At 58.2% G+C, this 115,343-nt stretch carries 101 protein-coding genes, 1 tRNA gene and 1 pseudogene (1 of these 103 cut by a window edge); 35 read left to right on the forward strand and 68 right to left on the reverse strand.

Annotated features, from left to right (window positions below; genetic code table 11):
* The 7 genes from GRI91_RS16275 to GRI91_RS09325 form a co-directional block, all read right to left on the reverse strand.
* Window positions 1-5,309, reverse strand: a 5,309-nt coding sequence (locus GRI91_RS16275) for a calcium-binding protein (protein WP_160736410.1), incomplete at its 3' end; no start/stop codon positions are given.
* A gap of 2 nt (window positions 5,310-5,311) precedes the next feature.
* Complete coding sequence (locus tag GRI91_RS09300; RefSeq protein ID WP_160736411.1) at window positions 5,312-5,980, reverse strand: hypothetical protein; 669 nt, start codon at window positions 5,978-5,980, stop codon at window positions 5,312-5,314.
* Complete coding sequence (locus tag GRI91_RS09305; RefSeq protein ID WP_160736412.1) at window positions 5,977-6,360, reverse strand: SEL1-like repeat protein; 384 nt, start codon at window positions 6,358-6,360, stop codon at window positions 5,977-5,979. Before GRI91_RS09305 ends, GRI91_RS09300 begins: the two co-directional genes overlap by 4 nt.
* The gene (locus GRI91_RS09310; RefSeq protein WP_160736413.1) at window positions 6,357-6,881 is read right to left on the reverse strand and encodes a toxin-activating lysine-acyltransferase; all 525 of its coding nucleotides are present in this window, start codon (window positions 6,879-6,881) and stop codon (window positions 6,357-6,359) included. Before GRI91_RS09310 ends, GRI91_RS09305 begins: the two co-directional genes overlap by 4 nt.
* Before the next feature lie 36 nt (window positions 6,882-6,917).
* Window positions 6,918-8,309 carry an HlyD family type I secretion periplasmic adaptor subunit gene (locus tag GRI91_RS09315; protein ID WP_160736414.1) on the reverse strand — a complete coding sequence of 464 codons (1,392 nt, stop codon included), beginning with the start codon at window positions 8,307-8,309 and terminating at the stop codon, window positions 6,918-6,920.
* Complete coding sequence (locus tag GRI91_RS09320; protein ID WP_160736415.1) at window positions 8,306-10,456, reverse strand: type I secretion system permease/ATPase; 2,151 nt, start codon at window positions 10,454-10,456, stop codon at window positions 8,306-8,308. The genes GRI91_RS09315 and GRI91_RS09320 overlap by 4 nt, the downstream gene beginning before the upstream one ends.
* Window positions 10,453-12,054, reverse strand: a complete 1,602-nt coding sequence (locus tag GRI91_RS09325; RefSeq protein ID WP_160736416.1) for a TolC family outer membrane protein — start codon at window positions 12,052-12,054, stop codon at window positions 10,453-10,455. Before GRI91_RS09325 ends, GRI91_RS09320 begins: the two co-directional genes overlap by 4 nt.
* Window positions 12,055-13,216: 1,162 nt before the next feature.
* Here GRI91_RS09325 and GRI91_RS09330 point away from each other — a divergent pair.
* On the forward strand, window positions 13,217-13,819 hold the full coding sequence (locus tag GRI91_RS09330; protein WP_160736417.1) for a hypothetical protein: 603 nt from the start codon (window positions 13,217-13,219) through the stop codon (window positions 13,817-13,819).
* Between the two features lie 94 nt (window positions 13,820-13,913).
* On the opposite strand, the gene GRI91_RS09335 is transcribed toward GRI91_RS09330, so the two are convergent.
* Genes GRI91_RS09335 through GRI91_RS09345 form a run of 3 tightly spaced genes read right to left on the reverse strand, consistent with a single transcriptional unit; the run spans window position 13,914 to window position 16,307 of the window.
* Window positions 13,914-15,356: a hypothetical protein gene (locus GRI91_RS09335; protein ID WP_160736418.1), complete on the reverse strand. Its 1,443-nt coding sequence runs from the start codon at window positions 15,354-15,356 to the stop codon at window positions 13,914-13,916.
* Between the two features lie 57 nt (window positions 15,357-15,413).
* Complete coding sequence (locus tag GRI91_RS09340) at window positions 15,414-15,629, reverse strand: hypothetical protein (protein ID WP_160736419.1); 216 nt, start codon at window positions 15,627-15,629, stop codon at window positions 15,414-15,416.
* Window positions 15,630-15,632: 3 nt separating this feature from the next.
* Window positions 15,633-16,307, reverse strand: a complete 675-nt coding sequence (locus tag GRI91_RS09345) for a hypothetical protein (RefSeq protein ID WP_160736420.1) — start codon at window positions 16,305-16,307, stop codon at window positions 15,633-15,635.
* A 206-nt stretch (window positions 16,308-16,513) separates the two neighbouring features.
* Between GRI91_RS09345 and GRI91_RS09350 the strand changes: the two genes are divergently transcribed.
* From GRI91_RS09350 to GRI91_RS16395, 7 genes and pseudogenes are all read left to right on the forward strand, one after another.
* A complete protein-coding gene (locus GRI91_RS09350) occupies window positions 16,514-19,039 on the forward strand; it encodes a MobA/MobL family protein (RefSeq protein WP_160736421.1) in 2,526 nt (841 codons plus the stop codon).
* Between the two features lie 146 nt (window positions 19,040-19,185).
* Complete coding sequence (locus GRI91_RS09355) at window positions 19,186-19,701, forward strand: hypothetical protein (protein ID WP_160736422.1); 516 nt, start codon at window positions 19,186-19,188, stop codon at window positions 19,699-19,701.
* Window positions 19,701-20,315 (forward strand): hypothetical protein, encoded by a 615-nt coding sequence (locus GRI91_RS09360; protein ID WP_160736423.1) that lies wholly within the window; start codon window positions 19,701-19,703, stop codon window positions 20,313-20,315. Before GRI91_RS09355 ends, GRI91_RS09360 begins: the two co-directional genes overlap by 1 nt.
* Window positions 20,305-20,694 (forward strand): antitoxin Xre/MbcA/ParS toxin-binding domain-containing protein, encoded by a 390-nt coding sequence (locus GRI91_RS09365; RefSeq protein ID WP_160736424.1) that lies wholly within the window; start codon window positions 20,305-20,307, stop codon window positions 20,692-20,694. Before GRI91_RS09360 ends, GRI91_RS09365 begins: the two co-directional genes overlap by 11 nt.
* A gap of 59 nt (window positions 20,695-20,753) precedes the next feature.
* Window positions 20,754-20,951, forward strand: a complete 198-nt coding sequence (locus GRI91_RS09370; protein WP_160736425.1) for a hypothetical protein — start codon at window positions 20,754-20,756, stop codon at window positions 20,949-20,951.
* A 1-nt stretch (window position 20,952) separates the two neighbouring features.
* The gene (locus tag GRI91_RS09375) at window positions 20,953-21,258 is read left to right on the forward strand and encodes a recombinase family protein (protein WP_160736426.1); all 306 of its coding nucleotides are present in this window, start codon (window positions 20,953-20,955) and stop codon (window positions 21,256-21,258) included.
* 150 nt (window positions 21,259-21,408) lie between these two features.
* Window positions 21,409-22,056 (forward strand): annotated as a pseudogene (locus tag GRI91_RS16395) (recombinase family protein); the annotation flags it as partial.
* 105 nt (window positions 22,057-22,161) lie between these two features.
* Here the strand turns inward: GRI91_RS16395 and GRI91_RS16115 are convergent.
* From GRI91_RS16115 to grxC, 5 genes are all read right to left on the reverse strand, one after another.
* The gene (locus GRI91_RS16115; protein WP_160736427.1) at window positions 22,162-22,548 is read right to left on the reverse strand and encodes a hypothetical protein; all 387 of its coding nucleotides are present in this window, start codon (window positions 22,546-22,548) and stop codon (window positions 22,162-22,164) included.
* A gap of 27 nt (window positions 22,549-22,575) precedes the next feature.
* Window positions 22,576-22,652, reverse strand: a tRNA-Arg gene (locus tag GRI91_RS09390).
* 69 nt (window positions 22,653-22,721) lie between these two features.
* Window positions 22,722-23,234, reverse strand: coding sequence for a DUF1178 family protein (locus GRI91_RS09395; protein ID WP_160736428.1), 513 nt, complete (start codon window positions 23,232-23,234; stop codon window positions 22,722-22,724).
* Complete coding sequence (locus tag GRI91_RS09400) at window positions 23,231-24,058, reverse strand: carbon-nitrogen hydrolase family protein (protein WP_160736429.1); 828 nt, start codon at window positions 24,056-24,058, stop codon at window positions 23,231-23,233. The genes GRI91_RS09395 and GRI91_RS09400 overlap by 4 nt, the downstream gene beginning before the upstream one ends.
* Before the next feature lie 2 nt (window positions 24,059-24,060).
* Window positions 24,061-24,330 carry a glutaredoxin 3 gene (gene grxC / locus GRI91_RS09405; protein WP_160736430.1) on the reverse strand — a complete coding sequence of 90 codons (270 nt, stop codon included), beginning with the start codon at window positions 24,328-24,330 and terminating at the stop codon, window positions 24,061-24,063.
* Between the two features lie 154 nt (window positions 24,331-24,484).
* On the opposite strand from grxC, the gene GRI91_RS09410 reads away from it, so the two are divergent.
* Window positions 24,485-24,961 (forward strand): Hsp20 family protein, encoded by a 477-nt coding sequence (locus GRI91_RS09410; protein ID WP_160736431.1) that lies wholly within the window; start codon window positions 24,485-24,487, stop codon window positions 24,959-24,961.
* 316 nt (window positions 24,962-25,277) lie between these two features.
* Here GRI91_RS09410 and GRI91_RS09415 read toward each other — a convergent pair whose 3' ends face one another.
* The 3 genes from GRI91_RS09415 to tpiA form a co-directional block, all read right to left on the reverse strand.
* Window positions 25,278-26,915 (reverse strand): CTP synthase, encoded by a 1,638-nt coding sequence (locus tag GRI91_RS09415; RefSeq protein ID WP_160736432.1) that lies wholly within the window; start codon window positions 26,913-26,915, stop codon window positions 25,278-25,280.
* A 125-nt stretch (window positions 26,916-27,040) separates the two neighbouring features.
* A complete protein-coding gene (gene secG, locus GRI91_RS09420; RefSeq protein WP_160736433.1) occupies window positions 27,041-27,436 on the reverse strand; it encodes a preprotein translocase subunit SecG in 396 nt (131 codons plus the stop codon).
* Between the two features lie 92 nt (window positions 27,437-27,528).
* Window positions 27,529-28,284, reverse strand: a complete 756-nt coding sequence (gene tpiA, locus GRI91_RS09425) for a triose-phosphate isomerase (RefSeq protein ID WP_160736434.1) — start codon at window positions 28,282-28,284, stop codon at window positions 27,529-27,531.
* Between the two features lie 235 nt (window positions 28,285-28,519).
* Between tpiA and GRI91_RS09430 the strand changes: the two genes are divergently transcribed.
* The 8 genes from GRI91_RS09430 (at window position 28,520) to lexA (ending at window position 36,840) form a co-directional block, all read left to right on the forward strand.
* A complete protein-coding gene (locus GRI91_RS09430) occupies window positions 28,520-30,451 on the forward strand; it encodes a peptidyl-prolyl cis-trans isomerase (RefSeq protein ID WP_160736435.1) in 1,932 nt (643 codons plus the stop codon).
* A gap of 5 nt (window positions 30,452-30,456) precedes the next feature.
* Window positions 30,457-31,977 carry an anthranilate synthase component I gene (trpE, locus tag GRI91_RS09435; protein WP_160736436.1) on the forward strand — a complete coding sequence of 507 codons (1,521 nt, stop codon included), beginning with the start codon at window positions 30,457-30,459 and terminating at the stop codon, window positions 31,975-31,977.
* Window positions 31,978-32,024: 47 nt separating this feature from the next.
* A complete protein-coding gene (locus tag GRI91_RS09440) occupies window positions 32,025-32,624 on the forward strand; it encodes an anthranilate synthase component II (protein WP_160736437.1) in 600 nt (199 codons plus the stop codon).
* Window positions 32,621-33,610: an anthranilate phosphoribosyltransferase gene (gene trpD, locus GRI91_RS09445; RefSeq protein WP_160736438.1), complete on the forward strand. Its 990-nt coding sequence runs from the start codon at window positions 32,621-32,623 to the stop codon at window positions 33,608-33,610. The genes GRI91_RS09440 and trpD overlap by 4 nt, the downstream gene beginning before the upstream one ends.
* Before the next feature lie 5 nt (window positions 33,611-33,615).
* Complete coding sequence (gene trpC, locus GRI91_RS09450) at window positions 33,616-34,404, forward strand: indole-3-glycerol phosphate synthase TrpC (RefSeq protein ID WP_160736439.1); 789 nt, start codon at window positions 33,616-33,618, stop codon at window positions 34,402-34,404.
* Window positions 34,401-34,874 (forward strand): cyclic pyranopterin monophosphate synthase MoaC, encoded by a 474-nt coding sequence (moaC, locus tag GRI91_RS09455; RefSeq protein WP_160736440.1) that lies wholly within the window; start codon window positions 34,401-34,403, stop codon window positions 34,872-34,874. Before trpC ends, moaC begins: the two co-directional genes overlap by 4 nt.
* A complete protein-coding gene (locus tag GRI91_RS09460) occupies window positions 34,871-36,076 on the forward strand; it encodes a molybdopterin molybdotransferase MoeA (RefSeq protein WP_160736441.1) in 1,206 nt (401 codons plus the stop codon). The genes moaC and GRI91_RS09460 overlap by 4 nt, the downstream gene beginning before the upstream one ends.
* Window positions 36,077-36,153: 77 nt before the next feature.
* Window positions 36,154-36,840 (forward strand): transcriptional repressor LexA, encoded by a 687-nt coding sequence (lexA, locus tag GRI91_RS09465; protein WP_160736442.1) that lies wholly within the window; start codon window positions 36,154-36,156, stop codon window positions 36,838-36,840.
* A gap of 6 nt (window positions 36,841-36,846) precedes the next feature.
* Here lexA and GRI91_RS09470 read toward each other — a convergent pair whose 3' ends face one another.
* Complete coding sequence (locus GRI91_RS09470; RefSeq protein WP_160736757.1) at window positions 36,847-39,024, reverse strand: ComEC/Rec2 family competence protein; 2,178 nt, start codon at window positions 39,022-39,024, stop codon at window positions 36,847-36,849.
* Window positions 39,025-39,052: 28 nt separating this feature from the next.
* Between GRI91_RS09470 and gltX the strand changes: the two genes are divergently transcribed.
* Window positions 39,053-40,501, forward strand: a complete 1,449-nt coding sequence (gene gltX / locus GRI91_RS09475; protein WP_160736443.1) for a glutamate--tRNA ligase — start codon at window positions 39,053-39,055, stop codon at window positions 40,499-40,501.
* Between the two features lie 16 nt (window positions 40,502-40,517).
* A complete protein-coding gene (locus GRI91_RS09480; RefSeq protein WP_160736444.1) occupies window positions 40,518-41,804 on the forward strand; it encodes a citrate synthase in 1,287 nt (428 codons plus the stop codon).
* Window positions 41,805-41,822: 18 nt separating this feature from the next.
* Here the strand turns inward: GRI91_RS09480 and GRI91_RS09485 are convergent, their stop codons facing one another.
* The 3 genes from GRI91_RS09485 to GRI91_RS09495 are packed head-to-tail and all read right to left on the reverse strand — an operon-like array spanning window position 41,823 to window position 45,453.
* Window positions 41,823-43,268: a sensor histidine kinase gene (locus GRI91_RS09485; protein WP_337190351.1), complete on the reverse strand. Its 1,446-nt coding sequence runs from the start codon at window positions 43,266-43,268 to the stop codon at window positions 41,823-41,825.
* Window positions 43,265-44,221, reverse strand: coding sequence for a hypothetical protein (locus tag GRI91_RS09490; RefSeq protein WP_160736445.1), 957 nt, complete (start codon window positions 44,219-44,221; stop codon window positions 43,265-43,267). Before GRI91_RS09490 ends, GRI91_RS09485 begins: the two co-directional genes overlap by 4 nt.
* A 35-nt stretch (window positions 44,222-44,256) precedes the next feature.
* Window positions 44,257-45,453: a hypothetical protein gene (locus GRI91_RS09495; RefSeq protein WP_160736446.1), complete on the reverse strand. Its 1,197-nt coding sequence runs from the start codon at window positions 45,451-45,453 to the stop codon at window positions 44,257-44,259.
* Between the two features lie 161 nt (window positions 45,454-45,614).
* Here GRI91_RS09495 and GRI91_RS09500 point away from each other — a divergent pair, with 161 nt between their 5' ends.
* Window positions 45,615-48,164 (forward strand): coiled-coil domain-containing protein, encoded by a 2,550-nt coding sequence (locus GRI91_RS09500; RefSeq protein WP_160736447.1) that lies wholly within the window; start codon window positions 45,615-45,617, stop codon window positions 48,162-48,164.
* A gap of 32 nt (window positions 48,165-48,196) precedes the next feature.
* Here GRI91_RS09500 and GRI91_RS09505 read toward each other — a convergent pair whose 3' ends face one another.
* From GRI91_RS09505 to ndhC, 19 genes are read right to left on the reverse strand one after another with little or no spacing between them, the layout of a single operon-like run.
* On the reverse strand, window positions 48,197-48,490 hold the full coding sequence (locus GRI91_RS09505) for a DUF1467 family protein (protein ID WP_160736448.1): 294 nt from the start codon (window positions 48,488-48,490) through the stop codon (window positions 48,197-48,199).
* Between the two features lie 4 nt (window positions 48,491-48,494).
* Window positions 48,495-50,141, reverse strand: coding sequence for a ribonuclease J (locus tag GRI91_RS09510; protein ID WP_337190352.1), 1,647 nt, complete (start codon window positions 50,139-50,141; stop codon window positions 48,495-48,497).
* Window positions 50,138-50,917, reverse strand: coding sequence for a type III pantothenate kinase (locus GRI91_RS09515; RefSeq protein WP_160736449.1), 780 nt, complete (start codon window positions 50,915-50,917; stop codon window positions 50,138-50,140). Before GRI91_RS09515 ends, GRI91_RS09510 begins: the two co-directional genes overlap by 4 nt.
* Window positions 50,918-51,622 (reverse strand): biotin--[acetyl-CoA-carboxylase] ligase, encoded by a 705-nt coding sequence (locus tag GRI91_RS09520; protein ID WP_160736450.1) that lies wholly within the window; start codon window positions 51,620-51,622, stop codon window positions 50,918-50,920.
* 10 nt (window positions 51,623-51,632) lie between these two features.
* The gene (nuoN, locus tag GRI91_RS09525; protein ID WP_160736451.1) at window positions 51,633-53,096 is read right to left on the reverse strand and encodes an NADH-quinone oxidoreductase subunit NuoN; all 1,464 of its coding nucleotides are present in this window, start codon (window positions 53,094-53,096) and stop codon (window positions 51,633-51,635) included.
* Entirely contained in the window at window positions 53,096-54,628 is a 1,533-nt protein-coding gene (locus GRI91_RS09530) for an NADH-quinone oxidoreductase subunit M (RefSeq protein WP_160736452.1), read from the reverse strand. Before GRI91_RS09530 ends, nuoN begins: the two co-directional genes overlap by 1 nt.
* Complete coding sequence (gene nuoL / locus GRI91_RS09535) at window positions 54,628-56,691, reverse strand: NADH-quinone oxidoreductase subunit L (RefSeq protein ID WP_337190353.1); 2,064 nt, start codon at window positions 56,689-56,691, stop codon at window positions 54,628-54,630. The genes GRI91_RS09530 and nuoL overlap by 1 nt, the downstream gene beginning before the upstream one ends.
* A 6-nt stretch (window positions 56,692-56,697) precedes the next feature.
* A complete protein-coding gene (gene nuoK, locus GRI91_RS09540; RefSeq protein WP_160736453.1) occupies window positions 56,698-57,003 on the reverse strand; it encodes an NADH-quinone oxidoreductase subunit NuoK in 306 nt (101 codons plus the stop codon).
* 12 nt (window positions 57,004-57,015) lie between these two features.
* A complete protein-coding gene (locus GRI91_RS09545) occupies window positions 57,016-57,636 on the reverse strand; it encodes an NADH-quinone oxidoreductase subunit J (protein WP_160736454.1) in 621 nt (206 codons plus the stop codon).
* Window positions 57,637-57,663: 27 nt separating this feature from the next.
* Window positions 57,664-58,149 (reverse strand): NADH-quinone oxidoreductase subunit NuoI, encoded by a 486-nt coding sequence (gene nuoI, locus GRI91_RS09550; RefSeq protein ID WP_160736455.1) that lies wholly within the window; start codon window positions 58,147-58,149, stop codon window positions 57,664-57,666.
* A complete protein-coding gene (nuoH, locus tag GRI91_RS09555) occupies window positions 58,146-59,192 on the reverse strand; it encodes an NADH-quinone oxidoreductase subunit NuoH (RefSeq protein ID WP_160736456.1) in 1,047 nt (348 codons plus the stop codon). Before nuoH ends, nuoI begins: the two co-directional genes overlap by 4 nt.
* The gene (nuoG, locus tag GRI91_RS09560; protein ID WP_160736457.1) at window positions 59,189-61,195 is read right to left on the reverse strand and encodes an NADH-quinone oxidoreductase subunit NuoG; all 2,007 of its coding nucleotides are present in this window, start codon (window positions 61,193-61,195) and stop codon (window positions 59,189-59,191) included. The genes nuoH and nuoG overlap by 4 nt, the downstream gene beginning before the upstream one ends.
* Window positions 61,195-62,502, reverse strand: a complete 1,308-nt coding sequence (gene nuoF / locus GRI91_RS09565; RefSeq protein ID WP_160736458.1) for an NADH-quinone oxidoreductase subunit NuoF — start codon at window positions 62,500-62,502, stop codon at window positions 61,195-61,197. Before nuoF ends, nuoG begins: the two co-directional genes overlap by 1 nt.
* Window positions 62,503-62,505: 3 nt before the next feature.
* Window positions 62,506-63,174, reverse strand: a complete 669-nt coding sequence (locus GRI91_RS09570; RefSeq protein WP_160736459.1) for a complex I 24 kDa subunit family protein — start codon at window positions 63,172-63,174, stop codon at window positions 62,506-62,508.
* A complete protein-coding gene (locus tag GRI91_RS09575) occupies window positions 63,174-63,479 on the reverse strand; it encodes a nuclear transport factor 2 family protein (RefSeq protein WP_160736761.1) in 306 nt (101 codons plus the stop codon). Before GRI91_RS09575 ends, GRI91_RS09570 begins: the two co-directional genes overlap by 1 nt.
* A 23-nt stretch (window positions 63,480-63,502) precedes the next feature.
* Window positions 63,503-64,717, reverse strand: a complete 1,215-nt coding sequence (locus tag GRI91_RS09580) for an NADH-quinone oxidoreductase subunit D (protein ID WP_160736460.1) — start codon at window positions 64,715-64,717, stop codon at window positions 63,503-63,505.
* Entirely contained in the window at window positions 64,714-65,583 is an 870-nt protein-coding gene (locus tag GRI91_RS09585) for an NADH-quinone oxidoreductase subunit C (RefSeq protein WP_202385548.1), read from the reverse strand. The genes GRI91_RS09580 and GRI91_RS09585 overlap by 4 nt, the downstream gene beginning before the upstream one ends.
* 11 nt (window positions 65,584-65,594) lie before the next feature.
* Complete coding sequence (locus GRI91_RS09590; RefSeq protein WP_160736461.1) at window positions 65,595-66,143, reverse strand: NuoB/complex I 20 kDa subunit family protein; 549 nt, start codon at window positions 66,141-66,143, stop codon at window positions 65,595-65,597.
* Window positions 66,134-66,508 carry an NADH-quinone oxidoreductase subunit A gene (ndhC, locus tag GRI91_RS09595; protein WP_160736462.1) on the reverse strand — a complete coding sequence of 125 codons (375 nt, stop codon included), beginning with the start codon at window positions 66,506-66,508 and terminating at the stop codon, window positions 66,134-66,136. Before ndhC ends, GRI91_RS09590 begins: the two co-directional genes overlap by 10 nt.
* A gap of 233 nt (window positions 66,509-66,741) precedes the next feature.
* Between ndhC and GRI91_RS09600 the strand changes: the two genes are divergently transcribed.
* Complete coding sequence (locus tag GRI91_RS09600; RefSeq protein WP_160736463.1) at window positions 66,742-67,938, forward strand: thiolase family protein; 1,197 nt, start codon at window positions 66,742-66,744, stop codon at window positions 67,936-67,938.
* 42 nt (window positions 67,939-67,980) lie between these two features.
* Here GRI91_RS09600 and GRI91_RS09605 read toward each other — a convergent pair whose 3' ends face one another.
* Entirely contained in the window at window positions 67,981-68,445 is a 465-nt protein-coding gene (locus GRI91_RS09605) for an SH3 domain-containing protein (RefSeq protein WP_160736464.1), read from the reverse strand.
* Window positions 68,446-68,608: 163 nt separating this feature from the next.
* On the opposite strand from GRI91_RS09605, the gene GRI91_RS09610 reads away from it, so the two are divergent.
* Window positions 68,609-69,919 carry an ammonium transporter gene (locus GRI91_RS09610; RefSeq protein WP_160736465.1) on the forward strand — a complete coding sequence of 437 codons (1,311 nt, stop codon included), beginning with the start codon at window positions 68,609-68,611 and terminating at the stop codon, window positions 69,917-69,919.
* A gap of 282 nt (window positions 69,920-70,201) precedes the next feature.
* Here the strand turns inward: GRI91_RS09610 and GRI91_RS09615 are convergent, their stop codons facing one another.
* The 6 genes from GRI91_RS09615 to GRI91_RS09640 all read right to left on the reverse strand — a co-directional run bounded on the left by GRI91_RS09615 (window position 70,202) and on the right by GRI91_RS09640 (window position 77,760).
* Window positions 70,202-71,608 carry an NAD(P)H-dependent flavin oxidoreductase gene (locus GRI91_RS09615; protein ID WP_160736466.1) on the reverse strand — a complete coding sequence of 469 codons (1,407 nt, stop codon included), beginning with the start codon at window positions 71,606-71,608 and terminating at the stop codon, window positions 70,202-70,204.
* Window positions 71,609-71,632: 24 nt separating this feature from the next.
* Window positions 71,633-72,367 (reverse strand): class I SAM-dependent methyltransferase, encoded by a 735-nt coding sequence (locus tag GRI91_RS09620; RefSeq protein ID WP_237437805.1) that lies wholly within the window; start codon window positions 72,365-72,367, stop codon window positions 71,633-71,635.
* Window positions 72,368-72,372: 5 nt separating this feature from the next.
* Window positions 72,373-73,500 carry a peptide chain release factor 2 gene (gene prfB, locus GRI91_RS09625; protein ID WP_160736467.1) on the reverse strand — a complete coding sequence of 376 codons (1,128 nt, stop codon included), beginning with the start codon at window positions 73,498-73,500 and terminating at the stop codon, window positions 72,373-72,375.
* A 147-nt stretch (window positions 73,501-73,647) separates the two neighbouring features.
* Complete coding sequence (locus GRI91_RS09630; protein WP_160736468.1) at window positions 73,648-74,196, reverse strand: peroxiredoxin; 549 nt, start codon at window positions 74,194-74,196, stop codon at window positions 73,648-73,650.
* A 78-nt stretch (window positions 74,197-74,274) separates the two neighbouring features.
* Window positions 74,275-76,782: a penicillin-binding protein 1A gene (locus tag GRI91_RS09635; RefSeq protein ID WP_160736469.1), complete on the reverse strand. Its 2,508-nt coding sequence runs from the start codon at window positions 76,780-76,782 to the stop codon at window positions 74,275-74,277.
* A gap of 81 nt (window positions 76,783-76,863) precedes the next feature.
* On the reverse strand, window positions 76,864-77,760 hold the full coding sequence (locus GRI91_RS09640; protein ID WP_160736470.1) for an N-acetylmuramoyl-L-alanine amidase family protein: 897 nt from the start codon (window positions 77,758-77,760) through the stop codon (window positions 76,864-76,866).
* A gap of 462 nt (window positions 77,761-78,222) precedes the next feature.
* Here GRI91_RS09640 and GRI91_RS09645 point away from each other — a divergent pair, with 462 nt between their 5' ends.
* Window positions 78,223-81,180 carry an Rne/Rng family ribonuclease gene (locus GRI91_RS09645; RefSeq protein ID WP_160736471.1) on the forward strand — a complete coding sequence of 986 codons (2,958 nt, stop codon included), beginning with the start codon at window positions 78,223-78,225 and terminating at the stop codon, window positions 81,178-81,180.
* Between the two features lie 105 nt (window positions 81,181-81,285).
* On the opposite strand, the gene GRI91_RS09650 is transcribed toward GRI91_RS09645, so the two are convergent.
* On the reverse strand, window positions 81,286-82,023 hold the full coding sequence (locus tag GRI91_RS09650) for an SDR family NAD(P)-dependent oxidoreductase (RefSeq protein WP_237437786.1): 738 nt from the start codon (window positions 82,021-82,023) through the stop codon (window positions 81,286-81,288).
* A gap of 159 nt (window positions 82,024-82,182) precedes the next feature.
* On the opposite strand from GRI91_RS09650, the gene GRI91_RS09655 reads away from it, so the two are divergent.
* The 4 genes from GRI91_RS09655 to GRI91_RS09670 all read left to right on the forward strand — a co-directional run bounded on the left by GRI91_RS09655 (window position 82,183) and on the right by GRI91_RS09670 (window position 85,324).
* The gene (locus GRI91_RS09655; RefSeq protein WP_160736472.1) at window positions 82,183-82,965 is read left to right on the forward strand and encodes a succinate dehydrogenase iron-sulfur subunit; all 783 of its coding nucleotides are present in this window, start codon (window positions 82,183-82,185) and stop codon (window positions 82,963-82,965) included.
* On the forward strand, window positions 82,966-83,439 hold the full coding sequence (locus tag GRI91_RS09660) for a PaaI family thioesterase (RefSeq protein WP_337190354.1): 474 nt from the start codon (window positions 82,966-82,968) through the stop codon (window positions 83,437-83,439).
* Entirely contained in the window at window positions 83,436-84,551 is a 1,116-nt protein-coding gene (zapE, locus tag GRI91_RS09665) for a cell division protein ZapE (protein WP_160736473.1), read from the forward strand. Before GRI91_RS09660 ends, zapE begins: the two co-directional genes overlap by 4 nt.
* Window positions 84,552-84,619: 68 nt before the next feature.
* The gene (locus tag GRI91_RS09670) at window positions 84,620-85,324 is read left to right on the forward strand and encodes a pirin family protein (RefSeq protein WP_160736474.1); all 705 of its coding nucleotides are present in this window, start codon (window positions 84,620-84,622) and stop codon (window positions 85,322-85,324) included.
* A gap of 20 nt (window positions 85,325-85,344) precedes the next feature.
* Here GRI91_RS09670 and GRI91_RS09675 read toward each other — a convergent pair whose 3' ends face one another.
* The 12 genes from GRI91_RS09675 to GRI91_RS09730 form a co-directional block, all read right to left on the reverse strand.
* On the reverse strand, window positions 85,345-86,304 hold the full coding sequence (locus GRI91_RS09675; RefSeq protein ID WP_160736475.1) for a crotonase/enoyl-CoA hydratase family protein: 960 nt from the start codon (window positions 86,302-86,304) through the stop codon (window positions 85,345-85,347).
* A gap of 341 nt (window positions 86,305-86,645) precedes the next feature.
* The gene (xrtA, locus tag GRI91_RS09680) at window positions 86,646-88,199 is read right to left on the reverse strand and encodes an exosortase A (RefSeq protein ID WP_160736476.1); all 1,554 of its coding nucleotides are present in this window, start codon (window positions 88,197-88,199) and stop codon (window positions 86,646-86,648) included.
* Window positions 88,196-89,419, reverse strand: coding sequence for a TIGR03087 family PEP-CTERM/XrtA system glycosyltransferase (locus GRI91_RS09685; protein WP_160736477.1), 1,224 nt, complete (start codon window positions 89,417-89,419; stop codon window positions 88,196-88,198). The genes xrtA and GRI91_RS09685 overlap by 4 nt, the downstream gene beginning before the upstream one ends.
* Window positions 89,420-89,422: 3 nt before the next feature.
* The gene (locus tag GRI91_RS09690) at window positions 89,423-90,466 is read right to left on the reverse strand and encodes a FemAB family XrtA/PEP-CTERM system-associated protein (RefSeq protein ID WP_160736478.1); all 1,044 of its coding nucleotides are present in this window, start codon (window positions 90,464-90,466) and stop codon (window positions 89,423-89,425) included.
* The gene (locus tag GRI91_RS09695) at window positions 90,463-91,314 is read right to left on the reverse strand and encodes an XrtA system polysaccharide deacetylase (RefSeq protein WP_160736766.1); all 852 of its coding nucleotides are present in this window, start codon (window positions 91,312-91,314) and stop codon (window positions 90,463-90,465) included. The genes GRI91_RS09690 and GRI91_RS09695 overlap by 4 nt, the downstream gene beginning before the upstream one ends.
* Before the next feature lie 90 nt (window positions 91,315-91,404).
* Complete coding sequence (locus GRI91_RS09700; protein WP_160736479.1) at window positions 91,405-92,601, reverse strand: XrtA/PEP-CTERM system-associated ATPase; 1,197 nt, start codon at window positions 92,599-92,601, stop codon at window positions 91,405-91,407.
* 10 nt (window positions 92,602-92,611) lie between these two features.
* A complete protein-coding gene (locus tag GRI91_RS09705; protein WP_160736480.1) occupies window positions 92,612-94,216 on the reverse strand; it encodes a preprotein translocase subunit YajC in 1,605 nt (534 codons plus the stop codon).
* A 55-nt stretch (window positions 94,217-94,271) separates the two neighbouring features.
* Window positions 94,272-95,333, reverse strand: a complete 1,062-nt coding sequence (locus GRI91_RS09710) for a P-loop NTPase family protein (protein ID WP_160736481.1) — start codon at window positions 95,331-95,333, stop codon at window positions 94,272-94,274.
* 10 nt (window positions 95,334-95,343) lie between these two features.
* A complete protein-coding gene (locus tag GRI91_RS09715) occupies window positions 95,344-96,867 on the reverse strand; it encodes an XrtA system polysaccharide chain length determinant (RefSeq protein WP_160736482.1) in 1,524 nt (507 codons plus the stop codon).
* A 3-nt stretch (window positions 96,868-96,870) separates the two neighbouring features.
* Window positions 96,871-97,515 carry an XrtA/PEP-CTERM system exopolysaccharide export protein gene (locus GRI91_RS09720; protein ID WP_160736483.1) on the reverse strand — a complete coding sequence of 215 codons (645 nt, stop codon included), beginning with the start codon at window positions 97,513-97,515 and terminating at the stop codon, window positions 96,871-96,873.
* Between the two features lie 183 nt (window positions 97,516-97,698).
* Entirely contained in the window at window positions 97,699-98,925 is a 1,227-nt protein-coding gene (locus tag GRI91_RS09725) for a pyridoxal-dependent decarboxylase, exosortase A system-associated (protein ID WP_160736484.1), read from the reverse strand.
* Window positions 98,922-100,481 (reverse strand): acyl-CoA ligase (AMP-forming), exosortase A system-associated, encoded by a 1,560-nt coding sequence (locus GRI91_RS09730; RefSeq protein WP_160736485.1) that lies wholly within the window; start codon window positions 100,479-100,481, stop codon window positions 98,922-98,924. Before GRI91_RS09730 ends, GRI91_RS09725 begins: the two co-directional genes overlap by 4 nt.
* Before the next feature lie 81 nt (window positions 100,482-100,562).
* Here GRI91_RS09730 and GRI91_RS09735 point away from each other — a divergent pair, with 81 nt between their 5' ends.
* From GRI91_RS09735 to GRI91_RS09750, 4 genes are all read left to right on the forward strand, one after another.
* Window positions 100,563-101,501, forward strand: a complete 939-nt coding sequence (locus GRI91_RS09735; RefSeq protein ID WP_160736486.1) for a GNAT family N-acetyltransferase — start codon at window positions 100,563-100,565, stop codon at window positions 101,499-101,501.
* 39 nt (window positions 101,502-101,540) lie between these two features.
* On the forward strand, window positions 101,541-101,819 hold the full coding sequence (locus GRI91_RS09740; RefSeq protein WP_160736487.1) for an acyl carrier protein: 279 nt from the start codon (window positions 101,541-101,543) through the stop codon (window positions 101,817-101,819).
* Window positions 101,820-101,833: 14 nt separating this feature from the next.
* Complete coding sequence (locus GRI91_RS09745) at window positions 101,834-102,526, forward strand: alpha/beta hydrolase family protein (RefSeq protein ID WP_160736488.1); 693 nt, start codon at window positions 101,834-101,836, stop codon at window positions 102,524-102,526.
* Between the two features lie 235 nt (window positions 102,527-102,761).
* Window positions 102,762-103,568 carry a hydrolase 1, exosortase A system-associated gene (locus tag GRI91_RS09750; RefSeq protein WP_160736489.1) on the forward strand — a complete coding sequence of 269 codons (807 nt, stop codon included), beginning with the start codon at window positions 102,762-102,764 and terminating at the stop codon, window positions 103,566-103,568.
* On the opposite strand, the gene GRI91_RS09755 is transcribed toward GRI91_RS09750, so the two are convergent.
* Genes GRI91_RS09755 through GRI91_RS09785 form a run of 7 tightly spaced genes read right to left on the reverse strand, consistent with a single transcriptional unit; the run spans window position 103,506 to window position 111,428 of the window.
* A complete protein-coding gene (locus GRI91_RS09755; protein ID WP_160736490.1) occupies window positions 103,506-104,726 on the reverse strand; it encodes a class I SAM-dependent RNA methyltransferase in 1,221 nt (406 codons plus the stop codon). The genes GRI91_RS09750 and GRI91_RS09755 overlap by 63 nt on opposite strands.
* Entirely contained in the window at window positions 104,723-106,117 is a 1,395-nt protein-coding gene (locus GRI91_RS09760) for an NAD(P)H-hydrate dehydratase (protein WP_160736491.1), read from the reverse strand. The genes GRI91_RS09755 and GRI91_RS09760 overlap by 4 nt, the downstream gene beginning before the upstream one ends.
* Window positions 106,098-106,472, reverse strand: a complete 375-nt coding sequence (locus GRI91_RS09765; protein ID WP_160736492.1) for a hypothetical protein — start codon at window positions 106,470-106,472, stop codon at window positions 106,098-106,100. The genes GRI91_RS09760 and GRI91_RS09765 overlap by 20 nt, the downstream gene beginning before the upstream one ends.
* Window positions 106,453-108,174 (reverse strand): dihydroxy-acid dehydratase, encoded by a 1,722-nt coding sequence (ilvD, locus tag GRI91_RS09770; protein ID WP_160736493.1) that lies wholly within the window; start codon window positions 108,172-108,174, stop codon window positions 106,453-106,455. The genes GRI91_RS09765 and ilvD overlap by 20 nt, the downstream gene beginning before the upstream one ends.
* Before the next feature lie 45 nt (window positions 108,175-108,219).
* Window positions 108,220-108,939 (reverse strand): N-formylglutamate amidohydrolase, encoded by a 720-nt coding sequence (locus GRI91_RS09775; protein WP_160736494.1) that lies wholly within the window; start codon window positions 108,937-108,939, stop codon window positions 108,220-108,222.
* Window positions 108,936-109,748, reverse strand: a complete 813-nt coding sequence (locus GRI91_RS09780; RefSeq protein ID WP_160736495.1) for a 4-(cytidine 5'-diphospho)-2-C-methyl-D-erythritol kinase — start codon at window positions 109,746-109,748, stop codon at window positions 108,936-108,938. The genes GRI91_RS09775 and GRI91_RS09780 overlap by 4 nt, the downstream gene beginning before the upstream one ends.
* Before the next feature lie 33 nt (window positions 109,749-109,781).
* Window positions 109,782-111,428, reverse strand: coding sequence for an electron transfer flavoprotein-ubiquinone oxidoreductase (locus GRI91_RS09785; RefSeq protein ID WP_160736496.1), 1,647 nt, complete (start codon window positions 111,426-111,428; stop codon window positions 109,782-109,784).
* A gap of 71 nt (window positions 111,429-111,499) precedes the next feature.
* Between GRI91_RS09785 and GRI91_RS09790 the strand changes: the two genes are divergently transcribed.
* From GRI91_RS09790 to GRI91_RS09805, 4 genes are all read left to right on the forward strand, one after another.
* The gene (locus tag GRI91_RS09790; RefSeq protein ID WP_160736497.1) at window positions 111,500-112,252 is read left to right on the forward strand and encodes a uracil-DNA glycosylase family protein; all 753 of its coding nucleotides are present in this window, start codon (window positions 111,500-111,502) and stop codon (window positions 112,250-112,252) included.
* On the forward strand, window positions 112,219-114,018 hold the full coding sequence (locus GRI91_RS09795) for a lytic transglycosylase domain-containing protein (protein WP_160736498.1): 1,800 nt from the start codon (window positions 112,219-112,221) through the stop codon (window positions 114,016-114,018). Before GRI91_RS09790 ends, GRI91_RS09795 begins: the two co-directional genes overlap by 34 nt.
* Window positions 114,019-114,546: a molybdenum cofactor biosynthesis protein B gene (gene moaB, locus GRI91_RS09800; protein ID WP_160736499.1), complete on the forward strand. Its 528-nt coding sequence runs from the start codon at window positions 114,019-114,021 to the stop codon at window positions 114,544-114,546. It begins immediately after the preceding gene.
* 67 nt (window positions 114,547-114,613) lie between these two features.
* Window positions 114,614-115,343, forward strand: the 5' portion of a protein-coding gene (locus tag GRI91_RS09805) for an Nramp family divalent metal transporter (RefSeq protein ID WP_160736500.1). The gene runs 548 nt beyond the window's last position; only the first 730 of its 1,278 coding nucleotides appear in the window; its start codon is at window positions 114,614-114,616; its stop codon lies beyond the right edge, outside the window.

The raw sequence follows: 115,343 nt of genomic DNA on the forward strand, positions 1-115,343 counted from the left end.
CCGTCACCAAGATTGTAGACGAAGGTGTTGCCGCCATCGCCGCCATACATGTTATCATCGCCCAGGCCGCCGATAATCGTGTCCGCGCCCGTGCTGCCGTAGATGACATCGTCGCCCGCGCCTCCTTCGATCGTCTCTTCGCTACGTCCACCACGAATGATGTCGTTCTGGTCTGACTGCGCCTGCAGAACGATCTGCGCGTCGAGCGCAACTCTGTCCCATATCGTACCGTCCGCGAAGTGCACCTCTTCGATGCCGGAAGCGTCGTAAATACTGCCGCCAGACTGGTCTTCAAGCAGGATCGAACCATCGTTTCCAACGAAGCGGATCAGCACGTTGCGGCTGTCGGTGGCCTGGTGCGTGACGATGACGTCGCTCGGCGCGATGCCCGCCCCCAGCTGCAGAATGTCAGTGTCGCCATGATCGCCCTGGTCGATCCGGTCGTTGCCGTCACCAAGATTGTAGACGAAGGTGTTGCCGCCATCGCCGCCATACATGTTATCATCGCCCAGGCCGCCGATAATTGTGTCCGCGCCCCTGCCGCCGTAAATGACATCGTCGCCCGCGCCCCCTTCGATTACAGTCGAACTGTAGCCATCAGTAATTGTGTCGGCCCCGGCACTTGAAGCCCTGCCAGCCAGCTTTTGGCAGAGCGTTTCGCGATCCCATATGGTCCCATCGGCAAACTGAATCTGCTCAAATCCAGTGGAATTGCCTGCATCTTGATCATTCAGCAGGAGAACACCCGGCGCAGAAGCAAACCGCACCATAACATCACGCGTGTCGGCAGGATTTCGAGTAAGGACCAGATCGTACAGCGAAATGCCGGCACCGAAGATCAAAATATCGTTGTTGCTGTCATATCCGCTGAGCCGGATAGCGCCGTCACCGATATTGTAGGTGAAGCTCGCCACGCCGTTTCCGCCATTGAGGTCCTGATCCCAGGAACTGGGCGGAACATCGTCAGTCGCGCCAGCAAAGGCAGCGCCAGTACCCATACGAAAGAGGTCAGGCAGCGTCAGACTGGTCCCGTCGGCAAAGCGCAATTCCTCGATCGATTGAGAACCGTCTTCTGCATCCTGATGTTTCAGTGTAATTTTGTCGCCGGCGTCACCGATCGTGAGGATAACATCGGTTGGATTGTCGGGATCAGCGCTGACAAATACATTCGACAAAGCGATACCGGCGCCAAAGACTAGCGCATCGACGTCCGCAGCAGCCCCAATTTCTTCGATGGTGACGTCCCCATCGCCAAGGTTGAACAAGTAGGTATCCGATCCGTCACCCCCAGAAAGGCTATCCTGTCCGCCACCGCCGTTTAGCGTATCGTCGTAAATCGTACCGGTGAGCGTATCGTCGCCTGCGGTTCCTGTAAGGCTCCTGCCTGCGGTCTTGGAATACACTGCCCGACTTGCAAGATCTGTCTTGCTCCAGTCTGCGTCCGTGAAGTTGAATTCTTCAATACCCTCGGCGCCGTTCGTTACCGCACCGCGCAGATCAATTCGATCACCTGTCGAAGCATCGCCGACCAGTAGCGACAAATCGACACCGGCCGAATGCGCGACCACAGTGATGTCATTACTTGAAACGTTATGGCCGAATTCAAGAATGTCTCGTTGGGTGGTCGATGTGCCAGAATCGCTTAGAGAATCACGACCATCACCCTTACGGAAGATAATCGTATCATTGCCTTCTCCGCCATCGATCTTGTCATCGCCCTGACCACCCTCGAAATAGTCGTCACCACCGCGTCCCGATAAAATGTCATCGCCGGATGCGCCTTCGAGCCAATCTGACCCGCTGTTCATCGGATCGGTCGAATCTCCGTCCGCTCCCAAGATTCGGTCATTGCCTGCCCCTCCGAACAGAACGTTGCCGCTGCCGCCATTTGCGTCGAGCACGTCGTCGCCGTCGCCGCCAAATAGCCAGTCGTCCAGTGAACCACCAACCAGAATGTCGTTGCCCGCATCGCCAAACAGGTCATCGCCGGAATCGCCGGCACGAATGAAGTCGTCGCCTGCCCCACCATGGAAGACGTTCGACACGTGATATGACGAGTCCTTTGAAATTCCATCTCGGGTTCCGCCAGACGTGGCGGTGATCATTTCATCGGAAGCGGAGCCTTGAATGACGGTCTTTGATCCGCTGTCGACGGTGTCTTCCAGCACAGCTCCGTCCAGCGTCATGTAGCGTTCGCCATTGCCCTCGCGGGACAAGGCTTCAAACTGGAAACCGACATCACGGGCATCGATTCCACCTTGATTTAGAAGATACGAAAACCCGCCATCCCAATCATGCGTGTTGCGCTTGAGAAGGCCCAGATCGCTCGCCTGTGAGAGCGTGAGAAGCCATTCGGCGCTGAATACCGAGTCCGGTTCCGCGGCGATGAGGGCATTGATCGAGGCCGAATTGTGCAGGTATGTGTTCAGCCGGTCGGCGAGCGACAGATTGCCAAGCAGCATGTCGAGCCCATAATCGACATGCGTAAAATCCCCCATGTCTTGAAGAACGCCGTCGATAAGCGGATTGCCTGTATCAGGTGTGGATGACGTCACGACGCCAAGCGCTATAGTATTGTAAAACGCCCGCTTCGTGACAACGTCACCGCCGATGATCTGGAAGTCCTCGGCTGCTCTCATTACGCCATAGCTGAGAAGATCCTGGGGTCCTTCAAATTTTTCCCTGTTATCGCTACTCGTACCGTCATCCCAGTAGACATACGCCTTGCTCCTCATCCCGTAGGAGCCGCCTTCGATTTCGGATCCGTTTAGCAGTTCACCACCAACCTCATCGATAATGCCGTTGAGCGTAATTGCAGCGGTATTGCCGAGTTGCCGGGCAACCTGTTTCTTGCCGCCATCCTTTTTCCAGACGCTATCAACCGCAAAATGTCCGCTATCCGCATCATAACCCAGGATCGCTCCAGACTCGGGCTTGCCTGTAAAGAGGCCGCCAACTAGTCCGCCGACGAGGTCACCGACAAAGGCACCAATCGCGGTGCCGATTACGGGCAACGATGAACCGATGGTTGCGCCGATCGCGCTGCCGATCTGCGCCCCGATCTGTTCGCCAACCTCATCCCAGCCGGCAATTTCTTCGGCGAGTTTGTTCCCGGCAAAACTGCCAGCCGCGCTTGCCAGGCTCGTCGTGCTCAGTCCATCGAACACGTCTTTGCCGCCCGCGGCGTTCGAAAGAATCGTATTGATCACCTGGCCCGCTTCGGTGGTCAGCAATTCGCCGGGCAGACCGCCGACACCGATGGCATCCACGAGCTGAGCTGTCAGGTAGGAACTGACAGCGCCAACTCCTGCGGATTTGAGATTATCAAGAAACTCTTGATCCAGCCCGTCAAACGCGTGCGAAAGGTTGTCCGAGGTCGCCGTGCCTCCATCGAATGCCAGGGTATTCAACACGTCGCCGAAATTGTCGGCGATGGTCTTCAAGGCGGCCGACGTGACAGTCTGGGTGATTACGTCATCGCCCGCGATGTATCGGCCAAAGGTGTTTGCGATAACCTCAGCGGCATTGACGAAATCGATATTGATCGGCGAGTCCGTCAGGCGAATTGTCGTCGGGCCGCCATCGTCGTGCGTAATTGTAACATCACCATCTGTGGTGCGCATAATGCCCGAATAGGTCGCATCCTGGCTTTGGAGATTGAAATCCCATTCCTGCACCGTCGAGCGGCCATATGCGTCCGTGCCAGAGCTGATTTGATAGCGACCAATCTTCGTTCGCGGATCAAACGCGACAAGCTTGGTCGTGTGGCCAGCTAGAATAAGCGTTCCGTCGCTTGCAACCCGAGCGCTGAGGAAGGCCCTAGCAATTTCGCTAGTCGCTCCACCGCCTGTTAATCCGTCATCCAAACCAATTAGGTTTCCAAGATCATCGTATGTCAGCTTTGGTTGTTCGACGCCTGCCATGGCCCGAGCGTAGGAATCGAGTTGCGCCTTAATTCTCGCCGCCTCAGCTAAATTTAGGACCCGTGTTGCCTCTTCATCCGTCACGTCTGCGGCGACAATAGTCCCATCGGCCGCTAGTGTTATTGTTATACGTCCCTCCACTGAGGGCTGGCTGGACGCGTTGCCAACTTGAACCGTTGTGATCTTGGTGCTGCCATCCGCTGTCGGTGCTCGAACTACAATGACTTTACCGTCAGCGTTGTTGGGATCATCCAGCACCGAAACTGCTGAAATTGAGCCCTTTCCTGCAGCGCCTGGGCCGGACACAATAAAATCGTCAAATGTTAATACGGTGCCACCATTCAAGTAACTCCAGCGTGTACCGAGTTCACCATAGTCAGCACCCATGAAGTTTTTTATATTATCTACACTTTCGTTGGTTAGTATATATGAAACTTGATGATTTTCAGGATCAATATATTCTTCGGCAAATGACGCATATAGAGAAGCCGGAAACAAGGTTCCCGCTAGCGTTGCGCCTATCCCCTGCCATTGGGCCGCTAGATTGTACTTATTATCGACAAATGCAGTGTGTCCAAAAACGTCACTTCCGACGTTATTGTTTATGATGGTAATGATATCATCTTCGCTTCTAAGCAATCTCCAATGATTTCCATTAGAGTCCTCGCCATCCAAACTGCCACCTAACGGCACGTCAGCAATAGCTGACGCCGAGAAGCCAAAAGAAGCTGGAGTCTTGTCAAGATTAACGACTTGCGGCGAGCCAACTGCCGTTCCAATTAGCAGCGCGTTGAGAATATCGGTTTCATTCGTGAGGCTAATTGTCTGCTGACTGCCAAAAAGGCGTGACTTTTGCTCGTCTGTTGCCCTTTGCCAAACACTTGAGTCCAAGGAAGCGTCGAATGTGTATCCAACATTCTTACCAGGAAAGTAGTCTATCAGGCCATAGCTATCCCAGACCAGGCCATCGACAGATAAAATGTTATTTCTACTAATTTGATCGTATGCTTTACGTAATACAATATCTTCCATAAACGATACCACGGCATCGTCGATATTGTATGAAAATTTATCTAATTTAATGCCATATAGAGCTCCGTTTGCGATCTTTGCATTCAAGTTTCCCGCAATTGCAGCTCGACCGCTTTCACCCGAATAGGTTGTAATCTCAGCTTGCTCCTGCAACATCCTAGCAGCTTGAATGTAGCGGTTAGACTGTTCGACATCCGAAGATGCAACCGCCTTACCTTGATCACTCAAGACTTTGGCAATCTCAAGATAGGCGCCTGCACGATCCGCAGTTAAGGTAAAGCTGCTTCCAAGCTTTGCGCGAGCGTCCTCAACCGCAGCCTCAAATCTTTGTTCAAAATCGACTAGTCCGCCCATTTTCAATTCCCCCGATGAGACTCGACGTCAGACACTAATCTCTCAGACATAGAGATAATTTCCCGCCACTTTGGAAGCAAATCTGGATAGAATAGCGCTTGATTTACTAAGTTTCCTCCACGATCATGTATTAACTTACACATCATGGGCGCATTAACAACCATGTGCACACACTCTATCAATGTATTATAATCAGGCGATACGAATAATTTCGAATCGTTGCCCGCTTCCGGTGTGTAACGCTCCTCTAGGCCGTAAATATTAGATCCACTTTTCAAATATCTAGAATAGTGATTATTCCATGTCCCATCCACCCGCCTTTTTACACTTCCAGAGCGCTCCCAGATTGCACTAACAATCACTACATTGGGTGTGGACAACTGATTTTTAGGCACAGGATCCCCGTGGGGGAATCGAACCGAAAAAGTGAACTGTCCAAGTTCAATTGCTTGTTTGATTGAAAATGTGGGGCTCGGAGAAATATATTTCGCGGGCATTTTTATGTCTACTCGTTCATCGAATCCGTCCGTAAGTTCCGGCTTGGGGCCTAAAATGAACGTGTAGGAGTCTGGCTCCTTCGCTGGCGGTTGCATTGGATGACATCCTTGCAGCGCGAAGATGAATAGGCCCGCGATCGAAACAAATCCGATCGGCGTGTAGCGTTTGGTCATTCTGAAGAGCCTTTCAGTATTCGCCGTATCGCGTCAGCCCGAAAGGCCGCCGCGGGAACCCCGACGCGGTAGGCTGGATTGCGAACCTTGATAGCCCGTCCGTGGCGCTCGCTGCCAACCGGCCCGGAATATACGTAGGTTTGGGATTCCGAGCTTTTCGATGCGCGAGTGTACCAACGAAGCGCGAGCTTGAGATCGCGATCTACACCGTCGCCTTCCTCGTAGCGTCGGCCGAGCTCGTATTGGGCGTGTTTATCGCCGCGCCTCGCCGCCGCCTCGGTGTCTGCAAGACTTTCCGTGCACCAAGTTGCAAGAGCAGCATCACCGCTCACGACGCTCGGTGCCTGCAACGCCAACAGGGTGCCAAGGACGATAGTCATCGCCTTACTCCCTTGTTTTCGAGACCTTCCGCTACTTTTTGCACCAGTTCTCTTTTAGCTTCGGCCCCGACGCGAAGCACGGCACGTTTTTTATTCGCCTCATCTTGATGGATCATCCGAAACGATATTCCTGAAAACGGCCCAGCGATGAGATCAGCAAGCATCAGTTCCGCCTCGCGATTTTGCGGGTCGGTGAACGGCGCGATCAGGGTGATCAGCCACAAGCGATCACCCGATTTCCAATCATCGGGCGATAATTCGAGTTTCGGTTCGGAGAGCGATCGTTCGAGTTTGCTTTCCGCCTCTTCATCCAGATATGCCCAGAGAGCAGCGCCGATAGGACGATCACCTTTCCTAAAGATGTGAAACTGACGGTTCAGGATAGCCGGCATGACCAACGACATGAGATCGCTGACCAGCAAGTCGTGATATTGCCATGATTGGCTAAGGAGCCACGTAATTTCGCCAAAGACATGGCTAACCGTATGCGCCGGTGTTGTCGCTGTGCTGGCTACCGCCACTGCTCATCTCCACTAATTCTAGCCGTCACCTTCATCTCACTGCTCCCGTGCGGCTTCGCGCCGAGCCTTGTCGATTGGGCTTATCAAATAACTAATAATTGACCTCTGCCCGGTCCTGATATCGGCTGTGGCCGACATGCCAGGGCCTAAGGATACGACCTCATCGCCTCGATCAATTTTTGAATTAAGCAATGTAATGCGCGCGACGTAAACCGGCCCCAACTTCTTGTCTTCCACTGCATCAGTGCTGATACTTTCGATCTTTCCAGGGATCGTACCGTATCGCGTAAAAGGAAAAGCCTCGAGCTTTACTGCGACATTCTGCCCCGGACTAACAAAACCGGCGTCCCTGTTAAGCACCTTTGCCTGCATGGTTAGGGCACCATACGGAACCACGACCATCAGTGGTCGGATCGCTTCGACAACACCGCCGACGGTATGCACCGCAAGCTGCTGAACCGTTCCGTCAACCGGTGCCACAAGACGCTGCAAGTGGCTCTTTTGTTGCGCCTTGGTCAACTCTTCCTGCCGCAGCATTGCTTCGCTCTGCGCTTTGGCTAGGTCCGATAAAGCAGTCTGCCGCGCTTGCTCGCGCATCTGCTTAAGTTGTTCGGCATATTTGCGCGCATCGGACAAAGCCTTGGATCTTTGCGCGACAGCGATCTCACGCTGCCCGGCTTCCGAGTGCTTCTGACGCTCCATCTCCAGCAGTTTCAAACCTGGAGCATAACCCTTGGCTTCCAATCCGTGCATGGCATCAAGCTCGCGTTCTAGCACGGGAGCAGTCTGGTCGAGCGTCTTGATCTGCTCCGTTGCCGCTCGCGCATCCGCTAGTGACGACGTGCGAGCGGCAGCCATACCGGCAATTCCGGCTTCGCTTTGCGCAAACTGTGCAGCAATCAATCTGCGCTGGGTGTCGACTACATCAGCCGGAGTACCTGGAGGCGGGTCAAAATGCAGTCCCCTTCCCGAGAGCGCATTGGCGATGGCCTGATTGCGCGCTACATCGAGCTGGGAGGCAAGCAGAGCTTTCTCCGCCTGGATCTGCTCTGCAGCCGAAACGGTTGGGTCGAGATCAATTAAAGGTTGGCCCTTCTTTACTACATCCCCGTCACGCACATAAATATGCCGAACAACTCCCGTGTCGGAGGCCTGGACTAATTTTACATCGTCGGCTGGCATGATTTTCCCTTGAGCTGATGCGACGACATCCACTCGGCCAAAAACCAGCCAAATGAACGTTGCGGCAAGGCCAACCAGAAGTACCCACGCCGTAAACCGCCCGGTTGGAGACACAGGCCGCTCTACAACCTCCAACGCAGCGGGCAGAAAACGAGGATCAGCGCTGGGCGTAGCGTTCCGTGAGCGCTTGCGATCCTTCACCAGTGCTTCGCGCGCCACTTGCCAATGGCGGGAAATCGCATTCATACGTGAGCTCCGTGGCTGACGCCCATTTGTCGCCGATAGAGGTCAGCGTAGCGACCATCGAGGCTCAGGAGTTCATCGTGACTTCCTGCCTCGACAATTCGCCCCTTTTCAAGCGTGATAATGCGGTCGCACTGGCGGATCGCGGATAACCGGTGAGCAATGATGAGCACTGTACGGCCACGCGCCATCGCCTTGAGATTGGCTTGGATGATCTCCTCGCTCTCCGCATCGAGAGCCGAGGTCGCCTCATCAAAAATCAGGATACGTGGCTGCGTAACCAGAGCACGCGCAATGGCAAGTCGCTGGCGTTGACCGCCAGATAAGTTAGTGCCTCGTTCCTCAATAGGCGTATCATAGCCCTGCGGCATGCGGACGATGAAGTCATGGGCACCCGCGAGTGTGGCTGCGGCAGTAACAGCTTCCAATGGCATGGCTGGATTGGAGAGAGCTATGTTCTCGCGAACAGATCGATTGAACAGCAAATTCTCCTGCAGGACGACCCCGATTTGGCGACGTAACCACGCAGGATCGATTTGGCTAACATCAACGCCGTCGACCAGAACGCGCCCTGCTGCCGGTGTGTAGAGACGCTGGAGGAGCTTTGTGAGAGTTGACTTGCCTGAACCGGACGATCCGACAATGCCCAGCGTGGACCCAGCCTGCACTTCAAGGTCGATATCTTCCAAGGTCCAGGGGCCATCAAGGTCATAGCGGAACTTAACGCCTTCGAACTGAATGGCCCCCGCTATCGCGGGAAGAGCCGTTTGACTTCCAGAGCCGGGCTCGGTTGGTTGATTAAGAACGTCTCCCAGCCGATCGATCGCGATCTTGACCTGCTGAAAATCCTGCCACAGCTGCGCCATCCGGATGACGGGCCCCGAAACCCGCTGGGCGAACATGTTGAATGCTATAAGCCCGCCCACGGTCATATCGTGGCTAATTACTGCCTGCGCACCGAAGTAGAGAATGGCTGCCAAATTGAGCTTCGAAATCAACTGGATCGCCTGGCCACCCGTATTGCCAAGATTGATAACCCGCTGGCTGGCCTCACTATATCCCGCAAGTTGGCGTTCCCAGCGATCCTGCCATTGAGGCTCGACCGCACTTGCCTTGATCGTTTGAATTCCCCCTATGCTTTCGACAAGCAGTGCGTTGTTTGCAGCTCCACGCTCGAACTTCTCATTGATCCGCTCGCGCAGCGGTCGTGTGACCAGCACAGCTACAATGAAATAGGCAGGAATAATCAGCACCGTGATCAGAAAGAGCTTCGTTGAGTAAATCCACATCGCGATCAAAAAAACGATCGTGAAGGCGGGATCTACAAGCACCGACAGTGAAGCGTTGGTCAGGAATTCTCGAATGGTTTCGAGCTGGCGTACCCGCATGGCCGTGTCACCGACACGGCGTGCTTCAAAGTACCCCAGGGGGAGCCGCAATAGATGTCGAAAGAGCTTGGCGCCAAGTTCGACATCAAGTTTCTGGCTGGTTTCGGAATAGAGTCTCGTCCTCAGCCAACCGAATATCGTCTCCCACACCGATACTCCGACGAAACCGATAGCTAGGACAGTCAAAGTCGACATGGTGTTGTGCACAAGAACCTTGTCGACGACGTTCTGAAAAAACAATGGCGCGGCGAGGCCGAGAAGGTTCAATGCCAATGTAATAAGAAGGACTTCACCAATCAGATGTCGGTAGCGCACGATCTGTGGGATGAACCAGGTGAAATCGAATGCTCGACTGGTCAGCCCAATATTCTCACGTGTGGTGACCAAGACGAGCTCGCCATCCCAAACCTCGTTAAGCTCTTCCCGGGTCAGTTTGCCTACCGAACGATCAGGACGCTGTATCAGCACCTCTTCACCCGCAACTCGTCCAATAAGAAACCAGCCAAGCTTGCCACAAGCAAGGGCAGGCAACGGTAAGCGTTCCAAGTCTTTCCAACTCGCCTGACGTGCCTTCGCGCGTACCCCTTCGATAGCCTGCGACAGGCGAACAAGATCGCGGGAACTGACACCCTCATAATGGCCAAGTTCATGGCGCAACTGATCTGGATCGGCTACAATCCTGTGCATGGCGAGCAAAGTGGCAAATGTGATCAGACCGCTATCTTTGCCTTCATTGGAGATATTGGGGTCAGCGTCGCTCATGAGTGCGCATTATCGCTTGCGGGCGCAGATGGCTGCTCGACCGATTCTCGAATGGGGGTAGTAGGCAACGAGCGTGAATAGGTCCGCTGAATGATGTCGCCCTTGGTCTGCTTGATTGAAGGATTGGCGTCGCTAGCGCCAGATGGACGGAGCATCTGCTGACGGAATCGAGGTGCTGTCACCTCGTCGAGAGCCGATATCACCCCATCCCACGGCAGCGAATTTCGACCTCCGATTTCACGCAAATGGCTTTCAGGGTCACGAAGTTGGACGCCTGTAAGTAATGTCCGCGCTTCGAGTAGCCCGGTTTGGCGCAGTAGCGAGGCTTCGGCCAAGTAGTGGTCGCATTTGGAGGTCAACAAAGCAACTTCAGCATCGCGAAGCTGCTGCTGAGCAAACAAAACATCAAATGTTGATCGCAAGCCAACGCGATACTCATTGACCATCCCGTCTAGCTGGACCTCAGCAAAATGACGTTGCTGGCTTTGAAGATCGACCTGGGCTGCAGCAGAAATCATGTGATTCCATGTCCGTGAGACACTTCGGTCTACGTCCCTGCGCGTTGCCTCTATCTTAAATCGATCTGATCCGTTGCGATCCTCTGCTTCACGGATGCTTGAAGCAATGGCTCCTCCGGCAGAAAGCGGCACCGTGAGCACAACGCTGCCGGTATAGTTTTGGTCTTGATTGCGAAAATGGTAAGGCAGCGCCTTGCCGATCAGGCCAGCTTCAGCCCGCAAATTTAATGTCGGCTGCCCCTCCGCCTTGGCGGCAACAATACTCGCTCGAGAGGCGTGCTCTGAAAATATGGCATGCTTGATTTCTGGATTTTGCTCTTCGGCCAGTGCGAAAGCAACTTCCACGCGATACGGTAAATTCGGAAGATCGGGAACTTCGGATAATTTTCCAGGCTCATGCCCCACTAGAGTCGCATAATCGGCTCGAGCCGCTTCAAGCGCCTGCTCAGTTATGACCATCTGTTGACGAGCGATCGATAACTGAGCTTCAGCTTGTGCGACGTCCGTGCGCGTCACCTCACCAGCCACTTGGCGCGCGCCTATTTCCTTAGTCAGTCGCTGCAGTTGATCGACACTCGACTGCCAGATCAGCAGCGCCGCTCGGTATCGACGCACATCGACGTATGCCGTGATGACTGACAACAGCAAATCACCTTCGGTTCCGCGTAAGATCTCGCGCCCCACACGAATGTTGGCGAGGGCCGCATCCCGTGCAGCAGTCGCTCGTCCACCAGTAAAGAGCGGTTGACTGACAACTACTTGAGCAATGTTGCTGTTACTACCAATAGCTCTAGGCCTAAGAGGGTTGACCTCTTGGGAGACTCGACCGTTGATCCTCCGGTTATAAGCACCGGTAACATTCAGCTCAGCCTTCGTTCGCAGCTGCGAGCGAGCTTGAACCAAACCCTCATCGGCTGCCCGCAAGTCATAACGAGCGCTCTCAAGTGTCGGGTTGGTCTGATATGCAAGAGCTATCGCATCAGCCAGCGTCTCCGCTGATGCTGGCGCGGCAGCAGCGAAAATCAAATTCGCAATCAAAATATAAACTGACTTTTGGCAAGCCCGAGCTTCAAAATGCATTGCCTGAACCAAATCTTAGACGGCCACCCGAAACCAATCGTTCCGCACCCACATTAACCCAAAAACATGAGCGGCCGATGTTTTTCATCAGAATTGAATTGTGAAATCGCGACACCCCCTCCAGTCCCGAAAAATTCACCACCGACCCAAATTGAAAGTAAAGCGCACTTACAAATCCCAAGGCCGCCAAGGCCCGAATTGACGTAGCGTCAGAGCGGGCCTCAACACTCATCGATTCTCTTCGAAACCGCCGCTCACGCTTGATATTGCATCCAAAATGGATGCACGTAGAACCCAAATCCGGGCACTTTAACTTCCCCACCTGGCAACACCCTTACGGAAATGATCATCTAATCAATTATTTCATTAGTGAATTATTAACCTAATGAATTATTACGAATACTAAATTCCTTTGCAAGCATTTATTCAGATAATATTTGGATCGCCCTGGGGCACTGAATCAAGCTTATCCAGCGACTGGAGAACCAATTCGCTCTTCCCGATGCCACCTGGCCCCGAAATCAGAACTGAGCATCCTTTTGTGAAGTATTGGACGAGTTTATTGACGCGATTCTCGCGACCATAGAAACGTGCGGTGGGACGGGGAACACACGTGTACGTCGAGGTTCCCTGAGCTTCGCCCGGGTCGCTTCTATCATCTCCGCAGCACAGAATCTGGCGAGTTTTGCCAAGCACCAAGCGACGGTTGCACAGGCGATGCTCCCGCTGGCTCTGCGGGAAGGGCCAGAACATTGCCGCCGAGAATCTAATCCTTCTGCCCTCGGCCGGGGATTATCCCTTCCGGCTGACAGAGGCAGTGCGTGAGACGTGCATCGATGTGCTGATCGTTGAGAGTGGCTGCACCGGCGACGGTAAGCCAACGGTCTACTTCACGCTCCTGCATTGCCATCGTGGCAAGGTGCGCTGGCACCGCGCACTACGTCTCTGGTGCGATCTCGACCGGCGGCTCTTTCTCATCCCAGATCCCGATGGAGACGAGCCGGACGCGTGCTGTTTCGAACTGGATCGAGGCGCTCGTCTAACAGAGACGCCGTGGGCGCATGCAGCCGAGCGCGATCTCGGACTTCGCAATGCCACAGCGTTTCTGCTGGCGCCATAGCGCCGGTGGGTACCGATTTCCGGCACCGCTGATCACCAGAGCATGAACAAACCCGGTGTGTCCGGGCAAGGTAAAGAAATGAACGAAGCCGCGCGCTCGGAACGCATCGGCTTCGCAGGGAGCATTGCAGTTATGAATATGATGTTCGCAATCCGTCCCCGAACGACGGAATTCAATGGCGGAGAGGTGATTCACCGTTTGCAGTCGGTCGCCTCGGCCATCAATGCAGTCATTGGAAAGGACGGAAGCGCGCTCGACCCGCTTTTCACGCAAGCAATTGTACTGCCCATCGCTGGCGTGGTGGTGATGGGCACCGGACGCAGACGACCGCTCTATTTTGGGAGCGCCGAACGCCTTGCCGATCTTACAGGCATGGATGTCCTTGTGCTGCGTTTCGACGCAGCCCGAGGCGCGAGCTTTGATATCCTGTTACGGGGCGCCGCACGCTGGTTATCCGGCTATCTCGCCTGGCGTCGCCGGGACAGCGAGTTGTGGCTCATCCCATCGGCTGGAACTGGACCCTGTATAAGAGCAAGCCATGCAGGGTTGGTGGTCGAGGAAAACGCGCCTTTCCTCGACCTCCAGGATCGATATGCGGGGATCATCACCGCGAAGACACATACCTCGTTCGAGGGGTGGATCTGACGGCTCTACGGCCGCTCCTCGCGACGCGCTTGCTAGGTCTCCATCCGGCCGCAAAATAATCTTCAGAAGTTCATAAGAGCCCGCTCGTATAAAATCACCGGGCCATCCGGGTTTCGGCAGCCACATCCAGCAGTGATGCGGTTCGCCGCTTGCCTGTTAACGGAAGCGACGGGGCGTTGGGCAGTGGCTCTTGGTTGGCTTCTTCCAAGAACCGCAAAGCTTCATCCAGGTAGTCATTAGAATGAGAGGTCACACCGGCGCCTTCCCTGACCTCTTCATTACGGCTCCCATGATCACAATCATTGAGGATGGTTCGTCTCAAATCATCTACAAGCTGCACGGCACGTTTTCGCCAGTTTTCTGGCAGCTCCGACTGACTGAAGGCCAATACAGGTGGATAAAAGGCATCGGTACTACCGGTATGCCGATACATGCTCGCGATGCGCTTCTCGAGCGTGGCTTCCATCTGGATCAGCCTCACGACGGCAAGCGAAATTACCTGCAGCGGCGTCAATCCGCGGTACCAGATCTGGCTCATCTGTAGATTGGCGACCTCCTCCGAGGTTTTATCCTTTCGTATCTCATTCCAAAAGATGTCGTCCTGGCTTTCTGCAAGATCTCTGACGTCAGCCAACAGGTGATCACGGTCTTTGCGCGAGATATCGCGGAGCATTTCTCGCTGGAGAGTAGGCTCCACTACAGCTTTGATGTTCTTTACGTCGTCATGGCGCGTCGGCTTTGCTTCGGCCTTGCCGCCGCGAGCTTCTTCATTGGTACGGTAGCGATCGGTGTTTTCGGTCAGCATTTGATAGACCGGCCGCCAGATCGCGATCGGAGTTCCTGCGCACATTCGCTCGCCCTCAACGTTTGAGTGCAACCAGGAAAATGCACCCTTCATACTGCGGGCAGCGCGACCGGCGCTGGCCTGCGCGTCATGAGCGCACCAGATAAGTTCCATTCGGTAGATCAATCGTATGGCGCTCTCAGCGGTCAAGCCCACCGGGATGCGATGTTTGGTGAGGTAAGCGGTTGCTGATCCATGATCGCCTCTAACCACTAGCCGGTAGAAATCCGGATCATTAGCGCTGGTTTGCCATAGCTGCTCGCAGAAGGCTCTTAATTCAGCATCTTCGAAGCCATGCTCGACGCCTGCCCAGCCCGTCACGAAATGTGTGCGCAAATAGCCATCGTCCGAACGGTCAAGTAGCTTCTTACAGAGTTCGAGCAGGCCAGCGGCTGAATCCGGCACGATATTATCGGGTAGAGGGAGATCACGGGAGTCCATAACCGCCATCTTGAGCTTATCCCACGGCTCGAAAGAAAATAGCTGGGCCTGACGCTTCTCTGAGCTAAGATTTTCACCCCAGATCTCCGCGAAAAGCCAATCTCTTACGTTCAGCAGGCCTCTTCTCGAGATTGGTCTATACTTGATGACAGTCTTGGCCAACCTTTTCAAGTTTCTCGGAACGTTGCGTGCAAAGTTGCGCGGCTTGTTCTTTGGTTTATTATTGTCAGTTTTCTTATCGCTCAGTTTCATAGGACTCCCTGTTAGGTTAGAATGATGCGGTTTCATTTCCATCTTAATAATAGCAACTTAAGAAATCCCTTGCGGCAATTCCGCGATAGCCTGTTCGATGTTGCTGATGAGTGCGCGAGCGATCACCTGCAGCTCCTTGTTCAGCTTGTCGGCCTCGCGCCAGGCAGCCAAACCGGTTCGCCCCTCCGTCTGCTCGGCCTCGCACCTGGCGAGTGCGGCGTTGAAGAGCTTCTCCTTCTCGAGAAAAGCGGCGTAGACAGCGTCGATATCCATGGATTAGTCCTTCCATTCTGCCGGGAGTTCAGGCGCCTGCCAGTAAGCTGGATTGCCGCCTTTTTCGTAGATCCACTGGAATGCTTCGCCCCTGGTGGCCAGCGTGGGCGGAGGCAGACGCGCCGCCTCACAAATGTCCTCGATGATATCGATCTGGTCGGCCGTGATGTCCTGACCGCGCCATTTCTCATTGGCACCCGTCCGACCGCTCTCGATAAAAGCTGTGACCGAAGCGTCGTAGATCGCCTTCTTGTACAGCCGCCGGCGATAAAGGCCCCAACTGCGACACCATTCAGCACGCGCGGGATCGGTCAATGCCGCGCTCACCGCTTCAGCAAATGTCATCGGACCACGATCGAGCCGCACTTGGGCCAACCATTGCAAAGCTCGGTCGCCGCATGCGAAGAACCCCAGGAGCGCCATATCATCCACACCCGCGAAACCGAGCAACGTAAGGCTCGAGCCAAGCCTGTACTTTTCGCTATCGACCGAGCCTTTCCCGCCGCGACGGCGCGGCTTTGCTCGCGCCTGGCGACGAAGTTCGGGAAGCTTCTCCTCAATGTGAGCAAGTTCAGAAGAGGCAGCGTGCTCGAGAGCCAACAGGCTCTTCAGAAGGTCTGCGCCGATCGCATCTGGTGGTGGCTGCGTGTTTGTCATGCGCACCAGATGGATGATCACTGTGGCGAGTGCCCCCGACCCTCCCCCAGGGTTTGGCCAGGCTCATTTTTGCAAACCTTGTGGGAGGGTCAGGACCACCACAGCACGGTCCTGCTTATAAGTTAAGAGAGAGGGGGGTGGTGCGCGATAAAGGTTTGTTTGGCCTGTCGGCCACAAACCACCCTGCCACCCCCCCCTCTCTTCGGCCAATCAGGCAAGGAAAAGCGATGCACGCGGCCTACGCTGAACTGAAAGAGGGATCACGTGCAGTAAGCGCGGCAATGGCAGCTGTGCGCGGCGCGCGTAATCAGCGTACACGCGAGGAAAGAGCCGCCGCGATCGCCGATGAAAAGGAAGAGCGTGAGGGGCGCAGGCGACGGCGGCTCAAGGAAGAGGAAGAGCTACTCGAGCAAATCAGCCGCCGCGTGCGGGTACATATGCCTGAAGAGCAGCGACCCAAGTTCAGCAAGACAGCGCGCAGACTGTTCCAGCGTTCAAGCATCTTTCTACCAGGTGATGTTGGCTTCAGCGATGCTCGCGGCCACGATGGACTCTACTCGGTCCATTTCGCGTTCGCACCTCGCGGATTTGCATCAACGAAAGGAAGACGATGGCGCGCGGGTGAAGCGGAGCGAGCCGCGCGCTACATCACCCGCGAGGAAGGCCTCGAAGGTGGAGAGCATGGCTGGTGGTCCAATGTCGCCGCAGACCGAACAGAACTCGCCGGCTTCTTCCGCACACTTGAAACATTGGAGAAGCACGACCGAAAAAATGCCAATGTCTATATCTCGGAGATCATCGCCCTTCCCGCCGAACTGACGCACAGACAGCGACGTAAGGCAGTGCGCCGGATCTGCCGGTTCTTCGAGCAACGCGGGCTACCCTACGCAGTTGCCATGCACACGCCGGATGAGGGCGGCGACCAGCGCAACTTCCATTGCCATATTCTTTATTCGCTGCGGCCTTGCGAGCGACATGGCGCCTTTGACTGGAGCTTTGCTGCAGCCAAGGAAAACGACATCAACACACCCGCCGGTATCCTTGCCCGCCGGCAGACCATCGTGCGCGACATCAACGCGACGCTGCATGCTGCCAATATCGACAAGCGCCTGACGCCTCTTAGTAACAAGGCGCGCTGCATGGCTGAGCCTGCACCGAATGTCGGTCAGATCGGAACCTGGATCGCGCGGCGCCTAACGGCCATGGAAGCGCGTCAGGCGCTGCTGCAAAAGGCGCAATCGCTAGCCAGACAAACGCGCTCTGCGCTTGTGGACGGCGGCACTAGACTGACGCAGCTTGGGACCGAAGTCGACCGTCGATGCGCAGAAATTAAGCGCATGCAGTCCATAGTCCGTACCATGGCCATACGGTCACCGATTGCCTCCGCCCGGCTCAGGGGCGCTGAGCTTGATGTGAAGCAATACCTCAAGCAGCGGCACCACGAGGTGAAAACGGCCAGGGGGAGAGCGAACCTCTCGATAGCTCAAAGCACCAGCCATCTTGCGCGCCGGCTCGATGCCAGAAAGCTGATGGTAGATGACCTGATGCATTCAGCTTCGGAGCGCGTTTTGCGGTTTGGCAAACACACAAGGCTTCGCAGGATGTTGGACCTAGTCGTTAGCGTTCGCGAGGCTTGTGCGAAGAAAACCCAGCAACGCGCGCTGAGTGTCCGGGCACGGCTCGAGGCGACTTCGACGGCTTTGGTATCACAGACGAGCCGAGCGGCAAGCCTTGCTCGTTATGAAAAGGCTACGCTGGATCTCGCGAGAGAGCGCTCTGCTCGGCTTGCGGGAAGTACGGCCAAAGCCGAACAGCGTCTGGCCCGCGCGGTGTCCCGTGCAGAGGAAATTGCGACCTTGCAGGTTAAACGAAAAACCATCGAGGAAGCTGCGACGAGATGCCATTCGGAAGATGTGCCGCGCCTTGCGGCTCACCGATCCAATGTTTCCGCGCATCTCGGAGAAATCAGGGCTTCAGCCGAGCGCATTTGGGGCAGAGACACGCAAGCCCTTACCCCGCTCGGCCACGGCCTCGGACTTTGTCTCGCCCGTCTTCTCGCAAATGCAAATACGCGCGCGCAGTCAGCGCAAGACAGGCTTGCCAACCTATGCAAGCAGGGGCAGCGCAATGCCAGAACCGGTATCCGCACCGGCCTGGGCGGTGACAACGACCGGCTTGCGAAGAGCGCGATAACGTCCGAACCGACTGAGCTGATCCACGCTCGGCCATCAGCAACGCCGGCGCTTTCTTCCTTCAAGGTGCTCCGCGGACGAAGTGATGCGCAGGAGATACTTCGCAGACTGGTGCGCGACCGAGCCCCCACAAAAGATGTCGAGCTGTATCCAAAACCGAGCAAGCCCTCGCCCGCGACTGGAGAAGCTCTTCTTGTCGCTTCGCAGCGCATAGCCATGCTGCGCTCGATCGCCAAGCGCCGGGAGAAGCGGGTTCGCGAAGCACTGAGAAAGCAGAGTCTGGACAGTGTGCGCCGTTTGAACCTGCCCATCACCCTCAGCAGTTCTGGCGACTACGAAGTCGCAAAGGGACACCTGCCCGATGACGAAATCCGGGCGCTCAAGGATCCTTCGAGTCACAAGGAAACACAGGCAATCCTGGCCGGGATGGTTCGAGAGCGATGGGCGCTTGCCGAGCTTAAGCGGGGACCCGTCCGGCAGGATCCAACTGACCCTGCCGAACTGGATCTAGCCACCCTCGCGGCTGCGATGCAGCGGTTGAAGGGAAAAGGAAAAGATTGATCAGGCGCCGGACCGCGCGGGCGCTGCCGGCGAACCAAGGGACACCAAGGGAAAGGAGAACGGGAAGGCGAGCTTCCTGAAGTGAATGAAAAAGCGAGGGAAAGCTCAGGGGCACGCCCCCATCCCAATCCAACCCGGAGTTTTCTATGAATGTCCAATCGTTTTCCGAGCAGGTATCGCGTGTCCGCATGCGCATATTCCAAGTCCTGATGCGCGCGATAGGAGCCGGCAATGCCGTGCCTGCGGCGTGGGAGTTGCCCGCCGGTTCCCTCCTTCTCGCAGAGCGCAAGCTTATCTTTGCAAGCACGCCATGCGATCCGGCACTTTTCCGGCGCTCAATGCATGAGGCGGCGACAGCGACCGGCGCTGACGTCGTACTCGCTCATCAGCCATATGCATTCGGACCTCAACCGACCTATTTCTCGGTGGTCCTCAATATGAATGGAGAACTCATCAGGATCGATGAGATGCTGCTTTACTTCGAAAGGTCGAGCGGCTTCTGGCTTGTGCCGTCCGGCCATGGTCCGTTCGTAGCCTTGGAGCGAACCGGCCTGCGCCTCGATTTCGAACCTCCCTTCGTGACTTTCCAACAGCGGTGCGCATGCATCGAAGCGGCCTCTGCCGCCCTCGCCGGTGACAATCAGATGCGGGAGGCCGCGTGATGGCGAAGAAAGTGAAGGCGCCTCCGGGCCTTGATTACGAGCCAGTTCTGGGGGAAATGGAGAACCTCTCCTTCGGGGTAGCGCAGGCCGATCCGAATAACGAACTTACCGCTGAACGCTTTCTCGGCCGCCGCCTCTTTCCCGTGATGAAGCCCCACGACATGTCGCTGCCCTGGCCGCAGCCGACCTGCCACAAATTCGATGTCATTCTGCCGCCTGGTGCAAGCGACGAGTTCTGGGACCCACAACGCCTTGTCAAAGCTTACGACCGGCAATGCTTCAATTCCATTCGCGACCTTGTTGTGATCGTCACGCTGCGGTTCGCTCAGGTTGATGTCGTCCCGCAGATCACCCGGCTGCACGAAGTATGGGAGCTGGGAAGAGGCTTCGCCGCTAACTTGGTGGAGGAACACTCGGTCGCCGTAGTGGTCGTAATGCATGTGCCAGCTCGTGCGGCAAAGCCGGGCTTTCCGCATCTTCACCTGATGATACCAGCTCGCCAACTTTTGCCATCGGGCTTTGGAAAATTCGCTCGGCCTTTGGCGACAGACGAAGGTCGGGCCATTGTAGAGGATGCTTGGAAGACATGGCAGGGGGCCAGAAATGCCGCATGATCCCATGCCCGAGGACCATGCGTCGCTGGCTGAACCGGCGCTGCGACTTTTCTTCAAGATCGCAACGCTGTGGTCGATGACGGAAGCCGAACAGTTTGGTGCGCTTGGGATCTCGAGCCAAACCACGCTGCAGCACTGGCGTACCGGCAGAATGTATGGATTTGGTGAGGACCAACTGCAACGTGTTTCCTACGTGCTTGGTATCTACAAAGCCATAAACACCTTGCTGCCCGATCCCATCCGGGCAGACCAATGGATAAGGAGGCCGAATTCGGCTCCGCTATTCAGAGGAAGAAGCGCGATCGATCTGATTGCATCGGGGAGCCTCACTGATCTGGCTGCCGTTCGCCATTATCTTGACGCTCAACTCGAGCGGTAATTCCAAAACCTGGGGGAGGGTCGGAGATATTCCGGCCCGGTCCTCCCCATGTCCCCGGCATGTCGAAACGTGCCGCCCAACAACTGCCGACTAGCGCTGCTCAGGACAGCCAGCTGGCGGGTGAGCAGAACGGCTTGAAGGGCGAGCCTAAGGTCCGAGACCACTTGCCCGCGACGCTACCGATCTTGAGCGACGAAGCGGCAATTCTCGACAGCCTGCTCGGCACCGAATTGGCAAGACTTTTCGAAGAGGAATGACATGACGCTGAAATCATCACCTGCAGGCCCCGCGAGGGTCTGCATCTACGCGCGCGTCTCGACAACGCGCCAGGCTAAAAACGATCTGTCGATCCCCGACCAGATCGCGCAAGGTGAACGATGGTGCGCTCAGAACGGAAACACCGTTGCCGACACCGTGATCGAGCCAGGCGCGAGCGCCACAGACGATGCCAGGCCACATTTCCAGCAGATGATCACTCGGGCAACGAGCGAGGAGCACCCCTTCGACATTATCCTCGTCCATTCCCTGTCGCGCATGTTCCGCAATGCTATGCACTACATGTAGTACAAGGCGAAGCTTAAGCGCGCCGGTGTGAAAATCGTGTCGATCACGCAAGGTTTTGGTGATGAGCCTGCTGCCGAACTGGCACTTGGTATGCTGGCGCTATTCGATGAATACACCTCGCTTGAGACGGCCAAGCACACCCAGCGCGCGATGCTGCAGAATGCACGGCTCGGTTTCTGGAATGGCCAGAGTCCTCCGCTTGGTTATCGTACATATGAAGCCGAGCGCAGGCAGGGAAAGAGCAAGCGCAAGCTTGAGATTTACGAAGACGAGGCCTTCATCGTCCGGAAGATCTTCGAATTGTATCTCGTGGGACCACCGGGCCAACATCCCTTGGGCATCACCCGGTTAGCCCAGTGGATGAACACGAACGGCTACAAGTATCGCGGCAAGAAATTTCACGTTTCGAACGTCCAGAGCGTCCTCAGAAATACCGCATATGTCGGCGTGGCATTCTACAACAAGCGCGATACGAAACTTCGCATTCAGCGGCCGGAGGAGGAGTGGATCCCCATTCCCGTGCCACCGATCATTTCCTCTGACGATTTCGAGGCAGTGCAGCAACGGCTCGTGGAGCGTCGTCCGACTGCTCGCGCAGCACGCATTACAACCACGAACAACCTTCTCATCGGAATCACTATCTGCGGCACACAAGGCGACGGGTGTGGCGGAGGAATGACAACTTCCACGGGCAAGAGCGGCCAGTACAAATATTATGCGTGCTCTAACCGCGCTCGTGCCGGAACAAGTATCTGCAAGGGGCGACGGATTTCCATGGGCAAACTGGACAATATTGTTCTCGACGCCTTGGAACAACGCCTGCTGACACCCGAACGTCTCCGCGATCTTCTATCGAGCTGGCTCGATCATACAAAGCATGCGGTCGACTCGCGCCGTGAAAAGCTAAGGCAGTTGCGCTCCCGGAAGACTGCACTCGAGGCCGGACTTGAGCGTTTGCTTGATCTCGTCACCGAAGGCCATCTTACAGCTTCCGACCCTCGCTTCGCCAGGAAGAATGCTGAGCAGAAGAACCAGCTTATGCAGGTGGAAGCCGACATCGTCCTTCTGGAACGCCAGCTCGCAAACTCCGAAAGGCGCATCACTCCCGAGGTTATTGAGGAGTTTGTCCGGCTCATGCGGCAGCGCCTGCGCGAGGGCGATCCGGCACTGCGGCAGTATTATGCTCGCAGCATCGTGGGACGTGTGGAGGTCGGCGACCGGGAAGTGAGAATCTTGGGTACGACCAAGGCTTTGGAGCATGCCGTCGGCCGCGTGGGCTGCCAGCCGCATTTACCGGTGCCCAACATCGAACGGGAATGGTGCGCCCGACAGGATTCGAACCTGTGGCCCCCAGATTAGGAATCTGATGCTCTATCCTGCTGAGCTACGGGCGCATCCATGGACCGTCTAAAGCGGTCACTGCTCAAGTGCAATCGTCTTGGGCCAGCGTAGGAATCGGAAACTCAGTTCAATTCGTCGGGCGGGGTGACCGGAAACGGCAGCGGCGAGAAGTCGACGCCTTCTTCCAGCAATTCACGCGCTTGTTCAGGGGTGGCGCGGCCGTGAATGTTCTCTGCGTCGCTTTCACCATAATGGATAGCGCGCGACCGGTCGGCGAATTCATCGCCCACCCAGCGCGACTGTTTCAGCGCTTTGCTCTGCGCATCGGCCAGCTTCGACAAAGCCGTTACGACCTCGGCGGGCAATTCGCCCCGCATCACGCCGTCAATCGCTTCTGATGATTGTTGCGGCTGAGGCTCTTGCGGTGTTTGCCCGCCTTCCACCGGTGCCGATGGCAGGACCTGATTGCCTTTGCGTCCGACAGCCGGTGCCATCGGTGCCTTTTCCACCACTTGAGAGCCGCATTGCGGGCAGGAGAGGATGCCTTTGTCCTGCTGGCTGTCATAATCCGATGAGGACGAAAACCAGCCTTCAAAGCCATGTCCTGCATCACATCTAAGATCGTAAACTATCATGATGGGGCCGGTTTAGAGATTGATCGACGATTGGCAAGACTGGGCAATTGGCGGCGCACCGTTTCGATACGCTTTGGATCAATCTCGGCAAATCCCAGTTCCGGCCCGGAATCCCCCAGATCGAGCACGATCTCGCCCCACGGATCAACCACCAGCGAATGCCCATAGGTGCTGCGTCCATCCGGATGCTGGCCGCATTGGGCGGCAGAGATAACATAGCTGGTCGCCTCAATCGCGCGGGCCCGTTGCAGAATATGCCAATGCGCCTTGCCGGTCGGAACCGTAAAAGCCGCAGGGATCGCAATGGCATCACAGCCGCGCTGGCCCAGTTCCTCAAACAAGGCGGGAAAGCGGATGTCATAACATATGGACAAACCCAGCTTGCCCAGCGGGACGTCGGCGATGGCGACCTCCCTACCCGCTTTGTATGCAGCCGATTCCTTCCAGCTTTCACCATTGTCGAGTTCGACGTCGAACATATGGATCTTGTCATATCGTGCAGCGATGGAGCCGGAATTGTCGATCACGATCGAACGATTGGCCCAGCTGCCATCGTCCCGCTTCAGCGCCAGTGAACCGAGTGCGATCCAGATACCGTGACGCGCCGCCATATCACGCATGGAGGACAAGACCGGATCATCATCTTCGTGGCAGATGGTCTGGGCCGCTCGCTTTCGGTCACGATCGAGGAAATTCGACATTTCGGGGGTGAAGAGCATATCTGCCCCCTCCCCCGCTGCCCGCTGCGCGGCATCGGCCAGCGTGCTGGCATTGGCCTGCGGATCAATGTCCGCGCACATCTGTAACAAGGCAATACGCGTCATGATCAGGCAGTGGCCCCGAGCAGCTCGTCCAGCTTGCCCGCACGCTCCAGCGCGGCCAGATCGTCCGCACCGCCAATGGCGGTATCATTGATGAAAATCTGCGGCACCGTGCGCGCATCGGGCTTGCGTTCCATCATCCTGTCGCGGTCAGCACCACCCATGGTGATATCATATTCGGTATAATCGACCCCCTTGGAGTCGAGCAGACGCTTCGCCTGAAAGCAGTAGCCGCAGGTCATTTTCGTATAGATTTCAACTTTAGCATCAGCCATTTTCATTCCTTAATTGCGTGCCTGCCCTCTTGAAGCTTCGAGGATACACCATATTTCATGATTGCAACGGCGCGCCGCAAGGGCGCCGGGGCAAATAAGGCGCCGGATTGGCCGGGCCTTATCATTTCAAATTGCTCAATAGAGGATTTGTGCCATGAATCGTTTCGATCTTACCCCCTATCGCCGTTCTACCGTTGGTTTTGACCGTCTTTTCGATCTGCTCGAAAGTCAGGTCCGCAACAATTCCGGCGACAATTATCCTCCCTTCAACATCGAACGCCGCGACGAGGATTCCTATCGGATCACACTCGCCGTCGCAGGTTTCAGGGAAGATGATATCGATATTACCGCCCAGCAGAACCTGCTGACGATCCAGGGCCGCAAACGGGAGGAAGAACCCGAAGGTGAGCTCATCCACGTCGGCATCGCCAATCGCGGCTTCGAACGCCGTTTCGAACTTGCCGATTTTGTCCGGGTCGACCGTGCGGATCTGGCCGATGGCCTGCTGACCATCAATCTGGTCCGCGAAATTCCGGAGACCATGAAGCCCAAGAAGATTCCGCTTGGGTCACAGCGTCCGTTGAAAATCGTGGAAGATGACGGTGAGAAGGATCAGGCGAGCGCCGCCTGAAGCTTCACCCGCAAAATTGACGGCCTGACATAAAGTGGGGGCGGAATTCGCGAGATTTCCGCCCCCTCGACGTATTAGATACGCCGACTAACCTCCAGCTGTAACCGTCCGGGTCGCAATAGACGATCACAACTGGGGGCAAGCTGAATGCCTGCTATGCACGCGGGCTAGACACGTCGCCCAGCCCGACTTCATGAAAAACATGGCGGCAATTTAACATTTGTTGATCCAACTCGCTATCTGCTCGGGCCGCGATAGCGCAAGCGATTTCTTGTTTCCGCAAATAAAAACACCCGGACAAGCCGGGTGTTTTCTATCAAACCAAACGTGATTGCCGCAAAGCTGCAGCTATAAATCCGGAAAAGAGCGGATGCGGATCAAACGGCTTGCTCTTCAATTCGGGATGGAACTGCACGCCGACGAACCATGGATGATCAGGCCGCTCGACAATTTCCGGCAAAAGGCCATCCGGCGACATGCCGGAAAAGACCAATCCGCCTTCTTCCATGCCAGCGCGATAGGCATTGTTGACTTCGTAACGATGCCGGTGGCGCTCGAAAATCTCGCTGGCGCCGCCATAGATTTCCGAAACCCGGCTGCCTTCCTTGAGCTTCGCCTCATAAGCGCCAAGCCGCATCGTACCACCAAGATCGCCGCCTTCGGCGCGTTCCTGCAGCCCTTCCTTGCTCATCCATTCGGTGATGATGCCGACCACAGGTTCGCTCGTCTCACCAAATTCCGTGGATGACGCGCCAGCAACGCCGGCGGTATTACGCGCGCCTTCGATACAGGCCATCTGCATGCCGAGACAAATGCCGAAAAACGGCACTTTGCGTTCGCGGGCGAAGCGCACGCTGGCAATTTTGCCTTCCGAACCGCGCTCACCAAATCCGCCCGGCACCAGAATGCCGTGCATGGGTTCAAGCTGCGACGCGATCGTTTCGTCGTCCTGCTCGAAAATTTCAGCGTCAATCCACTTGATGTTGACCTTCACACGGTTCGCCATGCCGCCATGAACCAGCGCTTCATTAAGCGATTTATAGGCATCAGGCAGGCCAACATATTTGCCGACGACGCCAATCGTGACTTCGCCTTCGGGATTATGGAAGCGATCGAGGATATCTTCCCAGCGGGAAAGATCGGGCGAGCCTTCGCTATCCATCCGGAAATGGCGCAGAACCTCGGCATCCAGTCCTTCAGCGTGATATTGCAACGGCACGGCATAGATGCTGCTGGCATCCAAAGCCTGAATAACCGCCTGCGGCCGAACATTACAGAACAGCGCAATCTTCGCCCGTTCGCTTTCCGGCAATTCATGTTCACAGCGGCACAGCAGCAGATCGGGCTGCACGCCAAGGCTGGTGAGTTCGCGGACGGAATGCTGGGTCGGCTTGGTTTTCAGCTCACCTGCTGCCGAAATATAAGGCACCAAGGTCACATGGATCAGCGCGGTGCGATCCTGCCCCAGTTCGTTGCGCAGCTGACGGATGGATTCGATGAAGGGCAGGCTTTCAATATCACCCACGGTTCCGCCAATTTCGCACAGAACGAAATCGAGGTCTTCCGTATCGGCCAGCGCGAATTCCTTGATCGCGTCGGTCACATGCGGAATCACCTGCACCGTAGCGCCCAGATAGTCGCCCCGGCGTTCCTTTGCGATGATCTGCTGATAGATCCGCCCGGAGGTTATATTATCGCTCTGACGGGCCGAAACGCCGGTGAAGCGTTCATAATGACCGAGATCGAGATCGGTTTCGGCCCCGTCATCGGTCACATAGACCTCGCCATGCTGATACGGGCTCATCGTGCCCGGATCGACATTGAGATAGGGATCGAATTTACGAATGCGGACCTTGTAGCCACGCGCCTGGAGGAGAGCAGCAAGACTTGCTGCCATGAGACCTTTGCCAAGCGAGGAGACCACGCCGCCGGTGATAAAAATGTACCGCGCCATGGGAAACGAGCCTTACGCCCCGAATGAGATTCGAAGCAAGCTAGGAAATAAAAAAAGAAAGGCCGCGCATCGCATGAAGCGCGGCCTCAACGGAAAGCCCGGAAACTCCGAGCGTATCGGGTGACTTATTGCGCCACGCCAGAAAGCGGATCGTCGCTCTCCGGGGTTGGTACGGAACTGACCGGTGCTTCACCATCCAGCCCCTCATCACCCGGAACGAGCTCATCCTGCTGCGCCTTGGGCAAAACCGAACGATCGAGCGAATCATCAAGATTGCGCGTGCCGGTCGTATCCACGGCAACCGCCGCCAGAACGATGGCCAGAACGACGAACAAGATCGCCAGAACCCGGGTCGTCCGCGTCAGGAAATCAGCCGCGCCGCGGGCAGACATCAGCCCCCCCGGACTGCCGCCACCACCAACGCCCAGGCCGCCGCCTTCGGAACGTTGCATCAGGATCACGCCCACAAGAGCAGCGGCGATGATCGCCTGAACCACAGTGAGAAACAGAAAAAGGGACATTAGAATTCCGTTATTATCGGGAAAGGACCGCAAATGGGCAGATAGCGATGCGACACACTATCTGCAAGCCATGCCGCATCTGGCCCTATCTGCTATTCGGCGCCATCAGCAGCGGCAACCACGATGCCGACAAAGCTTTCCGCGCTAAGACTCGCACCGCCAACCAGCGCGCCGCCCACTTCAGGACCGGCCAGCAATTCGGCCGCATTCTGTGCATTGACGGACCCACCATAAAGAATGCGGATTTCGCTGGCAGCATCGCCATAAACGGAATGCAGCGTCTCACGAATGGCCTTGTGCATCGCATTTACGTCATCGACCGTGGGCGTTTTGCCCGTGCCGATAGCCCATACAGGTTCATACGCCACGGTAATCCGGTCGCCAGCGTCAGGCGTCTGTGGCAAGGAACCGGCAAGCTGCGCGGCCACGATTTTTTCCGCTTCGCCTGCCTCGCGCTGCGCTTCGGTTTCACCGATGCAGATGATGACATTCAGACCGGCAGCGAGCGCGGAAGCAGCCTTGGCCTGCACATCGGCGTCAGTTTCCTGATGATAGGTCCGCCGCTCACTATGCCCCAGAATCACAAAGCCGGCACCGGCATCCTTGGTCATCGCGGCGGAGATATCACCGGTATAGGCGCCCCCTTCCGCTGCGTGACAATCCTGCGCGCCCACCCCGATAAGGTCAGCTTCCTTGCGGGTTGCATGGATCAGCGTTGCTGGCGGCGCCAAAGCCACCTCAACTTTCATCAACCGTTCGGCTGCGCGGTCGATCGCGCGCGCTTCGGCGAGCATGGAACGCGTCCCATGCATCTTCCAATTGCCGACGATATAAGGGCGCTTAGCCATTAAAATTCCTTGATTTCAGCAAGTTATGTGAAAACCCTCCAAGAGTGGAAGGCAACAACTTCACGCAAAAAGCGAAAGGTCGGCTAGTCTCAAGGGGCGCAATTGTCAAAGCCACATTGCCGATATGAGAGTAATCACTAGCTGAACTGTTGCGGCCAGGCCGCATGCCGGATAAAGCGCTCCGACCCTGTTCCGGCGATTAAATTCGCGCATTCTGATTGATCGATAGGCCTCCATGCTTCAGCTTTTCCGAAATTTTTTCAAATCTAAGATCGGCATCGGCGTTACGCTGGGCTTTCTCGTGCTGATCGCGCTGGCCTTTGCCAGTTCCGATGTAGCGACCACCGGCACATTTGGTGGCGTTTCAGGCGGCGACCGCGTTGCAGTGGTTGGCGGCGAGAAGATCGGAACGGCTGACCTGTCGATGAATGCCAGCAATGCGCTCGACATGGCACGGCAGCAGGACCCCAAGGTAACGATGGAAGCATTCATCGCGCAAGGCGGCCTTGATGAAGTGCTCAATCAGATGATCAGCCGCACTGCACTGTCCGAATTTGCCCGGAGCATGGGGCTACGCGCAGGAGGCCGTCTGGTGGATAGCGAGATCCTGCAGATCCAGAGCTTCAAGGGACCGGATGGATCTTTCGATGAAGATCTGTTCCGCGCAACTTTGCAGCGCCGGGGCCTTACCGAAAGCGCCGTGCGCGACGATATGAGCAAGGGCCTGCTCAGCCGTCAGGTCATCACGCCGGTGACATTTGGCGCTTCGATCCCCGAATATTTTGCTGTGCGCTATGCCTCACTGCTCCAGGAAAAGCGCGATGGGGCGATCGCGATCATTCCGAGCCGCGCTTTCGCACCCGAAGGTGATCCCACCGACGAACAGCTCAAATCCTATTATGCCGCTCATCGCGAGAATTACATCCGGCCGGAACGCCGGGTGATCCGCTATGCGACCTTTGGCGAAGATGCGCTGTCCGATCTGCGCGCGCCGACCGATGCCGAAATTGCTGCGCGTTACGAACAGAACAAGGCGCAATATGCCGCCTCTGAAAGCCGCCGTTTCACGCAATTGGTAGTGCCGACTGAAGCCGCCGCCAAAGCCGTGCTCGACACGGTCAATAAAGGCAGCTCGCTTGCTGCGGCAGCCAAGCAGAACGGCCTCGCCACCACGACCATCGGTCCGGTAACAAAGAGCGAACTGGCGGAGCAGGCATCTGCCGCTGTTGCCAAGGCCGGTTTTGCCGTGTCACGCGGGGAAACCGCGCAGCCGGCGCGTGGCGGCCTTGGCTGGTATATTCTGCGGGTCGATTCCATTGATAAAAAGCCCGCCCGCAGCCTCGATCAGGTTCGCGGTGACATTTCATCGACGCTGGCGCAGGAACAGAAACGCCGCGCCATTGCCGATCTCAGCGCCCAGATTGAGGACGAGCTCGATCAGGGCAAGACTCTGAGCGATCTGGTGAAAGAGCTGGGCCTGACATTGCAGACCAGCAAACCCCTCACTGCTGACGGCAATGTTTATGGTACCGCTGATAGTGCGCCTGAAGTGCTCAGCCGCGCACTGGCCACGGCATTTGATATGCGTGAGAATGAAGCGCAGATTGCCGAAGTCGATCCGGGCAAGACCTTCCTGATCTTCGATGTGGATGACATCACCGAATCCGCCGCCGCTCCGCTGGCCGATATTCGTGACGACGTCACCGCCGCATGGCGCATGAGCCAGGGTTCGGATGCCGCTAAAAAAGCTGCCGAGCGCGTTATGAAGCGGGTCAAGGAGGGTAGCACACTGGCCGCCGCCCTGAAGAAGGAAGAAACCACCCTTCCCCCGCCGGATGCCATTTCCATGTCGCGCGAACAGCTGGTTCGATCCGGTCAGGTCCCGCCTGTACTCGCCCTGCTTTTCAGCATGGCAGAAGGCACAGTGAAGCGGCTTGAAGCGCCCAACATGAATGGGTGGTTCATCGTTCAGCTCGACGATATCGAAGCCGGTAAGGTCGATGCCGAGGATCAGATGGTAAAGGCCACCGTGCAGAATCTGGGCACGACCGTGGGGGATGAATATGCCCAGCAATTCATTGCCGCGGTCGAAGAAGATATCGGCGCAGAGCGCAATGCGGTGGCGATTGACGCCGTGCGCAAGCAACTGACCGGCTTGCCCGATTGATCGCCATGGTAGGATTGCCTGAAAATTCGCAAAATGCCCGCGCCGCTCTGGAGTCTCGGCAGTCGGGCGTCGTGTGGCGCAAGATCGTTGCCGACACGCAAACCCCAATCGGGGCCGCTCTCAAGCTGATCGAGAGCGGGCGCGGTGACTTTCTGCTCGAATCCGTCGAAGGCGGCGAAATTCGCGGGCGCTTCAGCTTGCTGGGGCTCGATCCGGATCTGGTGTTCCGCGCCAGCGGTGAGGCAGCGCAGATCAACCGCAAATGGCAGCATGACCGCGGCGCCTATGCCGATCTGCCCGGCAACAGCCTGGTTGAATTACGCAGCCTGGCGGAAAGCTGCCGTTTCGATGTTCCCGAAATTCTGCCTTCCGCGCTGTCCTGTCTGGTCGGCTATTTCGGCTATGAAACGATCGGGCTGGTGGAAACACTTCCCCGCGCCCCGGAAAGCCCGCTCGAACTGCCGGATATGTTGTTTGTCCGTCCCACCATGGTGCTGGTCTTTGACGGCCTGACCGATGAATTGTTCTGCATCGCACCGCTTTGGGCAGACACGCTCGGCAGCACGAATATCGATCAGATGCTGGAACGCGCAGGCGAACGGATCGACGAAACGCTGCGCAAGCTGAACACTGCGGTTCCGGAATTTCCGCAAGTTACCGATTTGCCCTCCATGGAACTGACGCCGCAATTGCCGGCGGAAAATTACGCCGACATGGTGGCCAGAGCAAAGGACTATATCCGCGCCGGCGATATTTTTCAGGTGGTCCTGGCGCAGCGCTTCACGTGTCCTTTCCCCCTTCCACCACTGGCGCTTTACCGTGCCTTGCGCCGGGTAAACCCTTCCCCCTTCCTCTATTTTCTCGACCTGCCCGGCTTTGCCGTGGTCGGCTCCAGTCCGGAAATATTGGTGCGGGTTCGCGATGACGTGGTTACGATCCGGCCCATCGCTGGGACACGCCCACGCGGGGCGGATGATGCCGAAGACCGCGCGAATGAAGAAAGCCTGCTGGCCGATGCCAAGGAACGCGCTGAGCATTTGATGCTGCTTGATCTGGGCCGCAATGATGTGGGCCGCGTGGCCGAATGCGGCACGGTCAATGTCACGGCCAGCTTCACGATCGAACGCTACAGCCATGTGATGCATATCGTCTCCAATGTCGTAGGCAAGCTGGCATCCGATCGGGATGCGGTCGATGCCATGTTTGCAGGCTTTCCGGCTGGAACCGTCTCCGGCGCGCCCAAGATCCGCGCTTGTCAGATCATTGCCGAGCTGGAAGGCGAAACACGCGGCCCCTATGCGGGCGGCGTGGGCTATTTCGCCCCCGATGGGTCGGTCGATAGCTGCATCGTCCTGCGCACAGCCGTGGTCAAGGATGGCACGATGCATGTTCAGGCCGGTGCCGGCATCGTGGCCGATAGCGATCCCATATCCGAACAGCGCGAATGCGAACATAAGGCCAGCGCCTTGTTTGCCGCCGCCCGGGAAGCTGGGCGGGTCGCAAGCGAAGCTGACTTTGGGCAATAGCCCTGCGCACACTTGATCGCGAACCAGAAACGGGCAACAGGGCTGACATGATCCTCGTTATTGATAATTACGACAGCTTCACCTGGAACCTGGTCCATTATTTGATGGAACTGGGCGCAGAAGTAAAAGTGGTACGCAATGATGCGATTACCGCGAGCGAAGCCATGGCTAGCGGAGCCGACGGCTTCCTTATTTCGCCCGGTCCCTGCACTCCCAATGAGGCGGGGGTCAGCCTTGATCTGGTCGCCGCCTGCGCTGCGGCGAAGCGCCCGCTACTGGGCGTGTGTTTGGGGCATCAATCGATCGGTCAGTATTTCGGCGGAACCGTGAAGCAGGGTGGGTTGATGCACGGCAAGACCTCACCCGTCACCCATGATGGCAGCGGCGTTTTCAAAGGGCTGCCCTCCCCCTTCATCGCCACCCGATATCACAGCCTGATCGTGGAAGACATTCCCGACTGCCTCATCATCAATGCCGAAAGCGAAACGCCCGGACTGGATGGCAGCTGCGTGATGGGTTTCCGCCACCGCGAATTGCCGATCCATGGGGTCCAATTCCATCCCGAAAGCATCGCTACCGAACATGGCCATGACATGCTGCGCAATTTTCTGGATCTGTGCGGTCATGATGAAAGCGCTGCGGCATGAGCCTCCCCTCGGTTGAAACGCCCCTTACGGAAGAAGCCTCGGTCAAGGCATTCGGCGCCGTGCTGGATGGAGAGATCGCGGATGACGAAGTTTCCGCCTTTCTGATCGCCTTGTCTGACCGCGGCGAAACAGCCGGTGAAATTGCCGGCGCCGCGCGTGCCATGCGTGAACGCATGATCAGCATCGATGCGCCGGACAATGCCATCGATGTATGCGGAACCGGCGGTGACGGACATCACACGCTGAATGTTTCCACGGCCGTATCTCTGGTGGTGGCGGCATGCGGGGTTCCGGTGGCGAAGCACGGAAACCGTGCGGCCAGTTCCAAATCCGGGGCCGCTGATACGCTGGAGGCGCTGGGTCTGGATCTTGACCGGGCGGGTGAAACTGCGGCTGAAACGCTGCAGGATATCGGCATCTGTTTCCTGTTCGCCGCAAAACACCATCCGGCGATGCGCCGCATCATGCCGATCCGCAAAGCGATCGCGCGGCGCACGATTTTCAACCTGATGGGCCCGCTCGCCAATCCGGCACGCGTAAAACGGCAATTGGTCGGTATTGCCCGCCCCGCTTATGTGCCCATCTATGCCGAAGCCCTCCGACGTCTTGAGACCGATCATTCGCTGGTGGTCTCGGGTGATGAGGGGCTGGATGAATTGAGCCTCGCCGGGGGGAATGAATGCGCCGAAGCCCGCCTGGGTCAGGTGTCCATGAAACGGGTTCTGCCTGCTGATGCCGGCCTGCCCAATCATCCGATTACGGCGATCCGTGGCGGTGACCCAATATTCAACGCCGATGCCCTGCGCCGCCTGTTGGCCGGAGAAACCGGTGCCTATCGCGATGCTGTCTTGTTCAACGCTGCCGGTGCATTACTGATAGCGGGCGAAGTCTCCAACTGGCCTGACGGCGTGGAAGAAGCAGCCGAGGCGATCGATAAGGGCCTTGCCAAGGCCTTGCTCGATTGCTGGATCGACGCAGTAAAGTGACGGATATGACCAACAAACTGATCGAAATCTGCGACACGAAACGCGAAGAAGTCGCCTTGCGCAAGACCGGCAAGACGATTGCCGATTGTGACCGTCTGGCAGCCGAACAAAGCGCCCCCCGCGGCTTTCGCGGCTCGCTGGCCTCCGCATCTGCCAATGGTTATGGCCTGATTGCCGAAATCAAGAAAGCCAGCCCGTCCAAAGGATTGATCCGCGCAGATTTTCGTCCTGCAGAACATGCCGCATCCTATCAGCAAGGGGGAGCAAGCTGCCTTTCCGTCCTGACCGATGCGCCCTATTTTCAGGGACATGAGGATTTTCTGATCGAGGCCCGCGCGGCTTGCGACCTCCCCGTGCTGCGCAAGGATTTCATGGTCGATCCGTGGCAGGTGGCGGAAGCCCGTGCGATTGGCGCCGACGCAATCCTGCTGATCGTGGCGGCATTGGATGAAGTCTTGATGCATGAAATCGAGGCAGCGGCTCTGGAACGCGGCATGGATGTGCTGGTCGAGGTGCATGATGAAGCAGAAATGGAACGCGCCGCCGATCTCAAATCCCGCCTGATCGGCATAAATAACCGCGATTTGCGTAGTTTCGTCACTGATCTCGGCACCAGCGAGCAACTCGCGCATATGGCACCCGAAGGCAGCCTGCTGATCAGTGAGAGCGGGATCAACACCCATGCCGATATTGTCCGGCTCGGTAAAAGTGACATTCGCTGTTTCCTGGTGGGTGAAAGCCTGATGCGGCACGACGATATAACCGAGGCCACGCAAAGGCTGCTGACAGAATGAGCGGCCTTACCCATCTGGATGAAAACGGCGCCGCACGGATGGTTGATGTGGGCAGCAAGGCCGAAACGCTGCGCAAGGCGATTGCCGGCGGCCGGATTCATATGTCTGCCAAGGCACTCGGCGCCATTCGTGACGGGGATACACCCAAGGGTGATGTGCTGGCCGCCGCCCGGATCGCCGGAATCATGGCGGCTAAGAAAACCGGCGATCTGATCCCATTATGTCACCCCTTGTCGCTCGATTCCGTGACGGTGGATTTCCGCTTTGAAGAGGATGCGCTGACCGTGCAGGCCACTGCGTCGCTCACCGGAAAAACCGGTGTGGAGATGGAGGCGATGACCGCGGCCACGATCGCCCTTCTGACGATTTACGACATGGCCAAGGCTCTTGATAAGGGAATGATAATCCAGCATGTTCGCCTGCTAGAGAAGACCGGCGGAAAATCAGGCACTTGGCGTGCAGATCAATGACCACTTCACCGGCATTGGATCTTGCTGAAGCGCAGAAGCGCCTCCTCGGTAGAATATCCCCCCTGGGCAGCGAACGACTTCCCCTCAGCGACGCTTTGGGACGCTATCTTGCAGAGCCAGTGATGGCCGTACGGACTCAGCCACCAGCGGATCTCTCGGCTATGGATGGCTATGCCATGCGCGCAGGCGACTTTGTCGGGCCGTGGAATGTCGTGGGCGAAAGCGCTGCCGGCCACCCTTATCTGGGCGAACTGGCCATGGGCGAGACCATCCGCATTTCCACCGGTGCTTTGCTGCCGCGCAAAGCGGGGGCAATTCTCTTGCAGGAGGATGCGGATCGACGGGGTGACACGCTCAGCACCCTCAACGGTGAAGTCGCGACCGCCCGGCACATCCGGCGTGCGGGGTTCGACTTTGAAGATGGCGACACATTGCTGTCCAATGGGCACTTGCTGAATGCGCAGCGTATCGCCCTCATCATGGCGGGAGGTCTGTCCCAAGTCGCCGTGCACCACCTGCCGAAGATTGCCATTATGGAAACGGGCGATGAATTATCAGCCGATCCGGGCAATTGTACGAAGCATCAGATCCCGGCATCCAACGGCACCATGATCGCCGCACTTGCCCGTCCGCTGACCAGTCAGATTGACCTTATCGGCCCGGTTGCCGATGATCCGGCCGCCTTGAGCGAAGCGCTCGGCAAAGTGGAAGATGTGGATATTCTCGTGACCTGCGGCGGCGCCTCGGTCGGGGATCACGATCTGGTACGTCCGGCACTGGAGGCATGGGGCGCGAAGATCGATTTCTGGCGGGTGGCAATAAAACCAGGAAAACCGATCATGGTCGCCCGGCGCGGACGTCAGCTTATCCTCGGCCTCCCGGGCAATCCGGTTTCAGGCTATGTTACCGCCTTTCTTTTTCTGCTGCCGGTGCTGCGCGCAATGGCCGGGGCAAAGCAGTGCCTGCCGCAATCGGTCATGATGCCCCTCAGAGGGAAGATGCCTGTCGGAGGACAACGCCTCGAATTGCAACGCGGGCGGTTGGTCAATGGACATGCGGAACCGCTTCATCAGCAGGATAGCAGTGCATTGGCCGCGCTTTCACAATCAGATCTGCTTATTCTCGGGCCCCGCCACGGGCCTGCGCGTACGAGCGGAGCGATGGTGGAATGTTACCAATTGCAGAATGGCGGAATTGCTTGACCTTCTGACAGAAGTTTCATACTTGTTCCTTATTCGTTCACCTCCCGTCCGGGGGTTAGCCAAGAGGAATTGTTGCGATGCTCACCGCGAAACAACATGAATTGCTGTTGTTCATTCAACGGAAACTGGATGAAAGTGGCATTTCACCTTCCTTTGAGGAAATGAAGGAGGCGCTCGATCTGAAATCAAAATCAGGCGTGCATCGGCTTATTTCTGCATTGGAGGAGCGCGGCTTTATCCGCCGCCTGCCCAATCGCGCCCGCGCACTCGAAGTGCTGCGCCCGATTGAGGATGCCGAGCGGCCCGCACCAAAACCGGCGAATGACACGGCACCTGCCCGGATTATGGAAACTGCCGTCACTGCACCTGCCCCCGCCAATGATGTGATTGATCTGCCGCTGCATGGCCGCATTGCCGCAGGCGTCCCGATCGAAGCGCTTGAGGGGCAGTCGTCCTTACCGGTTCCTGCCGCTCTGCTGGGGTCTGGCGAACATTACGCCCTGGAAGTTTCAGGTGATTCCATGGTGGAAGCAGGCATTCTCGATGGTGATTTCGCGCTGATCAAACGCACCGACACGGCCCGGGATGGGGAAATCGTGGTTGCGCTGGTGCGCAATGAAGAAGCAACCCTCAAATATCTGCGCCGAGAAGGGGGAAGCATCAGGCTAGACCCTGCCAATCCAGCCTATCAGGCGCAGGTCTACCGCTCTGACGAAGTCGAGGTACAGGGGAAGCTGGCCGGTTTGCTCAGGCGGTACCATTAGGCTGGTTTATCGCCCCCCTCGCCACCATCCATGATGTCCCTCCATCTGTGCGACGGTGCTCATGGTGCCGGCAGACAAATTGAGGGCCAAACCACCGGTTTCGCGTAATAGGCGGCGATCCGCCTTTAGCCAGCGCGGCTTGCAACTATAGGGCAGCCATCGATCTGCAACGACAATATCATGGCGTTCGCAAGCTGCGGCCAGTTTTCGCTCTTCAAGATATTGGTCACTTGTTGCCATCAGCACATGCCAGCTTCGCCCACCACGTTCCAAGGTAACGCTGCAAAAATCGGAACTGCAGCGCGCCTGCGGCCAGTCGCGCACAATTGTCGGCTGCCCGCCCGCTGCCGATAATTCCATCAGATTATCGCGAATGTAGGAACTACGGCTGTCGCGCAGCATGATCAGCTGGCCATCCTTTTCCGTAATTCCCACGTGGCGGCCATCATCGGTGATGAGGAGATCGGGCACTGGGGTAAGCAGTAACAGGATGATAGCCACTATCACAGGCGCCATTCCGATCAGCCGCGCGCGCCCTCGCCACAAAGCGATCCATAGCCCGCCCGCGACAAACAGCATGAACACGCCTATCCCCATTTGCGGCATCAGCTTGACCGCACCGGGCTGAGACGCGGTGAAATGGGCCAGCCCCAGCAACAGGTCGAGCGACCAACCCGCCAACCACCAGATCGGCGCGCCCAATCCGACAAGGTCGAGCAGCAAGGCCAGGGCGATCAGCGGCATAGAGACAAAAGTGACCAGCGGGATGGCCGCCAGATTGGCGAAGGCCCCATACACACCAGCGCGGTGAAAATGGAACAGCACAATTGGCATCAGACAGAATTCTATGGCCAGGCCGGTAATCAGCAGCGCGAACACCTTCCTGGCCAGACGCATGAAGAGGTCTTCGTCCCGCGGCGCCAAAACCGACCTCAACCAGCGCGATTCATGCAGCGCGACAATCGTAATCACTGCGGCAAAGCTCATCTGGAAGCTCGGCCCCACCAGTGATTCCGGCCACAGCATCAGTACCCCGAAAGCCGCCACGGCGATCATGCGCAGCGACAAGGCCTCCCGCCCCATGGCCAGTGCGGTGAGGACCAGCAAGGCACCGAAGCAGCTGCGCACCGTCGGCACCTGCGCTCCGGTCAACAATGTATAGCCAATCCCCGCCAGCGCCGCGCCCAAAGATGCCAGCAGCGGCAATCGCACGCGCAGAGCAAGCGGCGGGAAGGCGGCCAACAGCCTGATCAGCAAGATATAGGACGCTGCCATGACCGCACTGACATGCAAGCCGCTGATCGACAGGAGATGTGTCAGCCCGGCATCGCGCATGGCAATTTCGTCTGCCTTGCCGATAGCCCCGCGATCACCGCTGGCAAGGGTCGCCGCGATGGCGCCGGAGGAGCCGCCAAGCTGATCCCGCACATGCCGCGATAATTGACGCTGCCACTGCGCCACCAATGCTTCCCCTCCGGTGCCCGCATCGATGAGCTCAATCTCTCCCAGCACTGATCCGGTCGCGGCGAAGCCCTGGAACCACGCATTGCGCGCGAAATTATAGGCGCCGGGCAACATGGGCGGAGATGGCGGCATCAAACGCGCACGCAGGCGAATATGCGCGTTCTCTTGCGCTTCCGGAATATCCTGATCTTCGTTCAAATTGACGCGTATCTTGGCCACGCGGTCGCCCTTGTCCCCCAATCGGGTCGCCAATATGAGCCGCACGCGGTCTTGCGCGGGTTGCTCAATGCGCTCCAATATGCGCGCATCGAGTCGGGTCACGATGGGCCGGGCGATGGGCTCCGCGCCAACAAGTTCGGACCGGGCCCAGATCACCCCTACCCCCAGCGCAAACAGCAGGCCCAGCGTGATCAAGGCGAGCCGCACATAACCCGCGGGATCCTTCGAACCGCGTGATATTCCCGCAAGAACAAGGCCCAAGCCGGCCAAAATCGCTAAAACCCAGGAAAACGCCCCCGGAAGTATGAACCAAGTCGCGATGCCGCTGGCAAAAGCAACCGTCAGCCAGGGGCCGCGATCAAGCCCGGTCTTTCCCAAAAAATGCTCAAACCACGCGGCCAAGCTGGACAAAAGCGCGCGCTTTCTCCAATGCGACCACAGATATTTTAATGCGCCGCCATTCGGGTTTGCGGGAGCCTGTGGCATTTCATGCGCATCCATAAGCACATAGGACAGGAACCGGGACGTTATGACAAGCGACAGCGATAAATCGGCAGGCACAGATCGTCCGGTCGTTACCCGCTTCGCGCCCTCTCCAACCGGTTTCCTTCATATTGGCAATGCCCGCACCGGCCTGTTTTCGTGGCTCTACGCACGGCATAATGGGGGCAAGGCTCTCCTGCGGATCGAGGATACGGACAAGCAACGTTCTACGCAGGAAGCGATCGACGTCATTTTCGAAGGGCTCGACTGGCTCGGCCTGAAATTTGACGACGAACCGGTGTTTCAGTCCGAACGCGCGGCCCGCCATGCCGAAGTCGCGCTCAAATTGCTCGAAGCGGGCAAAGCGTATAAATGCTTCGCCACATCCGAAGAGCTGGCGCAGATGCGTGACGAACAGCGCGCCGCGAAGAAGCCGCTGCGCTATGATGGCCGCTGGCGTGATCGCGACCCGTCGGAAGCCCCGCAAGATGCCCCCTATACTGTGCGCATCAAGACACCGGAACGCGGCGAGACCGTGGTCGATGACGCGGTGCAGGGCCGCGTAACGGTGAAGAATTCCGAAATCGACGACTTCATTCTGCTGCGCGCCGATGGGTCCCCCACCTATATGCTCGCCGTGGTGGTCGATGACATGGATATGGGATGCACCCATATCATTCGCGGTGATGACCATCTGAACAACGCCTTCCGCCAATTGCAGGTCATCCATGCGATGCAGGGGATTGAGGATGGCTGGGAAGAACCCACCTATGCGCATGTGCCGCTGATCCACGGCAATGACGGTGCCAAGCTGTCCAAGCGCCACGGTGCACTGGGCGTGCGTGACTACCGGGCGATGGGCATTTTGCCCGAGGCATTGTTCAATTATCTGCTGCGCCTTGGCTGGGGCCATGGCGACAAGGAAGAAATAAACCGGGACGAAGCAATCGATCTTTTCGATCTGAGCGGCGTGGGCAAAAGTCCCTCCCGCTTCGATATGAAAAAACTGCTCAACCTGAACGGCCATTATATCCGGCAGGCTGATGATGCGCGCCTGGCTCAAATTGCTGCGGCCCAGATTGGCGATACGGCCAATGTAGCCTTGTTGACCGAAGCCATGCCGGTGCTGAAAACCCGCGCACGCGATATGAACGAGCTGGCCGATGGCGCGGCGTTCCTGTTCAAGCAGCGCCCTCTCGAAATGACAGAAAAAGCCGCCGCATTGCTGGATGACGAAGCACGCGGCCGTCTGGCGAAAATTTCCGACGCACTTTCGGTTGAAACCGACTGGACAACTGACGCGCTGGAGGCCAACTTAAAGGCAATGGCCGAAAAGCTGGAAATGGGCCTTGGCAAACTCGCACAACCCTTGCGGGCTGCGCTTACCGGACAAACAACTTCGCCCGGAATTTTTGACGTGCTGGCACTCCTTGGAAAGGATGAAAGCCTGGCTCGCATCAATGCGCAGGCCCTTCCCGCTGGCCCAACTGATTAAAATAAGGAGATCCGACTTGGCTGATAAACAGGCTAAACTGAATGTAGGCGATCAAGGCTTTGATTTCCCTGTACTCGAAGGAAGCTGCGGACCTGATGTGGTCGATATTCGCAAGCTTTACGGACAAACGGGCAAATTCACCTTCGATCCCGGCTATAAGTCCACAGCCAGCTGCGAAAGCGCGCTGACATATATTGACGGCCAGGAAGGCGTGCTGCTGCATCGCGGATATCCCATTGGTCAGCTGGCCGAAAACTCCAGCTTCATGGAAACCGCCTATCTCCTGCTCAATGGGGAACTGCCCAGCGGACAGGAACTCGACACGTTCGAGAACACCATTACCCATCACACGATGCTGCATGAACAGCTGCGCCAGTTCTATCAGGGCTTCCGCCGCGACGCGCACCCGATGGCGATCATGTGCGGCGTGGTTGGCGCACTTTCAGCATTCTACCACGACAGCACCGACATTTCCGACCCTGAACATCGCAAGATCAGTTCGCATCGCCTGATTGCAAAGATGCCGACTATCGCCGCGATGGCGTATAAATATTCGCTGGGTCAGCCTTTCGTCTATCCTGACAATTCGCTGTCTTACACCGGCAATTTCCTGCGCATGACCTTCGGCGTTCCGGCTGAAGAATACGAGGTTATCCCTGAAGTTGAAAAGGCGATGGACCGGATTTTCATCCTCCATGCCGATCACGAACAAAACGCTTCGACCTCGACCGTGCGTCTCGCCGGTTCTTCCGGCGCGAACCCCTTTGCCTGCATCGCGGCGGGCATTGCCTGCCTGTGGGGCCCGGCACATGGCGGCGCCAATGAAGCGGCGCTCAATATGCTGCGTGAAATCGGCACCCCCGACAAGATCCCGCATTATATCGAGCGTGCGAAAGACAAGAATGATCCTTTCCGTCTGATGGGTTTCGGTCACCGGGTTTATAAGAATTACGATCCGCGTGCGACCGTGATGCAGGAAACCGTGCGTGAAGTGTTCGAAGCGCTGAAGGTTGACGATCCTGTGTTCGAAACCGCGATGCGGCTTGAAGAACTCGCGCTGAACGACGATTATTTCCGGGAAAAGAAGCTGTTCCCGAATGTCGATTTCTATTCGGGCATCATTCTGTCGGCGATCGGCTTCCCGACAACGATGTTCACCGCCCTCTTTGCCCTTGCCCGTACGGTTGGCTGGGTTGCGCAGTGGAACGAAATGATCTCCGATCCCGCACAGGTTATCGGTCGTCCGCGCCAGCTCTACACTGGCCCGACGCAGCGGGACTATATCCCGGTCGACAAGCGCTAAACCGCCTGCGGCCTTCTTTTAGAGAGCCGTCGGTGTCTTCGGAGACCGGCGGCTTTTTTCTTGTTTCGCGCCCTGCCGTGCGGGCAAGGTCAGCAAGAAACTGGCTCCCTTGCCGGCAATATCCTGCAAGACGAGATCGCCGCCCATCTGCCGGGCAAGCCTGCGCGAGATATACAGGCCAAGACCCGTTCCGCCGTCTCCGCTGCGACCCAGTCGTTCGAATTTGGCAAACATCTTGTCCCGCTGCTCCGGCGCAATGCCCTTGCCTTCATCGCGAATAGTCATCCACACATTCGCCCCATTGCAGCCGGCATCAACAGTTACCACTGAATGGCTGGGGCTGTAACGCACCGCATTGCCGAGCAGATTGAGCAATATTTGCAGCACTCGGCGAAATTCCGCCACAGCCGGTATTTCAACATCGTCAGGCGGCAGGACAAAACCGATCCCACGTTCGCGCGCGCGAACACCCAGAATACCGGTTGCCCGCCGCGCCACATCCAGCAAATCGATATGATCCGGCGCGGTCGTAAAATTATCGGCCTCCACCACTTCAAGGTCAGCCAGATCGCTGATCAGCGCCAGCAAATGCTCGCCGGCTGAGGCAATGTCCGCCGCATAATTGCTATATTCATCTGACAAGGGCCCGGCCAATTGGGCACGGATCGTTTCCGCATTGGCGATGATGCGCGAGATCGGCTGTTTCAGCACGGGGACGATTTCCTTGCGAATGGCCCCGTCGAATGCGCCTGTGCCGCTTTTCACTTCGGTGCTGGCCGAGGTTTCGCGATATTCATCCTCGGTGAAGAGGGAAAGCTCAAAACCCTTGGCACCTGGCTCCGCCTGCCCCAATGGCACCATCCGAACCGTCCAGTTCCGCTCCGAACCGGGAATCGTGAGCATGCGGCCATCCAGCTTTCGCCAATCCGGCAAATCATCGCCAGAAAATGCATCCCGCGCGAGCAAGCCGGTCCAGCTCTGGCCGATTGCCGTTTCCATTTCGCAGGTGAAAGAGCTGAGGTCAGGCTCAAAACTTTCGACCGCCAGTATGCGCTGCTGCGGGTCCAGTCTGGCGGTCAGCCCGATATGGCCCGTGGCCGCAGTCTCAACCTGCGAACGCGAAGACATCTCGGATGACGGCACGTCGGCATCATTGATCTGTCCCTGCGCCGAACGCATGCGCCAATTGGACAGCGTTATCTGGCAGCTCTTGTCCTCTTGCGGGCGAATTTCTGCCCAACAGCTGGCATATTCGGCCGATGTACGGATCGTGAGGGGTTGCGCCAGTTTCAGGCCAAAATGGCGCGATTTGCGCACCAGTTGCAGCAAGGCCGGAATGGCCAGAACACCCGGCACGTCTCCGCCGCACTCGCGCTGCAAACGGGCGAGCGGTTCTTCGGCGGCAACCAAACGATCATCGCCATCGCATTCCGCTGTGGTCAGGCGGGGCATTGCTTCACTCACGACGAATTCTGCTCGCGCGCGAGTGCTGCCAGCAAGTCCCGGCAATGGTCCGGTGTCAGCATGCCAATCTGTGTATCGTCATCGGAATCGCCATGGATCAGGCGCAGCTGGGCCGCGATATCATTCGCGTGCATATCTGCCGCGCGCAGCATCAGCTGCAGACGCATAGTCTGGGTTTCGCTGCAGGCCAGCAGCACATCATCCCGGTCATAGCCGCCATCAATCGCCAACAATGTGACAAACAGGGAGAGACCGCTTTTTTCGATCGAGAGCCAGTCAGATGGCGCGCCTTGCATCGACATCACCAGTTTCGCCAGCAAAGCGAACCTGGTCTCACCCTCTTCAAACTGGTCGCGCAGGCCGCTCGCCGCTCTGGCCGCTGACGCGGAATCGCCATGCTCTTCCAGCGTCAGCACTGCCTGATGAAACATTTCGCCCGGCAATTCGCTCAGCGGCAACTCCATGCGCTTCTGCTGCTGCAGGAACCGTGCCTGCGCGGCCAATGCGGTCATCGCCAATCCGGCAAGTTCGTCATCGGGAGCGGCAGCGCAGTTCTCCAGCAAGGGCACCACCACACCGTCAATATCGTGGCGCTGTGCCAAACGCGTAATCAGCAAACTTTCAAAGGCCAGCGCATGAACATGCCGAAGCAATGTTTCGTGCTGTGCCAATTGTCCGGCCAGCACTCCCTGCCTCTGCTGCGCATAATCCGCGCGATCGACGCTTTCGGCGCCCTCCGCTTCGGCAAAAAGCAGCTGCCGCGCGACATGGGTCAGCATTCCGCGAATGCGGGCCACCACTTCTTCGCTGAACAACAGATAATCATCATTCGCCAGTAAATGCCGCAGCACGGTGCCCGAAGATGCGACGAGCGCGCCGCCCCGCGCCAGCTCATCCGCCAGGCGTTCCTCAAAAGACTGCGCCGAGCGCTGCTTTGCTTCATTGATCCGCATGCAAACACATCTATCTGGCTAGAGTTAACAGGGCGTTAGTCGCGTTCCGCCTGCGAAACCAACATCGAGGCAACGAGGATGAACGCACAAAGACGCACGCCGAGTTCGACAACACCGAATAGGGTCATGGCCGACAATATAAGCGCCAGCAAGAACCGATCCCTGGCGAGACTACCGATCATCTTGTTCCACTCTGAACGGCCCGTAGGCGGAACGAGTGCGACCAGCGCTGTCAGCATCAACGCCGGGAATAATCGGATGCCCCATTCACCCGGCAGCGCGCCATAGATCACCAGAGCCAGACTGGCGTCGCGCAGCACCGGGAATAAACGCAGCCATTCCCTGCCCCGTTCTGGGCGTCCAAAGGCCGAGCGCATGACAATGGCCAGCATCGCCGCCAATTCACTGCTCAAGGCAGCCAGGGCAAGAAGCAGGAATGCAATGGAAGACCATCCGATATAGGAGGCAAGCAAACTCAGCAGCAGCAGGCCAGAAGCCGCGCCATACACGGCGGAAAGAGGGAGATTGCGCGCCAGTGCCTGACTGCCGAACTTCCGCAATACCCTGCCCGCAATCCATTCGCTGGGCGCAAACCGGTCCCCGCTTGGAATCTGACGTTCGAGCCAGTCAGGCTCAATCGCTTCAAGATCCGCATGACCATCAATCATCCGCCAGCGATCTTCACGCATGGGACGTTCCGACAATTCGCGTAACGGCACCCGCGCTTGTAAGGCGAGCCGCAACAAGGCGGCGATCGGGTCCACATCATCGGGCAAATGAGCCAGTTTTTCGACCAGCGCCGCAGGCAATAAGGCCGCACCTGCCCAAGCATTCTGAGCGTCAATCCGCTCAAAACCGGACGGCACGCCAATATTGGCCGGCAGGGTCAGGATCACGGCACGATCTTTAATCAAGTCCCGCGCTTCGGATGATTCGCTGAGCAGACCATCGGCCAGAATCAGCAGCTGATCACCCGCGGATACGGAACCGATCAGATCGGGCGCACCCCGGACGAGGCGAAACCGTATTCCGCGTTCTTCGGCCGAACGCTGTAATATACGGGATTCTTCGCTCAATGCTTCCGCACTGCACAGAACGGTATCGCACCCCAGCGCGAGTGCGAAATCAAGCTGACGCTGCGCCAGACTGCGGCCGATCAGACGCAAAGCACCCAGCGGCGCAGAGGCACTGTCATCAACCGATCTGACCAAAGACATAAGCGCAACGCGCAAGACACCGCTCCTCATTAGCGTGCAAATGCGTAGGGAATGGCGCGCGCGATGCCAAGCATACATCCGGTGTAAAGCGCGTTTCAGCGTGAAAGTTCGGGGTTAACCCAACATTCCGGCAATTCCCATATTCACCGGTCCATCCTCTGTGCTACTTTCGCCGAATGTCTGGCATAAAGAATCTCGTATCCGTCACCGATGACGGCGAAACCGGCGCTGCGCCAAGCGTTCAGCAAACCGCACCTGAAAGCAGCGCTTATGAAACAAGCGCGGCCGAAGAGACCTGGGTGGATGACACCGCCGAAGATGCGGATGATGACATGTCTGCGGATAAAAGCTGGATCGTTCCGGCACTTGCCGTGTTTCTGATCACGGCCTGGAGCGGTCTGTTCGCCTTTGCGCATTCCTCACTCTGGCGCGATCCACCGGCAATGGAAACGGTGCCAGCATTGGTGAGCCAATGGGCCATCCCGGTGATATTGATTGTCGGCCTGTGGCTGTTGATCCAGCGCAACAGCCGCAGCGAAGCCAACCGCTTTGCCCGCGCCGCGCGCGCATTGTCCACGGAATCGCAACAGCTTGAACAACGGCTCATTACCGTCAATCGCGAGCTCAGCCTGGCGCGCGAATTCATCGCTGCGCAGGGCCGTGATCTGGAATCACTGGGACGCGTCGCCAGTGAACGTCTGTCCGACCACGCCAATCATTTGCAAAGCCTGATCCGCGACAACAGCAGCCAGCTGGAAACTATCCGCAATGTCAGCAAGCATGCAGTTGATAATATGGAGCAATTACGCGGAAACCTGCCTGTTCTTACCAATTCCGCACGCGACGTCACCAATCAAATCGGCAATGCCGGACGAACTGCCAGCGAACAATTGGACACGCTGAACAGCGGTTTTGACCGGCTTGCACAGACCGGTTCCCAGACCGAAGCAAGGGTTCTTGCGCTCCGTGATCAGGTGGATGATGCCGTGACCGAATTCACCCGCCGGGGCGAGGAATTCAGCGCATTATCGGCAGAACGCTTCCGCGTCCTCGGCACCGAAAGTGACGCATTCCGCGCCCGTCTGGCCGAAGAGGAAGACAAAGCGGTTGCGGCGTTGCAGGATCGTCTGGCAGTCTTGAGCCGCGATGCAGCGCAAGTTGGCGAAGAACTGCGCGGCTCAGAAAATGCTGCGAGTGCCGAATGGAGTCAAACGATTGCGGATCTGCGGGCGCAATTATCCGCTGCCCGCGATGATCTGGCTGAACTGGATCAGAACCAGCATGAAAAGGCTCACCAGCGGCTGCTGACGCTGAAAGCGGAACTGGCTGAGCTGGACGCCTCACTGGCTGAACGGATCGCCAATTTCGATGCTGAATTCGCACAACGCAGAGATAGCGCCGCCGCGCGCGAAAAAGCCGCGATGGCCTCTCTCGAAAGCGATTTGCGCGCCCTCGATGCCAAAGTGGCCGAGAGACACGAACGGCAGAAAACGCACGTGGCGAGCATGGCCGAGCAAAGCGAGACGCTGGCTGACAAGCTCGAAACGCTCAATCAGAGAACCGAACAGATCGTCGCCCTTGGCGGAGATAGCAGCCGGCAGCTTTCCGAAGCCATATCGCGCCTGAGTGATGAGCTGGTTTCGAGCCGCCTATCTCTGGAGGGAACCGAAGCACTGGTGGCACGCCTGACCGATGATGCGGTCCGCCTGCTCGAAATCGTGCGGGCAAGCGTCGATCATGGGAAGGACGATTTGCCGCGTGCTATCGGCACTGCCGAAGAGCGCCTGCAGGCTCTGCAGGATCGTTCCGAACAAACGCACAAATTGTTCGAAAGCGCAGAAAAAATCGGTCGGACACTGGATGATCAGATCGCCGGCATTCGCAAGAGTACCGAGGATGCTGTCACACAGCTCGACACTCTGCATGAGCGAATGACCGAAAAGGGCGACGCGCAGGCTGTCCATATCGCTGCGCTGCGCGAGTCCTTGTCCGAACTCTCGGCCGAAGCAGACACGCTTTCAGGACGCGCGCGCGACGAATTGGAAGCCGCCTTGAGTTCACTACAACAGGCCACGCGACAGGCGCTGACCGGGCTGGAAAGCGCACAGAGCGAAACTATCCACCAATTGGCCGAACGGGTTGGCGAGGAAAATTCACGCGCGATCGAAAATGCCCTGCGCGAAAGCGTGGAAGGCACCGTGGCCGAACTGGATGAATCAGCGCGTGAGGCAGCCGGACGCAGCCGTGAGGCCGCGCAATATCTCTATGAGCAATTGGCGCGTGTGTCCGAACTCACTGTCAATCTGGAACGGCGGGTCGCGCAGGCCAAACAGAACGCCGAGGAAAAGACTGATGGCGATTTCGCGCGCAAAATGTCGCAAATCACCGAAAGCCTCAATTCTCATTCGATCGACATTGCCAAGGCCATGTCGCAGGACGTCTCAGATACCGCCTGGGCCGCCTATATGAAGGGCGACCGCGGCATTTTCACTCGCCGCGCTGTGAAACTGCTCGATCGTGAGGAAGCGCGCGAAATTGCCCAGATTTACGAGGATGATGACGGGCTACACGAGATCATCAATCGTTACATCCACGATTTCGAAGCGATGCTGCGTTCCGTCCTCTCAACCGCGGAAGGCAATACGATGGCAGTTACCCTGCTCTCTTCCGACATGGGCAAGCTCTATGTCGCACTCGCGCAGGCGATCGAACGGCTGCGCAGATAGTCAGCCGAGTAATACGGCCGGCCGATGCTCCATCAGCCGGCCGGCATATCCTTGAATCTATCCGGCATGCCAATCAGGTCGATATCGTCGATCGTGATCCAGCCATTGGCGTAATTGGCGACATAGAGCGCGCACAGGACCGCCGCCAGGATTGTGGCGCGTATAAGAATGCGTCCCGGCCGGAAATTGACCGGTGCACTGTCTGCCTGTCCGGGGACTTTAGGCTCCCCCGTTTCATCATGCGTCTTCACCCCAAAGGGCAGCAGGATGAAAGCGGAGAAGACCCACAGCAGAAAATAGATCGCCAGAACAGACGTCCATTCCATCACGTCATTTCCCGACCAGCATCACGCGCGTTTGCGGCTTCTTGCCGGTCCAGCGCTGACAAGCCTTCCGCGCCGCGAGCCGTGCCGCCTCCAGCACTTGCTCATGGTCCTTGCGCCGCCCCTTGAGCTTGGCAATCGCTGCAACGACGTCGCTTTCCGCTTCTTCGATAAAGCTGTCATAATCTTCATCCAGCGGCAGGCCGAAGCCCTCAATATGCGGATTGAGGTGGCTATCGAGCGCCACGAAAATGATGCCATCGCGCGACAGACGCCGGCGCATGGTGATGGTCTCGCCATTGGCCGGAATGATCATGTCACCGTCCAGCACGAGACGGCCCGAATGCACCTGAGCAATCTTACCCGGTTTGCCGGGAGCCAGTCGCACGATATCGCCGTTTTTCTGGACTACCTGATGCGGAATGGCATTCGCCTCGCCCACCCGGCCCTGCTCCTGCATATGGCGCATTTCGCCATGAACCGGCATCAGGATCTCTGGCCGCAGCCAGCCATATAATGCCTCCAGCTCAGGCCTGCCAGGATGTCCGGAGACGTGGATTTCACTCTGACGGTCCGTCACCATCGTGATGCCGCGTTCCGCAAGACGGTTCTGAATACGCCCGATGGCCAGTTCATTCCCGGGGATCTGGCGGCTGGAAAACAGCACCACATCGCCGCGGCTGAGTTCAATCTGATGGCTGTCATCAGCGATGCGCGACAGAGCAGCACGCGGTTCACCCTGCCCGCCTGTTGCTATGATCAGAACTTCGCCGCGCGGCAGCTTCATCGCCGTGTCGAAATCCACCACATCGGGGAAATCGTCGAGATAATTATTGGCCTTCGCCACCTCGATGATCCGATCAAGCGAACGCCCTGCCACGCATAGCCGGCGCCCGGTTTCCTTCGCGACGTGCCCCAGGGTGAGCAAACGCGCCACATTGGAGGCGAAGGTCGTCACCAGCACGCGCTTGCCTGCATGACGCTGCACTTCCTCCATCAGCCCGCGATAAACCGCGCCTTCGGACCCCGATGGCACCGGGTTGAAAACATTGGTGGAATCGCAGACCAGTGCCAGAATACCCTGATCGCCAAAGGCGGTCAGTTCTTCTTCGGTTGCCGGTTCGCCAATCATCGGCTCTTCATCCAGCTTCCAGTCGCCAGTATGGAAAATCCGGCCAAAGGGCGTTTCGATGAGCAGGGCATTGCCCTCTGCAATCGAGTGGGCGAGCGGGATATAGGTCACTTCGAAGGGACCAAGCTCGATCGAGCCGTGATCTTCCTCGATAATATTCAGCTCCACCTCATCCTCGATGCCGGCTTCCTGCAATTTACGGCGGATCAGTTCAGCGGTGAAGGGTGTCGCGTAGATCGGCACGCCGAAATCAGCGGCAAAATAGGGGATCGCCCCGATGTGATCCTCATGCGCATGGGTAATCACGATACCCAGCAAATCGTCGAGACGTTCTTCGATAAATTCCGGGTCCGCGAAGACGAGATCGACGCCGGGGTATTCATTGCCACTAAAGGTCATGCCCAGATCGACCATCAGCCATTTGCCCTGACAGCCATAAAGATTGACGTTCATGCCAATCTCTCCGGAACCGCCTAGCGCGAGGAACAGCAATTCGTCCTCTGGGGTAAAATCCTTCTTCACTTCAGGCCAACCTTATCTGCCAGCAGAGCCAGCCCTTGTAATGTCAAATCAGCGTCTACGGCGTCGAAAATCTCAGTATGTCGGTCAAACAGGATCGCCAGCCCGCCAGTGGCAACCACCTTGGCTGGGCGGCCGATCTCAGCGCGTAAACGCTCGATCAGCCCCTCCATCATGGCGACGTAACCCCAGAAAACGCCCACCGTCATCTGGTCTTCTGTATTGCGGCCGATCACTGAATTTATGCGGGGGACATTAATTGCGACACGCGGCAATTTGGCCGTGTTGTTCACCAGTGCATCCAGCGACAGGTTAATCCCGGGTGCGATGATCCCGCCCTTATAGGCGCCATTGAAATCCACCACATCGAAAGTGGTTGCCGTTCCAAAATCGACCACCACCAAATCGCCGCCATACAGGCTATGGGCGGCCAGCGCGTTCACCGCGCGGTCTGCCCCCAGTGACCGCGGTTCATCAACATCGATCGGGAAATCCCATGCCAGATCACCCTCGCCCGCAACGGCGGGGGTCAGGCCGAAATATTTCTCACCCAGCACTTCCAGGTTATGCCGGGCCCGCGGTACAACGAGCGACATGACCATGCCGGTCACGTCCTTCTGACTCAAACCTTCAATCGCGAGCAGCTGAATCAGCCAGACGGCATATTCATCCGCCGTGCGGCGCGGATCCGTTGCGATGCGCCAGCGGGTGCGCAATTCGCCATTGTCGATGAGTGCGAAAACCACATTGGTATTACCGACATCCACTGCGAGCAGCATTTACTGTCCTTCCCAATTCACATCACCCGCATGGATGATCTGCATCGTACCATCATTCATGCGCAGCTGCAGCGCACCATCCGCAGCAAGTCCAGCAAACGTGCCCGAAATGCGCTCGCCTGCGCCATCATGGACACTGAGAGCGCTGCCTACGGGATGGGCCCATTCCAACCAGCGATCAAACAGATGCTGAGAGCCATAGCTACGCCAATAGTCGAGCTCCTGGGCAAAGCAGCCAGCCAGTTCCTGCGCGAAAATATCCCGGCTGGCATGTCCCAGAGCCGCAGCCACGCGATCCGGCAAAGTTGGCGCGGCAACAAGGTTCACACCGATGCCAACCACGATATGATTGTGCTGCGCTTCGAGCAAAATCCCGACAAATTTCCGGCCATCCACCAGGACATCATTTGGCCATTTCAGCACGGGCCAGAATACATGCCCCATCATTCGCTTGGACGCTTGCAAGACGGCCAGGCCGCTCAGGAATGACAAATTCTGGGCGGGAGGGTCGGCAGCGTGGCGCAACACCACGGTGGAGCCCATGAAGTTCCCATCGGCATCAAGCCAGCTGCGCCCTTGCCTGCCGCGACCGGCAGTTTGCCGATCGGCGACCAGCCAATAGCCTTCCTCCAAATGCTCCCCTGCGGAAAGCCGATTTAGAAGATCGCTATTGGTCGATCGCGTTTCAGCAATGGTTTCGATCAAATCAGGCCTGTCATATGGCCAGGAAGAGCGATGCGGCGGCCTTGTCAGCCAGCCCGCCCAACCATGGCGTCAGCAGGAAGCCGAGGGGCGATATGACCAGAGTTGAGATAATCAGCAGGCCCCAATGCGCCCAATCATTCTCACCCACCGCAACATTGGCCGGTTCGTCAAAATACATCACCTTGACGATTTTGAGGTAATAGAAGGCGCCAATGACGCTGGCCGCAATACCGATCGCCGCAAGGGCTACCATGTCGGCCTGCACCGCAGCCTGAAAGACCACGAATTTACCCCAGAAGCCGAACAGCGGCGGAATGCCCGCAAGGCTGAACATCACGGCGGCAAGGCACATCGCGATGATGGGTTTTGTGCGCGACAATCCGGCGAAATCGGCAATGTTCTCCACTGGCCGGCCGTCAGCATCCCGCAGCATGATCACGGCGACAAAGCTGCCTACGGTCATCGCAACATAGATGGCCAGATAGACCATCATAGCGCTGGCGCCTTGCGGCGTGCCGGCGGCCAGGCCGATCAGGATGAAGCCAACATTGTTGATCGATGAAAAGGCCAGCAGGCGCTTGATATTGGTTTGCCCGATAGCACCGAGCGCACCGACCACGATCGAAGCAAGCGCGGCAAAAATCACGATCTGACGCCATGCGTCCGATTGTGTGCCGAATGCTTCCAGCGAAACGCGCATCAGCAAGGTGACGGCTGCGACCTTCGGCGCTGTTGCGAAGAAGGCCGTTACCGGCGTCGGGGCACCTTCATAGACGTCCGGCGTCCACATGTGGAACGGTACCGCAGAAATCTTGAACGCCAGACCAGCCAGAACGAAGATAACCGCAAACAAGGCGCCAAGCGAAATGTCGCCCGTCAGCGCGACGCGGATACCATCAAAGCTGGTTGTCCCGGTGAAACCGTAGGTCAGGCTCATACCGAAGAGCAGAATGCCCGATGCAAGCGCGCCCAAGACGAAGTATTTAAGGCCAGCCTCGGCTGAACGCTCATCCGCCCGCGAGAAAGCCGCAAGCACATAGGCAGCCAGACTGTTGAGTTCGAGACCGATATACAGCGTCATCAAATCGGTCGCCGAAACCATGATCGACATGCCGAGCGCTGCAAACAGCATCAAAACCGGAAATTCAGCGCGCATTGAATTGAGGCGGTCAAGGAAGTTCGGCGCGATCACCAATGCCGCACCGGTGGCGGCAAAAATCATCAGCTTGGCCATCGCCGCGAAAGCATCCGCACGGAAGAGACCGGCAAAGGCAACAGTATCAGGACCACTGAGCCCCGCACACAGAGTGGGCGCGACCAGGAAGAAGCAGGCACCGAGCACGACGCAGCTGGCCACGCTGATGGCGCGGCTGGCCTTGTCACCGGCCCATGCCGCGACAAGCAACAGCACCAGACCTGAAATGGACAGCAGGATTTCCGGTGCAATCAGCCCCAGGGAGGTTTTGAATTCCATCAGTGCGCTCCCTCATGCGCTTGCACTTCTTCGGTAGGTTGCGGATCACCCATGACAAGTCGGGAGTCTCCTTGGGGCGCATCTGGCGACAGACGTGCCTCGAGTTTTACGATATCCTGACGCATCGGCGCAATGAAACTTTCCGGATAGATACCCATCCACAATGTGGCGAGGGTCAGCGAACCGAGCATCAACCATTCGCGCAGGTCAAGATCTGGCATCGCCGCGGCATCGGCATTGACCTGCGCGCCAAAAACAACGCGGCGATACAGAACCAGCATATAGGCGGCGCCCAGAATGATACCCGTGCCGCAAATCAGCGCGGCCCAGCTGGACACCTGATAAATGCCGGCGAGGCTGAGGAATTCACCCACGAAATTGGCAGTGGCCGGAAGACCGATGCTGGCCATCGTGAAGAACAGGAACAGCATGGCATATTTCGGCATGTTGAGCGCGATACCGCCGTAGCGGCTGATTTCACGCGTGTGCAGACGATCGTAGATCACGCCAACACACAGGAACAATGCGCCGGATACCAAGCCGTGGGCCAGCATCAGCATCATCGAACCTTCAAGGCCCTGCACATTGAAGGAGAACAGACCCACCGTCACGATCGCCATATGCGCGACCGAGGAATAGGCGATCAGTTTCTTCATATCGTGCTGAACGAAAGCAATCAGACTGGTGACCACCACGGCGACCATCGACAGCCCCCAGATCAGCCAAGCCCATTCGGCAGAGGCGATCGGAAACATTGGCAGCGAGAAACGGATGAAGCCGTAGCCACCCATTTTCAGCAGGACGCCCGCAAGAATGACGGAACCAGCGGTCGGTGCCTGAACGTGCGCGTCAGGCAGCCAGGTGTGGACCGGCCACATCGGCATCTTCACAGCAAAGCTGGCAAAGAAGGCGAAGAACAGCCACGTTTGCGCCTGTGCCGGGAAATCATACGACATCAGCGTCGGGATATCCGTGGTGCCAGCCTGATTCACCATCCACAACATCGCGATCAGCATCAGAACCGAGCCGAGCAGCGTGTAGAGGAAGAATTTGTAGCTGGCGTAAATCCGGTTATCGCCGCCCCAGATACCGATGATCAGATACATCGGAATAAGGCCCGCTTCGAAGAAGATGTAAAAGAGATAGAGATCCTGCGCGGCGAAAACGCCGATCATCAGGGTCTCCATCAAGAGGAAGGCGGCCATATATTCGCCGACCCGCTTGGTGATCGAATTCCAACTGGCCCCGATGCAGATCGGCATCAGGAAGACCGACAGGATAATCAGCAGCAAGGCGATACCATCAATGCCCAGCGCCCAGGTAAACCCGGCGAAAAGCGGTGCCCGTTCGACATATTGCCATTGGGCGCCGCCGACATCGAAGCCCGCCCACAGGACAAGGCCCAGAGCAAGATCGACCAAGGTTGCGATCAATGCGATTGTCCGCGCCGCTTTGGCGTCCACGAAGAGACAGGCCACCGCTGCGGCGAGCGGCACCAGAAGCATCAGCGAAAGGATTGGAAAGCCCTCCATCAGAGCATCACCCAAGTGATTGCGGCGACCAGACCAAGCAGCATGATCAGCGCATAGCTATAGAGATAACCGGATTGTACCTTCTTCGCATAGGCCGATCCCTTCCCGACGACCCAGGCTGCGCCATTGGGTCCGAAGCGATCGATCAGGCCCACATCGCCAAAGCGCCAGAAGACCTTGCCAAGCCAGTAGGCCGGGCGAACGAAGATGAAATGGTACAATTCGTCGAAATACCATTTGTTGAACAGGAAAGCATGGATCGGCTTGATCTGTTCGACAAATTTGCCGGGAATGGACGTGTTCTTGATGTAAGCAATCCATGCGCCAGCCAGGCCCAGAAGCATCGCCACTGTCGCGGCAAGCTTCACCCAGAGCGGCACCGAATGCATCGCGTGGATCAAGTGCTCATTATAAGCGATCGCGCCATTCCAGAAGCCTTCATCTTCGACGAAGGCATGGGTGAAGACATAACCGGCAAAGACCGCGCCCAATGACAGGACGATCAGCGGAATCAGCATCACCCAAGGGCTTTCATGCGGATGATAGCCAGCAGTGCCATCGTTTTCGGCAGGGGACGGGACATGATGCTGGGCATCATCGCCTGCATCTTCCTGTGCGGCCGGGTTCGCATGATCTGAATCGGCGTGGTCGTGATGGACCGCGTGCTGAATATGCTCGCTATCGGCCCAGCGCGGTTTGCCCCAGAAAGTCAAGAACATCAGGCGCCAGCTGTAGAAACTGGTCAGTAGCGCAGCGATCGTGCCGAGCCAGAATGCGGTGCGTCCCATTTCAGTGCCGCTGGCAAAAGCAGCTTCAAGGATCGCGTCCTTCGAATGGAAGCCAGCAAAACCAGCATGCAGCCAGTAAATACCAACGCCTGTGATGGCCAGCGTACCCGCCATCATCCCCCAGAAGGTGAATGGGATCTTCTTACGCAGACCGCCGTAATAGCGCATGTCCTGCTCGTGATGCATCGCATGGATCACGGAACCGGCGCCAAGGAACAGCAGAGCCTTGAAGAATGCGTGGGTAAACAGGTGGAACATGGCCACACCATAGGCACCAACACCAGCAGCGAAGAACATGTAGCCAAGCTGCGAGCAGGTGGAATAGGCGATAACGCGTTTGATGTCCCACTGCGTCGTACCGATCGTCGCAGCGAAGAGACAAGTCGCGCCGCCGATGAAGGTCACGAAGGTCAGCGCAACCGGCGCTGCTTCGAACATGGGCGACAGGCGGCACACCATGAACACACCCGCGGTAACCATGGTCGCGGCGTGGATCAGCGCGGAGACCGGCGTCGGGCCTTCCATCGCGTCCGGCAGCCAGGTGTGCAGACCGAGCTGGGCCGACTTACCCATCGCGCCGATAAACAGCAGCAGACACAGAATGGTCATCGTATCGACACGCATGCCGAGGAAGCCGATGCTCGATGCCCCCTTCATGGCCGGGGCAGCAGCGAGAATGTCAGGAATCGATGTCGTCCCGAACACCAGGAACGTGCCAAAAATCCCGAGCATGAAGCCAAGGTCGCCGACACGGTTGACCACAAAGGCCTTGATCGCGGCTGCACTGGCACTTGGCTTGGTGAACCAGAAACCGATCAGCAGATAGGAGGCGAGGCCCACCCCTTCCCAACCGAAGAACATCTGCACCAGATTGTTCGCGGTCACCAGCATCAGCATGGCAAAGGTAAAGAGCGAGAGATAGGCGAAGAAGCGCGGCTGATCCGGATCTTCGTCCATATAGCCCCAGCTATAGAGATGGACGAGCGCCGAAACGCTGGTGATCACCACCAGCATGATCGCCGTCATCGTATCGACGCGCAGAGCCCAGTCGAAGCTCATGGCGCCGGATTCGACCCATTTGAGAACCGGAACCACGGTGGCTTCGGCATTGCCGGACAGGAACGCGATAAAGATCGGCCAGCTCAGCGCACAGGATATGAACAAGGCGCCGGTGGTGATGATCTTGGCCGGCAGGAAACCGAGCGACTTATTGCCCAGCCCCGCGACAATCGCAGCCAGAAGCGGCAGAAAAACTATGACCAGAATTGAGGACACGATGGCTTATCCCTTCATCCGGTTGACGTCATCGACCGCAATCGTGCCGCGATCACGGAAATAGATAACAAGAATAGCGAGGCCGATTGCCGCTTCGCCCGCGGCCACGGTCAACACGAACATCGCGAAAACCTGACCCGTCAGATCACCGAGAAAGGCGCTGAAGGCGACAAGATTGATGTTAACCGCAAGCAGGATCAATTCGATCGCCATCAGAATGACGATGATATTCTTGCGGTTGAGGAAGATGCCGAGCACGCCGAGCACGAAAAGGATCGAGCTGACGACGACATAATGTTCGATACCAATCACTTGCCGTCCCCCTTAAAGGTCCACGCCGGCGCCGATTTCGGGCCGTGCATTGTAGGTTGCCTCGTCCGGACGGCGGCGAACCTGTTTGGAAATATTCTGATGGCCACGGACATTGCCCCGTTCACGATGGGTCAGCACGATCGCGCCGATCATCGCCACAAGCAGAATGATCCCTGCGCTTTCAAAGAGGAAGAGGTAGCGCGTGTAGAGCAGCGCACCGATATTCTCGATATTGCTTTCGCCCACCAGCGGAGCCGCGCTGCCATCGGGCGTGCCCAGTTCCAGCTTGCCGCCGGAATATGCCACCAGGCCGATGAACAGCTCAGCCGCGAGGATGATCGCGATCGACAGCCCAAGCGGGAAGTTCTTCACAAAACCTGCCCGCAATTCCGAGAAGTCGATGTCGAGCATCATGACCACAAAAAGGAACAGCACAGCAACCGCGCCGACATAGACAATCACCAACAGCATGGCGATGAATTCGGCGCCGACCAGCACCATCAGACCCGCCGCATTGAAGAAGGCGAGGATGAGCCACAGCACGGAATGTACCGGGTTGCGTGCCGTGATCGTGAACGCTCCGGAAGCGACCACCATGGCGGCGAAGAGGTAAAAGGCGATTATATGAATCATGGGCCCTGTCAGTCCTTGGTGCGCCGGTTAGCGATAGGGCGCATCGGCTTCAAGGTTCGCGGCGATTGCCCGCTCCCACTTGTCACCATTCGCGAGAAGTTTTGCTTTATCATACAAGAGCTCCTCGCGGGTTTCTGTCGAATATTCGAAGTTCGGCCCTTCAACGACCGCATCAACCGGGCAGGCTTCCTGACAGAAACCGCAGAAGATGCACTTCGTCATATCGATATCGTAACGCGTGGTCCGGCGGCTGCCATCATCACGCGGTTCGGATTCGATCGTAATCGCCTGCGCCGGGCATACTGCTTCGCATAATTTGCAGGCGATGCAGCGCTCTTCGCCATTGGGATAACGGCGCAGTGCATGTTCGCCGCGGAAGCGCGGGCTGAGATCGTTCTTCTCGAAGGGATAGTTGATGGTCGCTTTGGGCTTGAAGAAATACTTCAAGGTCAAAGCGTGCGCTTTCACGAACTCATAGAGGGTGAAGCTTTTGACCAGATGGGCGACGCTCATGCTCCGTACCTCGTAATCATAAGCCAACCGGAAGTGAGCACTACGAAGAGCAGGCTCATCGGCAGGAAAATCTTCCAGCCCAGACGCATCAGCTGGTCATAGCGGAAGCGCGGGACAGTTGCCTTCACCCAGGAGAAGACGAAGAAGAAGAAGAAAGTTTTAAGCAGAAACCAGATGAAGCCCGGTACGATGTAGAGCGGTGCCCACTCAAGCGGCGGCAACCACCCGCCGAAAAACAGCGTGGTGTTCAGCGCACACATCAGCAGCACATTGGCATATTCGCCGAGCCAGAAGAGCGCGAAAGCCATCGAGCTATATTCAGTCTGGTAGCCTGCAACCAGTTCGGATTCTGCCTCGGTCAGATCGAAAGGCGCACGCGCCGTTTCGGCCATGCCCGAAATCAGGAACAGCACCCACATCGGGAACAGCAACAGGTTGAAGAAGAAGCCATTGACGATCCCGAGCCCGAAGCCGCGCTGAGATTCGACAATGCCGTTCAGATTGTTGCCACCGGCATACAAAATAACGCAGATCAGGATAAAACCGATCGAGACTTCATAGGAAATCATCTGCGCCGCGCCGCGAAGCGCGGAAAAGAACGGATATTTCGAATTGGAAGCCCAGCCCGCAATCACCACGCCGTAAACACCAAGCGACGAAATCGCGAGGACATAGAGCAGGCCGACATTGATATCAGCCAGGACGGCGCCCGATGAAAACGGGATCACCGCCCATGCCATCAAGGCGACGGTGAACGTGATAATCGGCGCGAGCAGAAACAGGCCCTTATTCGCGGCCGATGGAATGATGGTTTCCTGCAGGAACACCTTGAGACCATCGGCAAAACTCTGCAGCAGACCGAACGGGCCGACCACATTGGGACCGCGCCGCAGAGCCATGGCGGCCCAGACTTTACGGTCGACATAAATGATCATCGCTACGGCCAGCATCAGCGGCAGAGCAATCAGCAAAATTCCGCAAATGGTCGCGATAAACCACGCCCATTCGTAATTCATGCCAAGGGATTCAAAGAAGGCGGTCATTCGGCAGCCTCCGCAAGTGTGTCCCCATGGAGCAATTCGGCAGAGCATTGCTGCATCACCGCGCTCGCCCGTGCGATCGGGTTGGTCATGTAGAAATCCTTGATCGGATAAGCGATCGCGCCATCGGCCCGGATGGCGGCATCTGCCTTGGGCAGCGCACCGTAATCAACCATGCCTTCGACGCCCAGTTCTGGAACTTCCGCGATCATTGCCGCGCGCAGCTCATCAAAGGAATTGAAGCCAACAGAAACATTCAGCGCATCAGCCAGCGCGCGCAGGATCGTCCAGTCTTCACGCGCATCACCAGGGGCGAAAACGGCCTTATCGGCAATCTGCACACGGCCTTCCGTATTCACGAATGTGCCGCTCTTTTCGGTAAAGGCTGCGCCGGGCAGAATGATTTCTGCGGCATGAGCGCCCTTGTCACCATGATGACCGATATAGACCTTCAGCGCATCGGCATAAGGCTCGAAATCCATTTCATCAGCGCCGAGCGACAGCACGACCTTCGGTTTGGCCGCGGCAATATCCTTCATTCCGCCCTTCTGAGCGAAATTCAGCATTAGCGCGCCCATACGGGCAGCGGAGAAATGCAGGACATTGAAGCCGTTCCAGCCATCACGCACCAGCTTCCACTGATCGGCCAGAGCCAGCAGCGGATGCAGCGCATTCTTGGCCAGACCCGCTCCGCCCAGGATGATCGCAGGACGTTCAGCCTTGCTCATTGCCTCGCCGACATGGGCGGGCAGATCATGCAGAACAGAAACATTCTCGCTCAGGAATTCCGCCGGATAGGTCGTTTCCCATTCCGGCCCGACGAGGAAGATCTTTGCGCCGCGCTTCGCCGCCTTGCGCAGGCGAACATTCAGCAGAGCCGCTTCCCAGCGCACCTGACTGCCAACGATCAAAATGGCATCGGCCGTTTCGATTTCGTTGAAAGTGGTGTTGAAATTCACCGCGGCGAGGTTGGAAACGTCGTAATCCATGCCGGTCTGACGGCTTTCCAGCAGGTCAGAGCCAAGCGCATTCACCAGCTTCTTCGCAGCGAACATCGTTTCACAATCGACCAGATCACCGGCCACCGCAGCGATGTCCTTGCCCGGTTTGGCAGCAGCGATCAGTTCGAAAGCCTCATTCCAGCTGGCAGGCTGCAATTTGCCCTGACGACGAATCCAGACTTTATCCAGACGGCGATGCGTCAGGCCTTCAACCTGATAGCGTGCCTTGTCCGAAATCCATTCCTCATTCACATCATCATTGATGCGCGGCAAAGCGCGCAGCACTTCACGGCCGCGGCTGTCGATGCGGATATTGGCGCCCATCGCGTCAGACACGTCGATACTGAGCGTCTTCTTCAGCTCCCACGGGCGTGCTTCATAGGCGTAGGGGCGCGACGTAAGCGCACCAACCGGACACAGATCGATCACATTGGCCGACAACTCATGCTTGGCCGCCTGTTCCAGATAGGTCGTGATCTGCATGTTTTCGCCGCGATACAGGGCGCCGATTTCATCCACGCCAGCCACTTCTTCGGAGAAGCGCACGCAGCGGGTGCAGTGAATGCAGCGGGTCATGATCGTCTTGATCAGCGGGCCCATGTTCTTGGACGTGACCGCACGCTTGGTTTCGTCATAGCGGGTCGCGCCGCGGCCATAGGCCATCGACTGATCCTGAAGATCGCATTCGCCGCCCTGATCGCAAATGGGGCAATCGAGCGGATGGTTGATCAGGAGAAACTCCATCACACCTTCGCGCGCCTTCTTGACCATTTCACTGTCGGTGCGGATTTCCTGGCCTTCAGTCGCGGGCAGCGCACAGCTGGCCTGCGGCTTGGGCGGTCCGGGCTTCACTTCGACCAGACACATGCGGCAATTGCCGGCGATGGACAGCCGTTCGTGATAACAGAAACGCGGGATTTCCTTGCCGGCCAGTTCACAGGCCTGCAGCACCGTCGCGCCGTCCGGAACCTCGATTTCCTGACCGTCTACTTTTACATTTGGCATTATTCAGCAGCCTCCTGAAGCGTGCCTTCTCGCTCAGCGATACGGCGCTCCAACTCGGGGCGGAAATGACGGATCAGGCCCTGAATCGGCCAGGCAGCCGCATCTCCCAAAGCGCAGATCGTGTGGCCTTCAACCTGTTTGGTTACTTCGAACAGCATGTCGATCTCGGATTTATCGGCCTTGCCTTCGCGCAGACGCTCCATCACGCGCCACATCCAGCCCGTGCCTTCGCGGCAGGGCGTGCACTGGCCGCAGCTCTCATGCTTGTAGAAGGCGCTGATGCGGCTGATCGCGCGGACGATATCGGTGGATTTGTCCATCACGATCACGGCAGCAGTACCGAGGCCCGAGCCGACAGCCTTCAGACCGTCGAAATCCATCGGCGCGTCCAAGATTTCTTCCGCCGGAACCAGCGGCACCGAAGAACCACCCGGAATGACCGCGAGCAGATTATCCCACCCGCCGCGAATGCCGCCGCAATGTTTCTCGATCAGCTCACGAAACGGAATGCCCATGGCTTCTTCCACGACGCAGGGCTTTTCCACATGGCCGGAAATCTGAAAGAGCTTGGTGCCCTTGTTATTTTCCCGCCCAAAGCTGGAGAACCACGATGCGCCGCGGCGCAAAATCGTGGGAGCAACGGCAATGGATTCAACATTGTTGACCGTCGTCGGGCAGCCATAGAGGCCTGCACCTGCCGGGAAAGGCGGTTTGAGGCGCGGCTGCCCCTTCTTGCCTTCCAGACTTTCGATCATCGCGGTTTCTTCACCGCAAATATAGGCGCCTGCGCCGCGGTGGACGAAGACGTCGAAATCATATCCCGAGCCTGCGGCATTCTTGCCCAGCAATCCGGCGTCATAGGCTTCTTGCACTGCCGCAAAGAGCGTTTCCGCCTCGCGGATATATTCGCCGCGAATATAGATATAGGCAGCGCGTGCGCGCATCGCGAAACCGGCAACCAGTGCACCTTCGATCAGCTTATGCGGATCGTGACGCATGATCTCGCGATCCTTGCACGAGCCCGGCTCCGATTCATCAGCATTGATAACCAGAAAGCTCGGCCGCGGATTGCCGTGCTGATCCTTGGGCGCTTCTTTCGGCATGAAGCTCCACTTCATACCGGTGGGGAAGCCAGCCCCGCCCCGCCCGCGCAGACCCGATGCCTTCATCTCGTCGATGATGGCATCCTGCCCGCGAGCAAGAAGATCCTTGGTATTGTCCCAATCACCACGCTTGCGCGCCGCGTCGAGATTCCACGGCTGAAAGCCGTAGACATTGGTGAAAATGCGATCCTTATCGGCGAGCATAGCTTACCACTCCCCCCGATAATCGTGATTTTCGGAAACCATTTCCTTCAGACTGGTGGGCCCGCCTACCGGCTCCACCGTATGACGCCCCGGTTCCTGCGTGCCGGCCTTGGGACTTTCACCCTTTTCCAGCGCGTCGAGCACGCTTTCCAGTCGATCCGAAGTCAAATCTTCGTAATTGTCGTCATTGATCTGAACCATCGGGGCAGAGGCGCAATTGCCCATGCATTCCACCTCCGTCAGCGTCCACAAACCGTCGGAGGTCGTATGCCCCTTCTTCATGCCACGCTTGTAGCATGTTTCCAGAACATCGTCCGAGCCGCGCAGCATGCAGGGCGTCGTTCCGCAGACCTGCACGTGATATTTCCCGACCGGCACCAGATTATACATGGTGTAGAAGGTCGCGACTTCGACCACGCGAATGATCGGCATGGCAAGATAGGTCGCGACATATTCCATCACGGGAATCGGCAACCAGCCCTGCGTATCGGTTTCTTCACCCACCTGGCGCTGGGCAAAATCGAGCAGCGCCATCACGGCGCTTTTCTGACGGCCTTCAGGATAGCGGGCGATGGCTTCTTTCGCCTTCGCATCCCACTTTTCATTGAAGGACCAATTGCCCCAGCGTTCACGCAGTTCGGGCGTGTCAGCTTCCAGATAACGGTCAGCCATTAGCGAACGAACTCCACTCGAGAGCACTTGTCGCCCTCAAAACTGTAAATTGCCACAACGTCGAACGGCTCGCCCGTAGCGGAGCGACGCACGCGTTCATGGAGGACAACATTGTTGCCCAGTTCCTGTGACCACATGATATCTGCGCGGTTTTCAGGGAATTCTGCGAACATTGCCTTCAGGCCGGTTCGCGTCCCTTCTTTGCCATCACGCACAACATCACCGCGATAGCCCGCTTCGCAGGCATCATCAGTCATCAGCGCAACATAGGCATCCGCATCCTGTGCGTTGTAATGCTCGATCATCTTCTGGGCGATGGACAGTTTACTCACCGGTCACACTCCCCGAACACCACATCGATCGCCCCCAGAATAGCAGTCGCATCGGACAGCATATGGCCTTTGCACATGAAATCCATCGCCTGCAAATGGCTGAAGGCGGTCGGACGAATCTTGCAGCGATAGGGTTTGTTCGACCCGTCGCTGACCAGATACACACCGAATTCACCCTTGGGGCTTTCAGTTGCCACATACACTTCAGCTGCCGGGACGTGAAAGCCCTCGGTATAGAGTTTGAAGTGATGGATCAGCGCTTCCATCGACTGCTTCATCTCGGCGCGTTTCGGCGGAGCGACCTTGCGATCATCCGAAGCAATTGGACCTTCCGGCATTTCCGCAAGACATTGCTTCATGATGCGGGCGGATTGGCGAACCTCCTCCACGCGGACCATGAAACGGTCATAGCAATCCGAATTGGTGCCAACCGGAATTTCAAAATCCATCCGGTCATAGACATCGTAGGGCTGGCTCTTGCGCAGATCCCAGGGAATGCCTGCCGCACGGATGAGCGGGCCGGAGAAACCCCAGGCCAGCGCGTCTTCCTTGCTCACCTTCGCGATATCGACGTTACGCTGTTTGAAAATGCGGTTGTCGACCACCAGGCTCATCGCATCTTCGAACAACTCGGGCAGACGCGTATCAAGCCAATCGGCGATATCCGTCAGCAGCTTGAGCGGCACATCCTGATGCACCCCGCCCGGCCGGAACCAGGCGCTGTGCATACGGGCGCCCGAAGCGCGTTCAAAAAAGTTGAGGCAATCTTCGCGAATTTCGAACAGCCACAGGTTCGGCGTCATCGCGCCAACATCCATCACATGACTGCCAATGTTGAGCATGTGGTTGGAAATGCGTGTCAATTCAGCGAACAGCACACGCAAATATTGTGCGCGCAGCGGCACTTCGACATTCAGCAGCTTCTCGATCGCCAGAACATAAGAATGTTCCATGCAGAGCGGCGAGCAATAATCGAGCCGGTCGAAATAAGGCAGTGCCTGCAAATAGGTCTTGTATTCGATCAGCTTTTCAGTGCCGCGGTGCAGCAGCCCAACATGCGGATCGACACGCTCAACGACTTCGCCGTCCAGTTCCATGACCATGCGCAGCACGCCATGGGCCGCGGGATGCTGCGGACCGAAATTGATCGTGTAATTGGTGATCGTTTCGTCACCAGTGGTCGGCGACTGTTCAAGTGTCAGACCGCTCATTTGCCCGGCTCCTTGTCCTGCTCAGTCGCGCCCTTGGTATCGGCAACCTTGCCTTCACGCGCCGGTTTGGCCGGGCGGTCTTCGGTAGGTTCAGGCGCCTTGTCGTCTGCGGCAGCCTTGTCATCCTTTGCCGGTCCGGCATCGCTTTTCTGTTCAGCGGCCTTGGCATCGGCTTTGGCACCGGCACCCGTATCAGAGGGCTTGTCGGTCGTCTTGGCTTCCTTGGCCTTCGGCGGCTCCGGATTTTCGGCAACCTTCTCATCACCCGGCAACACGTAATCGGCGCCTTCCCACGGGCTCATGAAATCAAAGCTGCGGAAATCCTGTGCCAGCTCGACAGGCTCATAGACCACCCGCTTTTCCTCTTCGGAATAGCGAATTTCCTGATAGCCCGACAGCGGGAAATCCTTGCGGAAGGGATGCCCTTCAAAGCCGTAATCGGTGAGGATACGGCGCAGATCGGTATTCCCGTCAAACAACACGCCATACATGTCGAACACTTCACGTTCGAGCCACCCGGCGACCGGCCACAGCGTGGTGACCGTGGGAACCGGCGTGTTCTCATCCGTCGAAACCTTCGCCATCAGGCGATGATTCTTCGTCACCGAGAGCAGCATGTAAACAACTTCAAACCGCTCAGGCCGCTGCGGATAATCAACGCCGGCGATTTCCATCAGCTGCTGATATTCGTGTTCGTCACGCAGCAGGCGCAGCGCGTCCGCGATTCGGTCACGCTTGATGGTGAGCAACAGCTCACCATGCTCCTGCGTCACGTCGACGAGCATATCGCCCAGCGCTGCGGACAGCGTGTCACCCAAACCCTCGATCGAGGAGAAGCGCGGTGCAGAGTGCAGTATCTGTGCCATATCGCGTCTCCTCAGCGCTCGATCGTGCCCTGGCGGCGGATCTTCCGCTGCAGCTGCATCACACCGTAAAGCAGAGCCTCTGCCGTCGGCGGGCAGCCCGGAACATAGATATCCACCGGCACAACGCGGTCACAGCCGCGCACAACCGAATAGCTGTAATGGTAATAACCGCCGCCATTGGCGCAGCTGCCCATCGAAATCACATATTTCGGCTCGGACATCTGGTCATAGACCTTGCGCAAAGCGGGCGCCATTTTGTTGCACAGCGTACCGGCCACGATCATCACGTCGCTCTGACGCGGTGAAGCGCGCGGCGCAGCGCCGAAGCGCTCCATGTCGTACCGCGGCATGTTCACATGGATCATTTCAACCGCGCAGCATGCGAGGCCGAAAGTCATCCACCACAGCGACCCCGTACGGGCCCACTGGAACAATTCCTCGGTCGACGTAACCAGAAAACCCTTGTCGTTCACTTCTGTCGACAGGGCGTTGAAATAATCCTGTTCAGGCTGACGAATTTGGCCAGGCTGCGCAGCGGGGATGGTTTCATTTACTCCCATTCCAACGCTCCTTTCTTCCAGGCATAGATGTAACCGATGATCAGCTCACCCAAAAAGACCATCATGGTGATCCACCCGGCCCAGCCGGTAATGTCCAGACTGACGGCCCAGGGAAACAGGAACGCTGCCTCCAGGTCGAAAATGATGAACAGGATCGCCACCAGATAGAAGCGCACATCGAACTGGCTCCGCGAATCTTCGAATGCGGGAAAACCGCATTCATACTCGCTGAGCTTGTCCGCATTTGGATTGTGCGCCCCTGTCAGGCGCGACACGCCCATAGGCAGGAACACGAAGAGGGCCGAGAGGGCCAGCGCGATCCCAAGGAAAATAAGGATCGGCAAATATTGCGTTAGATCGACCAAGAGCTGACTCGATTGCTTGCTTATGTTGCTCGCGCACTAGTCCTACCTGCCGAAGGGTTCAAGGGTGATGGCCCAGTTTTTGCGTTGTTGCGCGGCGCTCGCAATAAGGCTGCAATATGCGGGGTGGATTGTGTTTCACGCTTCGCAAACCTAAATCAAAGAACGAGGCGCTGTTGCGGCAATCATTATTAACGCGGCAGCAATATCACGGCAATGAAAGGGCCCTGAAAATTATGGCAGTCTTCTCCGAAAACGATCCAATCGTTATCCTGTCCTATGCACGCACTCCGATGGGGGGGATGCAGGGCGCGCTGTCCGATGCCTCGGCAACTGATCTCGGCTCCACCGCCGTTCGGGCCGCGGTGGAACGCGCTTCTGTCAGCGGAGAGGATGTGAACCGCCTCTATATGGGCTGTGTTCTGCCGGCGGGACTCGGTCAGGCTCCGGCCCGGCAGGCTGCGATCAAGGCCGGCCTTCCCAAATCGGTGGAAGCAACCACCGTCAACAAAGTGTGCGGCTCCGGCATGCAGACGGTGATCATGGGGTCAGAGGCATTGGCAGCCGGCACCGTCGATATCGTGGTAGCAGGCGGCATGGAGAGCATGACCAATGCGCCATATCTGCTGAAGAAGCACCGCTCCGGCGCGCGTCTGGGCCATGACACGGCCTATGACCACATGTTCCTCGATGGTCTTGAAGATGCCTATGAAGCGGGCGCAGCGATGGGCTCCTTCGCGCAGGACACCGCCAATGACTACAATCTGACGCGCGAGGATATGGACGAATATGCGATCGAATCCCTCGCCCGTGCCAATAAGGCCATTGAAAGCGGCGCCTTTGCCGATGAAATCGCCCCGGTGACCATCACCACCCGCAAGGGTGAGCACACCGTGGACACCGATGAGCAGCCCGGTAAGGGCCGCCCGGACAAGATTCCGCAATTGCGCCCCGCCTTTGCCAAGGACGGTACGATTACCGCAGCAACGTCCTCCTCGATTTCCGACGGTGCGGCCGCCCTCACCCTCACGCGGGAAAGCGTGGCAAAGGAGCGGAACCTGAAGCCTGTCGCACGGATCGTTGGCATGGCCGCCCATGCGCAGGAACCACGCGCCTTCACCACCGCCCCGGTCGGCGCAATCGAAAAGCTGCTCAAACAGACCGGCTGGAGCATTGATAAGGTTGATCTTTTCGAAGTGAACGAAGCGTTTGCCTGTGTCGCCATGTTCGCGATGAAGGATCTGGGCATTCCGCATGACAAGATCAATGTGAATGGCGGCGGCACGGCTCTTGGCCACCCGATCGGCGCCAGCGGCGCGCGCATTATCGTGACTCTCCTGAACGCCCTGAAGCAGCAGGGTAAAAGCAAAGGCATCGCCAGCCTGTGCATTGGCGGCGGAGAAGCCACCGCCGTTGCGGTTGAACTTATCTGATTGGATTAAAGGGGCGCTTAGGCGCCCCTTTCTTTCTCGGCATCAGGGCTGACCAGCTCCCCACAGGCGCGCGCTCTGCACCCAGCCGCGATGCCCGGCGACATTAAGCTCGCACCAACCGCCTCTACATTGCCCCAAAATGCCGACCACGCCGGGCTCCAGCTGCCATTTGAGCGGCGCACCAGCAGATCCCTCTGCCCGCATTGCCGCCTCACCCTCGCCAATCACAACCGCGCTGCGCCGTGGGTTGAGCAGGCGCGCGACGATCCATCCCTGGGCACCATCCTGATCCTGAACCAGCCGCCAGCCACCTTTCAGCCGTACGACCTTTATCGGCAGATCCTTACGGTGATACACCCACTCGATCCGATAGGATGGGCTGGGACCAACCCGCATGTTCACCTTATCCGCGCGCAAAGATGCCCAATAGGGAACTTCGCGGTCCTGCGCATGGGCGGCCCGAATCGGGAGACAGAGAAGAACAAGCAAAGCCAGACAGATGCGCATGAGCAGGGCTTTAGCGCGCCCAAGCGACAGGGTTCAAGCATCCTGCACAACTGTTTTGAGGGCACACTCCGCAAGTCCATTTCAAACGAGACTTGCCCGAAACAACAATCATACTTAACAGCTCGCGCCAAGCTAGATCATTAGCGGGAGGGGAAATTCGACCATGTTGCGCAAATACGCTGCCGCCCTACTCATGTTGCTGAGCCCAGCGATTGCTCATGCAGAGCCCATAGCCATCATCGATCCCTTTGCTGTAGCCGGAAATAGCGGTGACACGGCCTGGATTCTGGTCTGCTCCGCGCTGGTCCTGCTGATGACATTGCCGGGCCTGGGCCTGTTTTATGGGGGATTGGTTCGCGCCAAGAACTTTCTGTCGGTCCTGCTGCAAATCGGCGCAGTCGCCGCCGTCGCTTCGCTGCTCTGGGTGCTGGTTGGCTATACGCTGGCCTTCGGCATGCCGACCAATGGCTGGCTGGGCGCGGGCAATGCCTGGATGCTGATCCGACTGGATGCCGTCCGCCAGGCGACCACTATTCCCGAAAGCACATTTGCGCTGTTTCAGATGACCTTTGCCGCCATCACCCCTGCCCTGATGGTTGGCGCATGGGTTGACCGTGCGCGATTTGGCTGGGTCGTAACCTTCTGCGCCTTCTGGAGTCTGATCGTCTATGCCCCGGTCACGCATTGGATCTGGGGCGGAGGCTGGCTGGGTGAGCTGGGCGTGCTCGATTTCGCCGGTGGCATCGTTGTCCATACGACGGCCGGCGTCTCTGCCCTCGCCGTGGTACTTTTGCTAGGCAAACGGCAGGGTTTCCCGGGCGGCGCTTTGCTTCCCCATGCCCCTGGGCTGACCATGCTGGGCGCGATGCTGCTCTGGGTCGGCTGGTTCGGCTTCAATGGTGGCTCTGCCCTCACCGCGACCGATGACGCCTCCACAGCCATCATCAACACCCATGTTGCCGCCGCCTGCGCCGCGCTGGTCTGGCTCGGCATCGAAAAGCTCACCTTTGGCAAGGCCACGACGGTCGGCTTTGCCACCGGAGCCATTGCCGGTCTGGCGACAATCACGCCGGCGGCAGGCTTTGTCTCGCCCGGAGCAGCCGTTCTGATCGGCGCAGCCGGTGCGGTGGTTTGCTATGGCGCTATCCAATTGGTGAAGAACAAAGCCAGGATCGACGATTCCCTCGATGTTTTTGCCGTGCACGGCGTTGGCGGTATGCTGGGCTCCGTTCTGCTGGGCGTATTCCTGTCACCGATATTCGGCGGCACCGGTTACGCTGAGGGTATGAACATGCTGTCGATGTTGGGTGTACAAGCATTTGGTGTGCTGCTCGTGGCCACCTTCTCCGCAATCGCAACAGTCGCCATTGCGTTTGGCGTTTCGCTCTTCATTCCCATGCGTGTCGATGAAGATTCCGAACGTCAGGGGCTCGATGTCTCCAGTCATGGTGAAAGAGGCTGGGAGCTGGATTGATCCGGGGCGCCAAACGGCCCCCCAATGCTGACGGCGCTAAAGCGTGAAACATCACGCTGGTAATCGGTCCGATTTCGCTCAGGCGAAGGCCTTCAGACGTGAATCTGTTCCCGAACCTACCTGGTCCTGCGGCACGGTCCAACGGTCAACCGGAACAGGTTGCGGCGAAGGCATCCCAGCCACTCACGCCACGCTATCAAAAAACGGCGCGCTGCCCGCGAGGACAGCGCGCCGCTGGAAAGATGAGCAACCCGGCTGTGCTTCGCAGCGCGGGCGCGGTTATCAATCGCCGGTCAGTATCCGCTCGATCAATTCCTTCACCGTGGGGGTGTAATTGTTGGAATAGAACGGGTCCTGCTTGAAACGATATGCCGCGTGGCCGGCAAACATCAGATTTTCATCAATCGGGTCACCATGGGCGATATCCTGCAGGGTCTTCTGAATGCAGAAGCTGCGCGGGTCCGCCAATCGGCCGGTGGTGAAATCATCATGGTCTTTCCATGAGGAAAAGCCGCAATGTGACAGACAGCCCATGCAGTCGGCCTGATCCTTGCGGATAATCGCGCGTTCGTCAGGCGTGACAAAGACCACCGTGTCATCGGGCGTTTTCAGAGCTTCGGTAAAGCCTTCTGCCACCCATCCCCGGGCGCGGTCCCGGTCCTTGGGCGTGACCCAGAAGTTCTTGCCCTTCACCCCGACATCGAGCTGCACCGTATGTTCGCCCGCTTCGACCTTGGAATAGGGAATCTGGCGCTCGGAACGCTCTTCCAGATTACGCAGGAAAGGGTTGCGAACAGCGGAGCTGTAAAATCCGGTGGGGGAGAAACGATGCAGCGACACATCGCCCGGTTCCAATTCGCGCAGCGCATCCTTCCATCCTTGCGGAATGGGGCTTTCCTGCGTCAGCAGGGGCCGCGTGCCAAACTGGAAGGCAATCTGCCCCAGTTCAGGATTATCGATCCAGTTTTCCCAATCACGCAGGGCCCAGACGCCGCCGGCCATCACGATCGGCACATCATCGGAAATGCCTTCCTTGCGCATGACATCGCGCAAAGCCTTTACGCGGGGATATGGATCTTCCGGTTTGCGGGGGTCTTCGGCATTGGAGAGGCCATTATGGCCGCCAGCCAGCCAGGGATCTTCGTAGACCACTGCGGCCATCAATTCGCTGACCTTGTGATAGGCCCGCTTCCAGAGCGCGCGAAAGGCGCGGCCAGAGCTGATAATCGGCAGATAGTGAACATTATAGCGCGCGGCGATTTCAGACAGCTTATAGGGCATGCCTGCACCGCAAGTGACGCCTGCCACCAAACCGCGTGTCTGCTCCAGAATGCCTTCCAGGACAGGCTGGGCACCACCCATTTCCCACAGCACATTGATGTTGATCGCACCCTTGCCACCGGAAATTTCATGCGCACGCCGCACCTGTTCCACGCCGCCATCAATAGCGTAGCGGATCAGCTGTTCGTGCCGTTCCTTGCGGGTCAGCTGTTCATAGACCTGAGGGATAATCTTGCCTTCAGCATCGTAGCTGTCGGCATTAACGGCGCTCACTGTACCTATTCCGCCAGCCGCCGCCCAGGCACCAGAACTGGCATGGTTGGTGGCCGAGACACCCTTACCACCTTCGATCAACGGCCAGACTTCACGTCCAGCATATTGAATCGGCTTCAAACCTTTGAAAGACATAGTAACCCCGATTAACGACGCCCGTCAGGCCGCCGCCTCTTCCTCTTGGTCGCCAGGCTGGCGACATGGTTCGATTTCAGATGGCTCCGGCCGATCGCCGACAGCCTCAAATTCTGCATAATATCCCGCAAGCTCGGGCTTACGCTCAAAACCAACCAGGCGAAAGCCCAACTGGTTAAATTCGCAAAACAGCAATTGTGGATCGATTCCGTGCTGATCCGTTGGCCGGTCAGCATCGACCACGATGACCCTTCCGCCCTTTCTCAGTGACGGACGCAAGCGCCACAGAAAGGCGAAAGGCTCAGCCACTTCGTGATACATATGGACCAGAAAAATCCGGTCAAAACTGTCCTTGGGCAGGCCCGGATCGGCGATCACGCCGCGCTTGATCGCGACATTGCCCAGCCGCTCCCGCTCGATCCGATTGCCGAGCCGTTCCAGCGCGCTGGCATCGACATCCTGCGCCAGCACGCGGCCGGATGGTCCGACACGCTCCGACAGGCGCACAGTGTAATAGCCTTCACCAGCGCCAATATCGGCCACGGTCATCCCCGGCCGAATATCGGCCAGGTCCATCACCGTCTGCGCTTCACGCCGGTCATCACGGGCACGCTCATTCGAAACAGATGTCGCCCCCAAGGGCGAAACAGGCCGGAACGCACGCGGGAATTCACGCGCGTTTTCCGGTCGCCCGGCATCATCACTGGCTTGATTACAGCCGCTGAGCACCAGCAGGCACGCCAGAGAAAGGCCGCGCAGGAATGTCAATCGACATCCTCCACATCCACGGCATCACCCGTCACCCGCTGCGCCAGTGCAGCTGCGATGAAGTCATCGATTTTGCCGTCCAGCACATCGCCCGGTGCGGTTGATGTTACGCCGGTGCGCAAATCCTTGACCATCTGATAAGGCTGCAAGACATAAGAACGGATCTGGTGGCCCCAGCCAATTTCAGTCTTTTCCTGATATTCGCCCGATGCGTCTGCCTCGCGCCGCTGCAATTCCGCCTCGTAAAGACGTGCTTTCAGCATGTTCATCGCGGTGGCGCGGTTCTTATGCTGCGACCGGTCATTCTGGCTCGCCACCACAATACCGCTCGGCATATGGGTGATACGCACGGCGGAATCGGTCGTGTTGACGTGCTGACCGCCCGCGCCGCTGGCGCGATAGGTATCGATGCGAAGATCGCTTTCATTGATATCGATTTCGATATCGTCATCAATCACCGGATAGACCCAGACGCTGGAAAAGCTCGTATGGCGGCGGGCTGAACTGTCATAAGGGCTGATCCGGACCAGGCGATGCACACCGCTTTCGGTTTTGGCATAGCCATAGGCGTTCTCGCCCTTGACCAGCAGGGTCGCCGATTTGATGCCGGCCTGCTCGCCTGCATGATAATCGACCACTTCAACCTTGTAGCCCCGGCTTTCCGCCCAGCGCGAATACATACGCTGCAGCATCTCGGCCCAGTCCTGGCTCTCCGTTCCGCCAGCCCCGGCATGCACTTCGATATAAGTGTCGTAGGAATCCGCTTCACCCGACAGCAGCGCCTGCACCTTGTCGGCATCGGCGCGTGCAGCAAGCTGTTCCAGCGAGGTCAGCCCTTCATTGATCGTGTCATCATCGTCCTCAGCCTCGCCAAGTTCGACAAATTCGATCGCATCGGACATTTCCTGCGAAATTTCATTCACGGTGCCAATCGAGCTTTCGAGATAGCGCCGTTCACGCATCACGTTTTCAGCTTCTTTTGGATTGTCCCACAAAGTGGGATCTTCCACCTTGGCGTTCAGTTCATCCAAGCGGCGCACCGCCATGTCCCAATTCAGCGAGCGACGCACGAGTGCGAGCGCGGCCTCGATCCGGTCAATATGAGCCTGCCCTTCGGCACGCATAGCAAATCTCCGTTGTTCGGTGCCCGTGTAACCGAGCATTTTGATTTACGATAGAGGTGGGGTGACGGCGCGCTGACGCAAGCCGCAAATGACCCGAGGCCGGGCCTCAACTAGCCAGCTTCCGCAAGAGCTTGCGGAAGCGGTGATTCACTTCGTGCCGGAAAGCGCGCGCACCTTTGCAAGGCTGCGCGAAACATGCTGGCGCCAGTCCAGATCGGAATAGGCCATCACAATACGTCCATCAGGCGCGATAACGTAAGACGTCCGATCACTGAGGCCAGTGTCGGCGCCTTGCGGACTGAAGGAGACGTCATAATTGCGGATCGTCGCCGCACTTGCCCGGGCTACCGGAAAGGCATCGCGGCATTCTTCGGTCGAGAATTTCTGCAGCGTCGGCAGATCATCAGCGGAGAGGCCAACCACTTGCGCGCCAGCCGCTTCAAAATCGTCCATCGCCTCAGCAAAGGCGTTCGCTTCCAATGTGCAGCCCTTGGTAAAGGCCTTCGGGAAGAAATAGAGCACAACCGGCCCCTTCTTGAGCGCCTTCTGCAGGTCGAACGAAAAAACCTTACCCGCAAGCGCGCCCTTGGTGGCGATCTCGGGAGCCTTTGCCCCTTGATCCAGTGCAGCATTGGCCGGACCGGACAGGCAAACCGCAACAAGAGCGGCGGCGACAGCGAAGCGTGCGTTTTTCATAGCTTACAGAATGCTCTTAGAACTGCTGGAAGTCCATCACCTTTTCGCCGCGCCCCAATTGCGGGGGTATCGCGATGATCAATAGAGACCGCCCTGCTCTTCCACAAAGTTGGCTGGCTGATCGTCCTGCTTCTTGGCAGCGCCGCGCTCACGACGCTTGAGCTGGGCCATCACCAGACTGCGCAAACGGTCAATCTCTTCCTGCCTTGCGGCGCGGCGCGGTTCCGTATCCGGCTTGAACGCTTCCCAGATAACCCCGGCGAGCGGTTCACCACTGGGCCATGCATCAAAGACGCGTCCACCGGTCCGCCGATCAACGCGGACCATGCGTACACCTTCGGGGGCCAGGAACGGGCGCTCGGACCATTTATCGCGTGTTTCTTTCACGAATTGTTTGAACATCGGTGCTGCATAGGTGCCGCCCTGAACCCAGCCGCCGAGATTGCGCGGCTGATCGAAGCCCATATAGACGCCGGCCACAATATCCGGCGAACCGCCCACGAACCAGACATTGGTCGGCCCCGTGGTCGTGCCGGTCTTGCCTGCCAGCGGCATGTTGAGATCGCGCAAGACAACCGCAGTGCCGCGTTGAACCACGCCTTCCATCATGTGAATCACCTGATAGGCCGTGCGCGGGTCCAGCACCTGCTTACCCTTTTGCGCCAGCCGTGGCATCGGCTCACCATTCCATTCAGGCATATTGCAGCCCGTGCAATCACGCGTATCGGCGCGCCAGATCACTTTCCCGCGGCGATCCTGAACATAATCGATCACTGTCGGATTATGTTGCAGGCCATGATCGACCAGCGCGGAATAAGCATTCACCATTTTCAGCACGGTGGTGTCACCCGCACCAAGCGCAAAAGCCGGATAGGGTTTGTAAGAACCGATCCCGACGCGATCGATGGTCTTGGTGACATTTTCCATTCCCGCATCCATCGCGATATGGATCGTCATCAAATTGCGGGACTGTTCCAGACCCCAGCGCATCGTATGCTCACCGCCGGAACCCCCGCCATAGTTGCGGAAGCATTTCTCGCCCAGATTGGACCCCTGATAATAACAATATGTCTCATCAGGGACCATCGTCGCCGGTGTCATCCCGTTATCCAGGCCTGTGGCATAGACGAACGGCTTGATGGTAGAGCCGGGCTGACGGTTGGCCTGCGTGGCACGGTTGAAAGCGCCAAGCCGCGAATCAAAGCCGCCCTGTATCGCCAGAATACGGCCGTTATTGGGGTCCTGCGCAACGAAGCCACCGGACACTTCAGGAACAGTCTGCAAGCGATAGCCATTGCCGCTGGGTGATGCGGCAACCACGTCGCCTGCCGCCAATTTGTTCGGAAAGTTGGACAGCGGATATTCCTTGCCATCGGTAAAGCCGATCTGCGCCGACTTGCCCGAACGCTGCGTAATCACGCCAACGCGCCAATCCTTGTAATTGGTTGAGAGATAGGAACTGGCGAGTTGCCCCTTCCAATTGCCATCTTCCAGATTGATCGTGGCAATCGGGCCGTGCCAGCCACGATTCCCCTGATACCGCATCAGGCCGGCACGCAGGCTGTTCTGCGCCGCATCCTGCAATTCGGTATCCAGCGATGTCCGCACCCAGAGCCCGCCAGCATAAACGCTATGCGGCCCGTCTTCAGCGGTTTCGCCATATTTGCCGATCAGCTGCCGACGTACTTCCTCAAGGAAATAGCCCGCATCGGCTGATTGGGTCCCGGAATGCTGCGCCACGATCCCCAGCGGCGTCGCCTGTGCTGCGCGCGCTTCTGCCTCGGTGATGTGGCCATTTTCCTGCATCTGGGACAGCACCCAGTTACGCCGCTCCAGAGCCGCATCGTAATGTTTTTCGCGGCTATAGGTCTCTGGCGCCTTGGGCAAAATGGCCAGATAGGCCATTTGCGGCAGATTGAGATCGCCGACATCCTTGTCGAAATAAGCGCGCGCTGCGGCCTGCACCCCAAAGCTGCGGCGTCCGAGCGGTATCTCGTTAAGATACAGCTCCATAATCTGCTGCTTGCTGAGCACATCCTCGATCCGGCGGGCGAGAATCATCTCTTTCAGCTTGCGCGTCACCGAATATTCATTGCCGACCAGAATATTCTTGGCGACCTGCTGCGTGATGGTGGAACCGCCGCGGGCGCGTTCGCCCGACCCCAGCTTGCTGGTGTAATCCACCACAGCAGCGGCCAGACCAGTGATGTCGACCCCGCCATGAGTCCAGAAAGTCTTGTCTTCTGCGGACGTGTAAGCGTTGACCAGCTGTTCTGGAAAATCCCGATATTGCAGCTGCACGCGCCGCTCACGCGCGAAAGAATGCACGATTTCCCCATCGATTCCGCGCACCATGGTGGGCAAAGGCGGCTCGTAATCCAGCAGCACCTCGGCATCAGGCAAATCCCGAGCCAGCGCAAACCAGGCAGCGATCAGCGCCAGCAGACCAAAGCCAATCAGGAAAAAGGCCCAGCGAAAGAGCCGTTTCCCGCGCCAGTTCCCCCGGAACCAGGACCAGGCACTGCCGGTGTCCCGGCGCAGACGATGACGGATATATTCGCCGGTATTCTGTTCTGTCTCTGACATGGTGATCAGCGCCTTAGCATGGGAAATCCGTTTCGCGCCAGAACCAAGCGCATCGGATGATACAGATCATATCTTCGCTGCTCAGTCCGCGCTGCGGCGTGCGAAATAGACCCGGATTGCCCGGCTCATAATGAGCGCAAAATTGCGGCGCCCCTCCGCTGACATCAGCCAGCGCGCCTCAGCCGGGTTGGAAATATAGCCAGCCTCAAACAGAACCGAGGGCATATCCGGTGCCCGCAGCACCACCAGCGCCGCCGATCGCAAGGGATTTGCGTGAAATTTCAGCGTAGGCTTATCCCCCATCTGGCCCGCCATGCTTTTTCCTTCGCGCAGGATAAGGCGGGCAAATTCGGCGGAATCATTCAGCGCCTGCCTTTGAGACAGCTCGACCAGCAGGGAATTCACATTTTCACTGTGTCCCGACAATTTGACGCCATTCACAATATCGGCGCCATTTTCCCGCTGGGCGAAGCGCGCCGCCGCATCGGTGGAGGCCGCGTCCGACAAGGTATAAATGCTCGCGCCTGATACGCCATCCAGATCCCCGGCAGAATCGGCATGAAGCGAAATGAACAGATCGGCGTTGAGCTCGCGGGCAATCGCAAAGCGCTCTTCGAGCGCCAGAAAGCTGTCATCATCGCGGGTCAGCACCACGCGTAGCCCCCCGTCTTTCAGCAATTGATCGCGCAGGGCCTGTGCCAGCCCCAGCACCAGATCCTTCTCTTTTACGCCCTGCCCGCTTGCACCGGGATCATACCCCCCATGCCCGGCATCAATGACCACCAAGGGCCGCGTATCATCCGCGCTGCCCTGCACCAAAGGAATCCTGAGCGCCTTATTCTCGGCGGGAAGATCCACCCGCACCACATAATCGCGCCCCAGACTGGGGACAGGAATAGTCAGGCCGAGCAAATAGACCGCGCCCAGTATTGCCAGGGGCGCGAACAGAATAAGCGGGATCTGAAAACGGGGCGACATAAGGGGTTAAGCGGTAATGCGGCCCATTAACGAATGCCAAGTTATTTTTCGCTAGTGCGCAACATGGTTGCTCCGCCGACAGGGTGGTGCTAGCCAATGCAAACCGGGTGCAGTCGCACCAACGGAGATTACCCGTCGGGCTATATGCCCGGAGACGGAAGATTTTACAGGTTGATGCCTTAATGAAAAGCCAAAGTCCGTCCCTACCACTGGAGCAGATTTGCTGCGCCGTGGCAGTGACGCATGCTGGCGCGCAGACGCAATTCCTGCGCCGTTCCTTAATGGCAGACACATTTACCCCCCTGCATCGGCAAGCGGCCGGTCGGGGGTATGTTCCCAATGGCAGCATGGCAAGCAACACGCAGCCATGCGCCTTTTTTCAGACAAATGCGCGCCTTTTCCCGACTGCTGGCCTGGCGATTACCCCGGCCGGATCGGACCCGCGCGCACGGAGACTATTCAATGGCAACGCGCATGCTAATCGATGCGCGCCACTCGGAAGAAACCCGGGTGGCGGTTCTCAAAGGCAATCGGATTGAAGAATTCGACTTTGAATCTGCTGAACACAAGCAGATCAAGGGCAATATCTATCTCGCCAAGGTAACGAGGGTCGAACCCTCCCTGCAGGCTGCATTCGTGGACTTTGGCGGAAATCGCCATGGCTTCCTCGCCTTCAGCGAAATCCATCCGGATTATTATCAGATCCCGAAGGAAGATCGCGAAGCTCTTCTCGCCGAAGAAGAAGCGCATGCAGAGGAAGAAGCCGCCTTGCGGGCGGCGGACCATGGCGATGATGACGACGATGATGATGATGACGACGAAAACGGCGGTCTCGAGGAAATCGATACGTCGGAGAAGAACGACGTCGCCACAATCGAAGATGGCCATGTAGATCGCGACGATAATTCCAACTCGGATGACGATTCCGACGAGGATGACGACGACAGCGATGATTCCGATGAAAATAGCGACGATGATCGTTCGCGCCGGCGTGGCCGCAAACCCCGCGGCAATCGCCGTCAGGGCCGCGGCCGCAGCAAGGAACTGGACGATCTGCGCGCGCGCCGTCACGCTTTGCGCCGCCGTTACAAGATTCAGGACGTCATTCAGCGCCGTCAGGTTCTGCTGGTGCAGGTCGTGAAGGAAGAACGCGGCAATAAAGGCGCCGCGCTGACCACCTATCTCAGCCTTGCCGGTCGCTATTGCGTGCTGATGCCCAATTCCAGCCATGGCGGCGGCATTTCGCGCAAGATTTCCAACGCGGGTGACCGTAAACGGTTGAAGCAGATCGTATCCGGCCTCAGCCTGCCGAAAAGCATGGGCCTGATCGTTCGGACCGCCGGACTGCAGCGCACCAAGCCTGAAATCAAACGCGACTTTGATTACCTCGCACGTTTGTGGGATGAAATACGCAATCGCACGATGACATCGGCTGCTCCGGCCATGATCCATTCGGACAGCGACCTCATCAAACGCGCGATCCGCGATATCTATAATCGCGAAATCGAAGAAGTGATCGTCGAAGGCGAAGCAGGCTACAAAGCCGCCAAGCAGTTCATGAAATTGCTGATGCCCAGCCATGCGCGCCGGGTGAAAGCCTATTCCGACCCGGTTCCGCTGTTCCAGCGCCATGGTGCGGAAGACGAGCTTTCGGCAATGTATGATCCGATGGTGCAGCTGAAATCCGGCGGCTATCTGGTCATCAACCCCACAGAAGCGCTGGTGTCCATCGACATCAACTCGGGCCGTTCGACCAAGGAACACGGGATCGAACAGACCGCGCTGGCCACCAATATGGAAGCCGCGCATGAAATCGCCCGTCAGTTGCGCCTGCGCGACATGGCCGGTCTGGTCGTGATCGACTTTATCGACATGGAACACAATTCCAATGTCCGGAAAGTCGAAAAGGCGATGAAAGATTCGCTCAAGAACGACCGCGCCCGCATTCAGGTTGGCCGGATCTCGGGCTTCGGCCTGATGGAAATGAGCCGCCAGCGTTTGCGCACAGGCGTGCTGGAAGCAACCACGCGCGAATGCCCGCATTGTGATGGCACAGGGCTTGTTCGCACGGCATCCAGCGCGGGTCTCTCGGCCCTGCGTCTGATCGAAGACGAAGCCGCCAAGGGCAAGGGCACGGTCATTTCGCTTTATGCGTCCACCGAAGCCGCCGTCTATATGCTGAATGCCAAGCGCGCCGATCTGGCAGAGATTGAGGAACGCTATGGCGTGACGGTTCAGGTCGTGCCTGAAGGTGAGGACGAAGGCGCGAAGATGCGCGTTGGAAGTTCCGGTCCGCGCCCAGCCAACGCCCCTAAATTCGCTCCCATCGTCGATGAAGATGACGATGATGAGGAAGAAGAGGATCTCCCCGAAGAAACCTCCGAAGAGGATGATGAACCGCGCAAGAAGCGTCGCCGTCGTCGTCGTGGTGGCCGGGGCCGCAATAAGCGCAACGATCAGGACGAGAATGGCGAAGAGAGCCGCAATGACGATGATCGCGGCGACGATGACAATGCGTCCTCCGAGGATTCGGAAGAGAGCGACAAGTCATTCAGCCCCCGCGATAATTCGGATAGTGACGGTGAAGAGCAGCCGAAGAAGCGCCGCCGTCGTGGTGGCCGCCGCCGGAAGCGTTTCGACGATGGTGAAACGTCCAGTGACAATGCCGATAATGACGAAAAGTCGCATAATCAGTCGGATAATCAGCAGGATGATTCCGCTGACGCCGTAGAGCAGGTTTCGCAGCAGTTGGAAGATGACATCGCCGTCGTGGCCGATCCTGCCGATACCCCGGCAGCAGAGGAACAGACTGCGGAAAAATCGGCAGAGGACACTGAAGAAAAGCCGAAGCCCAAGCGTCGCAGCCGCCGCAAGAAGCCAGTGGCTGAAAACGCCGAAGCGGAAAGCACCACCACTGAAAGTGGCTCGGCAGATGCCTCAGCGGATGCCCCGGCATCCGCCGACGCTCCAGAAGCCGCAGAAGAAAAGCCCAAGCCCAAGCGCCGCACGCGGCGGAAAAAGGCCGATGCTGATCAGGAAAGCGGAGCGAGTGCGGATACAGCCACGGCAGAAACGCCTGCATCCGGCACGGCTGACAATGAAGCGGAAGAAAAGCCGAAGCCCAAGCGCCGCAAGCGCCGGACGAAAGCTGAGATAGAAGCGGATAAGGCCGCGAAAGCCGCAGCGGCAAACACCGCTGAGGATGACGCCAAAAAGGCTGATGCGCCCTCACAGCCCGCTCCTGCTCCGGCAGCAAAGCCTGAACCTGCTGCACCAGCACCGGCGCCTGAATCGGCTCCTGCGGCGCAGACCGGAATTACGGAAACACCTGAAATAAAGGTGTCCGGCGGCTCCAGCTCGGATGATGATGACCAGGACAAGTCACCCCGCCGCGGTTGGTGGCAACGCACCTTCGGCTGATTTTATACAGCTATAGAAAAAGCCCGCCCTTCTCTCAGGAAGTGGCGGGCTTTTTTATGCTCCGGAAAGAACAGCGCCCTCACCTCGCGCTGTTGCGCCCCACTCTCAATAGGGAATGCGCTGGCCATCCCATGCGAATAGATGGCCATTATCCTCCGCATCACACTGATTAAGAACAGAAATGATATGCGCTGCTGATTGCGCTGCCGTTTGCAGCTGCCCCTGCGGCAGGTTCTTCTGAAACGGCTCTGACAGGCGCGTATCGACCGTGCCCGGATGCACTCCAATGGCAAACGCCTGGTCGTTTCTGCGGTTCATTTCGATCCCGACATTGCGCAGCAACATATTGAGCGCCGCCTTCGACGCGCGATAGGAATGCCACCCGCCGATCCGGTTATCGTCCATCGACGCCACACGAGCAGAAAGCGCCGCGAACACCACCCGCCCCTCACGCGGAAAAATCAGCGCGCAATATTTGGCGATCAGCGCCGGACCGATAGCATTGATGGCAAAGCTTTTCATCATTGCCTGCGGATCGATAGAAGAAAGAGACTTTTCCGGTTCGCTGCCATCATCCAGCGTAAGCGCGCCGGTGGCGACAAAAACGAGCTGAGGTGGATCGAGCCGCATCATCTCCGCCGCCTCGCGCAGACTCGACTCGGATTCCAGATCGAAATGAAATGGTGTTATCCCCGAGCCTTCGATGACGTGCCCCGATCGGCTGCCCGCATAGATTTTTGCGCATCCGGCGCGGCGCAATTGCTGCATGACAGCGTTGCCGATCCCGCCCGAAGCCCCGAAAATTGCGGCTTTTTGCGGCCACAAAGCTGTTTTATCTGCCAAAAATAAGCTCCTGCCCGCAACCCTCTATTCTCTAAACTGCCGAACCGTCCCCTGTATCCGGCGCAAAAAAACGCCGCCGATCGGCAAATCCGCCCCGCTAAGCTTGCCCCGCGCGCTACAATCGTTAGATAGGGCGCATCCAGCAGGGATTTTGGAATTATGGCAACCTTCACCCTTCCGAAGAACAGCAAGATCACCGGCAAAAGCCAGCGGCACACAGCCCCTGACGCGAACCGGCTTCAGAAGTTCAAGATCTATCGTTACGATCCGGATAGCGGCGACAATCCGCGTTATGACTATTTTGAGCTCGATCTTGATGATTGCGGCCCGATGGTTCTGGACGCGCTGATCAAGATCAAGAACGAGGTTGATCCGACGCTCACGTTCCGCCGGTCGTGCCGTGAAGGGATTTGCGGCTCTTGCGCCATGAACCTCAATGGCAAGAATGGCCTGGCCTGCACCACCGCGATCGAAGATCTGAAGGGCGAAATTCAGATTACGCCACTGCCGCATATGGAAGTGGTGAAGGATCTGGTTGGCGACTTCACGCATTTCTATGCGCAATACGCCTCCATCCGTCCCTGGCTGCAAACCGTTTCCACGACCCCATCGGGTAAGGAACGCCTGCAATCGCCGCAGCAGCGTGAACAGCTCGACGGCCTGTATGAGTGCATCCTGTGCGCCTGCTGCTCCACGTCCTGCCCCAGCTACTGGTGGAATTCGGACAAGTTCCTGGGCCCCGCAATTCTGTTGCAGGCCTATCGCTGGCTGGCGGATAGCCGCGATGAAATGACCGGTGAGCGGCTAGACGAGCTGGAAGATCCCTTCCGCCTCTATCGCTGCCACACGATCATGAACTGCGCCAATGTCTGCCCCAAGGGTCTGTCACCGGCCAAGGCGATTGCTGAAATCAAGAAGATGCAGGCCGATCGGCAGGCCTAAGTGCATTCTGATAAGAGTGGAGATGCAAGCGGGCTTAGTCTGAGGGCTGATCCCGAGCATGATGGCTGGTTCAGCTGGCAGCTTGGCGGCGATGACGCCAATCGCTTCAATCGTGAAGTCATGGGCAAAATGCTGCTGCGGCGTGATGATGACACGCATGCCCGCTTGCGCATGTTGCCGCTGGAACGCCACCTGAACCCCATGGGCACAATCCACGGCGGCGTGATCATGGCGCTGATCGATATCTCGCTCTTCACCACCTGGCGTGTGCTGACCGACAATCCGGTTGGCGGCGCTGTTACAGTTGAACTGAACAATCATTTCGTCGGTCCGGGCACTTTGGAACAGCCCATAGATTCGGTTGGCGAAATCGTGCGCGAAACGGGCCGTATGGTCTTTTTGCGCGGGCAAGTTGAACAGGAACAGGGGCCCGTTGCGTCCTTTTCCGGCATCATTCGGAAAGCAAGTGCATGAGCGGGTTGCTGGAGCGATATCACGCGCTGGTCGAAGCCGGTGAATTGCGCGCCGACCGCGAACAGGAAGCTGCGGCAAAGCAGCTTGCCAGGTTGCAGGATGAACTGGAGCATAGCGCCGCCCCCGGGTTGATGGGCCGTCTGTTCGGTTCCCGCCCCAAACGCCCACGCGGCGTGTATATGTGGGGCGGCGTCGGACGCGGTAAAAGCATGTTGATGGATCTGTTTCACGACACGCTGGATATTCCGACAAAGCGGCGCGCACATTTCCATGCCTTCATGCTGGATGTGCATGCCCGCCTGCGTGATGCGCGCAAGACCGAGAGCGGCGATCCCATTCCCCCCGTGGCCAAAGCCCTTGGGGGCGAACTCGACGTGCTCGCTTTTGACGAGATGGTGGTCAACAATTCCGCCGATGCGATGATTATGAGCCGCCTCTTCCGCGCGCTGATCTGCGAAGAGAATGTGGCAGTTGTGACCACCAGCAATCGTCCCCCGCGCGATCTGTATAAAAACGGGCTTAACCGAGAGCATTTCCTGCCCTTTATCGACCTTATTCAGAATCAAATGGATGTGGTCGAACTCAATGGCGCAACCGATTACCGGCTGGATCGACTGGCGGGGCTGGAAACATGGCATACCCCGCTCGGCGATGCCGCGACGGCTCAGGTGCGTGAGGCCTTTTTCCGCCTGACCGATTATGCCCCCGAAGATGCCGACCACGTGCCATCGGCCGATCTTGATCTGGGCGGCGGCAGGACGTTGCATGTGCCCAAAAGCCTGAAAGGCGTGGGTGTATTCAGTTTCAAACGGCTCTGCGGGGAACCGCGCGGCGCATCAGATTATCTGGCTATCGCGCATAATTATCACACCGTCATCATTGTCGGAATCCCTACCCTTGGGCCGGATGACCGCAATGAGGCAGCGCGTTTCGTGACGCTGATAGATGAGCTTTATGAAAACCGGGTGAAGCTGTTCGCCACTGCGGCGGCCGAGCCTGAGGCACTGTATGTCGCCGGTGACGGGTCGTTCGAATTTGAACGCACCGTCAGCCGCCTGATGGAAATGCAGAGCGAAGACTACATGGCGCTGGGCCATGGCGAAGACGGTTGAATTGCACGCAACCGATCCCACATAGCCACGTGTTCCGGCGTTAATTTCCCGCCGATGTGAGATCCAATATGATTGACCTTCGCCCTTTCGAACAGCTGCATAATTCCAAGGCCGGCGACTGGCTGGATGCGCGTTTCCATTTCAGCTTTTCAAACTATTTCGACCCCGAGCGCATGAATTGGGGCCGGCTGCGCGTATGGAATGATGACCGGATCGGTCCGCGTTCCGGTTTTCCGCCGCACCCACACGAGAACATGGAAATCATCACCTATGTGCGCGGCGGCAAGCTGACGCATAAGGACAATATGGGCAATGTCGGCGTTACCAGCGCTGGCAATGTTCAGGTGATGAGCGCAGGAAGCGGCGTCGTCCATGCGGAATATAATGCTGAGGATGAGGACGAATATAACTTCCAGATATGGATCGAATCCGACCAGCGCGGTGGCGATTCCTATTGGGAATTGCGTGAATTTCCGAAAGATGACCGGGCCGGCCAATGGGTAGTCCTGGCCAGCGGCGATCCGGAAGCGGACGACGCCTTGCCAATCCGCTGTGACGCACGCGTCTTGGGGGCGACGGTACGCGCTGGAGATACGTTGAGCTACACGCCTTCGCAAAGCACCCGGCACCAATATCTGGTGCCATCACAAGGACGCATCCGGGTAAATGGCGTGGAGGCGAAGCAGCGCGACGGCCTGGCCATCACCCAGGAGGATCAGATTACCATCGAAGCGCTGGAAGACAGCGAATTGGTGATGGTGGATTCACTCTGACACCGGCCACGGGCGCAGGATCAGGCCTTTGTAATCAGTTTGTCCTGCGCCTTGGTCAGCCGGCCCATTACTTTGAGATCGCTGGGGCTGAGCTGCAGTGCCGTGTCGGCCCATAGCTCGGTTATCCGGCGCATTTCTTCGAGTTCCAGCGGGCGGGCCATCCGCATGGCCTTACGCGCATTGACCAGTCCAATATGCCGGCGATCCGCTTTCTTGATGAAATCGCGTGTAGCCGTGATCCCTTCACCGGGTTCAACCACTTGGTGAACAATGCCCAGATCGTACATTTCCTGAGCGCTGTAGTTCTCATTCGACGTGATCAGACGATCGGCCATGGCCGTGCCCAATTTGCGCGACAGAATTGAATGAGCTCCCATGCCTGGGAACAAGCCGAACATCGTTTCTGGCAGGCCGAAACGTGCGGTTTTTTCAGCGATAATGTAATCGAATGACAGCAGGGCTTCAAAACCACCCCCCAGCGCATCCCCCTGAGCCAGACCAATGGTTATCAACGGCAGATCGAGCGCCTGACAATTGCGGTGAAGAATCTCGACGCAGCGATGGCCATAGCGAACCAGACTGTCACGGTCCCCTTGTTCGATCAGCTTACTGAACAGCCCAAGATCACCACCAAAACAGAATATATCCTTGGAACGGCTCCCCAGAACCAGATAGCGCAAAGGGACCTTTCCCGGGCCGAAGCTGGACGTGATCAGCCGCTGCCAATCTTCAAAATCATGCAGCAAGGCGGGGGTAAAGCTGGGCCTGCCGGTTGGCCGCATAAATGTCCAAAGGGTCTGCTTGTCACTTTCATACAAAGCTTCCAGCTCTGAAAGTGCGAACAGCGCCGGATCAATCGCCAGATGGTTGCGGCTTTCCTGCACCAGATATTCGTCACCGCTGCCAAAGCCGATGGCAGGTTCCGAGGATGTGTCGGTTGAATTCACATCATCCCGATCAAGGTGCCGTAACTGATCCATATCTGCCCCGTTTCCCCGCAGCGGCCCAGTCGGCCGCCAGCTTGTTGCGATGCACAATTAAGGTAAGCTACCTAATTACCACTTGGCAACTCTTTATTAACCAAGATAACACCTGTGTTAGTGCCGTTTTCCCATTAACGCACATAAAGTGAGAAGTATCCCATACCGCCCCGTATTATTGCGAATGAAAAGCCGCACAAACCGCCTTTTATTACCATCTATGATAATAAAAGCCGGGTGTTATCTGCGATCAGCGACAAATAATGACCACTCGATTAAGTAGATCAAAGCGGTTTGATTCAAGGGTGATCCTGCATAATCTGCGATGGTGATTCTTTACGTCAAGGCTGAGGATCTTCCTGCTGCGCAGCACGGTCCATCCATCCAGACAAGGGAGCAATTGACTGCGTGAAGTCAGCCACTGCACCCTCGGCTGAATACCGGTCATTTTCCATGGCTGACAGGATCAGCATCATGCTCGGATCTTCGCGCATCAGCAGGCGATTGAGCATGGTTTGCAGCTTGAAATGGCTCTTGCTCCCGGTGAGAAGATCGCCTGTGAGATACCAGGTGGCGGCCAGCCTGCGCCGCGCAGTACCGGCCTGAAGGATTTCGCTATCTGCGCGGCCAATCGCTGGCCCCGGTTCGGCCCAGCGCCACGGCGTATCCGGCGGCAATGCGCCTTCGCCAAAGGCGGTCGCTTCGCGCCCTTCATCCTGCGCAGCATAGAGCGCGTAGAACACATCGACTTCGCGGCCCTGCGCATCACGGTAACGCCCCAACAGGCGGTGATCTGCTCCGCCCGCGCGGGGCTCCCACCAGACAGTGGGGAAATAGGGCACCTGCTTCCATCCCGGCACATCAGGAAAGGCAATCTGCGACGGCATGGGCGCTTCCAGCTGCTGAACCGCCCTGCTCCAGCCATAGGCCCCGCCGGCAAGCGCGAGAGCGAGAACCAGAACAGCAACCAGATGCCCCCCGCCAAAGTCCAGACGGGCCAGAAGTTTGCTACGCTGCAGAAGTGTGAGATCGACGGGCCCGTCATCAACCGGGCGGTCGAAAAAGCGCCAGGCCACAAGCAGCAGCACAGCCATTACTAGCGCGAAAAATATCCAGCCGTAAAAGATATGATCAAACCCGGCAGCGAATTCGATACCCTGTGACTGGGCGATGAAAATCGTCCCCCATGCCCGCGCACCATTGGCTAGAATGGGCACGATCACCGCCAATGCCATGAAGGCAATGCGGCGAGGCCAGCTGATGAAACACACATGCGCGATCAATGATCCTAACGCGATCATGGCGATCAGAAACTTCACGCCCGAACAGGCCTCAGCCACTTCGAACAATCCCGCAGGTGTATCGATGAACACCCCTTCGATCTGGGCCGGAATACCGCTCCAATGGGTGAGCGCGATGGTGATGCGGGCGGTAATCATCTGGAGACCGGGAACCAACTCGTCACCGAAAGGCACCAGGAACAGCATGTAAAAGAGCGGGAACAGCAAGGCCGCCGAGATGCGCGGCCCCAGCAGCGCCATCACCGCGCCCTGCAAAGCCAGCACCGCGCCCAATTGCCCCACCATATCGACGCCCGACACACGGCCAAGGAACCAGCCGAACAGCGCAGCAGACAGCCAGATTAACCCCGGCCACCAGCTTTGCGGGCGCATCTGACGCAGCACGGGCCAGCGAATGCCAACCAGCCACATCAGAATGAACGGCACCAGCAACACGTGATTATAGGTGGAGCTGTTCCACCATTGGCCGAACATGGCCTGCCATTCGCCAAAACTCAGCGTGAAGAGCGCCAGCCACAGCAGGATCAGCGCAGCCAGCGGGCGGCGCCAGATGCCGGGAATCTGCGCCTTCAGGCGATCGGAAAGAGCCATCATGCTGCGTTTCTCTTTTCAAGCCATGAGGAAAGGTTGGAAAGCTTGGCCGACCAGCTCATTTCCTGTTGTACAAAGGCGCGCGCCGCCGCGCCCAACTGACTGGCGGCCTGACGATCGGCAAACACTTCCAGCGCAGCGCTGATCAACGCATCATCGTCCTGTCCGACAAGAAAGTCCCTGCCCGGTTTTGCCGGGATACCGGTCGCCGCTTCAGGCGAAACAAGCACCGCACGGGCCATGGCCATCGCCTCCAGCACCTTGTTTTGAACGCCGCGCGCAATGGTCAGTGGCGCGAGCACCAGATCGGCTGCCTTCAGATAGGGGCGCATATCCGGCACCGCCCCCCAGACGCGGCATCCCGCCTGCTGGCCCAACGCAGTCACCTCCGATGTGGGAGCACGGCCGACAATATGGAACTGCGCATCGGGATATGTATCGCGCAAGGCAGGCAAAATGCGCTCCACCACCCGCGTAACGGCGGCAATGTTGGGCGGGTAATCCATCTGCCCGGTAAAGACGCAATGCGGCCCCGGTGCTGCGGCAATTTCATCATGAGCGCTGACAATTTCCGGATTGAAAAAGGCGGCATTGATACCATTGCCCATCACCGACAATTTCGGCGCAAGGTCTGGGGCTATCCGTTGCTGCATCAACGCGGCTTCCGCATCACTGATCAGCAGGGTCCGGTCGGCGCGGCGGATAATGCGCTCTTCTTCCTGCGAAAGCAGCTTCGCCTCGCGCAGATAGGCCTTTGCCCCTAAGCCGGCGCGCTGCGCCGCATAGGCTTCAAACTTGGCCGAATCCACATCGACCAGATCAGCCAGCACCACCCCATCAAATCGTCGCGGGACATATTGGCCCATCTGCCCGGAAAAGACATAGATCGCACCGATAGGCCGTTCAGCCAGCGTTTTGCGAATAAAGCGCCGCAAGCGCGGATGGCTGAATGCGGTAAGGCTGACCGGCTTGCGCGTCAGCAGCGCCTGCATCCCCGCCAGCGGCAACGGTTTTGTGCGGGCGGCGAGGCAATAGCTGGCGCAGCAATCACCCAAGGTTGCCTGCTGCGCCCAGTCCTCCCGCGTTTCGGCAAAAGTCGCGACATGCACAGGGGAAATGGAGGCAAGGTGGCGCAGAACATGCGTCGCGCGGATCTTGTCACCCCGATCAGGTGGAAATGGCATGCGATGCGCCAGAAAGAGAATTTCCTCACCTGCCCGCATGGCTTACCCTAATCCCCGCGCTATCCACGGCCCCAGCAGATTGGCCACCGGCAGGGGCAGTTTCTTCCACAGCGCAATCCGCGCGACATGTTTGCCGCTGGTGGGGTTCACATCACGTTTTTCCGCGCCAGGCGCTGTCCAGCTGGCATAGCTCAGCGGTTCAGGGTCAAAACCCCAATTGCGCTTGAAATGATAAGGCCCGCTGCCGGTTTTGGACCGCCCAAAATCAAATAACTGGCACCCTCGCGCCCGTGCATGGCACATCAGCGCGAAATACATCCGGTCATTCGCGCGCAGAACCCGCGCAGCGTAAGTGCCCCCGCCCCAATAAGGCATGACCGCGCCGCCATGATAAAGCGAAAGCACGCTGGCCACCGGTTCGCCCTGATGGCGCACAGTCAGAATATCAGCATCCAGCCGATCCAGCACCGCATCAAACAAGGCGCGCGGAAAGACTGGCGTACCAAGATTGCGCACACTTTCCGCATAGACGGCATAATGCGCGGCCCTCTCCGCCTCATCCGTACCGATTGTGACGCTGAGATCAGCTTTCAGCCCTTTGCGTACCTCCGCCCGCTGCTTGCGCGGAATTGCCGTTAATTGCGCATCGTCATCCGCCGCCAATGCGCCCACAAAGCCGCAATGACTATCCGTAACATGGTGCCAGTCACGCGGCGCGACACCGCCGCGCAGCTCTATCGCGGGGCAGGATAGCTGGGTAGCCAGTCGCTCCGCCGTTCGGCACAATGACTTGGCCGCAGCTTCATCGCGGGACAAGACACCGCCGCCCACAGCAAAGCCGGACGATGCCAGAACGCGCCCGAAAATCGGCGAATGGACCAGCGTCAGCGGCAACCAGCCGCAAATCTCACGCGCATCTTCTGCAATCAGGCCCAGCGCCGCCTGCCCAGTGCCCTGCTCTATCGCCTTCAGCCATGCCGGGCGGTGAAACGGGGTGCCCGCTATGCGCGCAACATAGTCCTCTATTCGCTGAACCTCAGCAGCATCGGCAAGATCAGCCTGTCTGACGATAGCGGCGGCCATCATGCCGCCCGGTGGGAAAGCGCTAGCCGCTGCGCCTCACGCGCGGCCAGCGCATCCATCCGGCCCCAGTCAAAGCTCTGCAGCAACTGGTCCAGCTTGTCCGACATCCGGGCAAGATTGGTATAATGGCGCAGGCGTGAGCGGAGCGGCGCATTGCGGATACGCGGCTGACCGGGGTCCACTTCCCATGGGTGAAAATAGAACACGGCCGGACGCTGATCATCCCGGTTCACCTGACGGATCGCCCATGTGCTGAAGCTATAAGGCAAAACGCGAAAGAAACCGCCCCCACCCGCCGCAAGCCTGCGACTGCGGAATAGCGCGGTTGTGACCGGAATTTCCAGCAATGCGCTGTCTGGAAGCGGATTGAAGGCAAAGCGCGGTGCCTCGGCCCAGCCATAATGGTCATGCTTCACCGGGGCCACACTGGAGGAATAGGTGTAGCCTTGTTCCGCCAGAACATCGAAGGCCCAGGGCGTGCGCTGATCGATAGAGAAGCTGGGGGCGCGATAGCCGGTCACTTGCGCGCCGCTAGCATCCTCTATCGCCTTGCGCGCACGGTAAATATCCGCCGCAAATTCAGCCGATGTCATGCGGAACACGCGGCCATGGTCCCAGCCGTGACTGGCGATCTCATGGCCTCTTTCACAGATTTCACGCAGCAAAGCGGGATTGCGCTGCGCCACCCAGCCTAGTGTGAAGAAGGTCGCCTTGATATCGGCCCGGTCAAACTGATCGAGGATCGCATGAACATTGCGTTCCACCCGGCTTTCCCGGCTGTCCCAGGAATTGCGGTCAATCACCTTTTCAAAGGCGCCGACCTGGAACCAGTCTTCGACATCGACCGACATGCCATTGATGATCTGCGCCAAAACGCCCTCCCGCTATGGCCAGCCATGGCCGGCATTTGCCCCATGGTACCGGCTATTAAATGCGTGCAATCACGCAGCTTTGGCGGGGTTCAACTCGCCCTCCACCCATTCGATCAACATGGTCAGCGTATGGCGGATTGTATGTTCCTGTTCTTCCATCCGGCCTTCGAGCCGGTCCAGACGGTCGCGCAAATCCGCAAGGTCCACTGCAGAAACAGAGGGTTCATCCTGATCTTCTTCGTCCGCCGCTTCGCGCTGCTTCACCAGTTCCATCACCGCGAATTGCAATTCGGCGATCTGGGCATCGCGTTCGGCCAGCATGGATTCAAACTTCGAACTATCGCCGGACGCTGCCGCATGGCTGGCCTGCGCAGCGGGCGCATCAGGTTGTGATGATTGTTCATCCTCGTTGCTCTCCGTGTCGGACGGGCTTGGCGCAACCTGGACCTCGGCCCGTTCACTATCCATATCTTCCACGACCAGATCCACCATGTGGGCGGTGATCGTATCTTCCTGCTCCACCGCACCCAGCAAGAGCATGCGATTGGCAATCTGGTTGACCTTGCGCGGCAAGCCGCCGCTCGCGTCGAAAATTGCCTGGAACACGTCCGCTTCAAAGTTGGGATGCTGGTTCCAGCCCACCCGTTTAAGACGATGCGTGATATAGGCTTCGATCTCATCTTCCTGCATCGGCTGCAGGTGATGCGCGGCAATCACGCGCTGACGCAATTGTTCCAGCGCCGGATGGCTTTGCAACGTATGGCGAAATTCGGGTTGGCCCAGCAGAAGCGTCTGCAACAGCGGATGATTGCCAAGCTGGAAATTGGACAGCATGCGCAATTCTTCCAGCGCATCGACCGACAGGTTCTGCGCCTCATCCAGAATCAGCAGACAGCGACGACCTGCGCGCGCTTCATCATGCAGGAATGCCTCGATCGCGCCGAGGGCGCTGGCCTTATCATGGCCTTCCACACCCAGACCAAAGCTCTGCGCCACCACATGGATGACTTCATTTTCATTCAGCTTGCTGGTCACAACCTGACCCACGGTCAGCTCTTCCGGGTCAATCGTCGACACCAGATGGGCGACCAGTGTGGATTTACCCGCGCCGACTTCACCCGTGATGACAATGAAGCCTTCACCCTGCTGCAAGCCATAGCCCAAATAGGACAACGCCTTGCGGTGGGTGATGCTCCGAAAATAAAAGGCCGGATCGGGGGTAAGCTGGAAAGGTTTTCCGCTGAGGCCATAAAAGCTGTCGAACATCGTATTCTCCTCAGAAGGAATAGCGCAGGCCCATCTGGGCCGATGCGTTCCAATAGTCGGGCAGGCTGTCACGCGTGATACCGTCCAGCCCAACGGCGGCGGTTCCACTCAGCCCGGCGGTGAGTTGGCGATTATAGCCAAGCGAGGCACTGAAACTCTGGCCGTCGCCCTGATCACTCAAGTAACTGTTGAAATAATTGGTATAGAAATTGGCACTCAGGCTGGAGCGGTAATCAAGCCGCCGGTTCAGATAGAGCGAAAGCCAGTAATTCTCGTCCACGAGGCCATCGGCCGCCGCCAGCACAGTCCCTGCGGCCCCGATATATTCGCGGCGATCATACCCGAGGCCGAGGCCGAAGGTGGTGCGTCCGAGGGCAATCTGCGCCCCGCCGGCAACACCGCGTGAGCGGAAAGCAGCAGATCGCAGCGCGCCCAGCCCTCCGGTCAGACAATTGCCGTCGCTCAAGCTGGAAACGCACCCGTTCAGCCCGCCATTGATGGGGTTGCGACTTGCACTGAAATCATCCGACAACCCAGCCAGACCGCGGGTGAGCCCGCCACCGACACCCGAAACCGTGTCATAGACGGAGGCATAGTAATTGGTGCGGGAATTGGGCTGGTAGGAGAGATTGCCGTAATAGGTCGTCGACCCATAACGCCGCCCAACATTGGCTGATAGCGACAAGCGGCGATTGGGGCGCCAGATGACGCCCGCGTCCCAGATAATTCCATCCACATCATAGGCGATGACGCGGGGGCTGCTTTTATCGGTGACATAGCGGCCATCGGTGCCGATTACCGGATTGTCATCGGCATCGCGCAGCGCATCGCGGCTGGATATCTCGACATCTTCATAGCCAATCGACGCAGTCAGCGCGACGGTGCGACTGACCGGCACGGTGACATCAGCCGAAGCGTGGAAATTACGCACGCGCTGATCCAGATTGGACGTATTTTCCTGCGTCAAACCGGCTTCGACACCAACGCCGATCGGCAACAACTCACGCGGAGCGGATTCCAGCCGCAATTGCGCATCATGCACAGTGCTTTCGTCAAGCAGATCCGCTGCTTCGCCACTTTGAAGAACCAAAGCGTCAGGGTTGTCAACGCGAGTATAACCAAATCGGTAATACCCACTCGCCTCCACTTTGCCCAGATCGGTCTTCAAAGATGGCCCGATATAGCCAGAATACAGTTGCTGAGACCGGTCATTGCGGCCAACGATGCCAACCGCGCCGCCGCCAATTCCGTCAAATGATGTTCGTGATGCCAGAGCGCCCGCTTCCAGCGAAACCGCGCGCGGGATAATGGTGAAGGAACCGCGCGCTACACCGCTCAGCGTGTCGCCATCGACCGCATCATCATCCCAGCCAATCCGCCGTTCATAGCGAAGCGAAACAGATGCGGCGCTACGCCGGCCAGTAATTCTGGCATCCACACCCGCCGCGAGCCGCGTGTAGGTCAGCACTTCGTCGCCGGGCGACAGCTGCGCTGTCAGCACCTGCGCCGCCTCGATATAGGGCGTTATCTCGCTATGCTTCCCCTTGGCGCTGCCCGTTTCCAGAGGCACGGGCTCGTCGTTGCTTTCCTGCGCGAGAGCAAGCGAAGGCTGCAAGCCCGCCAGGCAAGTGCCGGTCAATAAGAGTGAAAGACGAAATGCGGACACCTGATCAGACCTCGTAACCGTAATAGGCACCAAAGCGCCGACCGCTGGGACTGAAATGCGCCGCATTCAGCATCAGGCGAATATTGGGGCAGCTTTCAAGCAGAGACAAGGCATCTTCCAATGCGCTCTGGCCAGTCTTGTCAGCGCGCGCGACCAGCACGGCCTGCCCGGAATGCTTGGCCAGTTCTGCGGCCGGACTGGCAGCAAGAGCCGGCGGGGAATCAAAAATCACGATCCGGTCCGTAGCCCCCTGGGTCAGCCGGTTGAGCACATCCACGGAGCTGCTGGCAGCAAGATATTCACTGTCGGCACGGCTTGAATTTCCGGCCGGCAGAACATGCAAACCCGGAATATCGGTCGTCAAAACACAGTCTTCGACTTTCACCGCCGGATTGGCGAGTGCATCCAGCAAACCTGCACCGCGCGGCAAACCAAGCACAGACAGAATCGAAGGCTTGGCAAAATCGGCATCCACCAGCACGACTTCACAATCCTTCTCCGCCGCCATCGCCAGCGCCAGATTGGTTGCGCAAAAGGTCTTGCCCTCCCCCGGATGGGGCGAACATACGAGAATGCGCTGCGCCGTGCCGCCGGGCAGCTTGCGCTCTTTCTGCATCCGCCGGGCATCAATCAGCAATTGCCGCTTAACGATACGGAATTCCTCGAGCAGGCGGGAAACCTTCCCCTCCGGCTCGATCAGTCCCTGCGCGCGCAGACGCTCACGATCGACCACATGCACATCGCGGGAGAAATAGACCGGTGGCAGCTCCGAATGGCGCCGCCGGGGCGGCGTAGAAGCGCTGGCCGGTGTTACCGATGCCGTCGCAGCAGGAGCCGGAGCGGATGCCGGTGTCGGCGCGCCAACGTGCTTTTGGGACGCCGTCTCAACCGGGCGGCCCGTGCCACGCTTCTTCTGCGGTTCGGCCAGCTTGTGCGGCATGGGTGCGGGTTTGAAGCGCGCCGAATCCAGCAGGCCTTCGGCGCGCTCAATCAAGGATGGCGAGCGCTTGCGGTTGCCTGCGTCAGCAGGTTTTTCAGGCGGCGGAATTTTGCTCTGATCGGTCATAATTATCCTCTCACGCCATCATTCCGCGCTGCATTATCTCCAGCGCAATGAGCACAAGGAATATAACGCCAAGCCCGCCAGTTGCAGCCGCAAAGTATTTTAAATGCCGCGATTCGCGCTGCTGAACAGCTTCGGTCCGAACACGGGAAATGGCACCAATTACCGGCAGACCGAATGTTTTCTCCAGCTTGGCAACGGTCGCAAAGCTTGAATTTAGCTGACCGAGTGCAAAGGCAACAGCTGCGCCCGCACCGACCCCGAATATCAGCACCGCCGCCAACAGCAACGCACGCGGCGGCGCCGAAGGCGCACGCGGCGTGCTGGGCGGATCAATCACTTCAAAACGGATGGCTGACCTTTCGCTCTCAACCTGGCCGCGCAAGCGCAATTCTTCGCGGTCCTGCAGCAGCTTGTCATATTGTTTGCGCAGCACGTCGTAATCACGACTGATCCGCTGGGCCTCTGCCGCGGCACCCGGCTCGTCCGCCAGATCCCCACTGATCTGCGCCAGCTCAGCCTGCAAAGCCGCGGCACGTGATCGCAGGGCCTGCATGTTGGCCTGACGTTCCACCCGGATCGATTGGAGCGAGCTGTAGGCAGGATTCGTCGTGCCGCCAGACGGTCCAGCTGCTGCAGCCTGCTTGCGCAGCACCTCTATCTGGCGCTTTGCTGCAACCACATCGGGGTGCGTATCCTTGAAGCCCTGTGACTTCATCTGCGCCATATTGGCTTCTGCCTGGGCTAGCGCCGCCTGCGGCCCGCTGCCATCCGGCGAGGTGATGACACGCGGCGTGCTGGCGATCTGACCATCAATCGCGGCCAAAGCGCTCTGCGCCGCCGCAAGATCAGCTTCCACACTGCGCAATTCAGCGCGTGTTGCGCTCAATTTCGCGGCAATGGCCGGGGTCCCGCCAACCAGATCGGGGTTCGCCGTTTCAAAGGCCTGCCGCTTGGTTTCGGCCTCCTGCAATTGCTGTTCACGCTCAGCCAGCTGCTGATCGATGAAGGACAATGTGTCGCGCATGTCCTCGCGCGTGCCGCCCAGATTTTCCTCACGGAAGATATCGATCATTTTCTGAACGATCGTTTGCGCAAGCTGAGCGTTCTCTTTGTCGCTATATTCGCCGCGCCCGCTTTCTGCCGTGATGATAAACAGATTGTCGCCCATCGACGAGACACCGACATTATCAGCCAGCGCCGTCACCGCGCGCTCCATATCATTGGGCGTCGACACGCCATCCCCCAGACGGGTGGATCGTACCACGCGCTGGAGATTGATGGCGCTGGTCAAAGTCTGCCGAACACGGTCGAGATCCTTGCGCCGTTCGCCAGAGCCGATGCCGATCTGCTGCGCCAGAACGTCATCCAGCTGAACATAGATCCGCGCGGTTGATTCATAGGAATTGGGCACCATCGCTACGGCCAGCCAGCCGAGCAAACAAATGCCCCAGGCCACGGCCAGTGCGATCCAGCGGCGATTCCACACCGACCAGAGCACTGCGCGCAATTCTTCGAGGAGAGCAGAAAGCCCCATGGATCAGAACATGCTTTCGGGAATGATGATGACGTCGCCGGGCTTCAGCATCACATTGGCGGAACTGTCGCCATCATTCAGCAAATCGCCCAGACGCAGGCGGTATTCTTTCTGCTGACCGGTTTCCTTGTTGAAACGGATCAACTTGGCCCGGTTGCCCGCAGCATATTCAGACAGCCCGCCAACAGAAATCATCGCGTCCAGCAGGGTCATATTCGCCCGGTAAGGGAGCGAAGCCGGCTTTTCCGTCGCACCAACGATCCGCACCTGCTGGCTGAATGTACCAGCAAATTTATTGACGATCACGGTTACCAGAGGGTCTTCGATATATTGCGACAATTGCAGGCGGATATCTTCAGACAGCATCGTCGGCGTCTTGCCCACGGCAGGCATATCGGAAACCAGCGGCGTGGTGATTCGACCATCGGGACGGACCTGAACCTTCGCGCCCAGCTCTTCATTGCGCCAGACATGAATGGTCAGCTCATCCAGCGGGCCGATCACATATTCTTCGCCCGGGCCTTCCTGCATGGCCACGAAGCGGGCTGGCTCCAGCTCCGGCGCGTTGCTGTTCGCCGCGCAGCCCGCCAGTGACAGGGCCGCAATCAGCAGCATCGTGAACGATTTTCCGAGTGAAGCGAATGTCATCCGCACGTCCTTCAAAAGTAACAGATCCGCGACCAGCCAGTGTAGTGGTCCACGAAGAACTCCGTATTCAATGGAGCTTCTGCGTAAAAAGGGTGAATATTGCGTTAGCTTTTCGCTCAAAGCCCGGCGCTTCGCGGGTGTTTTAGCGACGCTGTATCATTACGGGACGACAGACAGCAGCGTTCAAACAAGCATTTCTTCGGCCGGCCCCTGCCCCAGAAAGGCCGCCGGACTGGCGCTGGCGCCATAGGCTCCGGCACAGAATATGGCCACCAAGTCGCCCCTATCCGCCCGTGGAGCCGCGATCTGGTCCGCCAGCCGGTCTAACGGAGTGCACAGGCAGCCAACTATGTTCACCTCTTCAGCTGGCTCTGCACCGAAATGTGTAGCGATGGCAGAGGGATAGTTGCGCCGAACAACCGCGCCAAAATTTCCCGATGCCGCCAATTGATGATGCAACCCGCCATCGGTGATCAGATAAATCTGGCCGTGACTTTCCTTCCGGTCGATGATTCGGGTCAGATAGACACCCGCCTCTCCCACCAGATAGCGCCCCAGCTCAATCGCGAAGCGCGTGTTTGCAAGACTGTCCGGCAATGCGGCAAAGCGCGCGCGTAACGCATCGCCAATCGCCTGAATGTCGAGCGGGGTATCGCCAGGAAAATAGGGAATGCCAAACCCGCCGCCCATATTGAGGGCCGGAAGTGGCGCGCCAATATCCTGCGCCAGACGGTCAGCCAGAGCGAGGACATTGGCCTGGCTTTCAATCAGCGCGTCTGCATCCAGCGCCTGGCTCCCGGTGAAGATGTGCAGCCCTTGCCAATCAGCGCCTGCGGCGATCAGATGGCGCGCCAATGCGGGCACTCGATCTTCATCGATACCGAAGGGCTTCGGCCCCCCGCCCATTTTCATGCCCGATCCGCGCAATTCGAAAGCCGGATTGACCCGGATGGCCATTCGGGGCGTGCATCCCAATTCCTCGGCAATCGCCAAAGTACGCTCCGCCTCACCCTCGGATTCACAATTGAGCGTTGCCCCATGCTGAACGCTCAGCCGCAACTCCTCGTCACGCTTCCCCGGACCCGCAAAACTGATCTGCTGCGCCGGTTTTCCCGCCGCCAGTGCGGCTTCCAATTCCCATGCGGACGCCACATCGAAGCCGTCCACCCGGCCCGCCATGAATTGCAGGAGCGGCGCGAAAGGATTGGCCTTTACCGCATAATGAATGCTCAGCCGCTCCGGCATAGCGCTACGCAAAGCGGCAATTTGCGCCTCTATCCGCGCGCTGGAATAGAGGAACACCGGCGTGCGCCCGGCACGCGCAGCCAATGCGCCGACTTTCTCATCACCGACCACCAATTCATGATCACGGGCGGTAAAACCTTCAGGGATCGGACCGGTCGGCTTCATGGGGCATCCTCCTGCAATTCTTTCGCCAGACCTGCACGATCAACCTTGCCATTGGGGTTAATCGGCATCGTTTCTTTCCAATGGATTTTTTGTGGCTGCATGAAATTGGGCAGATGGCGGGCAAGGATGGCGGGAAGATCCCGCTCTGCCTCGCCTGCATCCCCATGCGCGCGGACAACCAGATGCACTGCCTGCCCCAATCGTTCGTCAGCCACCCCCAGCGCGACTGCCTCTGCAACCAGTCCCGTGGCAAGCGCGGCATCCTCCACTTCCTGCGGACTGATTCGATTGCCGGAGCTTTTGATCATCGCGTCGCGCCGGCCGATAAAATAGAGCAGCCCGTCCGCAGACCGCTTCGCCCGGTCACCGGACCACACCGCCATGCCGCCATAACGCGATTGTTCCGGCGCTGGCCGAAAACGCTCCGCACTGCGCGCCGCATCCCGCCAATACCCTTGTGCGACCAATGGACCGCAATGGACCAGCTCCCCCTCCTCATCCGCAGCAGCCAGCGTGCCATCATCACGAATAATCAGGATCTCGGCAAAGGGGACCGCCTTGCCGATCGAGGTCGGCCGGGACTGCACCAGCGCCGGATCGAGGTAGGTCGAACGAAACGCCTCGGTCAGACCATACATGGAAAAAAGGCGTGATTTCGGGAAAGTGGAACGCAAAGCTTCCACCATTTCAGCATTCAGCGCGCCGCCACTATTGGTGATACGGCGGATGGATTGCGTTGCTTCCTCCGGCCAGTTCTGTTCGATCAGCTGCACCCACAGGGGCGGCAGCGCGGCCAATGTCGTGATGCCATGGCGGATGCAGGCTTTGATGACATCGCGCGGAAAGAGATAATCCAGCGGAACGGCGCAGGCCCCGGCTCGCCATGCAGACAGGAGCTGATTCTGCCCGTAATCGAAACTGAAGGGCAAAACAGCCAGCACGACATCGTCATTTTCCAGACCGAGATAATGCGCCACGCTGACAGCGCCCAGCCAGAGATTGGCGTGGCTCAGCATCACTCCCTTTGGCGCGCCGGTTGATCCGCTGGTATAGAGGATCGCCGCGAGATCGTCAGGATTCGCAGCGCTGGGCGGCAAGGCATCACCGAACAACGCCGCATCCTCCAGCACGGAATCCTCCTCGATCACATGGCAGCTTTCAGGAATATCTCCTTGTTCCAGCGACGACAGCCGGCCCTGATTGCCAATCAGGAGCGCCGCATCGCTATCGCCAAGAATATGGGCGACCTGCGCGCGTTTCAGCAGCGGATTGATCGGCACATGCACCAAGCCGGCCCGCGCTGCGGCCAGAGGCAGCAGGCTGGTTAACTGCCCCTTCGCGGCCCAGCTGACCACTCGCGCGCCTGTCCCCGCCGCACCTTCGTTCGTTTTGTTAACCTGTGCACGGAGCCAGGCAGCCATTTGTCCGACCGCGCGGCTTAAATCCTTGTAGCTGAGCGTGCCAGCGCGCAAGATAAGGGCCGGATCGTCATCCGCCCCGCATTCGGCCAGATGGTCGAGCGGCCGGGGAGTGGGATTGGCGGCTATTGCAGACATGGGGACTCCGGCAGGGCTGACAGGCAATTGGTAACATTCAGCTATCATGACAGCACCGCCCCAGTGCAAGCCTTCTGCGGCATGGGCGGCGCGCCTTTCCTGCAGGGACGCTGGTTTTCACTGCTGGAAGCGCATGGCTATGCCCCTTTCGTGGCGATAGCGGAAGAGGGAGAGCGCATGCTGGCCCTGCCCTTGATGCAGGACGGTGATGCGCTGGTTCCGCTCGCGAATTGGTACAGTTTCACCTGGAGCCCGTTGGCGCGCGGAGATATTCCGCCAGGCGGCGATGCGCGTGATGAAGACATGCTGGCGGCGTTGCTGCGCGATCTTGGCCGCAAGCATCCGCTGCTGCGGCTCGACCGGCTGGCCGAGGAGAACACTTGCACCGCACTGTTGGAAGCGGCGTTGCGCAAAGCCGGTTTCCTGTGCCGCCAAGCCGTCAGCGACACCAATCATTACTGCCCGGTCGAGGGGCGCAGCTACGCGCAATATCTTAGCCGCCGCCCCGGAAGGCTGCGCACGACGCTGAAGCGCAAGGCAAAACATCTCGATTGCACGATATTTACGCAATATCTGCCTGAGATATGGCGCTTATATGAGGAGATCTATCGCGCCAGCGCCAAGGTTGCGGAAGGCAAACCCGCGTTGCTGCAAGCCTTTGCCGAGCAGAGCGAAACGCGCATCGGGATAGGTTTTTACGATAATGTGCCGGTCGCCGCGCAGTTCTGGACGCTCGAAAATGGCGTCGCCTATATTCACAAGCTTGCCCATCTTGATCAGGCGGACAGGTTTTCCCCCGGAACCGTCCTGACGGCAGCGATGATGAAGCATGTGATCGATGAGGATTGCGTGACCGAGTTCGACTTCGGAACGGGCGATGAAGCCTATAAGGCCGACTGGATGGATGCCACCCGGCCACGCTGGTCCATCAGCGCGCTTGCCTGGCGCCAACCAGCAGCCTGGCCAATCGCCCTTCGCTGGGCGGCTCATAAACTTGTCTTGCCTCACCGCCGCAGCTAGGAGCGGTAAATAACTGACTGCAACCACGTGAAAGACATCATGGCCACCCGGGCGACCTGTGCAAAAAGTGATACGATATTGCGGCAAATCCTGCGCGACATTCTCGCGCTGGATGAAGACAGAGTGGCCGCTTTCACGTCAGATACTGGTCTTTTCGGACATTTGCCCGAACTTGATTCCATGGCCGTGGCCAGTCTGCTGACCGAGATCGAGGACCGCTTCGACATCATGATCGAAGATGACGAGGTCGACGGAGACATGCTCGAAACCTATGGCGCGCTGCTGGCTTTTGTCGAAGCCCGGCGCACGGCGAGCTAACGATTGCTCCCTTCATGACCGGCATCTGGCCCTGCCCGCTTGACGGTCATGAATATTGGTTCGGCAGTGACCGTGGCCGCATGGCACGGCTGCTGATCCTACCGCCACTTTTTGCCGAAGCCAATCGCTGCCGCAGCTTGCTCACGGCAATGATCCGCCAGCTGGATGATTGCGGCATTGATGCTTTTTTGCCCGATTTTCCCGGCTGGAATGAAAGCCTCGCCCCGCTGCAGAAGCAGGATCTGCAAAACTGGCGTGACGCAGCACAGGCAGCTACAGATCATTGGCAGATAACACATTTCCTTGCCCTGCGCGGCGGCGCGGAACTGTGCCCACCTGCCCTACCCGGTTTCACGGTTTCCCCCCTGTCGGGAAAGAAGCAATTGCGCAGCATGATCAGGGCGCAGACCATTCTGGAACGCGAGGCCGGACGGCACCGGAGGAGCGAAGAACTACTGCAAATGGGCCTGCAAGATGGTCTGACATTGGCTGGCTTTCAGATCGGCCCAGCCATGCTGCGTGATCTGTTAGAGGCTGACGCCGCTGCGCATTCATCCGCTGAAGAGCTGACAATTGACGCTTTGCAGCTGTCTCCGCCATGGCTGAGAGCAGAACCCGGGCATGATCCGGCCCAGGCGGAAGAAATGGCGCGGGCGATCTGTGCGAGGCTAGGCCGTAAACTCATATTCAACACCATCGAGGTTTGAGGCAAAATGGCTCAGCGCAAGGAAGGAAGGCGTAGGAATATGTCGATATTTCAAGGCTTCTTGACGCAGCGATGGGCCATTTTGGCCAAATCGCTTGGCGACGCCCAAATGGCCTCCCTCTCGAAACAAATCGCCCTTGGAAAGGCAAACAGCCTTCCCGGCGCGCGTTTTGCTCCGATATGTTCGCCATTTGGGCGCCTCGAGGGTGTTGAATATGAGTTTACGGCCTAACTTCATGAGCCGTCAGCACGTCACCTTCACATGCGAGAATAGTGAGCTGGTCGGCACTCTGGATGATGCATCCGGATCTACCGGCCTTCTCATCGTCTCCGGCGGCAGAGAGATCCGCAGCGGTGCCTTTTCAGGACAGGCGCAGCTGGCCGCCCGCATCGCCGCAGCAGGCTACCCCGTCTTTCGGTTCGACCGGCGCGGGGTGGGCGACAGCAGCGGCGCAGATAACGGATTTCGCAGCAGCGCGGCAGATGTGCAGGCCGCATTGGCAGCCTTTCATGCGCAAAGGCCGAAACTGCGCCGCATCGTAGCCTTTGGCAATTGTGATGCCGCCAGCGCGCTTGCCCTGCAAAGCGGTGCCGGCTGCGACACGCTGATCCTTTCCAATCCGTGGCTGCGTGAAGATGACAGCGGCACATTGCCGCCTGCCGCCATCCGGTCACGCTATGCACAGCGGCTTGCCTCGGCGCGCGAATGGCTGCGCCTGCTGTCCGGGGGCGTATCGCTGCGTAAACTGGCGAGCGGACTAAAGGCGTCTCTTCGCCCTTCCCCATCCGGGCAGGAAACGCCGCTGATGCAAGAGATGCAGGCAGGGCTGGCGCAATTTGCCGGGTCAGTTCACTGGCTGACAGGCGGGAATGACCGAACAGGCCAGACCTTTATGGCTGAGTGGCAAGGCGATCTTTCCATGCTGGCAACCTGCAACGGCGCCGATCATGCTTTCAGCGGCACGACGGCGCAGGAATGGTTAGCCAGCCAGATCCTCGGCATCCTCGCGCAGGAAGAAGCTGGCGAGCTCGACATGGGTTGACCAGCGGAACTGCCCCACGGGGCGCAATTCCGCCAGGCGATACCCAGCATCGGCCAGACTGCGCGAATCCCGCGCCCAGCTGGACGGGTTACAACTGATATAGACCACCCGCGCAATGCCGCTTTCGACAATCTGCGCAATCTGTTCCTTCGCCCCCGCACGCGGCGGATCGAGCACCACCGCGTCGAAGCGCTTCAATTCCTCGGCTCTGATGGGATTGCGAAAGAGGTCGCGATGCATAGCAAGCACCGGCTTGCGGCTGATACCCGCCGCGCTTTTGCAGGCCAGAAACGCCTGTTGGGCCGCTTCTGCGGCCAGCACCTTGCTATCGCCCGCTAATGCAAAAGCAAACGTGCCCAGCCCTGCAAACAAATCCGCGACGAAGCGGCTATCTTTCAGCCATTCCTGCGCCGCGGCCATCAGCGCCGCTTCACCATCGATCGTAGCCTGCAGGAATGTTCCAGCGGGATAGGGCACCGGCACGCCGCCCAGAGTGACGCTGACGGGTTCCGGCTCCCACAGGGTTTCCGCGCCATAGCCCTGATCCAATGTCATCCGCGCGAGAGCATTGTCACGGCAGAAATCCGCCATGGCTTCACTTTCCTGAAGCCCCTCCAGCGTCAGCCCCTTGATCAGGCAATCGACACCCTGATCGACGATCGCCAGTTCAATATCGATCGCATATTTGCCCTTCTTGCGCGCCAGAAAGGCTCGCAGCGGCGCAATCATCGCGAATAATTCGGCGCGCATCACGTGGCATTCGCGCAGATCCACCAGCCGGTGCGATCCGCCTTCGCGAAAACCGATCGAGGGTTTGCCGCCGCCATTCACGGCATGCAGGCTCACCCGGCGGCGGCTTTGCGGGGGTGACACATGCGGCTCGGCCAGTTTGCCCGGCGTCATGCCCTGTCCTTCAGCGGCATGGGCGACGCGGTCACGCACGAAAGTGCTCAGCGCTTCATCATCGAGATGCTGCAACTGACAGCCCCCGCATTTCCCAAAATGGCGGCAGGGCGGCGTCTGGTGATGCGGCCCGTGTTCCAACGTGCCATCGGCCTGCACAATGTCGCCCGGTGCAGCACCGCTGACGAATTTGCCGGATTGGGTAATGCCGTCACCTTTGGCGGCGATGCGAATGATGGTTTCTGATGCGCTCACAAGCAGGCCGCGTAAGCCTCGCGGAGAGAATCCACAAGATCTGCTGCTGTGAAAGGCGGCAATAGACGCCGGGAAGCGTCACCATGCAGCCACACCCCGGCACAGGCCGCAGCAAAGGCGTCCTCGCTCACGGCCAGCTGGCTGGCGATCAGACCGGCCAGCACATCGCCCGTTCCGGCGGTGGAAAGCCAGCTGCTGGCCGCTGGGGCAATCACCGTCCGCCGACCAGGTCCGGCAATGATCGTGTCCGGGCCCTTTGCCACAATCACCGCTCCGGTGCTTTCGGCGAGCTCATGCAGACTTTCCAGTCGGTCACCGCCGCCGACACCAAACTGATCGAACAGTCGGTCCAGCTCCCCTGCATGCGGCGTCAGGATCAGCGGTGCAGAGCGCCGAGCCAGCATATCGGGTTTCAGCAGGATCAGAGCGTCCGCATCGCACAGGGTCGGCAGATTGCGCGCCAATACGGCGGACAGCTTGTTGCGGCCGCGGCCGCTTCGCCCCAGCCCCGGTCCGATGGCGAGCGCGGAAATCCGGCTGTCTTCCAGCGCATCGTCCAGATCACTGCCATCCACCACCAGTTCGGCTGGAACGGCAGTGGCATTGTCGCTCAATAATTTCACATAGCCCGCGCCGCCATGCATCGCTGCGCGCGCAGACAGCATGATCGCACCGGGCATCGCGCCGCCAACCAGCGCCAGAAGGCCGCGGCTGTATTTATGGGCATCCCGCGGCGGCGCACTGAGATCAGGCCGCGCAAGCAGACGGGCGGCGTCGCTCTTTGGGCCAATGCCAATCAGCACCAGCCGGCGCTCCCCCATCATTTCCATTGCGGGCATCAGCCAATGGGCCAGCTTCCATGCCCCCAGCGCCACAGTGCAATCATAGGTTGGAAGATCATCATCCAGCGGTGCGGCATGATCGCTTTGCACCCCGCTTGGCACATCAATAGCGATGCGGGTGCCGTGTTTTTGGGCCAATCGCGCCAGCAGGCCAGACAGGTCCGCCCCCAAAGCGCGGGTCAGCCCACTGCCAAACAGGCAATCGACCAGCAAATCGCCCACCGCGTCCTGCTCTTCGACAATAGGGCCATGATACTCGCTACGCGCCTGTTGCGCGGCCTCGGTGGCGGGATCAAAGGCGGCGAGCAGCTTTACCGGGCAGCCCCGGCGGCGCAGACTTTCGGCAATTACATAGCCATCACCGCCATTATTGCCCGGTCCGCAGAGGACCGTGACCTGGCGGCCTGCACTGATGCGCCAGATATAATCGGCCGCCCCCGTGCCGGCGCGCAGCATCAGACTCCAGACCGTTTCACCATCATCGATCAGCGCCTGTTCCGCAGCACGCATTTGCGCCACGGTGAGGATGTTATTCTGCGCTTTGTTCATCACCCAAAAACTCCGGTGGCAAGAAATAGCGATCCGGACCGACCGATATTTCCACTCTATCCGCCCCTCTATCTGATTGCCGGGTAATCGTCACCTCATCCGCGCCATCGGCAGCGATCAAACCCGTACCGCTGTCATCAGATAGAAATCGCCGAAAACCACCATCCGGCCGGTGGATCACGATCTCGCCATCCGGGCTGCCGGCCACATTTTCAACCGTGCAGCGCGCTGGGCGCTGCAATACGCCATCCAGCAGGCAATCAATTGCCTCACCTTCCGGCGCCGGGGCAGGCTCGCTTGCCGAACATGCCCCGAGCAGCACCAGCGCCCCGAGACTAGATATCCGCAAATACATGCGTTTCAGCCTTGGCACCGGGATGCGTCACCGCACCCTTCACCGCCGGGCCGACATTTTGCGAATAACGCCACAGCGCCCCCGCCTGATAGTCATTGGTCCGTGCTTCCCAGACCTTGCGGCGCTCTGCCAGAATGTCCGCATCGACATCCAGATCGATCGTGCCGTTGATCGCATCGATGGAAATCGTATCCCCATTTTCGATCAGCGCAATCGGACCGCCATCGGCAGCTTCGGGGCCGACATGGCCGATGCAGAAACCACGCGTCCCGCCGGAGAAGCGGCCATCGGTGATCAAGGCCACCTTTTCGCCCATACCCTGACCGTACAGCGCCGCCGTTGTGGAGAGCATTTCACGCATGCCGGGGCCGCCCTTGGGGCCTTCATAACGGATCACGATGACGCAGCCTTCGGCGATGTCACGCGTCTCAACCGCGGCGAAAGCATCTTCCTCGCAATCGAACACACGGGCCGGACCGGAGAATTGCAGCCGCTTCATGCCCGCAACTTTCACAATCGCGCCATCAGGTGCGAGCGAGCCCTTCAGACCAACCACGCCGCCCGTCGGGGTGATCGGGTTGGAGATGTCATAAATGACCTTCTGATCGGGGTTCCAGGTGATCTCTTCAATATTCTCACCCAGCGTCTTGCCAGTAACCGTCATCGGTTCCGGGTTGAGATAGCCGCCTTCGAGCATGGTCTTCATCAACATGTAGACGCCGCCCGCCTCATACATATCCTTGGCAACATATTTGCCGCCGGGCTTGAGGTCGGCGATATAGGGCGTGGATTTGAAGATTTCCGCAACATCGAACAGATCGAAATCGATACCGCATTCATTGGCCATGGCCGGCAGATGCAGCGCCGCATTGGTCGATCCGCCGGTCGCCGCAACGACACGGGCCGCATTTTCAAAGGCTTCACGGGTGCAGATATCGCGCGGACGCAGATTGCGCTCGAGCAGATTCATGATCTGCTGCCCTGCGGCCACAGCCACTTCTTCACGGCTTTTGTATGGTGCGGGCGCCATGTTGGAATTGGGCAGTGAAAGGCCAATCGCCTCACCCACACAGGCCATGGTGTTGGCAGTGAACTGACCGCCACATGCGCCGTGACCGGGACATGCCACCTTTTCGAGCTCGATCAGTTCCTGCAGCGGGCAATTGCCGGCGGCATGCTGGCCCACCGCTTCGAACACATCGACGACGGTCACATCTTCATTGTGGAACCGGCCGGGAAGGATCGAGCCGCCATAGACGAAGATCGAAGGGACATTGAGCCGCAGCATCGACATCATCATGCCGGGCAGGCTCTTGTCGCAACCGGCAAAGCCGATCAGCGCGTCATAGCAATGGCCGCGCACGGACAGCTCAACCGAATCCGCAATCACTTCACGGCTGACCAGCGAGCTTTTCATGCCCTGATGGCCCATGGCGATGCCATCGGTCACGGTGATGGTGTTGAACCGGCGCGGCGTGCCGCCTGCATCCTTCACGCCATCGCGGCACCAATCGGCCTGCTGATTAAGCGTGGTGTTGCATGGAGCGCTGTCATTGCCGGCAGAGGCCACCGCCACGAAGGGCTGATTGATCTCTTCTTCGGTCATTCCCATCGCATAATAATAGGAGCGATGGGGGGCCTTGCCCGGCCCGACAGAAACATGCCGACTGGGGAGCCGGGACTTGTCAAAACGCGCAGTCATGGTGGTTCCGTCCGTTCAATTATTACCTTTTGCCGCGCTCTGCACCTACTGCAGCGCGGTTGCAACCCTCGCCGCGACATCGGCGATGGTCGCAGCCCACTTCGCCTGCCCCGCTGGATCGGCGATCAGGTCATTGCGGATTTCAATCGCGCAATAGGGCCGGCCAAATGCCTCGGCATGGCGGTTCATCGTCGCATTGAACTGTTTGCCGGAATATGGCTCATTATCACCTACGACGCATCCGGCTTCTTCGAAAAAGCGGATCGCATGGCGCGCCGCGCGGTCATCCTGATTGTATAGCAGGCCGATTTCCCACGGTCGCGGTGCCCCATTGCTTTCCATTTGCGGCGTAAAACTGTGGATCGATAGGATCAGAGATGGGTCGGCTTCATCCAGAAATGCCGCCATTCCCGCGTGATAGGGCCGGTGAAACCGCTTAATCCGGTAATCCTTATCGGCACCGACATTTCCGGGCACGCGCTGGCCGTCGCTTACCTCAGGCATCAGGCCGGGGGAATCCTCTTCGCGGTGAAGGTCGATCACCAAGCGGCTGACCTGCGCCAGATAAGCTGCGAAACCCGCCTGTCGGTGCATCTCTTCCACCACCCCGGCGGCGCCAATATCCCATGCGATATGCTTCTGCATGGCGCTGTCATCCAGCCCCAGATCAACCCCCTCGGGCACCCGGTTGGACGCATGATCGCACACCGAAACAATAGCATTTTTCCGGATCGAACCAATTTGCCGCGCGAGCGGTTCGCTCATCTCAAATATCCTGTCATCTGCCACCATTGCGGGTGGGTTTCGGCCAGTCTGCCGGCCATTTCATGCAGCGCTTCGTCATTTTCGAACAAGGCAAAACAGGTCGCGCCCGATCCGCTCATCCGCACGCAAAACGCATCGCCTTTTTGCAGATCATGCAGGACTTCGGCAATTTCCGGGCAGATGCTGATTGCCGCATCCTGCAGATCATTGCGTCCGTTCCGGCAGATTTGCGACGGCAATCCGCCGGGCAATGCGCCCTTGTCGCATCCATCCCAGGCGGCGAATACCGGGCCCGTCGGCAGGGCGATGCGCGGATTGACCAACAGCACCGGCACACCGCGCAAATCGTTTTCGATGGGCTTCAAATCGGTTCCGGTGCCGCTGCCGATACAGCACAGACTTTCCACACAGGCGGGAACATCCGCCCCGAGTTTCGCCGCACGTTCGCGCCAGTCATCTGGCAGGCCATATTGCGCCTCAATCAGCCGAAAGACCGCGCCCGCATCCGCCGATCCGCCGCCCAGCCCCGCCGCGATTGGCAGCCGCTTGTCCAGCGTCACCGACAGACCCTGCGCATGCGGCAGCAGGGACAGGCTGCGCGCCACCAGATTACCGAACGGATCGCTCAAGCCAGCAGCGAATTCGCCGACTACCTGCAAGCTGTCTTCTTGCGCCGGGCTTGCGCTCAACCGATCGCCATTATCGACAAAGGCGAACAGCGTTTCCAGCTCATGATAGCCGTCATCACGCCGGGCACGCACATGCAGCGCAAGATTTATCTTCGCGAAGGCAGTTTCGGTCATTGGCATAAAATTATCGCCCTGCGCTGAACTCTGGCGAAATTACATGTTCGGATAATTGGGGCCACCACCACCCTCAGGCGTGACCCATTCAATATTCTGGGTCGGGTCCTTGATGTCGCAGGTTTTGCAATGCACGCAATTCTGCGCGTTGATTTGCAATTTCGGCTCGGCGCCGTCCTCTTCGACAAATTCATAAACACCCGCGGGGCAATAGCGCGCCTCCGGCCCGGCATAGAGCGGCAGGTTGATCCGCTCCGGCACGGTTTGGTCCTTCAGCACCAGATGGCAGGGTTGGTCTTCTTCGTGATTGGTGCCCGAAAGGAACACCGAAGACAGCCGGTCAAAACTGATGACGCCATCGGGTTTGGGATATTTGATCTTGGGATAAAGGTCTGCGCGCCCAGTGGCCGCCGCATCCGTTTTATGGCCCATGGTGAATGGCAGCCCGATCTTGAGCGTACGCATCCACATATCGATCCCGGCCAGCAATGTGCCCAGCGAACCGCCGAATTTCGCGACCATGGGCTGAACATTCTTCACCTTGGAAAGTTCATCCGCGATCCAGCTTGAGCGCAGAGCATCATCATAGGCAGCCAGCGTATCCTTCTCCCGCTCCGCGCTGATCGCGTCGCCGATGGATTCAGCCGCCAGCATGCCGCTCTTCATCGCCGTATGCGTGCCCTTGATCCGCGGCACATTCACAAAGCCAGCCGAACAGCCGATCAGTGCCCCTCCGGGGAAGGCCAGCTGCGGCACGGATTGCCAGCCGCCTTCATTGATCGCCCGCGCGCCATAGGAAACGCGCTTTCCGCCCTCCAGCACTTCGCGAATGGCCGGGTGCTGCTTCCAGCGCTGAAATTCCTCGAATGGCGAGACATGCGGATTGGCGTAATCAAGCGCCGTCACGAAACCGAGCGCGACCTGGCCATTCGCCTGATGATACAGGAAACCGCCGCCCCAGCTGTCGCTTTCCGACAAGGGCCATCCCTGCGTGTGAATGACGCGCCCCGGAACATGCTTATCAGCTGCGATGTCCCACAATTCCTTGATGCCCAGACCATAGACCTGCGGCTGACATTCCGCATCCAGCGCAAAATGGTTCTTCAGCCGTTTCGTCAGATGGCCGCGTGCACCCTCGGCAAACAGGGTATATTTCGCATGCAGTTCCATCCCCGGCTGATAATCCGGCTTATGCGATCCATCGGAGGCCACGCCCATATCCTGCGTCGCCACGCCCATCACGGCACCGTCATCATCGAACAGCACCTCGGAAGCCGGGAAGCCCGGAAAAATCTCTACGCCCATGCTCTCGGCCTTTTCCGCCATCCAGCGGGTGAGACTGGCAAGCGAACCGGTGTAATTGCCGTCATTGGACATGAACGGCGGCATCAACAGATGCGGCATTTCCGTCTTGCCACCTTGCGACAACATCCAGTGATGGTTTTCGGTCACGGGTGTTTCTGCCAGCGGGCAGCCATCCTGCCGCCAATCGGGCAGCAATTCATCCAGCGCGCGCGGATCGACCACTGCACCGGACAGAATATGCGCGCCCACTTCGGAGCCTTTTTCCAGAATGCAGACTTCAATCGCTTCATCGATCTGCTTCAGGCGGATCGCAGCGGCAAGCCCGGCGGGTCCAGCGCCAACAATAACCACGTCATACGGCATGGACTCACGTTCGGTCATTGTTGGGCCTCCTTTATCTTTCCGTTAATTTGGCCTTGATAGGACTACGTTCCAAGGTCAAGACCCGGAAAATGAACGTATCACCCAACCCTTCAATCGCCGAAGCGATCGGTTCCGCCTTCGAATGGTGGAAGGAAGCCGGGCTGACCAATGCCATGGACGACACGGCTCAGCCGTGGATTACGGATGAGGAAGAGCCGACCGAACAGAAGCGCCCCGTCCGGGTAAAGAAGAAAAAGCCCGCCGAAACGCCTGTAATGCTGGGCGGAGACAGTGCCAACTGGCCAGACAGCCTGGAGGCATTTCAAAAATGGTGGGCGGCACCAGATTCGATCGCTGATGGTGGTACATATCCGCGCATTGCACCGTCAGGGTCAGCCAGGGCCCCGCTGATGATCATTGTCCCGGAACCCGAAAGTGAAGACAGTGATTTTTTACTGTCCGGGCCGCAGGGTCGGCTGATCGACAATATGCTGCTCTCGATGCAGCTCACCCGCGAGAATGTTTATCTGACGGCAGCCCTTCCCTGCCACATGCCATTTGCCGATTGGGACGATCTGAATAAACGCGGTCTCGGGCGAATTCTCGCATATCACATATCTCTGGCCCAACCGGAGCGGTTGCTTTTGCTTGGCAGGATCGTCCCGCCGCTTATCGGCCACGACCCGGCGCAATCAAACACCTTTTCCTATTCCAGTGAATTTCAAGACACGGCAATATCGTGTCTTGCAGGCAGAAGCCCTGAGCTATTGCTCAAACAGCCAAAACTTCGTGCGCGTTTGTGGAATCAATGGCTCGACTGGACAGGAGACGATCCGCCGTGAAAACACTGCTGCTGACAATCGCAGGATCTGGCCTCGCACTGCTGGCCCAGACCGCGCAGGCCCAGCCGACCCGTGAATATTTCGTTGCTCACGCCAATCAGAATGGCGCGCCGGAGCAGCTCAATCGCCGCGATCGCGAATATTACGATGCCCTTTTCACCGCAATCGACCGGCAGGACTGGAACCAGGTAGAAAGCCTGTTTGCGCAGCGCTCCGACGGCCCGCTGCATGCGGTGGCCCGCGCTGAATATTATCTGGCGGCCAATTCACCCCGCGTCGAACTTTCCGAAATCCAGCAATGGTTGTCCGAAGGGCGCAATCTGCCACAGGCCGCGCAACTTGGCCGACTTGGCGTGACCCGCGGCGCGGCAAGCCTGCCCGACTTGCCGAGAGAGCAGAGCTTTTCCTATCGCAGCGCACCGCCCAAACGGGTGCGCCCGAAACCCATTTCCGATGGCACCATGCCCGGATCGATCGCGTCGCAGATCCACGATCGGATCGTGAATGATGACCCCGATGGCGCACGCCAATTGCTCGACGGGATCGATTCATCGCTCAGCCGCGCCGCACGCGCCGAATGGCGTCAGCGGGTGGCATGGTCCTATTATATCGAGAATATGGACACCGAAGCGCTGGCCATGGCCCGAACGGTCAGCGCCGGTACCGGCCCGTGGGTGGCCGAAGGTGATTGGGTGGCAGGCCTCGCATCGTGGCGTCTGAACGATTGTGCCAGTGCCCTGCCTGCTTTTGAACGATCCGCATCGGGGGCAGATAATCAGGAATTGCGCTCCGCCGCCTATTATTGGGCCGCACGGAGTGCTCTGCGCTGCCGGATGCCAGACCGCAGCGTGGATTTGCTGTCTCGCGCCGCAGAAAATGACGAAACGCTTTATGGCATGCTGGCGGCCGAACAACTCGGTGCAGCTTTGCCCAATCGCGTTGAAACGCCAGAATTCACGCGCGACGACTGGAAGGAATTGCGTGATCTGGGCAATGTGCACATTGCCATTGCCCTCAATGAAATCGGGCGTGACAAACTGGCCAGCGAAGTTCTCCTGCATCAGGCAAAGATCGGTGATCCGCGTCAATATGGCGCTCTTTCCCGCCTTGCCCGGGATCTCGGCATGCCGTCCACCCAGCTTTACATGGCCTATAATGCGCCCGCTGGCACATCAGCCGATCCCGCCGTTCGCTATCCTGTACCGAAATGGAAACCCGTCACCGGATGGCAGGTCGATCCAGCATTGGCCTATGCTCACGCGTTGCAGGAATCCAATTTCCGGACCGCTGTGGTCAGCCCGGCGGCGGCAAAGGGGCTGATGCAGATTACGCCGATCACCGTTCGCGAACATGCGCCCGCACTCAAAATGAATGCCAGCCATGTCGATCTCACCGATCCGCAAGTCAATCTGGCCTTTGGTCAGCAAAATCTTGAAATGCTGCGCGATGCCTCCGCCACCAGCGGACAGCTGCCTAAAATCATGGCCGCCTATAACGCCGGCCTGTCCCCCGTGACCCGCTGGAACAGCGAGATCAACGATCAGGGCGACCCGCTGCTATATATGGAATCGATCCCTTATTGGGAAACGCGCGGCTATGTCGCCATCGTGATGCGCAATTACTGGATGTATGAACGGCAAGCCGATGCAACCTCCAGCAGCCGCCATGCCCTCGCCCAGAATGACTGGCCGCTTTTTCCGGATGCAGACGGGAATGGCCGTGTCTATATGTCGGCCGAAAGGAACAGCGACAGAAGGCGTAACTAAGTGGCAATCGACGAAGACAGACAATTCAAGCCCATCAATATTGCGCTGCTGACCGTTTCGGACACACGCGGCCCGGAGGATGACACTTCCGGCGATATCCTGGCCGAGCGCATTCAGAACGCCGGGCATACACTGGCCGCGCGCGCGATCGAGCGTGACGACAAGGACAGGCTGACCGCCCGGCTGCACACATGGATCGATGATCCCGATATTGATGCGATCATCAGCACCGGCGGCACCGGGCTGACGGGACGCGACATCACCCCCGAAGCGCTCGACCGGGTGAAGGAAAAGGACATTCCCGGCTTTGGCGAATTGTTTCGCTGGCTGAGTTACGGGACGATCGGCACCAGCACGGTGCAATCACGTGCCTGCGCGGTTCTCGCTCGCGGAACGTATATTTTCGCGCTGCCCGGATCGAATGGCGCGGTGAAAGATGGCTGGGACGGTATCCTTGCCGAACAGCTCGACAGTCGAAACCGCCCCTGCAACTTCGTTGAGCTGATGCCCCGCCTCAGGGAAGTCTGACATTTCATCTTCCGCTTCGTTTTCCCCTGCATCGCGATTATGATCCGATCAGGGGGAACGCGGCGTGATGAGCGAAACAGAAACAGCCGAACAGGCAGAAGAGAACGCAGGGACCAAATCGCCGGCGGGTAAAGGCTGGCGGCAGCTTGGCCCCGGCATCGTCGTTGCCGCAACCGGTGTTGGCGCGGGCGATCTGGTCGCGACGCTGATTGCCGGGTCGCGGTTTGGATATGCCCTGCTATGGGCCGCTATTCTTGGGTGCGCGGTCAAGATTGCCTTGTCCGAAGGTTCGGCCCGCTATCACCTTGCCACAGGCTCGACCATTCTGGCGGGGTGGCGCAGTCTGGGCCGCTGGACCGGGTGGTATTTCGGTATTTACGTCATCCTGTGGGGGTTCCTTTATGGCGCCACCGCGATGAGCGCCACCGCTCTGCCGCTGACCGCACTCTTTCCCATTCTCCCCCTGCAAGGCTGGGCCGTAATTACCGGACTCACTGGTTTTCTGTTCGTCTGGTTCAACAGCTACGAACGCTTCGAACAGGTCATCAAGGTGATGGTCGGTGTGATGTTTGTCATCATGATCGGCCTGGCCATCCTCGTTGCGCCCAGTCTGCCAGACATTCTGACCGGCCTCACCTTCGATCTGCCCGAGGGCGCGCTGTTTTACACGCTCGGTCTGATCGGCGGTGTTGGCGGCACTGTCACCACCGCAGCCTATGGCTATTGGGTGCAGACCAAGGGCTGGCGTGACCTTGGCTGGCTCCCCCTGATGCGGATCGACAATATCGTGGCCTATA

The organism is Altericroceibacterium endophyticum (genome assembly GCF_009827595.1).
Classification (GTDB): domain Bacteria; phylum Pseudomonadota; class Alphaproteobacteria; order Sphingomonadales; family Sphingomonadaceae; genus Altericroceibacterium; species Altericroceibacterium endophyticum.

What these genes read in the sequence shown, in the direction of transcription:
- GRI91_RS09300 (WP_160736411.1), bottom strand. Translation starts at nt 5,980, where the DNA reads ATGACCAAACGCTACACGCCGATCGGATTTGTTTCGATCGCGGGCCTA.
- GRI91_RS09305 (WP_160736412.1), bottom strand. Translation starts at nt 6,360, where the DNA reads ATGACTATCGTCCTTGGCACCCTGTTGGCGTTGCAGGCACCGAGCGTC.
- GRI91_RS09315 (WP_160736414.1), bottom strand. Translation starts at nt 8,309, where the DNA reads ATGAATGCGATTTCCCGCCATTGGCAAGTGGCGCGCGAAGCACTGGTG.
- GRI91_RS09320 (WP_160736415.1), bottom strand. Translation starts at nt 10,456, where the DNA reads ATGAGCGACGCTGACCCCAATATCTCCAATGAAGGCAAAGATAGCGGT.
- GRI91_RS09325 (WP_160736416.1), bottom strand. Translation starts at nt 12,054, where the DNA reads ATGCATTTTGAAGCTCGGGCTTGCCAAAAGTCAGTTTATATTTTGATT.
- GRI91_RS09330 (WP_160736417.1), top strand. Translation starts at nt 13,217, where the DNA reads ATGAACAAACCCGGTGTGTCCGGGCAAGGTAAAGAAATGAACGAAGCC.
- GRI91_RS09335 (WP_160736418.1), bottom strand. Translation starts at nt 15,356, where the DNA reads ATGAAACTGAGCGATAAGAAAACTGACAATAATAAACCAAAGAACAAG.
- GRI91_RS09340 (WP_160736419.1), bottom strand. Translation starts at nt 15,629, where the DNA reads ATGGATATCGACGCTGTCTACGCCGCTTTTCTCGAGAAGGAGAAGCTC.
- GRI91_RS09350 (WP_160736421.1), top strand. Translation starts at nt 16,514, where the DNA reads ATGCACGCGGCCTACGCTGAACTGAAAGAGGGATCACGTGCAGTAAGC.
- GRI91_RS09355 (WP_160736422.1), top strand. Translation starts at nt 19,186, where the DNA reads ATGAATGTCCAATCGTTTTCCGAGCAGGTATCGCGTGTCCGCATGCGC.
- GRI91_RS09360 (WP_160736423.1), top strand. Translation starts at nt 19,701, where the DNA reads ATGGCGAAGAAAGTGAAGGCGCCTCCGGGCCTTGATTACGAGCCAGTT.
- GRI91_RS09365 (WP_160736424.1), top strand. Translation starts at nt 20,305, where the DNA reads ATGCCGCATGATCCCATGCCCGAGGACCATGCGTCGCTGGCTGAACCG.
- GRI91_RS09370 (WP_160736425.1), top strand. Translation starts at nt 20,754, where the DNA reads ATGTCGAAACGTGCCGCCCAACAACTGCCGACTAGCGCTGCTCAGGAC.
- GRI91_RS09375 (WP_160736426.1), top strand. Translation starts at nt 20,953, where the DNA reads ATGACGCTGAAATCATCACCTGCAGGCCCCGCGAGGGTCTGCATCTAC.
- GRI91_RS16115 (WP_160736427.1), bottom strand. Translation starts at nt 22,548, where the DNA reads ATGCGGCTGGCAGCCCACGCGGCCGACGGCATGCTCCAAAGCCTTGGT.
- GRI91_RS09395 (WP_160736428.1), bottom strand. Translation starts at nt 23,234, where the DNA reads ATGATAGTTTACGATCTTAGATGTGATGCAGGACATGGCTTTGAAGGC.
- GRI91_RS09400 (WP_160736429.1), bottom strand. Translation starts at nt 24,058, where the DNA reads ATGACGCGTATTGCCTTGTTACAGATGTGCGCGGACATTGATCCGCAG.
- grxC (WP_160736430.1), bottom strand. Translation starts at nt 24,330, where the DNA reads ATGGCTGATGCTAAAGTTGAAATCTATACGAAAATGACCTGCGGCTAC.
- GRI91_RS09410 (WP_160736431.1), top strand. Translation starts at nt 24,485, where the DNA reads ATGAATCGTTTCGATCTTACCCCCTATCGCCGTTCTACCGTTGGTTTT.
- GRI91_RS09415 (WP_160736432.1), bottom strand. Translation starts at nt 26,915, where the DNA reads ATGGCGCGGTACATTTTTATCACCGGCGGCGTGGTCTCCTCGCTTGGC.
- secG (WP_160736433.1), bottom strand. Translation starts at nt 27,436, where the DNA reads ATGTCCCTTTTTCTGTTTCTCACTGTGGTTCAGGCGATCATCGCCGCT.
- tpiA (WP_160736434.1), bottom strand. Translation starts at nt 28,284, where the DNA reads ATGGCTAAGCGCCCTTATATCGTCGGCAATTGGAAGATGCATGGGACG.
- GRI91_RS09430 (WP_160736435.1), top strand. Translation starts at nt 28,520, where the DNA reads ATGCTTCAGCTTTTCCGAAATTTTTTCAAATCTAAGATCGGCATCGGC.
- trpE (WP_160736436.1), top strand. Translation starts at nt 30,457, where the DNA reads ATGGTAGGATTGCCTGAAAATTCGCAAAATGCCCGCGCCGCTCTGGAG.
- GRI91_RS09440 (WP_160736437.1), top strand. Translation starts at nt 32,025, where the DNA reads ATGATCCTCGTTATTGATAATTACGACAGCTTCACCTGGAACCTGGTC.
- trpD (WP_160736438.1), top strand. Translation starts at nt 32,621, where the DNA reads ATGAGCCTCCCCTCGGTTGAAACGCCCCTTACGGAAGAAGCCTCGGTC.
- trpC (WP_160736439.1), top strand. Translation starts at nt 33,616, where the DNA reads ATGACCAACAAACTGATCGAAATCTGCGACACGAAACGCGAAGAAGTC.
- moaC (WP_160736440.1), top strand. Translation starts at nt 34,401, where the DNA reads ATGAGCGGCCTTACCCATCTGGATGAAAACGGCGCCGCACGGATGGTT.
- GRI91_RS09460 (WP_160736441.1), top strand. Translation starts at nt 34,871, where the DNA reads ATGACCACTTCACCGGCATTGGATCTTGCTGAAGCGCAGAAGCGCCTC.
- lexA (WP_160736442.1), top strand. Translation starts at nt 36,154, where the DNA reads ATGCTCACCGCGAAACAACATGAATTGCTGTTGTTCATTCAACGGAAA.
- GRI91_RS09470 (WP_160736757.1), bottom strand. Translation starts at nt 39,024, where the DNA reads ATGGATGCGCATGAAATGCCACAGGCTCCCGCAAACCCGAATGGCGGC.
- gltX (WP_160736443.1), top strand. Translation starts at nt 39,053, where the DNA reads ATGACAAGCGACAGCGATAAATCGGCAGGCACAGATCGTCCGGTCGTT.
- GRI91_RS09490 (WP_160736445.1), bottom strand. Translation starts at nt 44,221, where the DNA reads ATGCGGATCAATGAAGCAAAGCAGCGCTCGGCGCAGTCTTTTGAGGAA.
- GRI91_RS09500 (WP_160736447.1), top strand. Translation starts at nt 45,615, where the DNA reads ATGTCTGGCATAAAGAATCTCGTATCCGTCACCGATGACGGCGAAACC.
- GRI91_RS09505 (WP_160736448.1), bottom strand. Translation starts at nt 48,490, where the DNA reads ATGGAATGGACGTCTGTTCTGGCGATCTATTTTCTGCTGTGGGTCTTC.
- GRI91_RS09515 (WP_160736449.1), bottom strand. Translation starts at nt 50,917, where the DNA reads ATGCTGCTCGCAGTGGATGTCGGTAATACCAATGTGGTTTTCGCACTC.
- nuoN (WP_160736451.1), bottom strand. Translation starts at nt 53,096, where the DNA reads ATGGAATTCAAAACCTCCCTGGGGCTGATTGCACCGGAAATCCTGCTG.
- GRI91_RS09530 (WP_160736452.1), bottom strand. Translation starts at nt 54,628, where the DNA reads ATGGAGGGCTTTCCAATCCTTTCGCTGATGCTTCTGGTGCCGCTCGCC.
- GRI91_RS09545 (WP_160736454.1), bottom strand. Translation starts at nt 57,636, where the DNA reads ATGATTCATATAATCGCCTTTTACCTCTTCGCCGCCATGGTGGTCGCT.
- nuoI (WP_160736455.1), bottom strand. Translation starts at nt 58,149, where the DNA reads ATGAGCGTCGCCCATCTGGTCAAAAGCTTCACCCTCTATGAGTTCGTG.
- nuoH (WP_160736456.1), bottom strand. Translation starts at nt 59,192, where the DNA reads ATGACCGCCTTCTTTGAATCCCTTGGCATGAATTACGAATGGGCGTGG.
- nuoG (WP_160736457.1), bottom strand. Translation starts at nt 61,195, where the DNA reads ATGCCAAATGTAAAAGTAGACGGTCAGGAAATCGAGGTTCCGGACGGC.
- nuoF (WP_160736458.1), bottom strand. Translation starts at nt 62,502, where the DNA reads ATGCTCGCCGATAAGGATCGCATTTTCACCAATGTCTACGGCTTTCAG.
- GRI91_RS09570 (WP_160736459.1), bottom strand. Translation starts at nt 63,174, where the DNA reads ATGGCTGACCGTTATCTGGAAGCTGACACGCCCGAACTGCGTGAACGC.
- GRI91_RS09575 (WP_160736761.1), bottom strand. Translation starts at nt 63,479, where the DNA reads ATGATCGAGCATTACAACGCACAGGATGCGGATGCCTATGTTGCGCTG.
- GRI91_RS09580 (WP_160736460.1), bottom strand. Translation starts at nt 64,717, where the DNA reads ATGAGCGGTCTGACACTTGAACAGTCGCCGACCACTGGTGACGAAACG.
- GRI91_RS09585 (WP_202385548.1), bottom strand. Translation starts at nt 65,583, where the DNA reads ATGGCACAGATACTGCACTCTGCACCGCGCTTCTCCTCGATCGAGGGT.
- GRI91_RS09590 (WP_160736461.1), bottom strand. Translation starts at nt 66,143, where the DNA reads ATGGGAGTAAATGAAACCATCCCCGCTGCGCAGCCTGGCCAAATTCGT.
- GRI91_RS09600 (WP_160736463.1), top strand. Translation starts at nt 66,742, where the DNA reads ATGGCAGTCTTCTCCGAAAACGATCCAATCGTTATCCTGTCCTATGCA.
- GRI91_RS09605 (WP_160736464.1), bottom strand. Translation starts at nt 68,445, where the DNA reads ATGCGCATCTGTCTGGCTTTGCTTGTTCTTCTCTGTCTCCCGATTCGG.
- GRI91_RS09610 (WP_160736465.1), top strand. Translation starts at nt 68,609, where the DNA reads ATGTTGCGCAAATACGCTGCCGCCCTACTCATGTTGCTGAGCCCAGCG.
- GRI91_RS09615 (WP_160736466.1), bottom strand. Translation starts at nt 71,608, where the DNA reads ATGTCTTTCAAAGGTTTGAAGCCGATTCAATATGCTGGACGTGAAGTC.
- prfB (WP_160736467.1), bottom strand. Translation starts at nt 73,500, where the DNA reads ATGCGTGCCGAAGGGCAGGCTCATATTGACCGGATCGAGGCCGCGCTC.
- GRI91_RS09630 (WP_160736468.1), bottom strand. Translation starts at nt 74,196, where the DNA reads ATGAAAAACGCACGCTTCGCTGTCGCCGCCGCTCTTGTTGCGGTTTGC.
- GRI91_RS09635 (WP_160736469.1), bottom strand. Translation starts at nt 76,782, where the DNA reads ATGTCAGAGACAGAACAGAATACCGGCGAATATATCCGTCATCGTCTG.
- GRI91_RS09640 (WP_160736470.1), bottom strand. Translation starts at nt 77,760, where the DNA reads ATGTCGCCCCGTTTTCAGATCCCGCTTATTCTGTTCGCGCCCCTGGCA.
- GRI91_RS09645 (WP_160736471.1), top strand. Translation starts at nt 78,223, where the DNA reads ATGGCAACGCGCATGCTAATCGATGCGCGCCACTCGGAAGAAACCCGG.
- GRI91_RS09655 (WP_160736472.1), top strand. Translation starts at nt 82,183, where the DNA reads ATGGCAACCTTCACCCTTCCGAAGAACAGCAAGATCACCGGCAAAAGC.
- zapE (WP_160736473.1), top strand. Translation starts at nt 83,436, where the DNA reads ATGAGCGGGTTGCTGGAGCGATATCACGCGCTGGTCGAAGCCGGTGAA.
- GRI91_RS09670 (WP_160736474.1), top strand. Translation starts at nt 84,620, where the DNA reads ATGATTGACCTTCGCCCTTTCGAACAGCTGCATAATTCCAAGGCCGGC.
- GRI91_RS09675 (WP_160736475.1), bottom strand. Translation starts at nt 86,304, where the DNA reads ATGGATCAGTTACGGCACCTTGATCGGGATGATGTGAATTCAACCGAC.
- xrtA (WP_160736476.1), bottom strand. Translation starts at nt 88,199, where the DNA reads ATGATGGCTCTTTCCGATCGCCTGAAGGCGCAGATTCCCGGCATCTGG.
- GRI91_RS09685 (WP_160736477.1), bottom strand. Translation starts at nt 89,419, where the DNA reads ATGCGGGCAGGTGAGGAAATTCTCTTTCTGGCGCATCGCATGCCATTT.
- GRI91_RS09690 (WP_160736478.1), bottom strand. Translation starts at nt 90,466, where the DNA reads ATGATGGCCGCCGCTATCGTCAGACAGGCTGATCTTGCCGATGCTGCT.
- GRI91_RS09695 (WP_160736766.1), bottom strand. Translation starts at nt 91,314, where the DNA reads ATGTCGGTCGATGTCGAAGACTGGTTCCAGGTCGGCGCCTTTGAAAAG.
- GRI91_RS09700 (WP_160736479.1), bottom strand. Translation starts at nt 92,601, where the DNA reads ATGTTCGACAGCTTTTATGGCCTCAGCGGAAAACCTTTCCAGCTTACC.
- GRI91_RS09710 (WP_160736481.1), bottom strand. Translation starts at nt 95,333, where the DNA reads ATGACCGATCAGAGCAAAATTCCGCCGCCTGAAAAACCTGCTGACGCA.
- GRI91_RS09715 (WP_160736482.1), bottom strand. Translation starts at nt 96,867, where the DNA reads ATGGGGCTTTCTGCTCTCCTCGAAGAATTGCGCGCAGTGCTCTGGTCG.
- GRI91_RS09720 (WP_160736483.1), bottom strand. Translation starts at nt 97,515, where the DNA reads ATGACATTCGCTTCACTCGGAAAATCGTTCACGATGCTGCTGATTGCG.
- GRI91_RS09725 (WP_160736484.1), bottom strand. Translation starts at nt 98,925, where the DNA reads ATGAAGCCGACCGGTCCGATCCCTGAAGGTTTTACCGCCCGTGATCAT.
- GRI91_RS09730 (WP_160736485.1), bottom strand. Translation starts at nt 100,481, where the DNA reads ATGTCTGCAATAGCCGCCAATCCCACTCCCCGGCCGCTCGACCATCTG.
- GRI91_RS09735 (WP_160736486.1), top strand. Translation starts at nt 100,563, where the DNA reads ATGGGCGGCGCGCCTTTCCTGCAGGGACGCTGGTTTTCACTGCTGGAA.
- GRI91_RS09740 (WP_160736487.1), top strand. Translation starts at nt 101,541, where the DNA reads ATGGCCACCCGGGCGACCTGTGCAAAAAGTGATACGATATTGCGGCAA.
- GRI91_RS09745 (WP_160736488.1), top strand. Translation starts at nt 101,834, where the DNA reads ATGACCGGCATCTGGCCCTGCCCGCTTGACGGTCATGAATATTGGTTC.
- GRI91_RS09750 (WP_160736489.1), top strand. Translation starts at nt 102,762, where the DNA reads ATGAGCCGTCAGCACGTCACCTTCACATGCGAGAATAGTGAGCTGGTC.
- GRI91_RS09760 (WP_160736491.1), bottom strand. Translation starts at nt 106,117, where the DNA reads ATGAACAAAGCGCAGAATAACATCCTCACCGTGGCGCAAATGCGTGCT.
- GRI91_RS09765 (WP_160736492.1), bottom strand. Translation starts at nt 106,472, where the DNA reads ATGTATTTGCGGATATCTAGTCTCGGGGCGCTGGTGCTGCTCGGGGCA.
- ilvD (WP_160736493.1), bottom strand. Translation starts at nt 108,174, where the DNA reads ATGACTGCGCGTTTTGACAAGTCCCGGCTCCCCAGTCGGCATGTTTCT.
- GRI91_RS09775 (WP_160736494.1), bottom strand. Translation starts at nt 108,939, where the DNA reads ATGAGCGAACCGCTCGCGCGGCAAATTGGTTCGATCCGGAAAAATGCT.
- GRI91_RS09780 (WP_160736495.1), bottom strand. Translation starts at nt 109,748, where the DNA reads ATGCCAATGACCGAAACTGCCTTCGCGAAGATAAATCTTGCGCTGCAT.
- GRI91_RS09785 (WP_160736496.1), bottom strand. Translation starts at nt 111,428, where the DNA reads ATGACCGAACGTGAGTCCATGCCGTATGACGTGGTTATTGTTGGCGCT.
- GRI91_RS09790 (WP_160736497.1), top strand. Translation starts at nt 111,500, where the DNA reads ATGAACGTATCACCCAACCCTTCAATCGCCGAAGCGATCGGTTCCGCC.
- GRI91_RS09795 (WP_160736498.1), top strand. Translation starts at nt 112,219, where the DNA reads ATGGCTCGACTGGACAGGAGACGATCCGCCGTGAAAACACTGCTGCTG.